General features: G+C 67.8%; 109 protein-coding genes and 1 tRNA gene (2 of these 110 cut by a window edge). 45 read left to right on the top strand and 65 right to left on the bottom strand.

From position 1 onward, the window contains the following. The 5 genes from trpD to lexA form a co-directional block, all read left to right on the top strand. Positions 1–743: the 3' portion of an anthranilate phosphoribosyltransferase gene (gene trpD / locus LPB142_RS06610; protein ID WP_071165883.1), read on the top strand. It extends 277 nt beyond the left edge of the window; 743 of the gene's 1020 nt are visible here — the last part of the coding sequence; its start codon lies beyond the left edge, outside the window; it ends in the stop codon at positions 741–743. Next, positions 740–1534 carry an indole-3-glycerol phosphate synthase TrpC gene (gene trpC / locus LPB142_RS06605; RefSeq protein ID WP_071165882.1) on the top strand — a complete coding sequence of 265 codons (795 nt, stop codon included), beginning with the start codon at positions 740–742 and terminating at the stop codon, positions 1532–1534. Before trpD ends, trpC begins: the two co-directional genes overlap by 4 nt. Next, positions 1531–2004 carry a cyclic pyranopterin monophosphate synthase MoaC gene (gene moaC, locus LPB142_RS06600; protein WP_071165881.1) on the top strand — a complete coding sequence of 158 codons (474 nt, stop codon included), beginning with the start codon at positions 1531–1533 and terminating at the stop codon, positions 2002–2004. Before trpC ends, moaC begins: the two co-directional genes overlap by 4 nt. A gap of 4 nt (positions 2005–2008) precedes the next feature. After that, on the top strand, positions 2009–3190 hold the full coding sequence (locus LPB142_RS06595) for a molybdopterin molybdotransferase MoeA (protein ID WP_068767326.1): 1182 nt from the start codon (positions 2009–2011) through the stop codon (positions 3188–3190). A gap of 128 nt (positions 3191–3318) precedes the next feature. Further along, positions 3319–4017: a transcriptional repressor LexA gene (gene lexA / locus LPB142_RS06590; protein WP_068767327.1), complete on the top strand. Its 699-nt coding sequence runs from the start codon at positions 3319–3321 to the stop codon at positions 4015–4017. Between the two features lie 31 nt (positions 4018–4048). Here the strand turns inward: lexA and LPB142_RS06585 are convergent, their stop codons facing one another. Further along, on the bottom strand, positions 4049–6226 hold the full coding sequence (locus tag LPB142_RS06585) for a ComEC/Rec2 family competence protein (protein WP_156894331.1): 2178 nt from the start codon (positions 6224–6226) through the stop codon (positions 4049–4051). Positions 6227–6344: 118 nt separating this feature from the next. Between LPB142_RS06585 and gltX the strand changes: the two genes are divergently transcribed. From gltX to LPB142_RS06570, 3 genes are all read left to right on the top strand, one after another. Beyond that, complete coding sequence (gltX, locus tag LPB142_RS06580; RefSeq protein ID WP_071165880.1) at positions 6345–7745, top strand: glutamate--tRNA ligase; 1401 nt, start codon at positions 6345–6347, stop codon at positions 7743–7745. A 73-nt stretch (positions 7746–7818) separates the two neighbouring features. Then, the gene (gene gltA / locus LPB142_RS06575; protein ID WP_068767329.1) at positions 7819–9114 is read left to right on the top strand and encodes a citrate synthase; all 1296 of its coding nucleotides are present in this window, start codon (positions 7819–7821) and stop codon (positions 9112–9114) included. Between the two features lie 163 nt (positions 9115–9277). Further along, positions 9278–9715: a DUF1284 domain-containing protein gene (locus LPB142_RS06570; RefSeq protein ID WP_068767330.1), complete on the top strand. Its 438-nt coding sequence runs from the start codon at positions 9278–9280 to the stop codon at positions 9713–9715. Between the two features lie 50 nt (positions 9716–9765). Here LPB142_RS06570 and LPB142_RS06565 read toward each other — a convergent pair whose 3' ends face one another. After that, positions 9766–10320: a biotin transporter BioY gene (locus LPB142_RS06565; protein ID WP_068767331.1), complete on the bottom strand. Its 555-nt coding sequence runs from the start codon at positions 10318–10320 to the stop codon at positions 9766–9768. A gap of 222 nt (positions 10321–10542) precedes the next feature. On the opposite strand from LPB142_RS06565, the gene LPB142_RS06560 reads away from it, so the two are divergent. From LPB142_RS06560 to LPB142_RS06540, 5 genes are all read left to right on the top strand, one after another. Next, positions 10543–11217: an SDR family NAD(P)-dependent oxidoreductase gene (locus LPB142_RS06560; protein WP_071165879.1), complete on the top strand. Its 675-nt coding sequence runs from the start codon at positions 10543–10545 to the stop codon at positions 11215–11217. Between the two features lie 97 nt (positions 11218–11314). Further along, entirely contained in the window at positions 11315–12103 is a 789-nt protein-coding gene (surE, locus tag LPB142_RS06555; protein ID WP_071165878.1) for a 5'/3'-nucleotidase SurE, read from the top strand. Further along, entirely contained in the window at positions 12100–12786 is a 687-nt protein-coding gene (locus LPB142_RS06550; protein WP_068767334.1) for a protein-L-isoaspartate(D-aspartate) O-methyltransferase, read from the top strand. The genes surE and LPB142_RS06550 overlap by 4 nt, the downstream gene beginning before the upstream one ends. Positions 12787–12837: 51 nt before the next feature. Further along, entirely contained in the window at positions 12838–14064 is a 1227-nt protein-coding gene (locus LPB142_RS06545; protein WP_232230987.1) for a peptidoglycan DD-metalloendopeptidase family protein, read from the top strand. Positions 14065–14216: 152 nt separating this feature from the next. Further along, entirely contained in the window at positions 14217–15899 is a 1683-nt protein-coding gene (locus tag LPB142_RS06540; protein ID WP_071165877.1) for a putative transporter, read from the top strand. A 27-nt stretch (positions 15900–15926) separates the two neighbouring features. Here LPB142_RS06540 and LPB142_RS06535 read toward each other — a convergent pair whose 3' ends face one another. From LPB142_RS06535 to LPB142_RS06515, 5 genes are all read right to left on the bottom strand, one after another. Beyond that, positions 15927–16346: a DoxX family protein gene (locus LPB142_RS06535; RefSeq protein ID WP_068767337.1), complete on the bottom strand. Its 420-nt coding sequence runs from the start codon at positions 16344–16346 to the stop codon at positions 15927–15929. 174 nt (positions 16347–16520) lie between these two features. Continuing rightward, a complete protein-coding gene (locus LPB142_RS06530; protein WP_071165876.1) occupies positions 16521–17357 on the bottom strand; it encodes an ATP-binding protein in 837 nt (278 codons plus the stop codon). Continuing rightward, a complete protein-coding gene (gene tatC / locus LPB142_RS06525) occupies positions 17354–18199 on the bottom strand; it encodes a twin-arginine translocase subunit TatC (RefSeq protein ID WP_071165875.1) in 846 nt (281 codons plus the stop codon). The genes LPB142_RS06530 and tatC overlap by 4 nt, the downstream gene beginning before the upstream one ends. After that, complete coding sequence (tatB, locus tag LPB142_RS06520) at positions 18196–18723, bottom strand: Sec-independent protein translocase protein TatB (protein WP_071165874.1); 528 nt, start codon at positions 18721–18723, stop codon at positions 18196–18198. Before tatB ends, tatC begins: the two co-directional genes overlap by 4 nt. 19 nt (positions 18724–18742) lie before the next feature. After that, a complete protein-coding gene (locus LPB142_RS06515; protein ID WP_068767341.1) occupies positions 18743–18952 on the bottom strand; it encodes a twin-arginine translocase TatA/TatE family subunit in 210 nt (69 codons plus the stop codon). A 175-nt stretch (positions 18953–19127) separates the two neighbouring features. Here LPB142_RS06515 and LPB142_RS06510 point away from each other — a divergent pair, with 175 nt between their 5' ends. Genes LPB142_RS06510 through LPB142_RS06500 form a run of 3 tightly spaced genes read left to right on the top strand, consistent with a single transcriptional unit; the run spans position 19128 to position 20791 of the window. Further along, complete coding sequence (locus LPB142_RS06510) at positions 19128–19535, top strand: helix-turn-helix transcriptional regulator (protein ID WP_068767342.1); 408 nt, start codon at positions 19128–19130, stop codon at positions 19533–19535. Positions 19536–19543: 8 nt separating this feature from the next. After that, positions 19544–20164 carry a MarC family protein gene (locus LPB142_RS06505; protein WP_068767343.1) on the top strand — a complete coding sequence of 207 codons (621 nt, stop codon included), beginning with the start codon at positions 19544–19546 and terminating at the stop codon, positions 20162–20164. 48 nt (positions 20165–20212) lie between these two features. Continuing rightward, complete coding sequence (locus tag LPB142_RS06500) at positions 20213–20791, top strand: retropepsin-like aspartic protease family protein (RefSeq protein WP_071165873.1); 579 nt, start codon at positions 20213–20215, stop codon at positions 20789–20791. A 135-nt stretch (positions 20792–20926) separates the two neighbouring features. On the opposite strand, the gene LPB142_RS06495 is transcribed toward LPB142_RS06500, so the two are convergent. Further along, positions 20927–21901, bottom strand: coding sequence for a magnesium transporter CorA family protein (locus tag LPB142_RS06495; RefSeq protein WP_068767345.1), 975 nt, complete (start codon positions 21899–21901; stop codon positions 20927–20929). 203 nt (positions 21902–22104) lie between these two features. Between LPB142_RS06495 and LPB142_RS19775 the strand changes: the two genes are divergently transcribed. Continuing rightward, positions 22105–22236, top strand: coding sequence for a hypothetical protein (locus tag LPB142_RS19775; protein WP_269635461.1), 132 nt, complete (start codon positions 22105–22107; stop codon positions 22234–22236). Positions 22237–22537: 301 nt separating this feature from the next. Further along, the gene (locus tag LPB142_RS06490; RefSeq protein WP_231879091.1) at positions 22538–22822 is read left to right on the top strand and encodes an ArsR/SmtB family transcription factor; all 285 of its coding nucleotides are present in this window, start codon (positions 22538–22540) and stop codon (positions 22820–22822) included. 117 nt (positions 22823–22939) lie between these two features. Here LPB142_RS06490 and LPB142_RS06485 read toward each other — a convergent pair whose 3' ends face one another. Next, a complete protein-coding gene (locus tag LPB142_RS06485; protein WP_071165871.1) occupies positions 22940–26170 on the bottom strand; it encodes an efflux RND transporter permease subunit in 3231 nt (1076 codons plus the stop codon). Next, a complete protein-coding gene (locus tag LPB142_RS06480; protein ID WP_156894330.1) occupies positions 26160–27149 on the bottom strand; it encodes an efflux RND transporter periplasmic adaptor subunit in 990 nt (329 codons plus the stop codon). The genes LPB142_RS06485 and LPB142_RS06480 overlap by 11 nt, the downstream gene beginning before the upstream one ends. Positions 27150–27342: 193 nt before the next feature. Between LPB142_RS06480 and serS the strand changes: the two genes are divergently transcribed. Then, the gene (gene serS, locus LPB142_RS06475; RefSeq protein WP_071165870.1) at positions 27343–28632 is read left to right on the top strand and encodes a serine--tRNA ligase; all 1290 of its coding nucleotides are present in this window, start codon (positions 27343–27345) and stop codon (positions 28630–28632) included. A gap of 208 nt (positions 28633–28840) precedes the next feature. On the opposite strand, the gene der is transcribed toward serS, so the two are convergent. From der to LPB142_RS06450, 5 genes are all read right to left on the bottom strand, one after another. Then, entirely contained in the window at positions 28841–30340 is a 1500-nt protein-coding gene (der, locus tag LPB142_RS06470) for a ribosome biogenesis GTPase Der (protein WP_071165869.1), read from the bottom strand. A gap of 48 nt (positions 30341–30388) precedes the next feature. Further along, the gene (locus LPB142_RS06465; protein ID WP_071165868.1) at positions 30389–31708 is read right to left on the bottom strand and encodes an outer membrane protein assembly factor BamB family protein; all 1320 of its coding nucleotides are present in this window, start codon (positions 31706–31708) and stop codon (positions 30389–30391) included. A 37-nt stretch (positions 31709–31745) separates the two neighbouring features. Continuing rightward, positions 31746–32393, bottom strand: coding sequence for a hypothetical protein (locus LPB142_RS06460; RefSeq protein ID WP_071165867.1), 648 nt, complete (start codon positions 32391–32393; stop codon positions 31746–31748). Positions 32394–32481: 88 nt separating this feature from the next. Continuing rightward, the gene (locus LPB142_RS06455) at positions 32482–34356 is read right to left on the bottom strand and encodes an ABCB family ABC transporter ATP-binding protein/permease (RefSeq protein ID WP_071165866.1); all 1875 of its coding nucleotides are present in this window, start codon (positions 34354–34356) and stop codon (positions 32482–32484) included. 98 nt (positions 34357–34454) lie between these two features. After that, positions 34455–35663 (bottom strand): Ig-like domain-containing protein, encoded by a 1209-nt coding sequence (locus LPB142_RS06450; protein ID WP_156894329.1) that lies wholly within the window; start codon positions 35661–35663, stop codon positions 34455–34457. A 122-nt stretch (positions 35664–35785) separates the two neighbouring features. On the opposite strand from LPB142_RS06450, the gene LPB142_RS06445 reads away from it, so the two are divergent. Further along, on the top strand, positions 35786–36340 hold the full coding sequence (locus LPB142_RS06445) for an LOG family protein (RefSeq protein WP_068767355.1): 555 nt from the start codon (positions 35786–35788) through the stop codon (positions 36338–36340). A 10-nt stretch (positions 36341–36350) separates the two neighbouring features. On the opposite strand, the gene rarD is transcribed toward LPB142_RS06445, so the two are convergent. The 9 genes from rarD to LPB142_RS06405 form a co-directional block, all read right to left on the bottom strand. Further along, positions 36351–37235, bottom strand: a complete 885-nt coding sequence (rarD, locus tag LPB142_RS06440) for an EamA family transporter RarD (RefSeq protein ID WP_071167155.1) — start codon at positions 37233–37235, stop codon at positions 36351–36353. A gap of 68 nt (positions 37236–37303) precedes the next feature. Further along, entirely contained in the window at positions 37304–37903 is a 600-nt protein-coding gene (locus tag LPB142_RS06435; RefSeq protein WP_068767356.1) for a superoxide dismutase, read from the bottom strand. Positions 37904–38013: 110 nt separating this feature from the next. Further along, complete coding sequence (locus LPB142_RS06430; RefSeq protein WP_071165864.1) at positions 38014–38205, bottom strand: hypothetical protein; 192 nt, start codon at positions 38203–38205, stop codon at positions 38014–38016. 207 nt (positions 38206–38412) lie between these two features. Next, entirely contained in the window at positions 38413–38856 is a 444-nt protein-coding gene (locus LPB142_RS06425; RefSeq protein WP_071165863.1) for a hypothetical protein, read from the bottom strand. Positions 38857–38934: 78 nt separating this feature from the next. Beyond that, complete coding sequence (locus LPB142_RS06420) at positions 38935–39486, bottom strand: sarcosine oxidase subunit gamma (protein ID WP_071165862.1); 552 nt, start codon at positions 39484–39486, stop codon at positions 38935–38937. Further along, positions 39479–42433: a sarcosine oxidase subunit alpha family protein gene (locus LPB142_RS06415; RefSeq protein WP_071165861.1), complete on the bottom strand. Its 2955-nt coding sequence runs from the start codon at positions 42431–42433 to the stop codon at positions 39479–39481. The genes LPB142_RS06420 and LPB142_RS06415 overlap by 8 nt, the downstream gene beginning before the upstream one ends. Continuing rightward, the gene (locus LPB142_RS06410) at positions 42430–42753 is read right to left on the bottom strand and encodes a sarcosine oxidase subunit delta (protein ID WP_071165860.1); all 324 of its coding nucleotides are present in this window, start codon (positions 42751–42753) and stop codon (positions 42430–42432) included. Before LPB142_RS06410 ends, LPB142_RS06415 begins: the two co-directional genes overlap by 4 nt. 45 nt (positions 42754–42798) lie before the next feature. Continuing rightward, positions 42799–42957: a hypothetical protein gene (locus LPB142_RS18975; protein ID WP_156894328.1), complete on the bottom strand. Its 159-nt coding sequence runs from the start codon at positions 42955–42957 to the stop codon at positions 42799–42801. Positions 42958–43081: 124 nt separating this feature from the next. Then, the gene (locus LPB142_RS06405) at positions 43082–44332 is read right to left on the bottom strand and encodes a sarcosine oxidase subunit beta family protein (protein WP_068767362.1); all 1251 of its coding nucleotides are present in this window, start codon (positions 44330–44332) and stop codon (positions 43082–43084) included. 208 nt (positions 44333–44540) lie between these two features. On the opposite strand from LPB142_RS06405, the gene ccmI reads away from it, so the two are divergent. Genes ccmI through LPB142_RS06390 form a run of 3 tightly spaced genes read left to right on the top strand, consistent with a single transcriptional unit; the run spans position 44541 to position 46832 of the window. Then, on the top strand, positions 44541–46106 hold the full coding sequence (ccmI, locus tag LPB142_RS06400) for a c-type cytochrome biogenesis protein CcmI (RefSeq protein ID WP_071165859.1): 1566 nt from the start codon (positions 44541–44543) through the stop codon (positions 46104–46106). Then, positions 46103–46582, top strand: a complete 480-nt coding sequence (ruvX, locus tag LPB142_RS06395) for a Holliday junction resolvase RuvX (RefSeq protein WP_068767364.1) — start codon at positions 46103–46105, stop codon at positions 46580–46582. Before ccmI ends, ruvX begins: the two co-directional genes overlap by 4 nt. Next, entirely contained in the window at positions 46575–46832 is a 258-nt protein-coding gene (locus tag LPB142_RS06390) for a DUF1289 domain-containing protein (protein ID WP_071165858.1), read from the top strand. The genes ruvX and LPB142_RS06390 overlap by 8 nt, the downstream gene beginning before the upstream one ends. Positions 46833–47054: 222 nt before the next feature. Here the strand turns inward: LPB142_RS06390 and LPB142_RS06385 are convergent, their stop codons facing one another. The 3 genes from LPB142_RS06385 to LPB142_RS06375 form a co-directional block, all read right to left on the bottom strand. Next, positions 47055–48878, bottom strand: coding sequence for a TRAP transporter large permease (locus tag LPB142_RS06385; RefSeq protein WP_083392610.1), 1824 nt, complete (start codon positions 48876–48878; stop codon positions 47055–47057). Beyond that, positions 48878–49447: a TRAP transporter small permease subunit gene (locus LPB142_RS06380; protein WP_068767367.1), complete on the bottom strand. Its 570-nt coding sequence runs from the start codon at positions 49445–49447 to the stop codon at positions 48878–48880. The genes LPB142_RS06385 and LPB142_RS06380 overlap by 1 nt, the downstream gene beginning before the upstream one ends. Before the next feature lie 124 nt (positions 49448–49571). Further along, on the bottom strand, positions 49572–49937 hold the full coding sequence (locus tag LPB142_RS06375; protein ID WP_156894327.1) for a hypothetical protein: 366 nt from the start codon (positions 49935–49937) through the stop codon (positions 49572–49574). A gap of 137 nt (positions 49938–50074) precedes the next feature. On the opposite strand from LPB142_RS06375, the gene LPB142_RS18970 reads away from it, so the two are divergent. From LPB142_RS18970 to ilvN, 4 genes are all read left to right on the top strand, one after another. After that, complete coding sequence (locus LPB142_RS18970) at positions 50075–50695, top strand: hypothetical protein (RefSeq protein ID WP_156894326.1); 621 nt, start codon at positions 50075–50077, stop codon at positions 50693–50695. After that, entirely contained in the window at positions 50680–51129 is a 450-nt protein-coding gene (locus LPB142_RS06360) for a VOC family protein (RefSeq protein ID WP_071165853.1), read from the top strand. Before LPB142_RS18970 ends, LPB142_RS06360 begins: the two co-directional genes overlap by 16 nt. Positions 51130–51470: 341 nt before the next feature. Then, entirely contained in the window at positions 51471–53216 is a 1746-nt protein-coding gene (locus LPB142_RS06355; RefSeq protein WP_068767496.1) for an acetolactate synthase 3 large subunit, read from the top strand. A gap of 80 nt (positions 53217–53296) precedes the next feature. Further along, on the top strand, positions 53297–53860 hold the full coding sequence (gene ilvN / locus LPB142_RS06350) for an acetolactate synthase small subunit (RefSeq protein ID WP_068767370.1): 564 nt from the start codon (positions 53297–53299) through the stop codon (positions 53858–53860). Between the two features lie 73 nt (positions 53861–53933). Here ilvN and LPB142_RS06345 read toward each other — a convergent pair whose 3' ends face one another. From LPB142_RS06345 to LPB142_RS06335, 3 genes are all read right to left on the bottom strand, one after another. Beyond that, entirely contained in the window at positions 53934–54185 is a 252-nt protein-coding gene (locus LPB142_RS06345; protein WP_071165852.1) for a hypothetical protein, read from the bottom strand. 168 nt (positions 54186–54353) lie between these two features. Next, positions 54354–55064, bottom strand: a complete 711-nt coding sequence (locus LPB142_RS06340) for an alpha/beta fold hydrolase (RefSeq protein WP_071165851.1) — start codon at positions 55062–55064, stop codon at positions 54354–54356. 87 nt (positions 55065–55151) lie between these two features. Beyond that, positions 55152–55898 carry an alpha/beta fold hydrolase gene (locus tag LPB142_RS06335; protein WP_071165850.1) on the bottom strand — a complete coding sequence of 249 codons (747 nt, stop codon included), beginning with the start codon at positions 55896–55898 and terminating at the stop codon, positions 55152–55154. A gap of 291 nt (positions 55899–56189) precedes the next feature. On the opposite strand from LPB142_RS06335, the gene thrS reads away from it, so the two are divergent. Beyond that, positions 56190–58139: a threonine--tRNA ligase gene (gene thrS, locus LPB142_RS06330; RefSeq protein WP_071165849.1), complete on the top strand. Its 1950-nt coding sequence runs from the start codon at positions 56190–56192 to the stop codon at positions 58137–58139. Between the two features lie 262 nt (positions 58140–58401). After that, the gene (locus LPB142_RS06325) at positions 58402–58608 is read left to right on the top strand and encodes a cold-shock protein (RefSeq protein ID WP_068767374.1); all 207 of its coding nucleotides are present in this window, start codon (positions 58402–58404) and stop codon (positions 58606–58608) included. A 381-nt stretch (positions 58609–58989) separates the two neighbouring features. Here LPB142_RS06325 and LPB142_RS06315 read toward each other — a convergent pair whose 3' ends face one another. The 6 genes from LPB142_RS06315 to proS all read right to left on the bottom strand — a co-directional run bounded on the left by LPB142_RS06315 (position 58990) and on the right by proS (position 64564). Further along, positions 58990–59277: a helix-turn-helix domain-containing protein gene (locus LPB142_RS06315; RefSeq protein ID WP_068767376.1), complete on the bottom strand. Its 288-nt coding sequence runs from the start codon at positions 59275–59277 to the stop codon at positions 58990–58992. A gap of 127 nt (positions 59278–59404) precedes the next feature. Then, positions 59405–59728, bottom strand: coding sequence for an arsenate reductase family protein (locus tag LPB142_RS06310; RefSeq protein WP_071165848.1), 324 nt, complete (start codon positions 59726–59728; stop codon positions 59405–59407). 3 nt (positions 59729–59731) lie between these two features. Next, complete coding sequence (locus LPB142_RS06305) at positions 59732–60409, bottom strand: ABC transporter ATP-binding protein (RefSeq protein ID WP_068767378.1); 678 nt, start codon at positions 60407–60409, stop codon at positions 59732–59734. Continuing rightward, positions 60402–61694, bottom strand: coding sequence for a lipoprotein-releasing ABC transporter permease subunit (locus tag LPB142_RS06300; protein WP_071165847.1), 1293 nt, complete (start codon positions 61692–61694; stop codon positions 60402–60404). The genes LPB142_RS06305 and LPB142_RS06300 overlap by 8 nt, the downstream gene beginning before the upstream one ends. A gap of 215 nt (positions 61695–61909) precedes the next feature. Further along, entirely contained in the window at positions 61910–63067 is a 1158-nt protein-coding gene (locus LPB142_RS06295; RefSeq protein WP_071165846.1) for a cytochrome-c peroxidase, read from the bottom strand. Between the two features lie 156 nt (positions 63068–63223). Further along, a complete protein-coding gene (proS, locus tag LPB142_RS06290; protein ID WP_071165845.1) occupies positions 63224–64564 on the bottom strand; it encodes a proline--tRNA ligase in 1341 nt (446 codons plus the stop codon). Between the two features lie 121 nt (positions 64565–64685). Here proS and LPB142_RS06285 point away from each other — a divergent pair, with 121 nt between their 5' ends. Continuing rightward, positions 64686–65204: an NYN domain-containing protein gene (locus LPB142_RS06285; RefSeq protein WP_083392609.1), complete on the top strand. Its 519-nt coding sequence runs from the start codon at positions 64686–64688 to the stop codon at positions 65202–65204. Here the strand turns inward: LPB142_RS06285 and LPB142_RS06280 are convergent, their stop codons facing one another. Beyond that, a complete protein-coding gene (locus LPB142_RS06280; RefSeq protein ID WP_071165844.1) occupies positions 65205–66653 on the bottom strand; it encodes a hypothetical protein in 1449 nt (482 codons plus the stop codon). A gap of 134 nt (positions 66654–66787) precedes the next feature. Between LPB142_RS06280 and LPB142_RS06275 the strand changes: the two genes are divergently transcribed. The 4 genes from LPB142_RS06275 to LPB142_RS06260 are packed head-to-tail and all read left to right on the top strand — an operon-like array spanning position 66788 to position 72418. Continuing rightward, positions 66788–67906: an AI-2E family transporter gene (locus LPB142_RS06275; protein WP_068767383.1), complete on the top strand. Its 1119-nt coding sequence runs from the start codon at positions 66788–66790 to the stop codon at positions 67904–67906. 5 nt (positions 67907–67911) lie between these two features. After that, entirely contained in the window at positions 67912–68586 is a 675-nt protein-coding gene (locus LPB142_RS06270) for a P-loop NTPase family protein (RefSeq protein WP_156894325.1), read from the top strand. A gap of 50 nt (positions 68587–68636) precedes the next feature. Continuing rightward, on the top strand, positions 68637–70802 hold the full coding sequence (locus LPB142_RS06265; protein ID WP_068767384.1) for an RNA degradosome polyphosphate kinase: 2166 nt from the start codon (positions 68637–68639) through the stop codon (positions 70800–70802). Between the two features lie 59 nt (positions 70803–70861). Then, positions 70862–72418, top strand: a complete 1557-nt coding sequence (locus LPB142_RS06260; RefSeq protein ID WP_071165843.1) for a Ppx/GppA family phosphatase — start codon at positions 70862–70864, stop codon at positions 72416–72418. Between the two features lie 33 nt (positions 72419–72451). Here the strand turns inward: LPB142_RS06260 and LPB142_RS06255 are convergent, their stop codons facing one another. The 5 genes from LPB142_RS06255 to scpA all read right to left on the bottom strand — a co-directional run bounded on the left by LPB142_RS06255 (position 72452) and on the right by scpA (position 77346). Next, entirely contained in the window at positions 72452–72850 is a 399-nt protein-coding gene (locus tag LPB142_RS06255) for a hypothetical protein (RefSeq protein ID WP_071165842.1), read from the bottom strand. Continuing rightward, complete coding sequence (locus tag LPB142_RS06250; protein WP_071165841.1) at positions 72847–73872, bottom strand: endonuclease/exonuclease/phosphatase family protein; 1026 nt, start codon at positions 73870–73872, stop codon at positions 72847–72849. The genes LPB142_RS06255 and LPB142_RS06250 overlap by 4 nt, the downstream gene beginning before the upstream one ends. Beyond that, positions 73853–74563: a tellurite resistance TerB family protein gene (locus LPB142_RS06245; RefSeq protein WP_068767388.1), complete on the bottom strand. Its 711-nt coding sequence runs from the start codon at positions 74561–74563 to the stop codon at positions 73853–73855. Before LPB142_RS06245 ends, LPB142_RS06250 begins: the two co-directional genes overlap by 20 nt. 17 nt (positions 74564–74580) lie before the next feature. Next, a complete protein-coding gene (locus LPB142_RS06240) occupies positions 74581–75066 on the bottom strand; it encodes a GNAT family N-acetyltransferase (RefSeq protein ID WP_071167152.1) in 486 nt (161 codons plus the stop codon). 150 nt (positions 75067–75216) lie between these two features. Then, positions 75217–77346, bottom strand: a complete 2130-nt coding sequence (scpA, locus tag LPB142_RS06235; protein ID WP_068767389.1) for a methylmalonyl-CoA mutase — start codon at positions 77344–77346, stop codon at positions 75217–75219. Between the two features lie 155 nt (positions 77347–77501). Here scpA and LPB142_RS06230 point away from each other — a divergent pair, with 155 nt between their 5' ends. Continuing rightward, positions 77502–77966, top strand: coding sequence for a DUF4174 domain-containing protein (locus LPB142_RS06230; protein WP_068767390.1), 465 nt, complete (start codon positions 77502–77504; stop codon positions 77964–77966). Positions 77967–78059: 93 nt separating this feature from the next. Here the strand turns inward: LPB142_RS06230 and LPB142_RS06225 are convergent, their stop codons facing one another. The 5 genes from LPB142_RS06225 to LPB142_RS06205 form a co-directional block, all read right to left on the bottom strand. Then, on the bottom strand, positions 78060–80066 hold the full coding sequence (locus tag LPB142_RS06225; protein ID WP_071165840.1) for an acetyl-CoA carboxylase biotin carboxylase subunit: 2007 nt from the start codon (positions 80064–80066) through the stop codon (positions 78060–78062). Between the two features lie 176 nt (positions 80067–80242). Beyond that, positions 80243–80455 (bottom strand): hypothetical protein, encoded by a 213-nt coding sequence (locus tag LPB142_RS06220; protein WP_068767392.1) that lies wholly within the window; start codon positions 80453–80455, stop codon positions 80243–80245. A 322-nt stretch (positions 80456–80777) separates the two neighbouring features. Next, a complete protein-coding gene (locus LPB142_RS06215; RefSeq protein ID WP_068767393.1) occupies positions 80778–81173 on the bottom strand; it encodes a hypothetical protein in 396 nt (131 codons plus the stop codon). Positions 81174–81612: 439 nt separating this feature from the next. After that, complete coding sequence (locus LPB142_RS06210; RefSeq protein WP_232230986.1) at positions 81613–82050, bottom strand: DUF6497 family protein; 438 nt, start codon at positions 82048–82050, stop codon at positions 81613–81615. A gap of 10 nt (positions 82051–82060) precedes the next feature. Then, positions 82061–83593 (bottom strand): acyl-CoA carboxylase subunit beta, encoded by a 1533-nt coding sequence (locus LPB142_RS06205; RefSeq protein WP_068767501.1) that lies wholly within the window; start codon positions 83591–83593, stop codon positions 82061–82063. 263 nt (positions 83594–83856) lie between these two features. Here LPB142_RS06205 and LPB142_RS06200 point away from each other — a divergent pair, with 263 nt between their 5' ends. The 3 genes from LPB142_RS06200 to LPB142_RS06190 all read left to right on the top strand — a co-directional run bounded on the left by LPB142_RS06200 (position 83857) and on the right by LPB142_RS06190 (position 86980). Further along, positions 83857–84207 carry a DMT family protein gene (locus tag LPB142_RS06200; RefSeq protein ID WP_068767394.1) on the top strand — a complete coding sequence of 117 codons (351 nt, stop codon included), beginning with the start codon at positions 83857–83859 and terminating at the stop codon, positions 84205–84207. 140 nt (positions 84208–84347) lie between these two features. After that, entirely contained in the window at positions 84348–85538 is a 1191-nt protein-coding gene (locus LPB142_RS06195) for a multidrug effflux MFS transporter (RefSeq protein WP_071165839.1), read from the top strand. A 47-nt stretch (positions 85539–85585) separates the two neighbouring features. Continuing rightward, positions 85586–86980, top strand: a complete 1395-nt coding sequence (locus tag LPB142_RS06190; RefSeq protein ID WP_071165838.1) for a helix-turn-helix domain-containing protein — start codon at positions 85586–85588, stop codon at positions 86978–86980. Positions 86981–87014: 34 nt separating this feature from the next. On the opposite strand, the gene betA is transcribed toward LPB142_RS06190, so the two are convergent. The 3 genes from betA to betI all read right to left on the bottom strand — a co-directional run bounded on the left by betA (position 87015) and on the right by betI (position 90765). Then, a complete protein-coding gene (betA, locus tag LPB142_RS06185; RefSeq protein ID WP_071165837.1) occupies positions 87015–88673 on the bottom strand; it encodes a choline dehydrogenase in 1659 nt (552 codons plus the stop codon). Between the two features lie 62 nt (positions 88674–88735). Then, positions 88736–90187: a betaine-aldehyde dehydrogenase gene (gene betB / locus LPB142_RS06180; protein WP_071165836.1), complete on the bottom strand. Its 1452-nt coding sequence runs from the start codon at positions 90185–90187 to the stop codon at positions 88736–88738. Beyond that, positions 90184–90765 carry a choline-binding transcriptional repressor BetI gene (gene betI, locus LPB142_RS06175; RefSeq protein ID WP_071165835.1) on the bottom strand — a complete coding sequence of 194 codons (582 nt, stop codon included), beginning with the start codon at positions 90763–90765 and terminating at the stop codon, positions 90184–90186. The genes betB and betI overlap by 4 nt, the downstream gene beginning before the upstream one ends. A gap of 115 nt (positions 90766–90880) precedes the next feature. Between betI and choX the strand changes: the two genes are divergently transcribed. The 3 genes from choX to choV are packed head-to-tail and all read left to right on the top strand — an operon-like array spanning position 90881 to position 93723. Further along, complete coding sequence (choX, locus tag LPB142_RS06170) at positions 90881–91810, top strand: choline ABC transporter substrate-binding protein (protein WP_071165834.1); 930 nt, start codon at positions 90881–90883, stop codon at positions 91808–91810. Between the two features lie 58 nt (positions 91811–91868). Then, positions 91869–92729 (top strand): choline ABC transporter permease subunit, encoded by an 861-nt coding sequence (gene choW, locus LPB142_RS06165; protein WP_071165833.1) that lies wholly within the window; start codon positions 91869–91871, stop codon positions 92727–92729. Then, positions 92701–93723 (top strand): choline ABC transporter ATP-binding protein, encoded by a 1023-nt coding sequence (gene choV, locus LPB142_RS06160; protein ID WP_071165832.1) that lies wholly within the window; start codon positions 92701–92703, stop codon positions 93721–93723. The genes choW and choV overlap by 29 nt, the downstream gene beginning before the upstream one ends. A gap of 104 nt (positions 93724–93827) precedes the next feature. On the opposite strand, the gene LPB142_RS06155 is transcribed toward choV, so the two are convergent. Both LPB142_RS06155 and LPB142_RS06150 read right to left on the bottom strand, forming a co-directional pair. Further along, on the bottom strand, positions 93828–94745 hold the full coding sequence (locus tag LPB142_RS06155) for a DMT family transporter (protein ID WP_071165831.1): 918 nt from the start codon (positions 94743–94745) through the stop codon (positions 93828–93830). A 52-nt stretch (positions 94746–94797) separates the two neighbouring features. Then, positions 94798–95415 (bottom strand): LysE/ArgO family amino acid transporter, encoded by a 618-nt coding sequence (locus tag LPB142_RS06150; protein ID WP_071165830.1) that lies wholly within the window; start codon positions 95413–95415, stop codon positions 94798–94800. A gap of 79 nt (positions 95416–95494) precedes the next feature. On the opposite strand from LPB142_RS06150, the gene LPB142_RS06145 reads away from it, so the two are divergent. After that, a complete protein-coding gene (locus tag LPB142_RS06145) occupies positions 95495–96355 on the top strand; it encodes a LysR family transcriptional regulator ArgP (protein WP_071165829.1) in 861 nt (286 codons plus the stop codon). A gap of 199 nt (positions 96356–96554) precedes the next feature. On the opposite strand, the gene LPB142_RS06140 is transcribed toward LPB142_RS06145, so the two are convergent. The 7 genes from LPB142_RS06140 to mgtE all read right to left on the bottom strand — a co-directional run bounded on the left by LPB142_RS06140 (position 96555) and on the right by mgtE (position 103170). Next, positions 96555–97295, bottom strand: a complete 741-nt coding sequence (locus LPB142_RS06140) for a YebC/PmpR family DNA-binding transcriptional regulator (RefSeq protein WP_068767406.1) — start codon at positions 97293–97295, stop codon at positions 96555–96557. A 74-nt stretch (positions 97296–97369) separates the two neighbouring features. Then, complete coding sequence (locus LPB142_RS06135; protein WP_071165828.1) at positions 97370–97741, bottom strand: hypothetical protein; 372 nt, start codon at positions 97739–97741, stop codon at positions 97370–97372. 8 nt (positions 97742–97749) lie between these two features. Beyond that, positions 97750–99528 (bottom strand): SLC13 family permease, encoded by a 1779-nt coding sequence (locus tag LPB142_RS06130; protein WP_071165827.1) that lies wholly within the window; start codon positions 99526–99528, stop codon positions 97750–97752. 123 nt (positions 99529–99651) lie between these two features. After that, positions 99652–100467, bottom strand: coding sequence for a TIGR00282 family metallophosphoesterase (locus tag LPB142_RS06125; protein WP_068767409.1), 816 nt, complete (start codon positions 100465–100467; stop codon positions 99652–99654). Positions 100468–100659: 192 nt separating this feature from the next. After that, a complete protein-coding gene (locus LPB142_RS19350) occupies positions 100660–101154 on the bottom strand; it encodes a DUF4453 domain-containing protein (RefSeq protein WP_071165826.1) in 495 nt (164 codons plus the stop codon). A 70-nt stretch (positions 101155–101224) separates the two neighbouring features. Beyond that, entirely contained in the window at positions 101225–101788 is a 564-nt protein-coding gene (locus LPB142_RS06115) for a 5-formyltetrahydrofolate cyclo-ligase (RefSeq protein WP_068767411.1), read from the bottom strand. Beyond that, positions 101785–103170, bottom strand: coding sequence for a magnesium transporter (gene mgtE / locus LPB142_RS06110; protein ID WP_068767412.1), 1386 nt, complete (start codon positions 103168–103170; stop codon positions 101785–101787). Before mgtE ends, LPB142_RS06115 begins: the two co-directional genes overlap by 4 nt. 261 nt (positions 103171–103431) lie before the next feature. Between mgtE and guaD the strand changes: the two genes are divergently transcribed. Next, on the top strand, positions 103432–104712 hold the full coding sequence (gene guaD / locus LPB142_RS06105) for a guanine deaminase (RefSeq protein WP_071165825.1): 1281 nt from the start codon (positions 103432–103434) through the stop codon (positions 104710–104712). Here guaD and LPB142_RS06100 read toward each other — a convergent pair whose 3' ends face one another. The 3 genes from LPB142_RS06100 to LPB142_RS06090 all read right to left on the bottom strand — a co-directional run bounded on the left by LPB142_RS06100 (position 104713) and on the right by LPB142_RS06090 (position 107386). Further along, positions 104713–106050, bottom strand: a complete 1338-nt coding sequence (locus LPB142_RS06100; protein ID WP_071167150.1) for an 8-oxoguanine deaminase — start codon at positions 106048–106050, stop codon at positions 104713–104715. A 55-nt stretch (positions 106051–106105) separates the two neighbouring features. Beyond that, the gene (locus tag LPB142_RS06095; RefSeq protein ID WP_068767414.1) at positions 106106–106927 is read right to left on the bottom strand and encodes an inositol monophosphatase family protein; all 822 of its coding nucleotides are present in this window, start codon (positions 106925–106927) and stop codon (positions 106106–106108) included. 93 nt (positions 106928–107020) lie between these two features. Further along, entirely contained in the window at positions 107021–107386 is a 366-nt protein-coding gene (locus LPB142_RS06090; protein WP_068767415.1) for a helix-turn-helix domain-containing protein, read from the bottom strand. A 396-nt stretch (positions 107387–107782) separates the two neighbouring features. Between LPB142_RS06090 and LPB142_RS06085 the strand changes: the two genes are divergently transcribed. Both LPB142_RS06085 and LPB142_RS06080 read left to right on the top strand, forming a co-directional pair. Then, positions 107783–108742, top strand: a complete 960-nt coding sequence (locus LPB142_RS06085) for an NADPH:quinone oxidoreductase family protein (RefSeq protein WP_071165824.1) — start codon at positions 107783–107785, stop codon at positions 108740–108742. Positions 108743–108847: 105 nt separating this feature from the next. Next, positions 108848–109603, top strand: a complete 756-nt coding sequence (locus LPB142_RS06080) for a Bax inhibitor-1/YccA family protein (RefSeq protein ID WP_068767417.1) — start codon at positions 108848–108850, stop codon at positions 109601–109603. 57 nt (positions 109604–109660) lie between these two features. Here the strand turns inward: LPB142_RS06080 and LPB142_RS06075 are convergent, their stop codons facing one another. From LPB142_RS06075 to LPB142_RS06065, 3 genes are all read right to left on the bottom strand, one after another. Continuing rightward, positions 109661–110662, bottom strand: coding sequence for a type I glyceraldehyde-3-phosphate dehydrogenase (locus LPB142_RS06075; RefSeq protein ID WP_071165823.1), 1002 nt, complete (start codon positions 110660–110662; stop codon positions 109661–109663). A 92-nt stretch (positions 110663–110754) separates the two neighbouring features. Next, positions 110755–110831: transfer RNA gene (locus LPB142_RS06070), tRNA-Arg, on the bottom strand. Between the two features lie 50 nt (positions 110832–110881). Beyond that, positions 110882–111172, bottom strand: the 3' portion of a protein-coding gene (locus LPB142_RS06065; protein WP_068767419.1) for a GNAT family N-acetyltransferase. Its footprint extends 168 nt past the window's final position; 291 of the gene's 459 nt are visible here — the last part of the coding sequence; the start codon falls outside the window, past its right edge; its stop codon occupies positions 110882–110884.

Below are 111172 nucleotides of genomic sequence, written 5' to 3'. Positions count from 1 at the left end.
CCACCGCGACGGCCTTTGTCGTGGCCGGCGCGGGCGTGCCGGTCGCCAAACACGGCAACCGCAATCTCTCCTCGAAATCGGGCTCGGCCGATGCGCTTTCGGCGCTCGGCATCAATGTGATGCGCGAGGCCCGCGTGGTCGAGCGCGCGCTCAAGGAGGCCGGGATCGGCTTCATGATGGCGCCGATGCACCACCCGGCGATGAAACATGTGATGCCGGTGCGGCTCGATCTGGGCTGCAAGACGATCTTCAACATCCTCGGGCCGCTGACCAACCCCGCGGGCGTCAAACGCCAGCTCACCGGCGCCTTCGCCCCCGATCTGATCTGGCCGATGGCCGAGACGCTGAAGGAGCTCGGCTCGGAGAAGGCCTGGCTCGTGCATGGCGCGGACGGGATGGACGAAATCTCGATCACCGGCGCGACCTCGGTCGCGGCGCTCGAGGGCGGCAAGGTGCGCGGATTTGAGATCCACCCCGAGGACGCCGGGCTGCCCGCGCATCCGCTGCGCGATATTCTGGGCGGCACGCCGGCCGAGAACGCCGCCGCGTTGCGCGCGATTTTGGAAGGCGAAACGGGGGCTTACCGCGACGCGGTGCTGCTCAATGCGGCGGCCGCGCTGATCGTGGCGGAGAAGGCCGCGGGGCTCAAGGAGGGCGTCGAGATCGCCGCGGCCTCGATCGAGTCGGGCGCGGCGCTGCGCGCGGTCGAGACGCTGGCGCGCATCACCTCGGAGGCGGAATGAACATTCTCGACAAGATCAAGGCCTACAAGCTCGAAGAGATCGCCGCCGCGAAAGCCGCGCGCCCGCTTGGCGCGGTGGAGGCCGAGGCGCGCGCCCAAGAGCCCACCCGCGGCTTTGCCCGCGCGCTTGCCGCCAAGGCCGAGACCGTCTACGGGCTGATCGCCGAGATCAAGAAAGCCTCGCCCTCGAAGGGGCTCATTCGCCCCGATTTCGACCCGCCGGCGCTCGCGCGTGCCTATGAGGCGGGGGGCGCGGCCTGTCTCTCGGTGCTGACCGATGCGCCGAGTTTCCAGGGCGCGCCGGAGTATCTGCGCGCCGCGCGGGGGGCCTGCGGGCTGCCGGCGCTGCGCAAGGATTTCCTCTATGATACCTATCAGGTCGCCGAGGCGCGCGCCTGGGGGGCCGATTGCATCCTGATCATCATGGCCTCCGTCGAGGACAGCCTCGCGGCCGAGCTCGAGGCGGCAGCGACGGACTGGGGCATGGATGTGCTCGTCGAGGTCCATGACGCCGAGGAGCTCGCGCGCGCGCTGAAGGTCACGCGCTCGCCCTTGATGGGGGTCAACAACCGCAATCTCAAGACCTTCGAGGTCACGCTGGATGTGACGCGCGCGCTTGCGCCGGTGATCCTGGCCGAGGGCCGCGAGCTCGTGTGCGAGAGCGGCATCTTCACCCCCGCCGATATGGCCGCGATGGCCGCGGTCGGCGCGCGGCGTTTCCTGATCGGCGAGAGCCTGATGCGGCAAGAGGATGTCGCGGGGGCGACGCGCAAGCTGCTGGAGATCGCATGAGCCTGTCGCATTTCGACGCCGCCGGTCAGGCCCATATGGTCGATGTCTCCGACAAGGCCGTGACCGACCGGGTGGCAACCGCCGAGGGCGCGGTGGTGATGACGCCCGAGACGCTCGCCTATGTGCTTGAAGGCACGGCGAAAAAGGGAGATGTTCTGGGGATCGCGCGGGTCGCGGGGATCATGGGGGCGAAGAAATGCGCCGAGCTGATCCCGCTCTGCCATCCGCTGCCGATCACCAAGGTCGCGCTCGATCTGACGCCCGATCCGGGGCTGCCCGGGGTGCGGATCCGCGCGACGGTGAAGACCTCGGGGCAGACCGGCGTCGAGATGGAGGCGCTGACCGCGGTCACCACGGCGGCGCTCACGGTCTATGACATGCTGAAAGCGGTGGAGAAGTCGATGCGCATCGAAGGGGTGCGCGTTGTCCTGAAAGATGGCGGCAAATCAGGCCGTTACGAGGCGGAGTGAAGGTATGATCCCGGTCGAGGAGGCGCTGGCCAAGGTTCTGGATCTGGTGCGGGCGCTGCCCTCGGAGCGGGTCGCGCTGCGCGCGGGCGCGGGGCGCGTGCTCGCCGCGCCCGCGGTGGCGGGGCTCACGCAGCCGCCCTTCGATGCCTCGGCGATGGATGGCTACTGGCTCGCCGCCGCCGATCATCGCCCCGGCGCGGTGTTGCGCGTCGACGGCGAGGCGGCGGCCGGGCGCGGCTATACCGGCCCCCTCGCCCCCGGCCAGGCGGTGCGGATCTTCACCGGCGCGCCCACCCCGGCGCCCGCCGGCGTCGTGGTGCTGCAAGAGGATGTCACGCGCGCGGGCGAGACGATCACCCTGCCCGCCAGCCTGTCCGCCAACCCCAACATCCGCCCCCGCGGCCAGGATTTCACCGAAGGGATGGCGTTTTTCCCGCGCCGCGCGCTCACGCCGCGCGATCTGGGCCTGCTCGCCGCGATGAACGTGGCCGAGCTCGAGGTGCATCGCCGCCCCGTCGTCGCGATCATCGCGACGGGGGATGAGCTCGTGATGCCCGGCGAGGCGCCCGGCCCCGATCAGATCCTGTGCTCGAACAATTTCACCCTCGCCGCGGCGGCCGAGGCCGCGGGCGCCGAGGTGCGGATGCTGCCGATCGCGCGCGATAACGAGGCGAGCTTGCGGATGATTTTCGGCCTCGCCGAGGGCGTGGATCTGATCGTGACCTCGGGCGGGGCTTCGGTCGGCGCGCATGATCTCGTCGGCGCGGTCGCGGCCGATCTCGGGCTCGAGCGCGCCTTCTGGAAGATCGCGATGCGGCCGGGCAAGCCCTTGATGGCGGGGCGGATGGGCGGCGCGGTTTTGCTCGGGATGCCCGGCAACCCGGTGGCCGCGCTCGTCTGCGCCAAGCTCTTTCTCGAGCCGATGCTCGCCGCGATGCAGGGCCTCGCGCCGGCCCGGACGCCGCTGCGCGCGCGCCTTGGCGCGGCGACCGGCCCGACCGGCCCGCGCAGCCATTACATGCGCGCGCGCCTCGAGCCCGGGCCCGATCTGCCCATGATCACCCCGTTCGAGAGCCAGGATTCGGCGCAGATGATGCTCCTGGCGGAGGCGAATGCGCTCCTGATCCGGCCCCTGGGCGACGGCCCGCGCGGCGCGGGCGAGATCGTGGAGTATCTGCCGCTCTGACCCCGTTCACCGGTGAACACCAGATGAAGCATAGGGGCGGTCGTTTCGTTCAAATTCTTGACACGAAAGGGGAACAGCGCTAGAACCTTTAACGAACGTGGGTGCGATGTATTGGCGGAGGGGTCCGGATGCTTACGCGCAAGCAATTGGAATTGCTGGAGTTTATCCAGAAGCGAATGGCGCAGGACGGTGTTCCGCCTTCGTTCGACGAGATGAAGGACGCGCTCGACCTGCGGTCGAAATCGGGGATCCACCGGCTGATCACGGCGCTCGAGGAGCGTGGCTTCATCCGCCGTCTGGCGCATCGCGCGCGGGCGATCGAGATCGTCAAACTGCCCGAAGCGCTCGACAAGACCGAGCCGAAGGGCGGTTTTACGCCGCGCGTGATCGAGGGCGACAAGACCGATCCGCCGCGCGGCGCGATGTCGGTCGAGGCGGCGGGCGCGTTTGAATTGCCGGTGATGGGGCGGATCGCGGCGGGGGTGCCGATCGAGGCGATCGCCGAGGTCTCGCATCATGTCGCGGTGCCGGGCTCAATGCTTTCGGGGCGGGGCGAGCATTATGCGCTCGAGGTCAAGGGCGACTCGATGATCGAGGCCGGGATCAACGACGGCGATATCGTGGTGATCCGCGAGCAGGGCACGGCGGACAACGGCGATATCGTGGTGGCGCTGGTCGATGGGCTCGAGGCGACGCTGAAACGCTATTATCGGCGCGGCGGGATGATCGCGCTCGAGGCGGCGAACCCGGCTTATGAGACGCGGGTGCTGCGCGAGGAGCAGGTGAAGGTGCAGGGGCGGCTCGTCGGGCTGATCCGCAGCTACTGAGAGATGAAGGGGGCGCCGCGGGCGCCCTTTTTCAGTCGTGGCGCGGCGCCCAGAGGCGGGCGCCGGTGCGTTCGGAAACGGCCGTCATCTGGCCGTCGGCGGTAATTCCGACCGCGCCGGTCTGTGCAAGGCGCGTTTGATCCCAGAGATCGCAGGGGCCCGCGAAGCCCGCCGGCGCGCGGGCGGCGAGCACGACGAGGGCCCCGGGTGCGCAGGCTTCGGCGAGCCGGCCGGGGGCGGATTTGCCGGTCAGGTGCCAAAGTGTCCGACCACCCGGGAGCGAGGCCGAGCGGGCGGCTTTTTCGCCCGAAAATCCGGGCCTTGCGGCGGCCTCCTCAACCGTTGCGCCATCGCCATCGGCGGCGAGCCAGCTCTCGGCGATGAAGGCGGCGCCGGGTTTGGAGAGCGCGCGCCCCGCCGGCGTCATCAGCCCGACAAGCTCGCCCTCCGGCGCGATCAGAAGAAGCGGCGGCGTGGCCATCTGCCAGCCGAGCGCCGCAGCCCCGAGCGCCGCGAGCGCAAGCCCGCGCGCCGCGCCGCGCCCGAGGATCAGCCCCACCGCCCCGAGCGCGAGCACCGGCAAAACCCAGCCGGGCGGCGCGCCCACCGGCACGGTCGCGCCCTCGAGCCCCGCGATCAGATCGGCAACCCAGAGCATCCAGCGCGTGCCGAGCCCCATCGCCCAGAGCGCCGGCGCCGCGAGGCCGAGGGGCGCCAGCACCGCCGCGATTACGCCCGCAGGCATCACCACCGCGCCAACGACCGGCACCGCGAGCATATTGGCCAGGAGCCCGTATTCGGTCATCCGGTGAAACTGCGCCGCCGCGATCGGGCCGGTGGCGAAGCCCGCCACGAGCGAGGTCATCGCGAGCCCTGCGACCGGGGTGAGCCAGCGCGGCAGCGCGCGCGTCAGCTGCGGCCAATGACGATAGGTCACGATCAGCGCGACCGTCGCGGCGAAGGACATCTGGAAGCCCGCCGAGGTCAGCACCTCGGGCCGCCAGAGGAGGAGCGCGAAGGCCGCCAGCGCCACCGTGCCGAGGCTGAGCGCGCGGCGGTCGAAGAGCACCGCGCCGAGCATCACCGCGGTCATCAGATAAGCGCGCTGGGTCGCGACCTCGGCGCCGGAGATCCACAGATAGAGGCTCGCGGCGACGAGCGCGACGCCGGCGGCGATCTTCTTCGTCGGCCAGATCAGCGCCAAGGGCCCGGCGAGCGCGAGCCCGTAGCGGATCGCGGCGAAGACGAAACCCGCGATCAGCCCCATGTGCAGCCCCGAGATCGAGACGATGTGATAGAGGTTGGCGGCGCGCATCGCGGCGTTGGTTTGCTCGAGGATGCCCGAGCGGTCGCCGGTCATCAGCGCGGCGGCGACCGCCCCCGCCTGCCCCGGGATCGCGGCCTGCATCGCGGCGGAGAGGCGCAGGCGCAGCCGTTCGGCCGCGCTGCCAAGCCCGGCCTCAGGCGGCCCGAGCGCGAGCACCGGGGTTTTCGTATAGCCCACGGCGCCGAGCTGATCGAACCAGGAAAAGCGCCTGAAATCAAAGGCGCCCGGCGCGGCGGGGGCGGGCGGGGGCGAGAGGTTCGCGGTCAGCGCGACACGCAGGCCGGGGCTGAGCGCGAGGTGATCTTGCGGCTTGTGGAGGGAGATGCGCACGCGGGCGGGGGTTTGCTCGGGGCCGAGGCCGTCGAGGCGCGGCTCGGCGAGCGTCAGGCGCAACAGATCGGCGCGCGAGCGGTCGATCTCGACGATCCGGCCCTCGACCGGGCCGTAATAGCGATAGGCGAGAACCGGCGCGGCGATGCTCTGGGCGCGGTGGCTGGCAAGCACGAGGCCGAGCGCGGCGAGAAAGAGGCAGGCGGCGGGGAAGCGCAGCGCCTCCGCCCCGCGCAGCGCCCCCCAGAGCCCGAGAAGCCCGGCCGCGACCGCCGCCGCGATCACCGCCGGCCCCGGCTCGCCCGGCCAGGCGAAATAGGCGCCGATCCCGCAAGAGAGCGCGATGGGCGACCAGGGCACAAGCTCGGTGCGCGCCCGCGCCAGCGCGCCGGGCAGATCGGCGAGCCCGCCGGTCAAGAGATCGCGCAGCACCGCGCCGAGCCCGCGCGCAAGGCCGGGCGCGCGCGCACGCGCCGCCGCCGCGAGCCCCGCGGCCCCTGCCCCCGCCCGCGCCCCGGGCGTCTCGATTGCCGCTGCGAGTTCCGATCCCACGCTTGTTTCTCCGCGCCGAGGCTCTTATTCATCTGCGCAAGCGAGCCTACGGGCTTCATGGTTACCAGATCGTTAACGCGGCCCCTTTTGCCCCCGGCAGGCCGCGAGAAAGGCGCCGATGTCGCAAAAAATCGTCACCCGCTTCGCCCCCTCGCCGACCGGCTATCTGCATATCGGCGGCGCGCGCACGGCGCTGTTCAACTGGCTCTTCGCGCGCGGCCATGGCGGCACCTTCCTGCTGCGCATCGAGGATACCGACCGCGCCCGCTCGACCCCGGAAGCCACCGCCGCGATCCTCAAGGGGCTCGACTGGCTCGGGCTCGAATTCGACGGCGCCCCGATCAGCCAGTTCGAGCGCGCCCCCCGCCACGCCGAGGTCGCCCATGAGATGCTCGCCCGCGGGATGGCCTACAAATGCTTCTCCACGCAGGACGAGATTGAGGCCTTCCGCGAGGCCGCCCGCGCCGAGGGCCGCTCGACGCTGTTCCAGAGCCCCTGGCGCGACGCCGACCCGGCAAGCCACCCCGACGCGCCCTATGTGATCCGCCTCAAGGCCCCGCGCGAGGGCGCGACGGTGATCCCCGACAAGGTGCAGGGCGAGGTCACCTTCCGCAACGACCAGATCGACGACATGGTCTGCCTGCGCTCGGACGGCACGCCGACCTATATGCTCGCGGTGGTGGTCGACGACCATGACATGGGCGTCACCCATGTGATCCGGGGCGATGACCACCTGACCAACACCGCCCGTCAGGTGCAGGTCTATAAGGCGATGGGCTGGGAGATCCCGGTGTTTGCCCATATCCCGCTGATCCACGGCCCCGATGGCAAGAAGCTCTCGAAACGCCACGGCGCGGTCGGGCTCGAGGAATATCAGGCGATGGGCTATCCGGCGGCGGGGATGCGCAACTATCTCGCGCGGCTCGGCTGGAGCCATGGCGACGACGAATTCTTCACCGATGCGCAGGCGAAGGAGTGGTTCGAGCTGGAGGGAATCGGTCGCTCGCCGGCGCGGCTGGACTTCAAGAAACTGGAGAATATCTGTGGTCAGCACCTTGCGATCACGGAGGACGGCGCGTTGATGGCGGAGCTCGAGGGCTATCTGGAGGCGGCGGGGCAGCCCGCGCTTTCCGCGGCGCAGCGCGCGACCCTCGGCGCGAGCCTCGGCTTTCTGAAAACCGCGGCGAAAACCTTCCCGCAGCTGCTGGAGAAGGGCCATTTCGCGCTGGTGGCGCGGCCGATCGAGGTCGAGGAAAAGGCGGCGAAGGCGCTCGATACTGTATCCCGTGGTATACTGAAATCGTTGACGCCGCGCCTGCAAAATGCTAGCTGGACGCGCGAAGAATTGGAGGCCATTGTCTCGGATGTGGCACAGGCGCACGGCCTTGGGCTAGGTAAACTGGCCGGCCCGCTGCGCGCAGCCCTCGCCGGGCGGTCGGTGACCCCCAGCGTGTTCGACATGATGCTGGTTCTGGGCCGCGATGAAACGCTGGCCCGGCTCGAAGATCAGGCGGCCTGAGGGCGGACCGCCTCCCGGGAAACCGGACGACATAACCCGGCTTGCCCAGCCGGATGACAGGAAAGGGAAGCTCATGGCTGAAACGAAACGAACTGCCACTCTGACGCTGGACGGCAAGACTTACGATCTGCCGGTGATCTCGCCGTCGGTGGGCCCGGATGTTCTCGATATCCGCAAACTCTACGGCCAGGCGGACGTGTTCACCTTCGACCCGGGCTTCACCTCGACCGCCGCCTGTGAATCGGCGATCACCTATATCGACGGCGACAAGGGCGAGCTCCTTTATCGCGGCTATCCGATCGACCAACTGGCCGAGAAATCGCATTACCTCGAAGTGTGCTACCTGCTGCTGAACGGCGAGCTGCCGAACAAGCAACAGATGGAAGATTTCGAGAACCGGATCACCCGTCACACCATGCTGCACGAGCAGATCCAGTATTTCTTCCGCGGCTTCCGTCGCGACGCGCACCCGATGGCGACCATGGTCGGCGTGGTCGGCGCGCTCTCGTCCTTCTACCACGACAGCCTCGACATCAACGACCCGTGGCAGCGCGAAGTCGCCTCGATGCGCCTCGTCGCAAAACTGCCGACGATCGCCGCCTGGGCCTATAAATATTCGATCGGCCAGCCCTTCGTCTATCCGCGCAACGACATGGGCTATGCCGAGAACTTCCTGCACATGTGCTTCTCGGTCCCGGCCGAGCCCTACAAGGTCGAGCCCGCGCTCGCCCGCGCCATGGACCGGATCTTCACGCTCCACGCCGATCACGAGCAAAACGCCTCGACCTCGACCGTCCGCCTCGCGGGCTCCTCGGGCGCGAACCCGTTTGCCTGTATCGCGGCCGGCATCGCCTGCCTGTGGGGCCCCGCCCATGGCGGCGCCAACCAGGCCTGCCTCGAGATGCTGCGTGAAATCGGCACCGTCGACCGGATCCCGGAATTCATCGCCCGCGCGAAGGACAAGAACGACCCGTTCAAGCTGATGGGCTTCGGGCACCGGGTCTACAAGAACTTCGACCCGCGCGCGAAGGTGATGAAGGAATCGGCCGACGAGGTGCTCGACCTGCTCGGCATCCACGACAACCCGACCCTGCAGGTGGCCAAGGAGCTCGAGAAGATCGCGCTGCAAGACCCCTATTTCATCGAGAAGAAGCTCTACCCGAACGTCGACTTCTACTCGGGCATCATCCTCGAGGCGATGGGCTTCCCGACCGCGATGTTCACCCCGATCTTCGCGCTGTCGCGCACCGTCGGCTGGATCTCGCAGTGGAAAGAGATGATCGGCGACCCGGCCGGCAAGATCGGCCGCCCGCGCCAGCTCTACACCGGCGAGACCTTCCGCGACTACGTCCCGGTCGAGAACCGCTGATCAGCGCCGCAATGACTGAAGGCCGGGGAGAAATCCCCGGCCTTTTCGCTTGAACTTCCTGCCTCCGGCGGGCGTATTTTTGCCAAGAAGAAACCCTGTCGCTTCTTCTTGGACCAAATACGCAAATCCGCCGCCGCCACGAGGCCAGACGGACGATCCTGAGATGCCCCAGAGCCCCCTGCGCTACCGCCCGCATCATTTCCTTTGTTCGCTCGGCTTCGAGGGCAAGGGCTACAGCCCCGAGTTCACCGCCAATATGAGCGCGATCGTGCTGGGTCGGCTGCGCGCGGCGCGCGGGGAGGCGGTCGAGATCGAGGTGGTGGGCGCGGCCGATGATATCTGCGCGCCCTGCCCCGCGCGGCGCGGCGAGGGCTGCGAGAGCCAGGCCAAGATCGCTGCGCTCGATGCCGCGCATGGCCGCGCGCTCGGGCTGGCGCCGGGGGATCGGCTGAGCTGGGGCGAGGCGCGCGCGCGGATGCGGGCTCTGCCCGAGGGCGCGCTCTCCGAGATCTGCGCGCCGTGCCAGTGGCTTGCCTACGGGATGTGCGAGGCGGCGCTCGCGCGGTTGAAGACCGCGCCCGAACCCTCTGATCCGCAATGAAAAACGCCGCCCCGAGGGGCGGCGTTTCGCGAAGTCTTGAGGCGCGAGGCTCAGCCGCGCTTGGCCAGAGCCGCCCAGCCGCCCGAGACGACGAGCGCGGCGAGAACCGCCTTGACCGCATCGCCCGCGAGGAACGGCATCATCCAGCCCGAGAGCAGCTCGGGCATGGTCTTGCCCATCAGCACCGCCGGATAGGCGAGGCCCGGGATGTAGAGCACCACGGTCGCCGCGAGGCCTGCGAGCGAGAGCCCGATCACCGATTTCACGCCACGGTCGGCGGCAAAGCCCGCCACCGCGACCATCGCGAGGAAGCCGAGCAGGAAGCCCGCCGTCGGGCCGAAGAAGGCGGCGGTCGAACCGCCATTGGCGAGCACCGGCAGGCCCATCGCCGCTTGCGCGAGCCAGGCGGCCACGGTCGCCACGCCCATGCGGGTGCCCATGGTCAGGCCGATGGTCAGCACCGCGAGCGTTTGCAGCGTCATCGGCACCGGGAACATCGGCACCGAGATTTGCGAGGCAACCGCGAGCAGCGCCGAGCCGCCGAGCACCATCGCGGCGCGGGGGGCAATCGAGGTGGAGGGCACGAGGGCCTTCGAAAGCGTCATGGCAGAACCTTCCGCATGAGTGGATAATATTGTTGCGCACCTTGGCGAGTCAGCGCGGCCTTGTCAATCGACTGACGCGGCGAAAGGGCACAGTTGCAAAGAAGCGCGCCGAAGCACGCGCAAATTTGCAAAACTCTGCGCGACGCCCCGCCGCAGCCTCGCCCCCGACGAGCGCGCGCGAGGCTCTTGCGCGCCCGCGCGCGCTCTGGCATCAGATCGCGCATGAGCACGCCCCTTACCCCCCCGCAAGAGCCCCAGAAACTGGCCCTGATCACCGGCGCCTCGCGCGGCCTCGGCTTCTCGCTTGGCGAGGCGCTGGCGGGCGCGGGCTGGCATGTGATGGCGGTGGCGCGCACGGTGGGCGGGCTCGAGGAGCTCGACGACAAGATCCAGGGCGCGGGCCATGGCGCGGCGACGCTCGCGCCGCTCGATGTGACCGAGCCCGAGCAGATGGCCTATATGGCCGAGATGATCGCGGGGCGGTTCGGCGGCGTCCAGCTCTGGGCGCATTGCGCGATCCATGCCGCGCCGCTGTGCCCGGCGGGTCATCTCGACGCCAAGGATTTCGCGAAATCGGTGGCGACCAACATGACCGCGACGGCGGGGCTGATCCCGCTGATCGAGCCGCTCCTGCGCGCGGGCGACGGCACGGCGCTCTTTTTCGACGACCCGCGGGCGGGCGAGAAATTCTTCGGCTCCTATGGCGCGACCAAGGCCGGGCAGATGGCGCTGGTGCGCAGCTGGCAGGCCGAAGCGGTCAAGATCGGCCCGCGGATCGTGATCGACACCCCCGCGCCGATGGCCACCGCAACGCGCGCACGCTTCTTCCCGAGCGAGGACCGCGCCGCGCTCGCAAGCTGCGCCGACGAGGCCGCGCGGATCGTCGCGGCGCTCTGAAGCTGCGGCTTCGGGGCGACACTTCGGCGCCCTGCACCCCGCCCCGCTTTACCCCCGCGCGCGCGCGCGCTAATCAGGGGAAAAGCGAGGGGGAAAGATGCGCATTCTGATCACCAATGACGACGGGATCCACGCCCCGGGCCTCGAGGTTCTCGAGGCGATCGCGGCCGAGATCGCGGGCCCCGAGGGCGAGGTCTGGGTCGTGGCGCCCGCCTTCGAGCAATCCGGCGTCGGCCATTGCATCAGCTACACCCGCCCGATGATGATCGCCCAGCACGGGCCGCGCCGCTTTGCCGCCGAGGGCACGCCGGCCGATTGTGTGCTCGCGGGGCTTTATGATGTGCTCAAGGACGGCCGCCCCGATCTCGTCCTCTCCGGCGTCAACCGCGGCAACAACTCGGCCGAGAACGCGCTCTATTCGGGCACGCTCGGCGGGGCGATGGAGGCAGCACTCCAGGGCGTGCCCGCGATCGCGCTGAGCCAGTTCCTCGGGCCCGACTGCATGGGCCCCGGGCTCGACCCGTTCGAGGCCGCGCGGGTGCATGGCGCGGATCTGGTGCGCCGGCTCTGGACGAACGGCATCTGGGACAACGGCCCCTACCGGGTCTTTTACAACGTCAATTTCCCGCCGGTGCCGGCGGCGGCGGTGAAGGGCGCGCAGGTCGCCGCGCAGGGCTATCGCACCGACAGTTTCTTCACCGTCGAGCCGCAGCACTCGCCCACGGGTCGGCGCTTTCTCTGGGTCAAGGGCGGCCCGCAGCATACCGCGACCGCGCCGGGCACCGATGCGGCGGCCAACCTCGAGGGCTATATCTCGGTCACGCCGATGCGCGCCGATCTGACCGCGCATGACGTTCTGGCCGATCTCGCGGCGGCGCTGGCATGAGCGAGCCCACCGCGCCCGAGCCCGAGGAGACGGCGCCGAGCGCCGAGGAGCTGGCCGAGCGCAAGATGCGCTTCCTCTTCGCGCTGCGCTCGAAAGGCGTGACGGATCAACGGGTTCTGGGCGCGATGGAGCGGATCGACCGCGGCCTGTTCGTGCGCAATATCTTCGCCGGGCGCGCCTATGAGGATATGCCCCTGCCGATCGCCTGCGGCCAGACGATCTCGCAGCCCTCGATCGTGGCGCTGATGACCCAGGCGCTGGAGACCAGCCCGCGCGACACGGTGCTCGAGGTGGGCACGGGCTCGGGCTATCAGGCGGCGGTGCTGAGCTGCCTCGTGCGCCGCGTCTATACGGTCGACCGCCACCGTCGGCTCGTGCGCGAGGCCGAGGGGCTCTTCCGCGCGCTCGGCCTGCCCAATATCGTGGCGCTGGCGGGCGATGGCGCGCTTGGCCTGCCCGATCAGGCGCCCTTCGACCGCATTCTCGTCACCGCCGCGGCCGAAGATCCGCCCGGGCTGCTGTTGTCGCAGCTCAAGATCGGCGGTATCATGGTTGTGCCTGTCGGCCAGTCGGATACGGTGCAAAGCCTGATCCGCGTGCGCCGGCTCGAGAGCGGGTATGATTACGAAGAGCTGCGCCCCGTGCGCTTCGTGCCGCTCGTCGAAGGCCTGGCAAGCGACTGAAATTCAAAGACAAGCCCCGCCGAAGGGGCCCTGAGACCGAGGACCGAGCTGATGACCGAAGCCCCCAAGCCCACCCGTCTGGTTCCGCTTCTGATGACCGGCGCCGCGCTGCTGGCGCTCACCGCCTGCTCCGATTTCGACCCCGATCTGCGCAAATTCGGCAAATCCGGTTTCGATACCTCGGCCGCGGCGCGTCAGGCCACCGCCGACCGCCCGACGCCCGACAGCCGCGGCGTGATCTCGTACCCGAATTATCAGGTCGCGGTGGCGCGCAACGGCGATACCGTCGCCTCGGTCGCGGCGCGCGTCGGCGTCGATCCGGCCGAGCTTGCGCGCTATAATGCGGTCTCGCCGGAGGCGGCGCTGAACAAGAACGAGGTGCTCGCCCTGCCCCGCCGGGTGGCCGAGCCCGCCGCGCCCGCCGCCACGGCCCCCGCCGGGACCGGCACCGAAACCATCGACATCACCTCGCTCGCCTCCTCGGCGATCGACCGCGCCGAGGCGAGCCAGCCCGCCGCGAGCGCACCTGCCGCTGCGCCCGCCGCCGCCGCCCCCGCGCCGAGCGCCGCCAAGGCCGCCGCCGCCGCCGCCGGCCCCGAGCCCGTGCGCCACAAGGTCGCCCGCGGCGAGACCGCCTATTCGATTGCGCGTTATTACAACGTGCCGGTGCGCTCGCTGGCCGACTGGAACGGCCTGCCCGCCGATCTCAACGTCCGCGAGGGGCAATATCTGCTGATCCCGGTGGCCGCCGCCAAGACCCAGGTCGCCGCCGCCGAGCCCACCACCGAGCCGGGCGCGGGCTCGCCCACGCCGACGCCGCCCTCGGCCGCCAAACCCCTGCCCGACGAGGCGCCGCCGAAGGCCTCCGAGCCCGTCGACACCAGCGCCGCGCCCGACATGGGCGGCCAGCGCACCGCCGCCTCGGCCAAATCGCGGCTGCAAATGCCGGTCTCGGGCGCGATCATCCGCCCCTATGTGAAGAAGAAAAACGACGGGATCGACATCGCCTCCGCCGCCGGCACCCCCGTCGCCGCGGCCGAGGGCGGCACCGTGATCGTGCTCAGCCAGGATACCGAGCAGGTCTATTTCATCGGCATCAAACACCCCGACAATCTGGTGACGATCTACTACAACGTCACCGATATCGCGGTGCAGAAGGGCGCCGCCGTCAAGCGCGGCCAGACCATCGCCAAGGTCGCGGGCGGCCAGCCGGCCTATCTGCATTTCGAGGTCCGCAAGGGCATCGACAGCGTCGACCCGATGCCCTACCTCGAATAACCCGTTGCGGGCGCGGAAGTTTTCGGCAGATGCCGCGCCTGGATACGAAATTTCAATCTCCATGTGAGAGAGCTGTTGACCGCAGAGGTCACGGCCCGCACCCTGCGTCTTGAGGCGCGGGGACGTGCCGTTTGCGTCAGAAAGGGGCAAACATGAACGCGCTCGTCGCATTCTTGCAAGGGCTTCCGGCGGTCGCGCTGGCGAGTATCGCGCTCGGGGTGGCGGGCTCGCTCGGGCTCTGGCTCGGCGGGCTGAACTGGCGCGGGATCGGGCTCGGCATCGGCGGCGTGCTCTTCGCGGGGATCTTCGTCGGCCATGTCGCGGGCGCCGCGGGGCTGCATTTCGATGCCGAAATGATGGAATTCGTGCGCGAATTCGGGCTGATCCTGTTCGTTTTCACGATCGGCATCCAGGTCGGGCCGGGCTTCTTCTCGACGCTGCAAAAATCCGGGCTTCAGCTCAATATCATCGCGGCCTCGGTGGTCCTGCTTGGCGTGCTGACGGCGGCGGCGCTGCATTTTGTGGCGGGGGTGCCGGTGCCCGCGCTCGTCGGCGTGATGTCGGGGGCGGTGACCAACACGCCGGGCCTTGGCGCCGCGACTCAGGCGCTGAAAGACATCGGCGCCGACCCGGCGACGGTGGCGCTGCCGGGCCTGGGCTATGCAGTCGCCTATCCGTTCGGGATCGTGGGCATCCTGATCTCGATGCTCGTCGTGCGCGCGGTCTTCCGGGTGAAGATCGAGGCCGAGGAGGAGGCCTTCGAGCAGAGCCGACGCCGCGGCGCGGGCGCGCTGCCGGCGATGAACGTGGCGCTGCGCAACCCGAATTTCGAGGGGCTGAGCCTCGGCGAGGTGCCCGATCTCTACGACGCCGGCGTCGTCGTGTCGCGGCTGCGCAAGGGCGACCAGCTCCTCCACCCGAGCCGCTCGATGCGCCTCGCGCTTGGCGATATCCTCCATCTCGTGGGGCCGGCGGAGAAGCTCCACAACATGATGTTGATCCTCGGCGAAGAGGTCGATGTCGCCCTCACCACGACCAAGGGCACCAACCTGACCTGGCAGCGCGTGGTGGTGACCGAGAAGAAGGCGCTCGGCCGCCATCTGCGCGATTTCGGCCTCGAAGGGCATGGGGTCTCGGTCTCGCGGGTGATGCGGGCGGGCACCGAGCTCACCGCCCAAGGCAGCCTCGCGCTGCAATTTGGCGATATCCTCACCGTGGTCGGCGCGCAGGAGGATATCGCGAGCATCAAGACCCTCTTTGGCGACCGCAACGCGGCCCTCGAACAGGCGCAGTTCTCGGCCGTGTTCTTCGGCATCGTGCTCGGCGTGCTGGTCGGCTCGATCCCGATCCTGCTGCCCGGCCTGCCCGCCCCGCTCAAACTCGGCCTCGCAGGCGGCCCGCTCGTCGTCGCGATCGCGCTTTCGCGGCTGGGCTTCTTCGGGCCCTTCGTGTTCTTCATGCCGCCGGTCGCGAACCACGCGCTGCGCGAGCTCGGGATCATCCTCTTTCTCGCGGCGGTCGGGCTGAAAGCGGGGGGCAATTTCCTCGAGACGCTGACCCGCGGCGAGGGCTTTCACTGGATGGGCTATGGCGCGCTGATCACGCTCATTCCGCTCCTGACCGTCGGGATCGTGGCGCGCGCGGTCTGGAAGGTGAATTACCTCAGCCTCGCGGGCGTGATGGCCGGCTCGATGACCGACCCGCCCGCGCTCGCCTTCGCCAATGCGATGTCGGGCTCCTCGGCGCAATCGATCGGCTATGCGTCGGTCTATCCGCTGGTCATGTGCCTGCGGATCCTCGCGCCGCAACTTCTGGTCTTGCTCTTGATGTCGTAAAGGGGGGGCAGCGCCCCCCTTTTTCTGTCATTTGGTCAGCGCGAGGAGCCCGCCGCCGAGGAGCGCTTGCACGAAGAGCGCGACGGTCCAGAACGCCGGATATTCCCAGCCGCCATTGGCATTGGTGAACCAAAAGCCGTTCGGACCATGGGCAAGGATCGCGGCGCCAAGCAGAACCGGGATCAGCGCGAGGGCCACGAGGCTCGTCTGGAAGCCAAGGAGCAGGGCGAGCGCGCCGAGGATCTCCACCGCGATGGTGACATAGGCGAGCGCGCCGGGCAGGCCGAGCGATTGGAAGTAGCCTGCGGCGCCGGCCGGGGTGAAGACGAAGATCTTCAGCCAGGCATGGGCGAGGAACAGCCCCGCGAGGGCAAGGCGCAGCACGAGCGCGGCGGCGGCGATCGCGGTTTCGGAGCCGAAGCCGAAAGTGGCGAGCAGGTTGGTCATTTCATCTCTCCTTCAGGACCGCGGGGCGGTCGTTCATTGGTCATGGGGGAGAGATACGCCCAAGTGACTATGCACAAAATGGACTTATTTGAGAATGACTATCCGCCATACGTTCTCAATATGGAATGCAAAACGCGCCCCGGGGGGCGCGCGTTCCACTCGGCTCGATGGCGGTCAGAGCGCGATGCCGCGTCGCCCCGCGAGATCGGAGAAATATTGCCAGGCGACCCGGCCTGAGCGGCTGCCGCGTGTCGCCTGCCATTCGATCGCCTCGGCGCGCAGCTCGTCTGCGCCGATCTCGACCCCATAGGCCGCGCAATAGCCCGCGATCATGGCGAGGAATTCATCCTGGCTGCAGGGGTGGAAGCCGAGCCAGAGCCCGAAGCGATCCGAGAGCGAGACCTTTTCCTCGACCGCCTCGGCGGGGTTGATCGCGGTCGAGCGCTCGTTCTCGATCATGTCGCGCGGCATCAGGTGGCGCCGGTTCGAGGTCGCATAGAGCAGCACATTGGCCGGCCGCCCCTCGATCCCGCCATCGAGCACCGCCTTCAGGCTCTTGTAATGCTGGTCGTCATGGCTGAACGACAGGTCATCGCAAAAGAGCAAGAACCGGCTGCCGGAGGCGCGCAGATGGTTCATCAGCCGCCCCACCGAGGGCAGATCCTCGCGCGCAAGCTCCACCAGTTTGAGCGGCAGCCCCTGCGCCAGCACCTCGGCATGCACCGCCTTGACGAGCGAGCTCTTGCCCATCCCCCGCGCGCCCCACAGCAGCGCATTGTTCGCCGCATAGCCGCGCGCGAATTGCAGCGTATTGGCCAAGAGCGTGTCGCGCGCGCGGTCGATGCCGCGCAAGAGGTCGAGCGCCACCCGGCTGACCTTGCGCACCGGCACCAGCCGGTCAGGCTCGGTCGCCCAGAGAAACGCCTCGGCGGCGCCGAAATCGGGCGCCGGGCGCGGCGCGGGGGCCATGCGCTCGAGCGCCTCGGCGATGCGGGTCAGCGCGTCGCTCATGCCTTGCCCTCGTCTTCGTCCTCGTCCTCATCGACCCAGGTGCCCTCGGCGCGCATCTTCGCCTCGCGCTTGCGCTCGATCCGTGCGACAAGCTGGATCGCGACCTCGTAAAGCCCGTAGACCACCGAGAAGAGCGTCACCTGGCTGACCACATCGGGCGGCGTCGCGATCGCGGCGACGATCAGGATCACCACCACCGCATAGCGGCGCACGCTGGCGAGCCCCTTGGCGGAGACAAGCCCCGCCTTGCCCATCAGCGTCAGCAGCACCGGCAGCTGGAAGCAGATCCCGAAGGCGAGGATGAACTTGATCGTCAGGTTGAGATATTCCTGCACCGAGCCCTGAAAGCCGATCGAGGCGAGCTCGTTCGTCGCGCCCTCGCCGAGGCCCCCTTGCTGGAAGCCGAGGAAGAAGGTGAAGGCCATCGGCAGGATGACGTAATAGGCGAAGGCCGCCCCCGCGAAGAACATCACCGGCGAGGCCACGAGAAACGGCAAGAACGCCGCCTTTTCAGAGCGATAGAGCCCCGGCGCGACGAAGCGCCAGAGCTGGTAGGCGATCACCGGGAAGCTCAGCGCGAAGCCCCCCACGAAGGAGATGTTGATCGCGACGAAGAAGCCCTCTTGCAGCTTGATCAGGTAGAGGCCGCATTGCTGGCCGCGATCGGCGAGCGCCTGACAGATCGGGTGGGTCAGGAAGTTGAAGATGTAGTTCCAGACCGAATAGGCCGCGACCATGGCCACCACGAAGGCGCCGAGCGCATAGAGGATGCGCGTGCGCAGCTCCGCCAGATGCTCGATCAGCGGCGCTGCGGTGTCGTCGAGATTGTCGTTCGCGCTCATGCCTCACCCTTCTTGGCGGCGGGTTTCTTGCCGGGTTTGGGCGCGGGTTTGTCGGCCGCACCGGCCGCCTCGGCGGGCTTGGGCTTTGCCTCGGGCGCAGGCGCCGGGGCGGGTTCGGGGGCCAGATCGGGCTCGTCGTCGAGCTCGTCCGGATGCGCCTCGAAAGCCGCCGGAGCCGCGTCTTGCGGGTCGGCCGGGAAGGCCGGCGCGCCGGGGGCCTTGATCGCGCCGGGCAGCTTCGGATCCCAGTTCTCGAACTTCTCCGTCACGCGGTCGAGCGCATCGAGCCCGAGCGATTTCTTCGAGGTCAGGCCCTTGAGATCCTTGACGTTTTGCGCCGCCGCATCGAGGCCGCTGTCGCGCGCGGCCTCCTCCATCGCGCGCGAGAATTCGCGCCCCATCGCCCGCGCCTTGGCGGTCATCCGCCCCAGCGAATGGAACATATGGGGCAGATCCTTCGGCCCGACCACGATCAGCGCCACGACGCCGATCAGCAAGAGCTCGCTCCAACCGATATCCAACATGGCGCGCCGCCCTTCCGGATCAGACCTTGTCCTTCTCGGAGGTCACATCCTTGGCGGCCTCGGCTTTCGCATCCTCGACCTCCTTGGCGCCATCATTCACGCCCTTCTTGAAGGCGGTGATGCCCTTGCCGACCTCGCCCATCAGCGAGCTGACCTTGCCCTTGCCGAAAAGCACGAGCACGACGACCGCGATCAGGAGCAGGCCGGGGATACCGATATTGTTGAGCATGTCTTGTCCTCATCTCTCGGGAGGCCGCGCCTCCGCAGGGGTTTGAGGTATTATGCAAAAGGGGGCGGGGCGGCAAAGGGCGATTTCGGGGCTTTTCGGCGCGGGCGGCGAGATTACTGACAGTTAATTGTCAGTTGCTCCCCGCCGCGCTAGGATCGGTCCAAAGGAGAGCCCGATGCCCCGCAACGACCGTTTGCAAAGCCTGATCGTGATCTTGCGCGATGGCGAGATGCACCGCGCCCGCGATCTGGCGGCGCGACTCGGGGTCTCGGAGCGCACGATCTGGCGCGACATGGCCGAGCTGCAGGCCTTCGGCGTGCCGGTGCAGGGCAGCCGCGGCGTGGGCTACATGCTGCGCCGGGCGCTGGCGCTGCCGCCGCTCGTGCTCACCCCCGAGGAGGTCGCCGCGCTCGGCCATCTGCTGCGCCTCGCCGAGGCCCATGTCGATACGCGCATCGGCGCAGGCGCGCGCTCGCTCGCGGCGAAGATCCGCGCCGCCCTGCCCCCCGAGGCGGAGGAGGACGAAAACCCGGTCGAGATCGCCCCCTCGCCCCCTCTGGCGCCGCCCGACGCGGCGCGCTAGATTGCGCCATGGTCCTTGCCGAATATATCACCGCTTTCGTCACCCTCTTCGTCGTGGTCGACCCGATCGGCCTCGCGCCGCTCTTCATCGCGCTCACCCAGGGCCAGTCGGCGCGCGCGCGCATCAAGGTAGGGCTGCGCGCCACGCTGATCGCGGCGGGGCTTCTGACGCTCTTCGGGCTCTTCGGCGACAAGATCCTGCTTGGCATCGGCATCTCGATGCCCGCCTTCCGCATCGCGGGGGGCGTGCTTCTGTTCCTGACCGCGCTCGATATGCTCTTCGAGCGCCGCACCCAGCGCCGCGAGGGCCAGCAGGCCGAGCCCGCGCACGACCCCTCGGTCTTCCCCCTCGCCACGCCGCTGATCGCGGGCCCGGGCGCGATGGCGACGATGATCCTGCTCGCCGGCGCCCCCGATGCCACCGCCACCGATATCCTCGGCGTCCATCTCGTCATGCTGGCGGTTCTGGCCTGCGTCTTTGCGCTCTTCCTCGTCGCGACCCCGCTCGAGCGGCTTTTGGGGCGCACCGGCACGATGGTGGTGACGCGGCTTCTCGGCATGCTCCTCGCCGCGCTCGCGATCCAGTTCATCCTCGACGGGCTGAAAGGCGCCGGGCTGATGGGCGGCTGAGGCAATCCGCCCCTTCGCAAATCGCCCCGCGCGCCCTACATCTTGGCCATGGACAGCCAGACCCTCGCCCGCCTGATCTATCTTGGCCTCCTTGCCGTCGCGGTGGGGGGCTATTTCGTGATCGAGTTCCGCCGCCGCCCGCAGCGCACGCTGCAACAGGCGATGCTCTGGGGGCTGATCTTTCTCGGCACGCTGGCCGCGGTCGGGCTCTGGAACGATGTCCGCCGCGGCGTGATGCCGAGCCAATCGGTGCTCGCCGATGGCCGGATCGAGGCGCCGCTCGCCCCCGACGGGCATTACTACCTCACCGCGGCGGTGAACGGCGTGCCGGTGCGCTTTGTCGTCGACACGGGCGCCACCGATATCGTGCTGACCGCGCGCGACGCGGCGCGCGTCGGGCTCGATGTGGCGGGGCTCGCCTATGTCGGCCAGGCGCGCACCGCCAATGGCGTGATCCGCACCGCGCCGGTGCGGCTTGCCTCGATGGAGCTCGGCCCGATCCATGACGCCAATGTCCGCGCGGTGGTGAACGACGCCGAGATGGATACCTCGCTGATGGGGATGACCTATCTGACCCGCTTCGCCCGCGTCGAGATCACCCGCGACCGGCTGGTGCTCGAGCGCTGAAGCCCGGCGCGCCGCCCCTGTTTGCGTCGATTTTGCGTATTTTTGCCAAGAAGAAGGGGGGAAGCGGCGCCCTGTCCCTTCTTCTTGGTCCAAATACGCAAAACCCGCCCGCCCCACCGGCGCGGCGGCCGGGTCTCAGAGCCAATCTTTCCACTTGAAGAAGGCCCAGGTGCCCACCGCCGAGGCCGCCATCAGCCCCAGCGCCAGGGGATAGCCCCAGGGGTTGTCGAGCTCGGGCATGTGGTGGAAGTTCATCCCGTAGATCGAGGCGATCATCGTCGGCGGCATGAAGAGCGCGGCCACCACCGAGACGATCCGCACGGTGACGTTCTGCGCGAGGTTGATCATGCCGAGCGTGGCATCGACCGAGAGCGACACGCGCGAGCTGAGAAAATCGCCGTGCACGGTGAGCGAACCGATGTCGCGCATCTGGCTTTTCACGATGGAGCGCAGCTCCTTGCCCTGCGGGTTGGTGCCGAGCGTCTGGTCGAAGAAGGAGAGCGCGCGTTCGAGGGTAAGCAGCGCGAGCTTCACCCGGCCGACGAGTTCGCCCTGCCGGCCGACCTCTTCAAGCGCGAGTTGCAGCTCGGAGGGCGAGATCTTCTTGCCCGAGAGCACCTGCGCCGAGACCCGGTCGAGGGTGCGCCCTACCCCTTCGAGCAGGTCCGCCTGCCGCGCGATGATCTCCTCGATCAGGCCCAGAAAGATCCGCTCGGCGCTCGCGCAGCCCGCGGCGGAGCGATCGGCGCGGTCGGGGAAGGTCTCGAAGCTGCGCGGCGCATGGTGGCGCACGGTGACGAGGCGGCGCTCGGTCAGGATGAAGCTCACCGGGCCGGAGATCTGCGCGCCGTCCGGCGTCAGCCCGGGCAGAACGACCGTCATCACATCGGCGTTTTCCTCGCGGTAGAGGCGGTTCGAGATCTCGATCTCTTCCATGTCGGCGAGCGTCGGCACCTCGATGCCGAGCGCCGCCACCGCCGCGGCCTGGCTGTCGAGGGGGCGGTAGAGGTCGATCCAGAGCGCGCGCTCGAGCTCCGATCCGGGGCTCATCGGGCTCTCCTGGCCGAGCCGTTGCAGGCCGCGGGTGCCCGGCTGGAAGGCGTAGAGCATGGCATCCTCCGCTGGGCTGGGCTCCTCGGCCCATCGGTAGCGTTTCGCGCGGGGCGGTCAAGGGGGGCGTGGCCGGCGGCGAGGGCTGGGGCCTGAAATTACCGCGGCCCGGCCTCAGTTCAGTCACAATCGCGCCCAAGACTGCCACATCGGGGGGCTGCGGCCCCGCAGAGCCGGGCCACGCGCCCCGGGGGGAGTGACAGATGGACCAGATTTTCCCGATCAGCTTCGACACGCTGGCGCTTGCCGTTCTGGGCATTGCGGTGCTGCGCAAGCTCGCGCGGGCGCGGGCGCGGGCGCCGCACCGCGCGCCGGCCCCGCGCGAGATCGCCTGACCGCAATTGCGCGCTCGAACCGCTTTGAGCGGCGGCGCGGCGCTGCGTCATGGCGCCGCAGGGCGCGCCGCCGGGGCGCGAAAATCGGCCAGGAATCGCCGGTTTCACGCGGGCTTGAGCGCCTGCCCCCTCGCCAGCGCCGATCCGGCATGTTATGCGCCGTCAATTGTGATAGTATGATGTCAAGTGAACGGAGCGGAGCCGCACCATGTCACCGGACGGGCTGAACACCCCCGACTATGCGACCGACCCCGGCGATGGCTGGGTGAAGGAGGGTTGCGCGCGTCTCGATGCGGAGGAGATGATCCACCGCGCGCAGGATGCCTCGAACCTGCTCAAGGCGCTCGCCCATGAGGGGCGGCTGATGATCATGTGCCACCTGAGCTCCGGCGAGAAATCGGTGACCGAGCTCGAGGGGCTTTTGGCCACGCGGCAGGCGGCGGTGAGCCAGCAGCTTGCGCGGCTGCGCCTCGAGGGGCTGGTGAGCTGCCGGCGCGAGGGCAAGGCGATCTATTATTCGCTCTCGGACCCGCGCGCGGCGCGGGTGGTGGCGACGATTTACGAGCTCTTTTGCAACGACGCCTGAGGGCGGCGACGGGCGCGGATGCGGGCGGCCTTCGGGCCGCCTTTTGCGTTTTCGGGGCGGATATGAAAACACCCGGCCCTTGCGGGGCCGGGTGCGCGGGGTCAAGACCCGGACGGATCAGGTCTTGAAGATCCGGTAGATCGCCGGGATCACCAGCACCGTCAGCAGCGTCGAGCTGAGCAGCCCGAAGAGCAGCGAGATCGCGAGGCCCTGGAAGATCGGGTCGGCGAGGATCACCACCGCGCCGATCATCGCCGCGACCGCGGTGAGCAGGATCGGCTTGAAGCGGATCGCGCCGGCCGCGATCAGGATGTCGATCGGGCCCTGGCCTTCATGGCCGCTGTGGCGGATGAAATCGACGAGCAGGATCGAGTTGCGCACGATGATCCCCGCCAGCGCGATGAAGCCGATCATCGAGGTCGCCGAGAACGGCGCGCCGAAGATCAGATGCCCCGCCATGATGCCGAGGAAGGTCAGCGGGATCGGCGTCAGGATCACCAGCGGCAGCCGGAACGAGCCGAACTGCGCCACCACGAGGATATAGATCCCCAGAAGCGCCACCCCGAAGGCCGCCCCCATATCGCGGAAGGTCACCCAGGTCACCTCCCATTCGCCGTCCCACAGGAGCGTGACCTTCGCCTCGTCCTCGGGCTGGCCGTGGAGCGAGATCTCGGGCTTTTCGCCGGGCGCCCAGTCGATCGTCTCGAGCGCATCGGAGACCGCGATCATCCCGTAGAGCGGCGCCTCGAAGGTGCCGGCGAGCTCGGCGGTGACCATCTCGGCCTCGCGGCCATTGTGGCGGAAGATCGGGAAGGAGGCCTTTTCCTCGCGCAGCGTGACGACATCGCCGAGCTCGACCACGCCGCGCGCGCCGGGCAGAAGGTTCGCCGGGATCGGCGTCGAGAGCGTCGCCTCGTCCATCACCCGCTGGCCCTTGTCGCGCTCCATCACGATCGGCAGCGGCGCGCGCTCCTGATCGCGGTGCGAATAGCCGACCGTGGTCGAGCCGTTCAAAAGCGCGATCGTGTCGAAGACATCGCCCTGCGAGACCTCAAAGAACTCCAGATCATCGGCGTTGACGGTGGCGCGCAGGCGCCGCGACTGGACCCCGAAGCTGTCATCGACATCGACGATATAGGGCACGCTTTCAAAGGCTTGCCGGATCTTTGCGGCCGCGGCGCGGCGGGTTTCGGCATCCGGGCCATAGACCTCGGCAAGCAGCGTCGAGATCACCGGCGGGCCGGGCGGGGGCTCGACCGTCTTGAGCGAGGTGCCCGCCGGCATGTCGATCCCGGCGATGATCTCGCGGATCTCGAGCGCGATCTCGTGCGAGGTGCGGTCGCGCTCGGCCTTCGGCGCGAGGTTGATCTGCACATCGCCCTGCCAGGGATATTCGCGCAGGTAGTAGTGCCGCACGAGGCCGTTGAAGTTGAAGGGCGCGGCGGTGCCGGCATGGGTCTGGGCCGAGATCACCTCGGGCAGACGCGTGACCGCCGCCGCGACCTGTTGGGCCACCGCATCGGTCGCCTCGACCGAGGCGCCCTCGGGCAGGTCGATCACCACGCTGAGCTCGGATTTGTTGTCGAAGGGCAGCAGTTTCACCGTGACATGCTTGGTATAGAGCAGCCCGAGCGAGCCGAACGACAGCACCACCGTGATCAGAAGGAACATCCCCGCCGATTTCTTGGTGGCCAGAACCGGCCGCGCGACGCGCGCATAAAGCGCGCCGAGCTTGCCGCCCTGATGGGCGTCATCGGCGTGATGGAGCGGCGCCTTGCCCGCGATCTTGACCATCAGCCAGGGCGTGATGATCACCGCGACGAAGAACGAAAAGATCATCGCCGCCGAGGCATTGGCCGGGATCGGGCTCATGTAGGGCCCCATCAGCCCGCTGACAAACAGCATCGGCAAAAGCGCCGCCACCACCGTCAGCGTCGCCACGATCGTCGGGTTGCCGACCTCGGCCACCGCCACGATCGCCTTGTGGACCCGGTCGCCCGGCCCCTTCATCCCCCAATGCCGCGCGATATTCTCGATCACCACGATCGCGTCATCGACGAGGATCCCGATCGAGAAGATCAGCGCGAAGAGCGACACGCGGTTGAGCGTATAGCCCATGATATTGGCGGCAAAGAGGGTAAGCAGGATCGTCACCGGGATCACGATCGCCACCACGATCGATTCGCGCCAGCCGATCGCGAAGAGCACGAGCGCGATGATCGAGATCGTCGCGAGGCCGAGGTGGAAGAGCAGCTCATTGGCCTTCTCATTGGCCGTCTCGCCGTAATCGCGGGTGACCTGCACCTCGATCGAGGCCGGGATCAGCTCGCCCTTGAGCTCCTCGACGCGCTCGAGGATCTTCTCGGCCACCACCACCGCGTTCGAGCCCGCGCGCTTGGCGATGGCGAGCGTGACCGCGGGGGTGCGGTTGAGCGCCTCGCCCTCGCGGGTGACATTGGCGACGATATGGTCGGTCGTGTCGGCGACATATTCGACCTTGGCGACATCGGCCACATAAACCGGCCGGCCATCGCGCGCCGAGAGCAAGAGCCCCGCGATCTCGGCCGGCGCGACCAGCGTCTGCCCCGCCACCAGGTCGATCTGCTCGCCCTTGTCGCGCAGCTTGCCCGTCGAGAACGCCCGGTTGGCCTGTTTGACCTTGTCGCTCAGCCCCTGCAACGTGATCCCGTAAAGCGCGAGCTTCTCCGGGTCGGGCTCGATGCGGATCGCCTCGGTCGCCTCGCCGACGATATAGCTCAGCCCGACATTCTCGATCTTGGTGACCTCGGTCTGCAGCTCGCGGGTGATGCGGGTGAGCTCATTGGCGCCGATATCGGTGCCGGGCTTGGCCGAGAGCGTCAGCGACACGATCGCCACGTCATCGATGCCGCGCGCCACGATCATCGGCTCGGCGATGCCCACCGGGATCCGGTCGGCATTGGCGCGCACCTTCTCATGCACCCGCAAGATCGCCGCATCGGCCGAGGTGCCGACCACGAAGCGCGCCATCACCAGCGCATAATCATCCGAGGTCTGGCTGTAGACGTGCTCGACCTCGTTGATGCCCTTGATGATGGTTTCCATCGGCTCGGTGACGAGCTTCATCGCATCGGGCGCCTTCAGGCCCGGCGCCTGGATATGCACATCGACCATCGGCACCGAGATCTGCGGCTCTTCCTCGCGCGGCAGCGAGATCAGCGCGACAAAGCCCACCGCGAGCGCGGCGAGGATCATGAGCGGCGTCAGCGCCGATTTGATGAAGGCCCGCGTCAGCCGCCCGGCGATGCCGAGCTTGTCATGGGCGAATTCGTCTTCTTCCCAGACGGGGGGCACGGGTTCAGTGCTCATCGGCCGCCACCACCGTCTCGCCGCCCATCAGGCCGGTCACGATCTCGACCATATCGGTGCCCTCGACCGTCACATGATCGCCCGGCACAACGGTGCGGATCTCGCGCGCGCCGTCTTTCTCGACGGTGACGAAATCGAGCCCCGAACGGGTCGAAACCAGCGCCGCCGGGATCCGGATCGCCTCGCGCGTGGCCAGCGGCAGGCGCACCAGCACCCGCGCATCGACAAAAGCCGAATCGAGATCGGCCACCTCGACATCGGCCGTCACCCGGCCGGTCTCGATCAGCGGATAGACCTTGGCGAGGCGCCCGGTCTTCGGGCCGGCCGCGGTCTCGATCGAGATCTCGTCGCCCTCGGCCATCGCGGTCGCGTGGCGCTCGGGCACCGAGAGCCGCAAGAAGAAGCCGCCGCCGCCGATCGTGGCAACGGTTTCGCCCGCCATCACCACCGCGCCCTTGGCCACCGGCACGGTCAGCACCCGCCCGGAGATCGGCGCGAGCACCTCGCCCTCGGTCGCCTGCTGCTCGATGACCCGGCGCGAGGCCTTCTGCGCCTCGATCTGGCCCATGTAGACATCGACCTGGGTTTGCAGCGCATCGAGCTGCTGGGTGGTCAGCACGCCGCGCGCCTTCAGCTCCTGACCGCGCTTGAGCTCGGATTGGGCATTGGCAAGCTGCGCCGCGAGCGAGGTGAGCTGCGCGTCGATCGCATTGATCTGAAAGCCGATTTTCTCATCCACGACCTTGCCGAGCGGCTGGCCCGCCTGCACCAGATCGCCCTCCTTGGCGGTCAGGTCGATCAGCGTGCCGCCCAGACGCGCGCGCGCCGGGATCGAATCCTTCGCCTCGATCCGCCCGTAGACCGCCTTCCAGTCGGTGACCTCCTCGCGCGTCACGAGATAGGGCGCGGCCCCCTCGGCCAGCACGTCCTGCGGCAAGATCAGCGCGGCCAGAGCCAGCGACAAGATCATGGATTTCATCTCGAATCCCTCCCTTCGGGCGATAAGCGTCCTTGCGGAGTGACATTCCGCTTTTTGAATATAACGGCCATACACCATCCCCGCGCCTGCGCGCAAGGGGATCGCGGGCGGGCCGGGACTCAGCCGCCCCGCCGGGGCTTTCGCCTTGCATATTTCCGCGCTAAACCCGTTCGCGCAACCAAAGAGGTCCCCCATGCACGATATCCGCGCGATCCGCGAAAACCCTGCCCAGTTCGATGCCGACCTTGCGCGCCGGGGGCTGGCGCCGATGGCCGCGCAGATCCTGTCGCTCGACGAGGAGCGCCGCGGCGCGATCCATGCCGCCGAGACCGCGCAGGCCGAACAGAACGCCGCCTCGAAACTCGTGGGCGCGGCGAAAGCCAAGGGCGACGAGGCCGAGTTCGAGCGGCTGCGGGCGCTGGTGGCCGAGAAGAAGACCGAGGTCGCGGCGATGCAGGCGCGCGCGGGGCTGCTGGATGGCGAGCTCCGCGACAAGCTCCTCCTGATCCCGAACGCGCCGCTCGCCGATGTGCCGCAGGGCGCCGATGAGGCGGGCAACGTCGAGATCCACCGCTGGGGCACGCCGCGGGGCTTCGATTTCGCGCCGAAGGAGCATTATCAGCTCCCCGCCGTTGGCCGCGAGATGGATTTCGAGACCGCCGCGAAGCTCTCGGGGGCGCGGTTCGTCGTGCTCAAGGGCGGCGTTGCGCGCCTGCACCGGGCGCTGGCGCAGTTCATGCTCGATCTGCATGTCGACACCCACGGGCTGAGCGAGGCGATCACGCCGGTTCTGGTGCGCCCCGAGACCATGCTCGGCACCGGGCAGCTGCCGAAATTCGCCGAGGACAGCTATGAGACGACGAACGGCTGGTGGATGATCCCGACCGCCGAGGTGACGCTGACGAACTTCGTCGCGGGCGAGATCGTCGAGGCGGCGGCGCTGCCGATGCGGATGTGCGCGCACACCAACTGCTTCCGCTCCGAGGCGGGCTCGGCGGGCAAGGATACCGCCGGCATGCTGCGCCAGCACCAGTTCGAGAAGGTCGAGATGGTCACGATCTGCCGCCCCGAGGAGGCGATCGCGGAACATGAGGGCATGGTCAAACGCGCCGAAGCGGTGCTCGAGGCGCTCGGCCTGCCCTATCGGCGCATCGTGCTGTGCACCGGCGACATGGGCTTTGGCGCTCAGAAGACCTATGACCTCGAGGTCTGGCTGCCGGGGCAGAATACCTATCGCGAGATCTCCTCGGTCTCGACCTGCGGCCAGTTCCAGGCCCGCCGGATGAACGCGCGCTTCCGCCCGGCCGAGGGCGAAAAGCCCGATTTCGTCGCGACGCTGAATGGCTCGGGGCTGGCGGTCGGACGCTGCCTGATCGCGGTTCTGGAAAACGGCCAGGAGGCCGATGGCTCGGTCACCCTGCCCGCCGTCTTGCACCCCTATCTCGGCGGCAAGACCCGGCTCGTCGACGGCAAGCTCGTCTGAGCCCCGCCGCGCCCCGCCCCGACCCGATCTGCGCCCCCCGCCCTTGCCCGGCGGGGGTTTTGCTTTGCCGGGCGGCGGTTTTTGCGTATTTTTGCCAAGAAGAAACAGCCGGTCATGCGAAAGGGGAGAGCGCGGCGCCCTCCCCTTCTTCTTGGTCCAAATACGCAAAAGACCGCGTCACCCGCGCCTCCCGCCGGGCAGCCGCGCCTTACTTGACCGGCTTCGAGGCCAGCCCCCGTTCCTTGCGCGCGGCGTGTTTCTTCGCCTCGACGTGTTTGGTCAGCCGCGACGGAATCGACTTCTTCTTGTCCTTGTAGGGGTTCTTGTTGCCCTGATCGCGGAAGAAGATGCGGATCGGAGTGCCCGGCATGTCGAAATCGGCGCGCAGCCCGTTGACCAGATAGCGCCCGTAGCTTTCCGGGATCTTGTCGGTATGGGTCGCCATGATCACAAAGCCCGGCGGCCGGGTCTTGGCCTGGGTCATGTAGCGCAGCTTGATCCGCCGCCCGCCCGGCGCCGGCGGCGGGTGCGCCTCGGTCATCGCGGTCAGCCAGTTGTTGAGCTTGGCCGTCGAGATCCGGCGGTTCCAGACCCGGTGGGCCTTCAGGATCGCGTCGTTGAGCCGGTCGAGCCCCTTGCCGGTCTTGGCCGAGACGGTGACGAGCGGCGCGCCCTTGAGCTGCGGCAGCAGCCGCTCGAACGCCTCGCGCAGCTCCTTGAGCTTCTCGGGCTTGTCTTCCTCGAGATCCCATTTGTTCGCCGCGACGACGACCGCGCGGCCCTCGGTCTCGGCGAAATCGGCGATCCGCAGGTCTTGCGTCTCGAAGGGGATGTTCACGTCGAGGAGCACCACCACCACCTCGGCGAAGCGCACCGCGCGCAGGCCGTCGGCGACCGAGAGCTTCTCGAGCTTGTCATTGACCTTGCCCTTCTTGCGCATCCCGGCGGTGTCCCAGATCCGCATCGGCGTGCCCATGAACTCGGTCGAGACCGAGATCGCGTCGCGGGTGATGCCCGCCTCGGGGCCGGTCAGGAGCCGGTCCTCGCCGAGGATCTTGTTGATCAGCGTCGATTTTCCCGCGTTCGGGCGGCCGATCACGGCGAGCTGGAGGGGTTTGGCGGCGGTCGGCGCGCGGTAGACCTCCTCCTCCTCGGAGCCTTCCTCGATCTCGACATCGACCTCGGGGGTATTGGCGGCATGGCGCGCGGCGAATTCATCGGCGAGCGGCTTGAGCGCGGCATAAAGGTCATCGAGCCCCTCGCCATGTTCGGCCGAGATCTGCAGGGGCTCGCCGAGCCCGAGGCTCCAGGCCTCGAGCGCGCCGGCCACGCCCGCATGGCCCTCGGCCTTGTTCGCGGCCAGGATCACATGGGCGTTCTTGCGCCGCAGGATCTCGGCGAAAATCTCGTCGGCCGGGGTCACGCCCACGCGCGCATCGACGAGGAAGAGGCACACATCCGCTTCCTCGACCGCGCGTTCGGTCAGCCGCCGCATCCGGCCTTGCAGGCTGTCATCCTCGGCGAGCTCGAGGCCCGCCGAATCGATCACGATGAACTTCAGATCCCCGAGCCGCGCATCGCCCTCGCGCAAATCGCGCGTGACGCCCGGCTGATCGTCGACCAGCGCCAGCCGCTTGCCCACCAGACGGTTGAACAGCGTCGATTTGCCCACATTCGGGCGGCCCACGATGGCCAGGGTAAAGCTCATTTCTGCCTCCTGCGGCGGATCAAGCGGCCCCTTTATACGGTTTTTCGCTCAGCGAAAAGCCAGAAGCTGCCCGGTGCGCGAAACAACGTAAAGCGTGCCGCCCGCGACCACCGGCTCGGTCGCCGCGCCGCCGGGGATCTCGACCTGACCGAGTGCGGCGCCCGTCGCCGGGTCGAAGGCGCGCAAGAGCCCGTCGCTCGAGGCGGTATAAAGCCGCCCGCCGGCCAGAAGCGGCCCGTAATGGACAAAGATCGTGCGGTATTTCTTCGGCTTTTCGGCCTCGAAATAGGGCAGATCGACCGACCAGACGGTCTCGCCGGAGGCCGCATCGAGGCGGGTGAGCTTGTTTTCATCCGAGACGAGCCAGATCGCGCCGCCCGCCACCTGCACGGGCGAGACCGGGCCGACATCCGCCGTCCAGAGCTTTTCGCCGGAATTGACGTCGAAAGCCGCGAGTTTGCCCGCCGAGGAGCCGGCGTAGAGCCGGTCGCCCACGATCACCGGATCGCCGGTGAGATCGGAGATCGAGGCATAGCCGCGGCCGATCCGCGCGCCCGCGACCTTGCCCTGCCAGAGCGTCAGCCCCTTGGCTTTCAGCGAGGCGATCATCTCGCCCGAGGAGAACGGGAAGACGACGAGCCGGTCGTTGACCGCAGGCGCCGAGACGCCGGTCATCGCGCCCGCGCCGTTCACGCCGGGGAGCTGCCAGAGCACCTTGCCATTCGCGGCCTCGATCGCCCAAGCCGAGGCATCGCGCGCCACGACATAGACGATCCCGTCGGAGACCGTCGGCGCGCCGCCCACAGCCGCGTCGAATTTCTGCCGCCAGACCTCGGCGCCGGTCGCCACGTCGAGCGCGACGAGCTCGCCAAAGCCGGTGGTCGCGTAGAGGCGATTGCCCGCCACCGCGAGCCCGCCGCCCGAGGCATCGCCCGCGCGGTCGGCGGGGGGGGTGAGGTCGGTGGCCCAAAGCGGCCCGCCCGCGGTCGAGGTGGCGGCCACGCGCGCCTCGGCATCGAGGGTGAAGATGCGCCCGCCCGCGATCACGGGCTCGGCGGTGATCCGGTGCTTGCGGTCGGAGCCGGTGCCGATCGGCGCGGCCCAGGCGAGGGTCATCCCCGCGCCAAAGGCCGGGTTGGTCAGCGCATGGGTCGCATTGCCCGCGCGATGGGTCCACTCGGCATTGGCCTGCGGGCGCGGCAGGCTCAGCGCGGTCGAAAGCGGCGCGGGCGCGGGCGCCGCCCCCGCGAGAACCGCGCGCGGATCGAGCCGCTCGCCGGGCAGGATCACTTCCTTCTCGCAGCCCATCAGGCCCAGTGCCGCCACGCTCAGCATGGCCATTCCCGAGATCAGCTTCACCGCCGTCATCCCCCTGATTTCCCCGGCCCCGGTCCGCGACCGCGCCTTATTCCGCCGCCGCCGGGTCGCCGCCCAGAGCCACAATCAACTGAGAGGCGCGCTGTTGCAAGCCCGCCGTGACCCCCGCCTCGGCGAGGATCTCGCGCGCGATCTTGATCGCCTCCTCGGCCTTGCCGGCCGCCGCCGCATCATCGGCCTGCGCCTCGAGCGCGAGCAGCCGATAGGGCGCACCCGGCGTCGCGAGCGCCGCGAGCTCGGCCGCGCGCGCCTCGGGCGCGAGCGCCTCGCCCGCCGCCAGAACCGATTTGAGCCGCGCCATCTCGCTCAGGCTGCGCGGCGCCGCGGGGTCTTTCGCCACCGCATCCCAAGCCGCCCGCGCGCCCGCCAGATCGCCCGCCTCGGCCTTCGCCGCGCCGGTCAGGAACTGCGCAAGCGCCGCCCGCGCGCCGGTCTCGTCGAGCGCGGCAAGCGCCGCGGCCGGGTCGGCCGAGGCCTGCGCCGCCAAGATCGCATCGCCAAAGGCCTCGGCGCGCGCCTCGGCCTGCGCCTTTTGCCATTCGATCCAGGCCGAGGAGCCGACGATCGCGAGGATCGCCGCGATCCCGATCCAGCCGTATTTCTTCATCAGCGCGAAGAGCTTGTCGCGGCGGACTTCCTCGGTGACTTCCTCGATAAAGCTGTCGGTCTCGTCCACTGGCGGCTCCCTTCGGCGGTTTGGTTCTCTCTATACGGGCGGGCGGGGCTTGCCAAGGGCGCGCCCGTCCCGCCCGGCGCGGGGCCACTCAGGCGCCGGCCTGCGCGCCCGCCCCGTTCGCGTCCCCGTCCTCGTCCTCGTCCTCGTCCTCGGCCGATTGCCGCGCCCACATCGCCGCATAGCGCCCGCCGCGCGCCAGAAGCTCCTCATGCCGGCCCTCCTCGACCACCTCGCCCTTCTCGAGCACCACGATCCGGTCGGCATCGGCAATCGTCGAGAGCCGGTGCGCGATGGTGATCACCGTGCGCCCTCGGCCCATCGCCTTCAGGCTCTCCTGAATGTCGCGCTCGGTCTGGGTGTCGAGCGCCGAGGTCGCCTCGTCAAGGAGCAGGATCGGCGGGTTCTTCAGCAGCGTGCGCGCGATCCCCACCCGCTGTTTCTCGCCGCCCGAAAGCTTCAGCCCGCGCTCGCCCACGGTGGTCTCATAACCCTCCGGCAGGCTCATCACGAAATCATGGATCTTGGCCGCCTTCGCCGCGGCAATCACCTCCGCCTCGGTGGCCTCGGCGCGGCCATAGGCGATATTGTAGCGGATCGTGTCGTTGAAGAGCACCGTGTCCTGCGGCACCACCCCGATCGCATCATGCAGGCTTTGCTGGGTGATCTCGCGCAGGTCCTGCCCGTCGATCGAAATCGCGCCGCCGGTGACATCATAGAAGCGGAACAAAAGCCGCCCGATCGTCGATTTGCCCGAGCCCGAGGGCCCGACCAGCGCCACCGTCTGCCCCGCCGGAACCTCCACCGAAACCCCCTTCAGGATCGGCCGCGAGGGGTCGTAAGCGAAGCGCACATCGTCAAACCGCACCGTGCCGCCTTGCACTTTCAGAACCTTGGCGCCGGGTTTGTCCTCGATTTCGGCGGGCTGATGCAACAAATCGAACATTTCGCCCATATCGACGAGCGCCTGACGGATCTCGCGATAGACCGTGCCGAGAAAGCCCAGCGGCATGGTGATCTGGATCATATAGGCCTGCACCATGACGAAATCGCCGACCGTGAGCTTGCCCGATTTGACCTCGAGCGCGGCCATCACCATCACCGCGACAAGCCCCGCCGTGATGATCAGCGTCTGGCCGAAGTTGAGGAAGGCGAGGCTCTGGCCGGTCTTCACCGCGGCCTTCTCATAGCCCTCCATCGAGGCATCATAGCGCGCCGCCTCGCGCGCCTCGGCGCCGAAATACTTGACCGTCTCGAAGTTCAGCAGGCTGTCGATCGCCTTCTGATTGGCCTCGGTATCGGCCTTGTTCATCCGCTGGCGGATCGCCACGCGCCATTCGGTGACCTTGAAGGTGAAGGTCACATAGGCCCAGATCGTGACCACCACCACCGCCGCATAGCGCCAGTCGAAGAGCACCGCAAAGAGCACCGCGACGAGCGAGAGCTCGATGATCAGCGGCCCGACCGAGAACAACAGGAAGCGCAGCAGGAATTCGACGCCCTTGACGCCGCGCTCGATGATCCGGCTCAGCCCGCCGGTCTTGCGGGTGATGTGGTAGCGCAGCGAGAGGCGGTGGATATGCTCGAAGGTCTCGAGCGCGAGCTGGCGCAGCGCGCGTTGGGCGACCTTCACGAAGACCGCGTCGCGCAGCTCGCCAAAGCCCACCGAAGCCAGCCGCGCCACCCCATAGGCAACCGTCAGCGCCACCGCGCCGAGCGGCAACAGCCAGCCCTCGTCGCGCGCCGAGCCCGCGAGGCTGTCGACGGCGGCCTTGTAGAGGAAGGGCGTGAAGACCGAGATCACCTTGGCGCAGACCAGAAGCGCGAGCGCAATCACCACGCGGCGTTTCACCCAAGGGTGCTCGGCGGGCCACAGATAGGGCGCGACCGAGCGGATCGTGCGCAGCCCGCGGGCGCGTTCGTCCTGGCTGACTTTGCCCGAGGAGGTGATCTGGGAGGGCGGCATGGGGGTTCCTTCCTGTGCGGTGCGCCGCCCGGCAAGGTCCGGGCGGGCGGCCAAAACCTATAGCCGAAACCGCGGAAGTCCAGCCCGATTCCGCGCCGTTACTCGGGCAGGGTGAAGACCTGGCCCGGGTAGATCAGATCCGGGTCGCGGATCTGGTCGCGGTTGGCGCGAAAGATGCGGACATAGAGATAGGGGTCGCCATAGGTCTGCCCGGCGATCGCCCAAAGCGTATTGCCCTTCTCGATCGTGACGATCCGCGCCCGCGGCAGCGCGCCGCCATCGGCGACCGGCACGGGCGGGATGGCCTCGGGCGCGGCCTGAGCGGTCTCGGGCGCGGCGGTCTCGGGCGAGGCGGGCGCCTCGAAGCCCACCTCGGCGCGGGCCAGCACCTGGCCCTCGGCATCGAGCGCATCGAGGCGCAGCTGATGGGGCCCGGCGCTCGCAGGCGGCAGCTCGAGCCGGAAGGCGCCGCCGGCATCGGCCTGCACGAGCCCCGCCTCGGCATTGTCGACATAGGCGCGGATCAGCGCGCCGGGCGCGGCGCCCCGCCCGCTCAGCGCAATCGCCCCGGCCTCGGTGAAGGCGAGCGTGTCGATGGTCAGCTCGGCCGCCGGGCCGGCGAGAAGTTTCGCCCCCTCGGCATCGGCGACGAGCGGCGCCGCCGCCATCGCCGCGGCCTCGGCCTCGGTCGCGGCCACCGTCTCGGGGCTCGCGCCCGCGGCGGCGGCGGCCTCGGCGAGCGCGGTGGCGCTCGGCGCGACGGTCAGCGCCGCGCCGCCCTCGCGCGCGACACCATCGGCGCCGGTCACCCGCACCGTCAATTGCCGCGCCGCAGCCGAGGGCGCGGCGAGGATCACCGAGGCAAAGCTGCCATCGGCCCCGGCCGCCACCTTGTCGACCGCCACCCCGTCAAGAAGCACCTCGACCGCGGCGCCCGGCTCGGTGCGCCCGGCCAAGGTCAGCGCGCCATCGGGCGCGGCGCGAAGCTGGTCGAACTCGGCCAGCGCCCGGGCGGGCGCGGCGGGCGCCTCGGCCTCAGGCGCGGCGGGGGCGGCCTCAGGGGCGACAGCCTCCGGCGCAGCCTTCGCGGGCTCGGGTTCGGGCTCGGGGGCGGGTTCGGGCGCCGCTTCGGGCGGGGGCACCGCGCTCGCGAGCGGTTGCGGCGCGGCGGTCTCCGGCGCGGGCGGGTTCGACAGCAGGAAATAGCCCAACAGCCCCGCCAGAACCGCCAGCGCCGAGACCCCGCCCAAAAGCGCGCCCCCGACCTTGCCGACCGTTTTGCCGCCGCCCGCGATACCCTCGTCCATCTCGCCCTCTTTGGTTGTGGCGCCCCGGCGCCGCTCTCTCTTGAGCAACTCTAGCCAAGGGGCTATCACCAAACAAGAATTGGCTGCGCACCGCCCGCGCGCCCTGCCCCGGAGGTGCTCAAATGTCCCACACCCGCTCCGTCTGCGTCTATTGCGGCTCACGCGCGGGGGGGCGCCCGGCCTATGCGCAAGCCGCCCGCGAGACCGGCGCGATGCTCGCCGAGCGGGGCTGGCGGCTGGTTTACGGGGCGGGCGATGTCGGGCTGATGGGCGAGGTCGCGCGCGCCGCCCAGGCCGCGGGCGGCGAGACCTTCGGCGTGATCCCCGAGCACCTCTTCCCCCGCGAGGTCGGCAAGCGCGACCTGACCACCTTCATCGTCACCGAGACCATGCATGAACGCAAGAAGGTGATGTTCATGAATGCCGAGGCGGTGGTGGTGCTGCCGGGCGGCGCGGGCTCGCTCGACGAGCTCTTCGAGGCGCTGACCTGGCGCCAGATCGGCCTCCATGAAAAGCCGATTTATGTCATGAATATCGAGGGTTACTGGGATCCGCTGCGGGCGATCTTCGACCGGATGATCGACGAGGGCTTCGCCGCGCCGAGCCTTGCGGAGATGCTGATCTGGGTCGAGAGCCCGGCCGCGCTGGAGGCCGAGCTCGAGAGCTTCTTCGGCTGAGGCCCCGCCCTCAGGGCGCGCGCCGCAGGCTCGCCGCCGAATAGATCGCAAGCGCCCCCCAGATCATCGGCAGCGCAACCATATGCCAGCGCGTCACCGGCTCGCCAAAGGCGAAGACCGCGACCGAGAGTTGCAGCGTCGGGTTGAGATATTGCACGAGCCCGACGGTCGCGAGGCGCACCTTCTGCGCGGCGAGGCTGAAGAGCATGAGCGGCCCGCCGGTCAGCACGCCCGAGACCATCAAGAGCACCGTCGTGCGCCAATCGGAGCCGAAATGCGCCGCCCCCGCGGGCTCGGCCAGCGCACCGGCCTGCAAGGCGGCGAGGTAAAGGAGCGCGAGCGGCGTGAGCAGCACGACCTCCGCCGTCACCGAAACCGTCGGCCCGACCGCGAGGCGCTTCTTCACCAGCCCATAGATCGCGAAGGTGCCCGCCAGAAAGAGCGACATCCAGGGCGCCCGGCCCAACCCCCAGGTAAGATAGATCACCGCCACCGTCGCGATCGCGACCGCGACCGCCTGGCCGCGTTTCATCGGCTCGCCGAAGACCAGAACGCCGAGCGCCACCGTGATCAGCGGGAAGATGTAATAGCCCAGACTCGCCTCGAGCGCATGGCCGTTCTGCACCGACCAGATGAAGCCGAACCAGTTGAGCGAGATCACCAGCGCCGCGATCGCCACGAGGATCAGCGCCCGCCCCCGCAACGCCCCGCCCAGGCGCGAAAGCTTGCCCTGCGCGGCCAGAACGGTGCCGAAGAACACCATCGACCAGATCGTGCGATGCGCCAGCACCTCGATCGGCGGCACATGCGCCAAGAGCTTGTAATAGAGCCCCGAAAGCCCCCAGACCGAACAGGCCGCCACCAGGGCCCAAAGCCCCTTGACCTCGTCGCGCATCATTCCTCCGCCACGGAAAAAGGCCCGCCGCGTCGCGACGGGCCCGAAATCGGCAAACTGCCCTGGGATCAGAGGCGCGAGGCCACGTTTTCCCAGTTCACGAGCTTGTCGAGGAAGTTGGTGAGATAGGCCGGACGCTTGTTGCGGAAGTCGATGTAGTAGGAATGTTCCCACACGTCGCAGCCCAGAAGCGCGGTCTGGCCAAAGCAGAGCGGGTTCACGCCGTTCTCGGTCTTGGTGACCTTCAGCGCGCCGTCGGTGTCCTTCACCAGCCAGCACCAGCCCGAGCCGAACTGGCCCGCGCCCGCGGCGGCGAAGTCTTCCTTGAATTTCTCGACCGAGCCGAAGCTTTCGACGAGCGCCTTCTCGAGCTCACCCGGCATGACCTTGCCGCCCGGCCCCATCATTTCCCAGAACTGGGCGTGGTTCCAATGCTGCGAGGCGTTGTTGAAGATGCCGTTTTGCGCCACGGCGCCCGCGACATAGGTGCCCTTGACGATCTCTTCGAGCGACTTGGTTTCCCACTCGGTGCCCGCGATCAGCTTGTTGCCGTTGTCGACATAGGCCTTGTGGTGCAGGTCGTGGTGATATTCGAGCGTCTCCTTCGACATGCCGAGCGCGGCGAGCGCATCATGGGCATAGGGGAGATCGGGAAGTTCGAAAGCCATTGTCTTCGTCCTCAATTGGTTCGCGTTGGTGCTAATTGAAGGGCGCGCGCGGGCAAGGTCAAGGGCGGGCGCGCACAGCTCGGCGGTTTTGGCTGCACAGAGGCGCTGGCTCAGCCCTGCGGCTCGTCCGAGCCCTTGGCGGCGGCGGCGCGCGCCTCGGCGGCGGCCTTCATCCGCGCCACCAGCTCGGCCTTGGTGGCGCCCTGACCGAAGGGGTTCTTGGCGCTGCCCTTGGCGTTGTGCTCGGCATGGCGGGGCGCGTTGCGCTTGGGCGTCATGCCGCCCGATTTCGAATAATCCATCTCGCCCTCCTGAGGCTGTCCTTGCTCTGGAGTGACGCAATCCGGCCCGCGGCGCAAGGGTGAAGGGGCGCAGGGGGCGCTGCCCCCTCTGGCCTGCGGCCATTCACCCCCGGGATATTTGGAGCAAGATGAAAGGGGCTCATTCATCTTGCCATAAATATCCCGGGGGGAGGCGAAGCCGGGGGGCAGCGCCCCCAGCCCGGCCCGTTACTTCTCGGTGGCTGCGCCGCAGGTGCCGCGCACGCTTTCGGTCATGTAGCCGACCGGGTTGATGAACAAGAGCGCGCTCTGATCGGCCTTTTGCAGCGTGAGCCGCACCTTGATGTCGTCGACATATTGGTTGCCGTTGTCCTTGACCCGGCGCAGCGACCAGGCCCAGACCGTGCGGTGGGCGTTGTCGAGTTGCACCTCGGCCTTCACCGGCGCGCCCGCGTAGTAGAGCACGAGCCCGTCGGTCACCGTGATCCGGCCGCTCGTCTCGGTCATCAGCAGCGTCGCCTCGGGGCTGGTGGTATGGCTCTTGGGCACGTCCCACTCGCACAGGATCAGCGTGGCGCCCTTGGGGATTTTCAGATCGGGGGATTTGGTCTCCGCAAAGGCGGGGGGCGTCAGCGCGAGAAGCGCGGCGGAGAGCCAGACAGAAAATTTCATCTCGTTGAGTCCAAAAAGAAATACCGGGGCGAGAGTATACGCCCCGGTATCGCCGTCAATTCGAACCCTGCGGCGGGCTCAGAAAATCTCGCCGCCCTTGCGCGAGGAGACTTCGAGCAGGCCGAGGATATAGCCCGCGACCGAGCGGAAGCCGACGACCGAGATTTCCTCGGGCCCCGAGCGCCAGAAGGCCACCGCTACCTGCGCCGCGCGCGAGCGGCGGATCTCGCCTTCGGGCAGCCGCGCGATATCGGCGGGCGAGAGCTTCATGATCACCTCATCGGCGCGCGCGCCCTTGATGGTGAAGCGCGCGCGCATGTCCGAGACATTGACGACGAGCGCATGCTCGCCCGCGAGCGCCGCGGCGAGGTCGGCGGCGATGCCGCCCGCCGCCGCGTAATCGCACACCAGCATCAGCTCGTCGGGGCTCATCCAGCCAAGCGTCAGCCCGCCCGCCGAGACCACCCCGCGCGGGGCGGGCACCGAGAGGCCAAGCCCGCCCAGCGCCGCCGCGAGCGCGGCCGAGCCCAGATCCGCGCGGATCGTGACCATGCCGGTCAGGCCCGCCTCGGCGACCTCGCAAAAGCCCTTGTGGCTCTTGCCGTTCAGAGCGCTCACCGCCTCAGACATCGGCCTTCTCCCCTGCTTTGTCATAGAAGCACGGATCGACGATCCGGGCCTTGATCAGCGCGCCCTTGTCGCCCGCGAACTCGATCACCTCGCCCATCCGGTCGGGCCCGTGCAGCACGAGGCCCATCGCGATGCCGCGCTTGAGCGTCGGCGAGTAATAGGTCGAGGTCACGCGGCCCTGAGTGTTGCGCTGGCCGTTCTCGTTGAACCCTTCGGCGGGCGCATAGACGCCATCGGGCAGCACCGAGCCGTCGAGCGTCTCGAGGCCGACGAGCTTCCAGCGATCGGGGCGCGCCATGTCGACCCGCTCCTGCGCGCGTTTGCCCAGGTAATCGGCCTTCTTCTTCGAGATCGCCCAGCCGAGGCCGAGATCTTGCGGGATCACCGTGCCGTCGGTCTCGTCGCCGATCATGATGAAGCCCTTTTCGGCTCGCATCACATGGAGCGCCTCGGTGCCATAGGGCATCACGCCGAACTCCGCGCCCGCCGCGACCAGTTTCTCCCAAAACGCGAGGCCCATATTGGCGGGAACCGCGATTTCATAGGAGAGCTCGCCCGAGAAGGAGATCCGGAACACCCGCGCGGGGATGCCGCCGAGCTCGCCCTCGGCGAAGGTCATGAACGGCAGCGCCTCCTTCGAGACATCCATGCCGCCGAGCTTTTCGAGCAGCTTGCGCGCCTTCGGGCCGACCACCGCGACCTGCGCGAATTGCTCGGTCAGGTTGGCGGTATAGACCTTCCAATCCCACCATTCGCACTGGAGCCAGTCTTCCATATGCGCATGGATCCGGTCGGCGCCGCCCGAGGTGGTGTGGCACAGGAAGGTATCCTCGGCCAGACGCACGACCACGCCGTCATCCGAGAGGAACCCGTTTTCGTTGCACATCAGCCCGTAGCGGCATTTGCCCACCGGCAGGGTCGACATGAGGTTGGTGTAGAGCATGTCGAGGAACCGCCCGGCATCGGGGCCCTTCACGAGGATCTTGCCAAGCGTCGAGGCGTCCAAGAGGCCCACATTCGTGCGGGTGTTGGTGATCTCGCGGTTGACCGCGGCGCGGTGGCTCTCGCCCGTGCGCGGGTAGCAATAGGGCCGCCGCCAGAGGCCGACGGGCTCCCAATGCGCGCCATTGGCCTCGTGCCAGCCCTGCATCGGCGTGCGCCGCAGGGGTTGGAAGAGCTCGCCCCGCGCCTCGCCCGCGATCGCGCCGAACGAGATCGGCGTGTAGGGCGGGCGGAAGGTGGTCGTGCCGGTCACCGGAATCGGCTGGCCGAGCGCATCAGAGAGGATCGCGAGGCCGTTGATATTGCTCAGTTTCCCCTGATCCGAGGCCATGCCGAGCGTGGTATAGCGCTTGGTGTGCTCGACGCTCTCATAGCCCTCGCGGGCGGCGAGCTGCACGTCGGAGACCTTCACGTCGTTCTGGAAATCGAGGAAAGCCTTGTATTTGAGCTTGTCCTTGGCGCCCGCGGGCATGATCCAGACCGGCGCGAGCGGGCCTTCGGCAGGCGCGGTGGCCGCGAGCCCGGCTTCGGCCGCGATCTCGCTCAGCGTCAGCGCGCCATTCGCCGCGCCCACCGCGCGCGCCATCGGCGCGCCGTCAGGACCGATCGGGGCTTGCGCCGGATCGGGGCGGAACATCGCCTGCGCCTCATCCCAGATCAGCTTGCCGCCGACATGCGACCACAGGTGCACGACCGGCGACCAGCCGCCCGACATCGCCACGCAATCGCAAGCGATGGTCTCGATCACGCCGCCCTCGCCGGCCTGCGCGCAGACCTCGACGCCGGTGACGGCCTTGCCGCCGAGAACCTTGGCGACGGCCCGGCCGGTCATCACCTTGATGCCGCGGGCGCGCGCCTCGGCCACGAGATCGCCCGCGGCGGCCTCGCGCGCATCGAGGATCGCAGGCACCGAGAGCCCCGCATCGAGCACCGCCAGCGCGGTGCGATAGGCGTCGTCGTTGTTGGTGACCACGACCACCCGATCGCCCGGGCTGACCGCCCAGTTGACGAGATAGTCGCGCACCGCCGAGGCCAGCATCACGCCGGGCACGTCGTTGCCGGCGAAGGCCAGCGGCCGCTCGATCGCGCCCGAGGCCACGATCAGCTCGCCCGCCCGGATCCGCCACAGCCGGTGGCGCGGGCGGGTGTCGCCCGGGGTATGGTCGGCAACGCGCTGGTAGCCGATGACATAGCCGTGGTTATGGTGGCCCGCGACCATGGTGCGGGTCATCAGCGTGACGTTTTCCATCTTTTCAAGCGCTTGCAGCGCGGAGCTCACCCAGGCCTCGGGGGCCATGCCCTCGATCAGCCCGCCATCGACCGGCGCGCGGCCGCCCCAATGGGCGGTCTGCTCCATGACGATGACGCGCTTGCCCGCGCGCCCGGCCTCGAGCGCCGCCGCAAGGCCCGCCACACCGCCGCCCGCGACCAGCACGTCGCAGTGGTTATAGGCCTGTTCATAGCGGTCGGTATCGGCCTCTTTCGGCGCAAGGCCGAGGCCCGCCGCCTGTCGCACGATCGGCTCGAAGACATGTTTCCACGCCCAGCGCGGCGCCATGAAGGTCTTGTAGTAGAAGCCCGCCGGGAAGAAGCGGTAGAGCTTGTCGTTGATCGCGCCGACGTCGAATTCGAGCGAGGGCCAGTGGTTCTGGCTGGTCGCTTCGAGGCCCTCGAAGAGCTCGGTCGTGGTGGTGCGCTGATCGGGCTCGAGGCGCGCATTGCGGCCGAGGTTGACGAGCGCGTTCGGCTCCTCGACGCCGGAGCCGATCAGCCCGCGCGGACGGTGGTATTTGAACGACCGGCCCAAGAGGCTCTGACCGCCGCCCAGAAGCGCCGCGGCCAGCGTATCGCCGGCGAAACCGCGCATCGGGCGGCCATTGAAGGTGAAGCTCAGAGGCTTCGAGCGGTCGATCAGACGACCGCCTTTCGACAGACGGGTGCTCATTTCCAGCCCTCCCAACCGGGGCGTTTCTCTTTGATCTTGGCGAGGAGATCGGCGGGCGGCTCGGTGGTCTGGGCGGGGTAAGTGCCGAAGACCTCGAGCGTATTGGTGCAACGCGCGGTCAGGAACCACTTGCCGCAGCCATAGGCATGGCGCCAGCGTTCGAAATGGACGCCCTTGGGGTTCTTGCGATTGAAGAGGTAGCCTTCGAACTCTTCATCCGACGACCCCGGCCCGAAGCGCTTGAGATGCGCTTCGCCGCCGGGGGCGAGTTCGGTTTCTTCGGCCTGCACGCCGCAATAGGGGCATTGGAGGGTCAGCATGACGCGCGCTCCTTGAAGGGGCGCGTCACGCGGAGGCGCCCGGGGTCAGTTGGTGTTCTTGCCGGGGAGGTCGATCTGGATTTCGGGCTCGTCCTTTGCGGGGACATCGCCGCCCGACCAGATATACCAGCCCATGCCGGCTGCGAGGACGACGAGAGCGCCGATGAGGAAGCTCTTGAGGCCGGTTTCCGATTGTTCTGCCATGGGACATTCTCCTGTGCGTTGATGGTCACAGCACGAACGTCCGAAAGGGCGGCGCGGTTCCCGGGGGCTGCGCGCCCCCGGACCCCTGCGGGATATTTGAGCATCATTGAAGCGGCGGGACGCATCAGTGCGCGACCCCCGCGGCGACGCTCTCGTCGACGAAGCGGCCGTCGCGGAAGCGGTCGAGCCCGAAGCCCGCGGCGAGCGGCGAATAGCCCTTGGCCACGAGTTCCGCCATCGCCCAGCCCGAGCCCGGGATCGCCTTGAAGCCGCCGGTGCCCCAGCCGCAGTTGACGAACAGGTTCTCGACCGGCGTCTTCGACAGGATCGGCGAGCGGTCGCCGGTCATGTCCACGATGCCGCCCCATTGGCGCAGCATCTTGAGGCGCGAGATCACCGGGAAGGTCTCGATCAGCGCGCGGGTGGTTTCCTCGATATGGTGCCAAGAGCCGCGCTGCGAGTAGTTGTTGAAGCCATCCGTGCCGCCGCCGAGCACCAGCTCGCCCTTGTCGGATTGCGAGATATAGCCGTGCACGAGGTTGGCCATCACCACCACGTCGATCACCGGCTTGATCGGCTCGGAGACCCAGGCCTGCAGCGCCATCGATTCGATCGGCAGGCGGAAGCCGGCCATATCGGCCACCACCGAGCTGTGGCCCGCGACCACGACCGCGAGCTTGCCGCAATCGATCGCGCCCTTGGTGGTGTCGACGCCGACGACCTTGCCGCCCTCGGTGCGCACGCCGGTGACTTCGCATTGCTGGATGATGTCCATGCCCATGTTCGAGCAGCCGCGCGCATAGCCCCAGGCCACCGCATCATGGCGCGCGGTGCCGCCGCGTTCCTGATAGAGCGCGCCCATCACCGGGTAGCGCGGGCCGTCGAGGTTGATGATCGGCACGAGGTCTTTCACCTCGTCGCGCTCGATCCAGCGGGTTTCGACGCCTTGCAGGTTGTTGGCGTAGACGGTGCGCTTGTAGCCGCGCATCTCATGTTCGGATTGCGCGAGCATCAGGAGCCCGCGGGGGCTGAACATGACGTTGTAGTTCAGATCCTGGCTGAGGTTTTCGTAAAGCTTGAGCGCCTTGTCGAAGATCGCGGCCGAGGGGTCTTGCAGGTAGTTCGAGCGGATGATCGTGGTGTTGCGTCCGGTGTTGCCACCGCCGAGCCAGCCCTTCTCGATCACCGCGACATTGGTGATGCCGTGCACCTTGCCGAGGTAATAGGCGGTGGCGAGCCCGTGCCCGCCCGCCCCGATCACCACGACATCGTAGCGTTTTTTCGGCTCGGGCGAGCGCCAGGCGCGCTCCCAGCCGGCGTGGAAACGCAGCGCTTCACGCGCGACGGCAAAGATCGAATAGCGTCTTTGGGCCATGGCCTCTCCTTTGGCACGAATCCCGGCCGCGCGAATCCGTCGCGGCACCCTCTCTAATTGGCCTCGCCGACCGCGCGAAAGCCACCCCCAAGCGGCACTTGGCGTCAAAATGCGACATCACTCTTGCGACAGGGCGCAGCAGGGGCGCGCAAGGGCCTTTCCCCCCCGCGCCCGAGCGCCTAAATGGGAGGCAGACACAGGAGATGCCATGCTGTTCTGGACCCTTACCGCCGCCCTGGTGGCGCTTGTTGCGCTGCTTTTCGTTCTCGCTTTGGTGCGGCGCAGCGCCGATGCCCCCCCTGCCGAGGCCTTCGACCTGCAGGTCTACCGCGACCAGTTGCGCGATCTGGAGCGCGACATCGCGCGCGGCGTGATCGGCGCCGAGGAGGGCGAGCGCACCCGCGTCGAGATCTCGCGCCGGATGCTCGAGGCTGACCGTGCGGCGAAGACGGCCGCCGTGGCGGGGCGCGCGCCCGGCTGGGCCACGGCCGGGGCGGTGATTGCGCTCGGCGCGGTGATGGGCGGATCTTTCCTGCTTTATCAACGCCTTGGCTCGGCCGATTACCCCGATCAGCCGCTCCGCGACCGGATCGCGATGGCCAATGAGCTTTACGACAACCGCCCGAGCCAGGAGGAGGCCGAGAAACAGGCCGAGGCCAATGCCGGGCCGAAACCGGCGCCCGATGCGCAGTTTGCCGAGCTGATGGAGCGGCTGCGCAAGGCCGTCGAGGCGCGCCCGAATGAGGTGCAGGGGCTCGAGCTGCTCGCGCGCAACGAGATGGGGATGGGCAATTTCCGCGCCGGCTGGCAGGCGCAGGAGAAGCTGATCGGCGCCAAGGGCGCGGCGGCCAGCGCCGATGATTACGCGCAGCTGGGCGAATATCTCGTCGTGGCGGCGGGCGGGCTGGTGACGAAAGAGGCCGAGACCGCCTTCGCCACGGCGCTCGACCTGAATGCCCAGCACAAGCTCTCGCGCTATTACATCGGCCTGATGATGGCGCAAAACGGCCGCCCCGACCGTGCCTTCCGGATCTGGGACGCGCTCTTGCGCGACAGCGCGCCGGGCGATCCTTGGGTCGCGCCGATCTCGCAAAACATCGAACAGCTCGCCTGGATCGCGGGCGAGACGCGCTACACCCCGCCGATGGTGGGCGGGCGCGGGCCGTCGGAGGCCGATATGGCCGCCGCCGCGCAGATGTCGCCCGAGGAGCGCCAGCAGATGATCCGCTCGATGGTCGAGGGGCTCAACGACCGGCTCGCGGCCGAGGGCGGCCCGGCGCAGGATTGGGCCAAGCTGATCTCCGCGCTGCGCATGCTCGGCGAAGAGGACCGCGCCGCGGCGATCGCCGCCGAGGCCGAGACCCGCTTCAAGGATTTCCCCGAGGATCTCGCGAAGATCCGCGCGGCGGCGACGGGCGAGGTCGCGCCGATGGCGGGCCCGATGATGGGCGCGCCGGCGATGGGCGACGCCCCGGAGGGCGCGCCGATGCGCGGGCCCGCGCTCTCCGATGAGCAGATGAAATCGGCCGCCGAGATGAGCCCCGAGGAGCGCGCCCAGATGATCGAGGGCATGGTCAACGGCCTCGTCGAGCGGCTCGAGAGCCAGGGCGGCACCGGCGCCGAATGGGCGCGCGCGGTCTCCTCGCTGGCCGCGCTCGGCCGCGCCGAGGCCGCCGCCGCGGTCTATGCCAAGGCGCAAAGCGCGCTGGCGGGCCAGGAGGCCGAGCTCGCCCCGGTCACCGAGGCGGCCCAGGCTGCGGGGCTTGCGCAATGATCTGCGCGAGCATCGAGGAGTTCGCCGCCGCCCTGCCCCGCTTCGGCGCGCTGGCCGGGCTCGATCTCGGCACCAAGACGATTGGCGTGGCGGTCTCCGACCGGCTGCGCTCGGTCGCCTCGCCGCTCTCGACGATCCGGCGCGAGAAATTCACCCTCGATGTCGAGAAGCTGCTGAAGATCACCGCCGAGCGCGAGATCGCGGGGCTCGTGCTCGGGCTGCCGATGAACATGGACGGCTCGGAGGGCCCGCGCTGCCAGTCGACGCGGGCCTTCGCGCGCAACCTCGAAAAACTCTCGCCGCTGCCGATCACCTTCTGGGATGAACGCCTCTCGACCGTCGCGGCCGAACGCGCCATGCTCGAGGCCGACATGAGCCGCAAGCGCCGCGCCGAGGTGATCGACCATGTGGCGGCCGGGTTCATCTTGCAGGGCGCGCTCGACCGGCTGGGCTATATGGGCGGGGCACATGGCTGAAAACACGCGGAAAAATACCGATGCGGTCTGGACGCGCGAGGAGATCGAGAGCCCCTGCGTGAAGCTCTGCGCAATCCACCCCGAGGAGAAGATCTGCGTGGGCTGCTACCGCACGCTGGCCGAGATCGGCGGCTGGTCGCGGATGAGCCCAGAGGAGCGGCGCGCGGTGATGGCCGAGCTTCCCGCGCGCGCGCCCCGCCTCAAACAGCGCCGCGGCGGACGCACCCGCTCCGCCCCCGATCAGGGCTGATCCCGTTCAACTTGCGCCGGAGGGGGCGCTGCCCCCGCTGCCCCTTGGGCAGCCCCCCGGGATATTTGAGGCAAGATGAATGGGAACCCGCCCCTGATTTCATCTTGCTCCAAATATCCCGGGGGTGAATGGCCGCAGGCCAGAGGGGGCAGCGCCCCCTGCGCCCTCCCCCGAATACGAAACGGCGGCCCCGAGAGGCCGCCGTTTTTCTTTTTCACATGATCAGTTCGAGATCGGGGGAAGCGTGCCGAGCCCCATCGGGGCGGGGATGCCGAGGCTCGCGTCGCCGCCCTGCGGGGGCGCCGCGGGGGCGCCGGTCGGCGCGCCCGGGCCGCCCAGCGGCGGCAGGCCGAGCCCGCCCGGCGCGGGCAGCGCGCCCGGGGCCGCGCCCGGAAGCCCGCCGCCGAGGCCGCCATCGAGCCCGCCCAGGCCCGGCATGTCGGGCAGCTTGAACTCGACCGTCGAGGGATCCACGACCTTGCCCTTGTAATGCATCACCATCCCCGGGAAGGCCATCACCACGCCGATCATCGCGATCTGGATGAACACGAAGGGCACCGCGCCCCAGTAGATCTGCGAGGTCTTCACCGGATCGGTGAGCTTGCCGGTGACCTTGTCGAGATAGGGCACCTTCGGCGCGACCGAGCGCAGGAAGAACAGCGCGAAGCCGAACGGCGGGTGCATGAACGAGGTCTGCATGTTCACGCCGAGGATCACCCCGAACCAGACCAGGTCGATCCCCATCTTCTCGGCCGCCGGTGCCAGAAGCGGCACGATGATGAAGGCCAGCTCGAAGAAATCGAGGAAGAAGGCGAGGAAGAACACCAGGATCGAGACGACGATCAGGAAGCCCGTCTCGCCACCCGGCAGCGAGGTCAAGAGATGCTCGACCCAGAGGTGGCCGTTCACGCCGTAGAAGGTCAGCGAGAAGACCCGCGCGCCCAGGAGGATGAACATCACGAAGGCCGAGAGCCGGGTCGTCGCCGCCAGCGCCTCGCGCACCACCCCGCCATCGAGGCGCCGCTTCACCGCCGAGAGGATCAGCGCCCCGACCGCGCCCATCGCGCCGCCTTCGGTGGGCGTCGCGACCCCGAGGAAGATCGTGCCGAGCACGAGGAAGATCAGCGCCAAGGGCGGGATCAGCACGATCACCACCTGTTGCGCCAGCCGGCTCATCAGGTTGATCTTGAGCCCCTTGTCGATCAGCGCCAAGAGATAGGTCACGATCACCGCCACCGAGGCCGCCAGGATCTCGGCGTTCTTGGTGTTGACGCCGTTGTCGAACCATTTGAACGCCGCGTAGAAGACCCCCGTGCCGATCGCCAGCGCCACGATCAGCGACATCACCCCCGAGCCGAGCGTGCGCGCCTCCTTGGGCAGGGCCGGCATCGACTGCGGCTTGAGGAAGGACATCACCAGCACATAGCCCAGATAGATCCCGGTCAGCACGAAGGACGGGATCAGCGCGCCTTTATACATATCGCCCACCGAGCGGCCGAGCTGGTCGGCCAGCACGATCAGCACGAGCGAGGGCGGGATGATCTGCGCGAGCGTCCCCGAGGCCGCGATCACGCCCGAGGCGAGCGAGCGGTCATAGCCATAGCGCAGCATGATCGGCAAGCTGATCAGCCCCATCGCGATCACCGAGGCCGCCACGACCCCCGTCGTCGCCGCCAAGAGCGCGCCGACGATGATCACCGCATAGGCAAGCCCGCCGCGCACCGGCCCGAAAAGCTGGCCGATCGTGTCGAGCAGATCCTCCGCCATGCCGGATTTCTCCAGCACGATCCCCATGAAGGTGAAGAACGGGATCGCGAGCAATGTGTCGTTGCTCAACACCCCCCAGAACCGCTCCGGCATCGCGTTCAGAAGCGGCCAGCTCAGGTTGATCGTGCCATTCGAGAGCGGCGCGAGCTCGGTGCCGATGACGAAGAACAAAAGCCCGTTCGCGGCCAGCGCAAAGGCCACCGGATAGCCCAAGAGCAGGAAGAAGATCAGCGAGACGAACATGATCGGCGCCATGTTCTGCGCGATAAGTTCCATCATCACAGCCCCTCCTCTTTCGCGATCGGATCAAGGCCGTGATGGCCGGTCGCCGGGAACGGGTCCTCGATCAGCCCGCGCATCACCGCGATCTTCTTGATGATCTCCGACACCCCTTGGGCGAACATCTGCGAGAAGCCGATCAGCAAGAGCGCCTTGGCCGGCCACAGCATCAGCCCGCCCGCGTTGGTCGACATCTCGCCCGAATGATAGGAGCGCATCACGAAAGGCCCGAGCAGGTAGAGCATCAGCCCGACGAAGGGCAGCAGGAACACCACATGGCCGAAGAGATCGATCCAGTGCTGCACCCGGCGCGAGAAGGCGCCGTAGACGATGTCGATGCGGATATGCTCGTTTTGCTTGAGCGTATAGGCCGCCGCCAGCAGGAAGGCCGCGCCGTAGAGATACCACTGCGCCTCGAGCCATGCGTTCGACGAAATATTGAAGACCTTGCGAATGACCGCATTGGCCGCCGAGATGATCACCGCCGCCAGGATCAGCCAGGACACGCCCTTGCCGATCGTCTCGTTGATCCGGTCGATCAGGCGCGACAGCGCCAGCAAACCGCCCATCTCTCCCTCCCCTTCCCTGTTTGGCCCCCATGCGCCGGGGGCGGTCAGCGTTCCTTGGACGGGTTCTTGGCGCAGGTCAAGAAATTTGGCCAATCTGGTCGGAAATTATGACCAGTTTCGCACGTCATGCGCAGAGTCGCCCGATAAGCGCGCTCGTTAACATTTTCTTGCGCGAGAGGGAAGTTGAACGGAAGATCAGAAAATGAGCGCCCCGGTGGAGGTCATGATGAGCGAGACGGAGAAAGTCCCCGAGCAGGGGGACGCGAGGCCGCGAGAGCAAATCGCGTATCTCGATCAGAATGTTTACAGCAAACTGCTCGACGCCGATATCGCGCCATGGAAGGACGTGCTCCGCCAGGCTGGGCTGCGCTTCGCCTTCTCCGACGTGCACCTCTACGAGATGCGCAACCGTCCGGCCGATTATGCGCGCCTCCTGACCGAGCTCGACGCCGTTTTTCTCCGCAACCCCAGCGCGGAGCACAATATCCACGCGCGGATCAGCTGCATGAGCCGGGCGACGCCGCGAGGCGATTTGCCGAACATCAAGAGCCTAGCGGGATATGGGACGCCTTCGAGGCCATGCTGGGCCCCCTGCATCACCTTTGCGGCGGCCAACGTGACCGAGACATGCAAGACATCGCGCATGAAACCGAGACCACCATGGTTGAGCATCTTCTGTCGCGTCTCCCCGCCGAGGACGCCCAACTGCGCGACGCGTTTCGCCTCTCTTTCGCAGGCCGCATCGCGCAGAGCACAGATGAACTGGGCAAGATAGACCCCGCTGAGGATTGGGAAAAACTGGACGCTCTGCGAGATCACGCCCGCAGGGGTGACCCGATGCGCAACATGCCGGCCCTCGAAAAGGTCCATCACCTGTTGTCGGGCCTTCCCGAGGAGGAGCGCAAAGCCTTTGTGGAGTTATACCCCGAGAAGTTCGCTCAGACCCGTTCGATCTCGACGGGAGAATTGGTCGGGCTCTCGATGGCGCTCTTCAGCATGGGGCTTGTGCGGCTGAAGGGCTACTTTGGCGGAAATCAGCAACATTCAAAGTTCGCAAGCCAAGTTCGTGACGCGCGACATATCGAAGAGGCCGCCCGCTGCGATATGTTCGTGACGTTTGACAAAGACGCGGCCGAGCTCGCGGAGGCGACCTTCGCTTATGCCGGCCTTTCGACCAAAACATTCGTGCTGCAGAGGCCGCCTCCCGAACCCCACTCACCACAGGAGCCCCCATGCGCCCCCGTCTGACCGTTCTGACCCTGGCCGTGGCCGATCTCGAGCGCGCCTTCGGGTTTTACCACGCGGGCCTTGGCTGGCCGAGCGCGGGGATCGTCGGGCGGGAGTTCGAGCATGGGGCGGTGGCGTTTTTCGATCTCGAGGGGGGTGTGCGGCTCGCGCTCTGGGCCGCGGCGGATCTCGCCCATGAGACCGGGCTCGCGCCGGGCGGCGGCGGCGGAGAGGGCGGCGGAGAGGGCGGCGGCGCGACCCGGCTCTCGCTGGGCCATAATGTCGCCACCCGCGCCGAGGTCGATGCGGTGATGGCCGCGGCCGGGGCCGCCGGGGCGCGGGTGATCAAGCCCGCGCAGGAGACCTTCTGGGGCGGCTATGGCGGGTATTTTGCCGACCCCGACGGCCATCTGTGGGAGGTGGTCTGGAACCCGGCGCTCCTTCCGGCGGACTGAACGGCGGGCGCGACTCAGCCCCCGCCGCGCCGCGCCACCCCGCCGAATTTCCGAAAATGTCCGCCTGCAACCCGGCACACGCAACAAAATTCACGTTTTCACCCCAGACTGCGACATAATATTCACAAAACCCCCATTGACGCCCCCGCCCGGGCTTTCTAATGTCCGCCCCAACGCAATGGAAAGGATCAGCGATGCTCTCGCTTCTTGTCGTCGTAGGGATCACGCGCATGGGCCGGTGACGGTTTGACCATGAAGGTTCCCATGCGCCCTCGCCCGAAATGCGAGGGCTTTTTGTTGCGAAACGGGTTGGGGCGCGGCCCCGGTGAATGGAGAGAATGATGTCACGGCAGATGACCGGCGCGGATATGGTGGTGCAGGCGCTCAAGGATCAAGGCGTCGAAGTGATCTTCGGCTATCCGGGGGGCGCGGTCCTGCCGATCTATGATGCGATCTTCCAGCAAAACGACATCCGCCACATCCTCGTGCGCCACGAACAGGCCGCGATCCACATGGCGGAGGGCTATGCGCGCTCGACCGGCAAGCCGGGCTGCGCGCTGGTGACCTCGGGGCCCGGCGCGACCAATGCGGTCACCGGGCTGACCGATGCGCTGATGGACAGCATCCCGCTTGTCGTGTTCTCGGGCCAGGTGCCGACCTTCATGATCGGCACCGATGGTTTCCAGGAGGCCGATACGGTGGGCATCACGCGGCCCTGCACCAAGCATAACTGGCTGGTGAAGGATACCGACAAGCTGGCCGAGACGATCCATCAGGCCTTCCATGTGGCGACCTCGGGGCGCCCCGGCCCGGTGCTGATCGACCTGCCGAAGGATGTGCAATTCGCCACCGGCACCTATACCGGCCCGAAACAGGCCAATACCTCGAATTATCAGCCGAAGGTGAAGGGCGATATCGAGGCGATCACCAAGCTCGTCGAGCTGATCGAGACCGCCGAGCGGCCGATCTTCTACACCGGCGGCGGGGTGGTGAACTCGGGCCCGGCGGCGAGCCAGCTGATGTGCGAGCTGGTCGATGCGACCGGCTTCCCGATCACCTCGACGCTGATGGGCCTCGGCTCCTACCCGGCGAGCGGCAAGCATTGGCTGGGCATGCTCGGCATGCACGGGCTCTATGAAGCCAATCTCGCGATGCATGACTGCGATCTGATGATCAACCTCGGCGCGCGGTTCGACGACCGGATCACCGGGCGGGTTTCGGATTTCTCGCCGAAATCGACCAAGGTCCATGTCGATATCGACGCTTCCTCGATCAACAAGATCGTGCATGTCGATCTGCCGATCGTGGGCGATGTGGGCCATGTGCTCGAGGATGTGCTCAAGGTCTGGAAGGCGCGCGGGCGCAAGGTCAACAAGGAGGGCTTGGCCAAGTGGTGGGCCAAGATCGACGGCTGGAAGAAGGTCAAATGCCTCGCCTATACGGGCTCGGAAACGGTCATCAAGCCGCAATATGCGCTGGAGCGGCTCGAGGCGCTGACCAAGGGGCGCGATCGCTACATCACCACCGAAGTGGGCCAGCACCAGATGTGGGCGGCGCAGTTTCTGGGATTTGAGGCGCCCAACCGCTGGATGACGTCGGGCGGGCTCGGCACGATGGGCTATGGGTTCCCCGCCTCGATCGGCGTGCAGATCGCGCATCCCGATGCGCTGGTGATCAACGTGGCGGGCGAGGCGAGCTGGCTGATGAACATGCAGGAAATGGGCACCGCGACCCAGTTCCGCACCCCGGTCAAGCAGTTCATCCTCAACAACGAGCGGCTCGGGATGGTGCGTCAGTGGCAAGATCTCTTGCATGGCGGGCGCTATTCGCAAAGCTGGTCGGAGAGCCTGCCCGATTTCGTGAAGCTCGCCGAGGCCTTTGGCTGGAAGGGGATCATGGTCTCCGATCCGAAGGATCTCGACGATGCGATCCTGGAGATGATCAACCACGACGGGCCGGTGCTCTTCGATTGCCTCGTCGAGAAGCATGAGAACTGCTTCCCGATGATCCCCTCGGGCAAGCCGCATAACGAGATGCTGCTCGCGGCCGATGCGGCGGCCTTCACCTCGGGGGCGGCGCTGGTGTGAGACAAGCCGGGGGCCTTGCCCCCGGACCCCCAGGATATTTGGGGCAAGATGAACGCAATTTCGATCAGAGGAGAGAGGCAATGGCCGCTCTGAACATCAAGAAGGGCGCGACCTCGCATTCGGCCTATGACCTGCGCGATTTCCACTCGGAAGTGGAGCGCAGCCATACGCTGGCGGTGGTGGTGGACAACGAGGCCGGCGTGTTGGCGCGGGTGATCGGGCTGTTCTCCGGGCGCGGCTACAACATCGACAGCCTGACCGTGGCCGAGATCGACCACAAGGGCCACCGCTCGCGGATCACCATCGTGACGCGCGGCACGATGGCGGTGATCGACCAGATCAAGGCTCAGCTTGGCCGGATCGTGCCGGTGCATCAGGTGATCGACCTGACCACCGAGGCGCAGCCGGTCGAGCGGGAGCTTGCGCTCTTCAAGGTCGCGGGCACCGGCGAGAAGCGCGTCGAGGCGCTGCGGCTGGCCGATATCTTCCGCGCCAATGTGGTGGATTCGACGCTCGAGAGCTTCGTCTTCGAGATCACCGGCACGCCCGACAAGATCGACGCCTTTGCCGAGCTGATGCGTCCGCTCGGGCTTGTCGATGTGGCGCGCACCGGCGTTGCGGCGCTGCCGCGCGGCGCGGCCTGAGGCGACGGCCCAGCCCCCGACGACCCTCGCCGCCCCGGTCAGACCGGGGCGGTTTTTCTTCGCCCCGGCACGTTCATTGGGCGAGGGCGAGCAGCTCGGCCGCGCGAGCGCCGGCGCCCGGCGCCGCGCCCCCCGCCTCGGTGCGCGCCAGATCCTGATGGTCGAGAAAATCCTCCGCCAGATCAGCCAGATCGCCCGCATGGCGCGCCCGATCGAGCGCGCGCCGCAGCCGCACCTCCGCGAGCAGAAGCGCGCAGAGCGGCGGCCAAGCCTGACGAGGCTGCCGGCCCTTCAGATAGGCCGCGCCCCCCCTCGAAACATGCAATACTGCGGCACCTCTCGCATGGTGCCTCCAAAACACGATGGAAAACATCGGCCTTCCTCCCCTGCCGAACTTTTCGCTGTGTTCGCGCTCCGGCCACTCCCCGGCCGGGTCCTGTCAGGTCAGGATGACAGAGAATCGAACGCCTGCCAACGACAGAGTGTCGCACCCTCAGCGCAGCAGCAGCGGCGCCTCGAGCCAGTCGCGCAGCGCGAGCGTGACCTTTTGCGGCTGTTCGAGCGGGCTCAGATGGCCCGCGCTCAGGATCAGCCGGAACTCCGCATGGGGCATCAGCTCGGCGAGGAATTCATGCCGGCGCGGCGGGCAGATCGTGTCATATTCCCCGCAGATCAGCAGCGCGCGCACCTTGGTGTTGCGCAGCGCGCGCTGTTGGTCGGGCCGGCGCATCAGCGCGCGGCTTTGCCGGGTGAAGCCCTCGGGGCCGAGCGCCTGGGCCATGTCGAGCAACATCGCCTGCGCATGGAGCCGCGTCTCGCCGGGCGCGAGCGCGCCTGCGGGGATCTCCTCGAGCACCGCCTCATCGAGCCGCCCGGTGCGCGCGCGCACGATCCGCGCCTCGCGCGCCGAGGCCACCGCGGGCGTCTCGGGCAGCGGCGAGACATCGATCAGCGCGATCTGGCTCACCCGATCGGGCGCGCGGCGCAAGATCTCCATCGCGACGATGCCGCCAAGCCAATGGCCGATCAGCGCGAATTTCTCCGGCGCCGCGGCGAGCACGGCCTCGGCCATCTCCTCGACGCTCTCGCCCAGGAGCGGCGCGCAGATCACCATCCGCTCGGCGGAGAAATCGATGATCTGATGCCAGAACAGCCGGGCATCACAGAGGAACCCCGGCAGGAAAATCAGCGGCTCGGCGGACATGCTCACTCCTCGGATCGGCCCGTTCGGCGGGCTCTTCGGGCCAATCTGCCAAACCGGCGCGGCGCTGAAAACCCCGAAAACCGCCGCTCAGCGGATCCGCGCCGTGACCTCGGCCAGCGTCGCGCGGATCAGCGCGAGCTCGTCGGGCCCGGAGAAGGAGTGATCGGCCCCCTTGACAAGGGTGAGGCGCAGATCGGGCCCCTCGGCATGCTCGAGAAGCCGCAGCGCCCAATCGACCGGCACCGAGCGATCCGCCGTGCCCTGCAGGAACCGCGCCGGAAAGGGCAGCGCGAGCGGGCTCTCGAGCACCAGCCGGTTGCGCCCCTCGTTGATCAGCCGCCGCGTGATGCGGTAGGGCTCGGAGTAGTCCGAGGGCAGATCGACATGGCCGATCTCCTCGAGCTCGCGCTTTTGCTCACGCGTGAACCCCGCCCAGAAGCCGTTTTCGGTGAAATCGGGCGCAGCCGCCACGGTGACGAGCCCGGCGACGAGATCGGGGCGCGCGCGCGCGATCAAAAGCGCGATCCAGCCGCCCATCGAGGAGCCCACGAGGATCTGCGGCCCCGAGGTCAAGGCCGCGATCGTGTCGCGCGCATCCTCGAACCAATCGCCGATCGCGCCCTCCTCGAACCGCCCCCCCGAGCGGCCATGACCCGAATAGTCGAACCGCAAAAACGCCCGCCCCTCGGCCGCGGCCCAGGCCGCGAGATCGACCGCCTTCGAGCCCTCCATGTCGGATTTGAACCCGTGCAGGAAAACCACCCCCGGCCCCGCCCCGGGCTGGCGCTGATAGGCGATCTCGCGGCCCTCGGGGGTGATGAACGTCTCGGTCATGGCGGCTCCTTTCCGGCTTTTCCCGACCCTACCCGCCCCCGCGCCCGGCCTCAACCCGCGCAGGGGGCGCTGCCCCCTCTGCCTTCGGCATTCACCCCCGGGATATTTCCGCATCGTTGAAGGGCAGCCCGGCGCCTCGTTTCAACGATGGACAAATATCCCGGGGGGCGGCCGGCGGCCCCGGGGGCAGAGCCCCCTCCCCGTTGACTTGCCCCCGCGCGCGGCGCATATGGGGGCCTCATAACCCGCAACCGGGCGTTCCGTGGGCGCCAAACCGACGAGGAGGACCCTATGTCCCGTCAGATCACCCTCACCTTCCCCGATGGCGCGCAGCGCAGCTACGAGGCTGGCATCACCGCCGCCGAAGTGGCCGCCTCGATCGCGCCCTCGCTCGCCAAGGCGGCGATTTCCGCCCAGCTCGACGGCGCGCATTGGGATCTGCAATGGCCGATCACGGCCGATGCGAAGCTCTCGATCAACACGATGAAGGACACCGTCCCCGCGCTCGAGCTGATCCGCCACGACCTCGCCCATATCATGGCGCGCGCGGTCCAGGAGCTGTGGCCCGACGTCAAGGTCACCATCGGCCCGGTGCGCGACCACGGCTGGTTTTACGATTTCGACCGCGCCGAGCCCTTCACGCCCGAGGATCTGGGCGCGATCGAAGCGCGGATGAAGGCGATCATCAATGCCCGCGAGCCGGTGCGCACCGAGGTCTGGGAGCGCGATCGCGCGATCGCCTATTACACCGAAAACAACGAGCCCTATAAGGTCGAGCTGGTCAACCGGATCCCCGAGGGCGAGCCGCTGCGGATGTATTGGCACGGCAGCTGGCAGGACCTCTGCCGCGGCCCGCATCTGCAACATACCGGCCAGGTGCCGGCGGATGCCTTCAAGCTCACCCATGTCGCGGGCGCCTATTGGCTGGGCGACAGCACCCGCCCGATGCTGCAACGCATCTACGGCGTGGCCTTCCGCTCGCGCGAGGATCTCAAAGCGCATATGACCATGCTCGAGGAGGCCGCCAAGCGCGACCACCGCAAGCTCGGCCGCGAAATGGATCTCTTCCACATGCAGGAAGAGGCGCCGGGCCAGGTGTTCTGGCACCCGAACGGCTGGACGATCTACACCACGCTGCAAGATTACATGCGCCGCCGCCAGCGCGCCGACGGTTATGTCGAGGTCAACACGCCGCAGGTGGTGAACCGCAACCTGTGGGAAAAATCCGGCCACTGGGAAAACTACCGCGAGAACATGTTCATCGTCGAGGTCGACGAGGAGGGCGCGCGCGAGAAGGTGATCAACGCGCTCAAACCGATGAACTGCCCCTGCCATGTGCAGATCTTCAACGTCGGGCTGAAGAGCTACCGCGACCTGCCCTTGCGCATGGCGGAATTTGGCTCCTGCGCGCGCTATGAGCCCTCGGGGGCGCTGCACGGCATCATGCGGGTGCGCGGCTTCACCCAGGACGACGCGCATATCTTCTGCACCGAGGCGCAGATCGAGGCGGAAACCAAGAAATTCATCGACTTCCTGTCGCAGATCTACGCCGATCTGGGCTTCACCGCCTGGCGCATCAAACTCTCCACCCGGCCGGAAAAACGCATCGGCAGCGAGGAGAGCTGGGATCACGCCGAGGCCGCGCTCGCCAATGCCTGCCAGCACGCGGGCTATGACTTCGAGCTGTTCCCGGGCGAAGGCGCCTTCTACGGGCCGAAACTCGAATTCGTGCTCACCGATGCGATCGGGCGCGATTGGCAATGCGGCACGCTGCAGGTCGACCAGAACCTGCCCGAGCGGCTCGATGCGAGCTACATCGGCGCCGATGGCGAACGCCACCGCCCGGTGATGCTGCACCGCGCCTGCCTCGGCTCCTTCGAGCGCTTCATCGGCATGTTGATCGAGAACTTCGCCGGCAAGCTGCCGCTGTGGCTCGCGCCGCGGCAGGTGGTCGTCGCCTCGATCGTCTCGGATGCCGATGACTATGTCCGCGAGGTCACCGCCGCGCTCACCGCCGCCGGGATCCGCGCCGAGGCCGATACCCGCAACGAGAAGATCAACTACAAGGTCCGCGAACATTCGCTCGGCAAGGTGCCCTATATCTTCGCGATCGGCATGAAAGAGGTCGAGGAGCGCTCGGTCTCGGTGCGCCAGCTGGGCGAAACCCGCACCCGCACCGCGCAACTCGACGAGATCCTGGCCGAGCTCGCCGCCGAGGCCACGCCGCCCGATCTGCGCTGAGCCGCACGACAGGTGATTCTGCTTCAAAAACAGGCGCGCCCCCCGCGCGCCTGTTGTATTTTCTGTTCGGGATCAGCCGTTTGACGGCCTTCACGCGCTGTCACACGAATTTCGATTGCATTTTTGGCGCCGCGTGTCACCCTCTTCTCGCGTGACCGCAGACTTTCTACCGCTCCCTTCGCGGGGCAGCCGGAAGACTTGAAAGACCTGGCTGCACGGCCCGAGGGCAATGGCGCCCCGGGAAAATCGAAGGAGAAACGGAATGGCCACTGGCACCGTGAAATGGTTCAACGCCACCAAAGGCTACGGCTTCATCGCCCCCGATGAAGGCGGCAAGGACGTGTTCGTCCACATCTCGGCCGTTGAGCGCGCCGGCCTGAAAGGTCTGCAAGACAACCAGAAAATCGGCTACGAGCTGCAGTCGGGCCGCGATGGCCGCGCTTCGGCCTCGGACCTGAAACTGCTCTGAGCTGAGTCTCTGGCCGCGGCGGGCCTGCCCGCCCCTCGAGATCGAGCCCGCGCCCCGGCGCGGGCTTTGCCTTTTGCGCGGCGGGCCTGCCCGCCCCTGGCTGCCGTGCCTCGCCGGTCTCCGCCGCTGGCCCCCTGCCCCGCCGCCAGAAGACATCCCGCGCGGCGCCTCAGGGCGCCTGTGTCGAGCCCGCGCTCCAGATTTCGCCCGCATAACTCGGCCCCGGGGTCTGAGCATACGCGCTTGCCGCGGACCAGCTCTCCCCCGCATAGCGCGGCGCGGGCGCCGGCGCCTCGGGCTTGCCGCCCCCACAGCCTGCGAGCATCAGCGCTGCACCGCCCAGAACCACCGCCGCAATCGCGCAGCCTCGCACGCCCATCCTCAATCCTCCAGATCGCCCGGGCAAAGCCCCAAGGCCTTGGCCAGATTGGCAATTTCCTCCGCCGTCGGCGCCCGTTTGCGCGCCTCGAGCGCGATCAGCTCCTCCGGCGCGATCCCCGACAGCTCGCCCAGCTCCCGGTGGCTCAACCGCGCGGCATGGCGCCAGGCCGCCAGCGGCGAGGCGCCCGAGGTGATCCAGGCAAGCTGCGTCCAGTAATCCGCCTCGCGGACCGGCAGCCCGCCGACCGCCTCGGCGTCCTGCTTTCGAGCGGAAAATTGTAGAGACATCGTGAGACCTGCAGTTCTTGCACCTGTGGAACACCGCGACGATGCGCCGATCCGATCCCGAAATCATCTCACGAGAGGGTTAAGCAATTCTGATTTTAGGTCGAATTGCGCGCAGTTTCCGGCGCCCTCAGAGCCCCTGCGCGGCCTGCGCCGCCTTGTCCCAGCCAAGCGTCAACACCGCCCCGCGGATCACCGGCCGCTTCATCACCGTCGGATGCGCCGCAAGCAGATCCGCCATCGGCGCGCCCCGCGCGGCCTCCTCGAGGCCCCGCCAGGTCGTCGAGGCGCGGTTGATCAACTTCTCCCCGAAAGCCTCTGAAAACTCAGCGATTTCCGCCGCGCTCAGCGGCTCGGTGCGGAGATCTCGAAAGCGCACCGCATGGCCCGCGGCCTCGAGCGCCTTCTTCGCCTTGCGGCAGGTGTCACAGGTCGCAATCCCGTAGAGAATCATCGCTCACTCCACCAATCTGCCGCCCGCGAGCCGCAAGACCCGGTCCATTTTCCCAGCCAGATCAAGGTTATGCGTCGCAATCAGCGCCGAAAGCCCGGTCTCGCGCACCACCTCCATCAACATCCCGAACACCACCTCCGAGGTGCCCGGATCGAGGTTCCCCGTCGGCTCATCGGCCAAAAGCAGCTTCGGCCCGTTCGCCAGAGCCCGCGCCATCGCCACCCGCTGCTGCTCGCCTCCCGAAAGCGCCGAGGGCCGGTGCCGCGCCCGCGCGCCCAGCCCGAGCCGCTCGAGCAATTCCCGCGCCCGCGCCTCGGCCGCGCGCCGCCCGACCCCATTAGCGAGCTGCGGCAGAACGATATTCTCCAGCGCCGAGAACTCCGGCAGGAGATGATGGAACTGATAGACAAAGCCCAGATCGCGCCGCCGCGCCTCGGTGCGCCGCTTGTCCGAGGCCGCGCTCAGATCCTCGCCGCCGATCAGCACCCGGCCACTGTCGGGCGTATCGAGCAGCCCCGCGATATGCAAAAGCGTCGATTTCCCGGCCCCCGAGGGCGCCACCAGAGCCGCCACCTGCCCGCGCGGGATAGTCAAATTCAAACCTTGGAGAACCGAAATCTCGCCCGGCTGACCCCGGTTATAGCACTTTTCCAACATTTCGAGGTGCAACACATCATTCATAGCGCAGCGCCTCCACCGGGTTCAGACGCGCCGCCCTGCGCGCCGGGAAAATCGTCACCACAAAGCTCAGCCCGAGCGACAGGCCCACCGCCTTGATCACATCATCGGCCTGCAATTTCGCCGGAAGCTCATAGATCCCGCGGATCGACGGGTCCCAGGCATCGCCACCATTGAGCCAGTTCACGAAGCTCATCACCTGATCCATGTTGAGCGAAATCACCACCCCGAGCGCGAGCCCGAGCGCCGTGCCGATCACCCCGGTGAACGCCCCGCAGAGGAAGAACACCCGCAAGATCGAGCCCTCGGTCAGCCCCATCGTCCGCAAGATCCCGATATCGCGGCCCTTGTTCTTGACCAGCATGATCAGCCCCGAGGTGATGTTCATCGAGGCGATCAGCACCAGCACCGTCAGGATCACGAACATCACATTGTCCTCGATGTCGAGCGCGCGCAGGAAGCTGCCCGAAGCGTCGCGCCAGGTCCACAACAGCGTGCCCGCGCCGCCCGCCTGCAAGAGCGGGATCTCCCAGTCATCGACCCGTTCGGGGTCGGTCACATCGACCTCGATCTCATCGGCGCCGCCCTCGCGGTTGAAATAGCTCTGCGCCTCGGCGAAGGGCATATAGAGCCGCGTGCGGTCGATATCCCAGCGCCCGGCGGTGAAGATATAGACGACCTCATAGGAGCTCACACGAGGGCTGGTGCCAAATGCGGTCTTCGCGCCATTGGGCGAGATCAGCTTCACCCGGTCGCCGATGCCCACCCCCAACTCGCGCGCGAGCCCCGAGCCAAGCGCAATCCCCTCGCCAAAGCGCGAGATCTCGCCCAGCGCTTCCTCGGAATGCGCCACCCGCGGGATCGTCATCAGATCGGCCTCGGCAATGCCATACACCTCGGCGACATTCGAGCGATCCTCGTAGGTCACCATCACCTGACCGCGGATGAGCGGCGCCGCCCGCGTCACCCCCGGCACCGCCGCGATCCGCCCGGCGCGCGCCTCGTAATCCTGCATCAGCCGCGAAAACACGCCCGAGCCCGCAACCACCTCGGTCGGCGCCGAATAGACGGTGACATGGGCGTTCGAGCCAAGGATCGTATCAACGAATTCCGCCCGGAACCCCGCCCGCACCGCCAGCGTGATGATCAGCGCCGCAACGCCGAGCATGATGCCGATCAGGCTGATCCAGGTCATCACCGAGACCCCGCCCTCGGCACGGCGCGCGCGCAAATAGCGCCAGGCGATCAGGAATTCAAAGGCGGAAAACGGGGCAGTTCGGCGGGCCATGATGGTCTTTCCTAAGGCTCGCGCAAGCTCACCCGGCAGGCCGGAAAGGTCAAGCCTTCGCCGCTTCACGGATGCGTTGGAGGGGGCGCCGCCCCCGGCTTCGCCTCCCCCGGGATATTTGATCATCATTGAAGGCAGGGCTCTCCTTCAACGATGCCGAAATATCCCGGGGGTGAATGGCCGCAGGCCAGAGGGGGCGGCGCCCCCTGCCCGGCTCAATCCTGGCTCAAGAGCGGCTCATAGCGGGCGTCGGTGAGGGTCTTGAGGAAGGCCACCAGCGCGTCGATGCGTTTATCATCGAGCGCGGGGCCGGTCTCGAGTTCGGTCAGGGAGATGTTCTGCGCGACCTCCGGGGCTTCGAAGGGCGCGCCGGTCTCGGGGTTGATCTGGCGGTGCGGCAGCTTCGAATTGTAGGTGTTGTAGAACAGGATCACGCTGCGCAGATCCTGAAAGACGCCGTTATGCATATAGGGGCCGGTCACCGCGACATTGCGCAGCGTCGGCACCTTGAACTTGCCCGCCTGCGCGGGATCCGAGATCGCCGGATTGGCGCGCAGGCCCTCGTCCACCGCCCCCGCGCCGGCCCCGTTCACCGCGCGCGCGGCGCGGTTCGGCGGCACGCCGATGTTATGATATTCATAGTTGGAAAAGGTCTCGTTCTCGGTGAAGGGGCCCGGGTTCAACTGGTGGCAAATGTTGCAATTTGTAAACTGCGAGGAGAAGAACAGAAGCCGTCCGAGCTCCTCTTCATCGGTGAATTTCGCCGCGCCGCGCAGGTAACGGTCGTATTTCGAGTCAAACGGGCTCAGCTCGGGGCTGGCCTCATAGGCCGCGATCGCCTCGGCCATCGCGTCAAAGGCCGCGGCCGGGTCGGTTTCCGTCTCCGGCCCTTTCAGCGCACGCATCGTCGCCAGATAGCGCGGGTTTTCCCACAGCCGCGCCGCCGCCTCGGCCTCATCCTTCAGCCCCATCTCGACGGGGTTGAGCGGCGGGCCCTTGGCCTGATCCTTGAGCGTCGCGGCGCGGCCATCGTGGAACTGGCCGCCGCGCCATTTGCCCTCTTTCGTCTGCCCGAAGGCCGGGGAAAACCGCGCATAGGCCGCTGTGGGCGCGTTGCGGTCGCCAAGGCTCGTGCCATCGTCGCCCAGGCTCACCGCCCGGCCCGCCGCGCTTTCGCGCGGGTCGGCAAAGCCCGCCTCGGGGTCATGGCAGGTCGCGCAGGCCTGGCTGCGGTTTTGCGACAGGTTCACGTCGAAAAAGAGCGCCCGCCCCCAGTCTTCGAGCGAGGCATAGGGCGCCTCCTCGGCGGCGCGGGCGGGGGCGAGGGGGGTGGCGAGAGCGGCGCAAAGCGTGAGCGGCAGAAGGCGGTTCATGGCTCGGTCCTGAGAAGTCCTGGCGGGGGTTTGGCCGCATACGGGGCGCGGCGCCTTGACATCGGTCAATACCTGAGTATTTCAGTCAAGTCCAGCCTGCGCCGCGCATGAAAAAGCCGGGGGCGCGGGCCCCCGGCTCTCCGAAATTCAGCCCGATCAGAGCCCGGCGTAGATCGCCGCGACGCGTTCCACCGCGGCCGCGGGCGACATTTCCTCGCTCTCGCCGCTGCGCCGGCAGGTCAGCTCGACCATGCCCGAGGCCAGCCCCCGCGGGCCGACCGTGATCCGCCAGGGCAGACCGATCAGGTCCATGGTCGCGAATTTCGCCCCCGCCCGCTCTTCGCGGTCGTCATAGAGCGGGTCGAGCCCCTTGGCCACGAGCGCCGCGTAAAGCTCGGCGCAGGCCGCGTCGGTGGCCGCATCGCCCTGTTTGAGGTTGACGAGGCCGACATGGAACGGCGTCACGCCCTCGGGCCAGATGATGCCCTTCTCGTCGTGGTTGGCCTCGATCAGCGCGCCCAGAAGCCGGCTCACGCCGATCCCGTGCGAGCCCATCTCGACCGGCACGCGGCTGCCGTCGGGCGTGACCACGGTCGCGCCCATCGCTTCCGAATATTTCGTGCCGAAGTAGAAGATCTGGCCCACTTCGATGCCGCGGCCGACCATCCGGCGCTCTTCGGGCACCTGCGCGGCAAAGGCCGCCTCGTCATGGGTCTCGTCGGTGCGCGCATAAAGCGTGGTGAATTCCTCGCAGATCGCCGCCACTTCGGCGCGGTTGTCGTAATCCACCGCGCGCTCGCCGAGCTTCAGCTCCGGCACTTTCGCGTCATAGAAGACCTCCGACTCGCCGGTTTTCGCCAGCACGAGGAATTCATGGGTGTTGTCGCCGCCGATCGGGCCCGAGGCCGCGCGCATCGGGATCGCGGTGAGGCCCATGCGCTCATAGGTGCGCAGGTAGCTCACCATATGGCGGTTGTAGGCATGCAGCGCATCCTCGCGCGTCAGGTCGAAGTTGTAGCCATCCTTCATCAGGAATTCGCGGCCGCGCATCACGCCAAAGCGCGGGCGCACCTCGTCGCGGAATTTCCACTGGATATGGTAGAGCGTCAGCGGCAGCGATTTGTAGCTCTCGACATGGGAGCGGAAGATGTCGGTGATCATCTCCTCGTTGGTGGGGCCGTAGAGCATGTCGCGGTCGTGGCGGTCCTTGATGCGCAGCATCTCCTGACCGTAATCGTCATAGCGCCCGCTTTCGCGCCACAGATCCGCCGGTTGCAGCGTCGGCATCAGGAGCGGGATATGCCCCGCGCGGATCTGCTCCTCATGGACGATCTGCTCGAGCCGCTTGAGCACCTTGTAGCCCAAGGGCAGCCAGGAATAGATCCCCGCGGCCTGCTGTTTGATCATGCCGGCGCGCAGCATCAGCCGGTGGCTGACGATCTGCGCCTCGGCGGGGTTTTCCTTGAGGACGGGGAGGAAGTAGCGGGTAAGGCGCATGGCGGACCTGTGAACGGTTGCTTTGCGCCCGGGCTAGCCGAAAAGCGGCCTGCGGGCAAGATCGCGGTTGCGGGGGCGTGGCGCGGGGGTAAACTCGGGGGCCAGATTTTCGAGGATCGACATGGATTTCATCACCGCGCTCGGCCCCTTGGCGGGCTATCTCCCCGAACTCGGGCTCGGGCTTGCGCTCTTGCTCGTCTGGGGGCTGCTCGAGGCGGCGCGCCGGCGCGGGCGGGCGAAATCCTGGGTGGTGCTCGATGGCTCGAATGTGATGCATTGGCGCGACAACAGCCCCCGCCTCGAGACGCTGCGCGAGGTGATCGCCGCCTGCCGCAAGCTCGGCTTCGAGACCGGCGTCGTGTTCGATGCCAATGCCGGCTACAAGCTCTTCGACCGCTATGTCGATGACGCCGAATTCGCGCGGCTGCTGCGCCTGCCGGTGGCGCAGGTGCTGGTTGTCGCGCGCGGCGAGCCGGCCGACCCGATCATCCTGAGCGCCGCGCGCGACCAGGGCGCGCGGATCGTCACGAACGACCGCTATCTCGACTGGCACGCGCGCTTCCCCGAGGCGGCCGCGCCCGGCCATCTGATCCGCGGCGGCTACCGCGCGGGGGCGCTCTGGCTCGCCCCGCGAGAGTAATCAGCGCGTCGTGAACGGGAATTTCACGCCGATCTGCGCGGTGGTCGGCGCCATGCCGGCGCCCGATTTCAGATGGGTGAGCTTGCCCAGCGCGAAGCTCAGCCGCGCGCTCTCGTTCAGCGCGTAATCGAGCTCGACCCGCGCGCCGCCGATCAGCCCGCCATTCGCGTTGACCCCGCCGCCGCCCGCCGCGCCGAGCTGTGCCTCGAGCGAGCCATACCAGCGCCCGCCGAGCGGCATCTCGTAGCCGAGCCCGAGAAGCCCGATCGCATAGCCCGCCACATCGCCGCCGAGCGCGGTCTGCGCGGTGCCGCTGATATAGCTGCGCTCGGTCAGGAACATGTCGACCGAGCTTTCCTGCAAGATCGGCCGCGCGGTGGCGGTGACGCCGGGCTTGCGGAAGCCCGGGTTCGGGTCCTGCATCGCCACGCCCAAAGTATAGGCCCATTTCTGCCCGCCGCCCGGCGCGGTGGCGCCCGGGTCGCGCGCGAACACCCGCACCAGCCGCACGCTCGCCTGCGCGCCCTTGTACTCGCCCGCCGAGGCGACCCCGCCCAGCGCGAATTCCACATCGGCCCAGGGCGCGACCGGCACCGCCACGCCCGCGCCGAGGCTGAGGAGCCCGCCCGCGCCGGTGTCGACCTCGCCGCCGCCGCCAAAGCCGAGCCCGCCCTCGACAAATAGCCCCACCGGCCCCGTCGCCCAGCGCTGCCGCCCGCCCGCGAGGATCTGCATATAGCCCTCGCCCCCCTTCGCCGCACCATCGGCGGCGAGGAAAACCTCCCGCCCCGGCCCGATCGAGAACGCCCCTTCCGCGCCGAAAAGCCCCAGATCCGCCTGCGCGGCGCCGGTGCGGTTGGCACCGCGCGCCGCGACCGCCCCCGCCCGCAAGCTCACCCCGCGCAGCTTGAGCGCGCCAAAGCCCGGCGCCACCGCCTCCTCGCTCGGATGCACCACGCCGAAATTGTAGCTCAGCCCGAGGCTCACCGCCGGGTCCTCGATATCGGCGCCGGTGATCTTCACCCAGCTCGCGCCGAGCTCATAGCCGAGCCGCTCGCTCGCCGCATAGCGCAGCCCGACATGGGCGCGCGTCATGAACCCGTCGCCCACCACCTGCGCCGCGCCGCCGCCGCCGCCCAGAAACAGCCCCGCCGTGGCCGAGAGCGGCCCCGAGACCGGCATCATCTTCACCGCCTCGACGCCCCAGAAGAACGCCCCCCCCGCATCGCCCTTCGCCGCCGAATAGACCGATTGGCCAAAGCTCAGCCCCGGCCCGATCTCATGCCCGATATAGAGCCGGTGCAGCGCCTCGATTCTGGTCTGCGGGTCGGAGATCACATCGACCCCGGTGCCGAGCTCGAAAGCCGCCGCCGGCCCCAGCCCGAGACCGGCCCCGAAACCAAGGCCGGAGAGAAGCGCCAGAAGGCTCAGGGGGGCAAAACGGGTCATGGCAAGCTCTCGGATGCGGCGCCGCGGCGCGATTTTCACCAATAGAGCCGCGCGCGGCAGGGGCGTCAACCGCCGCCCCTTGATTTGGGCGCCAAAAAGGCCAATCTCACCCGGAGTTTTTGAAAGGATCCCCGATGTCCCTGCCGGTGCGTCAACAAGTCCTCTATTGGGGCGTCGCGGCGCTTCTCTTCGCGCTCGCGCTCTGGGGGCTGGGCCAGGTGATCCTGCCCTTCCTGATCGGCGGCGCGATCGCCTATTTCCTCGACCCGCTGGCCGACCGGCTCGAGCGGATGGGCCTGTCGCGCCCCGCCGCGACCGCGGTGATCGCGCTGATCGCGACGCTCGCCTTCGTGGTGCTGGCGCTCGCGATCATCCCCGCGATGGTGCGCCAGCTCACCCAGCTCGTCGAGATCGCCCCCGAGGCGACGCAGCGGCTGATGAATTTCCTCACCACCACCTTCCCCTCGCTGATCGAGCCGGGCTCGGTGGTCAATGAAACGCTCACCTCCTTTGGCACCTCGGTCAAGGACCGCGGCGGCGAGCTTGCGCAGACGCTGCTGTCCTCGGCGATGGGGGTGGTGAACTTCATCGTGCTCGTCGTGGTGGTTCCGGTCGTGGCCTTCTACATGCTGCTCGATTGGGACAATATGGTCGCGAAAATCGACAGTTGGCTGCCGCGCGACCATGTCGAGACGGTGCGCGCGCTCGCCCGCGAGATCGACCGGGTGCTCTCGGGCTTCGTGCGCGGGCAGGTCTCGGTCTGCCTGATCCTCGGCGCCTTCTACGCGGTCGCGCTGATGCTTGCGGGGCTCAATTTCGGGCTGATCGCGGGGGCGATCGCGGGCGGGCTGACCTTCATCCCCTATGTCGGCGCGCTGGTCGGCGGCGCGCTCGCGATCGGGCTGGCGCTGTTTCAGTTCTGGGGCGACTGGGTGGCGATCGGCATCGTCGCGGCGATCTTCGCGGTCGGCCAGTTCCTCGAGGGCAATGTCATCACCCCGCGCCTCGTCGGCTCCTCGGTGGGGCTGCATCCGCTGTGGCTGATCTTCGCGCTCTCCGCCTTCGGCACGCTTTTCGGCTTCGTCGGCATGCTCGTCGCGGTGCCGGTCGCGGCGATGATCGGGGTTCTGACGCGCTTTGCCATCGATCACTACCTCGAGGGGCGGCTTTACAAAGGCTTTGCCGGGCGCGATGAAGCGGCGGCGGTGCAGGCGGAGGACGGGCCTCTCGCCCATCACCCCGCGGAGGACTGAAGCCCTTGACCGAGCAGATGATTTTCGACCTGCCGCTGCGCTCCTCGCAGGGCCGAGAGGATTTCTTCGTCGCGCCCGCGAATGCGCTCGCGCTCGCCACGCTCGACACCCCCGCCCTCTGGCCGCAGCGCCGGATGCTGCTGATCGGCCCCGAGGGCGCGGGCAAATCGCATCTCGCCGCGATCTGGGCCGAGGAACATCGCGCGCCGCTCGCCCGCGCGGCCGATCTGACCGATGATCTGGCCGAAACGCTCGCCCGCGCGGGCGCTGCGGTCATCGAGGATGCCGACCGCGCCGCGGGTCAGCCGCAGGCCGAGGAGGCGCTCTTTCACCTCCACAACCTGATGCAGGCCGAGGGGGGCGAGCTTCTGATCACCGCCGCCACCCCGCCGCGGGATTGGCGCCTCACCCTGCCCGATCTCGCCAGCCGCATGCAGGCCACCGCCCAGGTCACCATCGCGCCCCCCGATGACGCGCTCCTCGCCGCGGTCCTCGTCAAACTCTTCGCCGACCGCCAGCTCACCGTCGCCCCCGCGCTGATCCCCTGGCTCGTGACCCGCATGGACCGCTCGCTTGCCCAGGCCCGCCGCCTCGTCGCCGCGCTTGACGCCCGCGCCCTCGCGCAGGGCCGCGCGATCACCCGCCCGCTCGCCGCAGAGGTTCTGGACAGTCTCGCCTGAGCGGCGCAGAATGTTATCAAGCCGTTACAATTCAACCTCATAAGCGCGCCATGACCCAGGCTGATTTCCTCAAGACCCCCTTCGCCCCGCCCGTCGAGATGCCCCCCGAGGTGATCTCCGGGCCCAAGCGCTTCTTCAACCGCGAGCTCTCCTGGCTCGCCTTCAACTGGCGCGTGCTCGAGGAGGCCGCCAACCCGCGGGTGCCGCTTCTCGAACGGCTGCGCTTCCTGTCGATCTCGGCCACCAACCTCGATGAATTCTACACCGTCCGCGTCGCGGGGCTGCGCGAACTCGTGCGCGAGGGCAACACCACCCCCTCCGACGACGGGCTCTCCGCCGCCGAACAGCTCGTCCTGATCAACGCCGATGCGCGCCAGCTGATGGAGGCCCAGCAAGCCACCTGGGAGCGGCTGAAAGCCGAGATGGAGCGCGCGGGCATCCAGCTCGTGCCGCGCGCGCGCCTGACCGAGGCCGACCGCGCCTTCCTCGCCGATCACTTCCTCAACAAGGTCTTCCCGGTGCTCTCGCCCCTCGCGATCGACCCGGCGCACCCGTTCCCCTTCATCCCCAACACGGGCTTTTGCCTCGCGCTCGAGCTCGAACGCCAGACCGACAAGCGCCGCCTGCAGGCGCTCCTGCCGATCCCGCAACAGATCGACCGCTTCGTGCGCCTGCCGGGCGAGGCGCGGTTCCTGCCGCTCGAGGAGCTCCTGATGCTCCATCTCGGGATGCTCTTCCCCGGCTATTCCGATGCCGGGCATTGCGCCTTCCGGGTGCTGCGCGACAGCGATCTCGAGGTCGAGGACGAGGCCGAAGACCTCGTGCGCGAATTCGAGACCGCCCTCAAACGGCGCCGCCGCGGCCAGGTGATCCGCATGAAGATCACCGCCGGCGCGCCGGAATCGCTGCGCGCGCTGATCATGGACGAGCTCGCCGTCGACCCCTCCGAAGTGGTTGAAATGCATGGCCTTCTGGGCATCGCCGACCTCAAGGAGCTGGTCCTCTCCTCGCGCCCCGAACTGCTGTGGCCCGCCTTCACGCCGCGCGTGCCCGAGCGCGTTCAGGATCACGGCGGCGACATGTTCGCCGCGATCCGGCAAAAGGACATGCTGCTGCACCACCCCTACGAGACCTTCGACATGGTGATCCGCTTCCTGCAACAGGCGGCGAACGACCCCAATGTGCTGGCGATCAAACAGACCCTCTACCGCACCTCGAAAGACAGCCCGATCGTCGATGCGCTCTGTGAAGCGGCCGAGAGCGGCAAATCGGTGACCGCGCTCGTCGAGCTGAAGGCGCGCTTCGACGAGGCCGCCAACATCCGCCAGTCGCGCCGCCTCGAACGCGCCGGCGCCCATGTCGTCTACGGCTTCATGCATCTGAAAACGCATGCGAAAATCTCGACCGTGGTGCGCCGCGAGGGCGACAGCCTGGTCACCTATACCCATTACGGCACCGGCAATTACCACCCGATCACCGCCAAGATCTACACCGACCTGAGCTTCTTCACCTGCGATACCGCGCTCGGGCGCGATGCGACGAAGGTGTTCAACTATCTCTCGGGCTATGTCCAACCCGCGGGGCTGGAAAACCTCGCGATCTCGCCGATCACGCTCAAGCCGCGCCTGCTCGAGCTGATCGCCGCCGAGGCCGAACACGCCCGCGCGGGCCGGCCGGCGCAGATCTGGGCGAAGATGAACTCGCTCATCGACCCCGAGGTGATCGACGCGCTCTATGCCGCAAGCCAGGCCGGGGTGAAGATCTCGCTGGTGATCCGCGGCATCTGCGGGCTGCGCCCCGGCATCAAGGGCCTTTCCGAAACCATCCGCGTCAAGTCGATCGTCGGGCGCTTCCTCGAACATTCGCGCATCGTGTGCTTTGGCAATGGCGCGGGCCTGCCCTCGAAACAGGCGCGCGTGTTCTTCTCCTCGGCCGACTGGATGGGGCGCAACCTCAACCGCCGTGTCGAGACCCTCGTCGAGGCGATGAACGACACGGTGAAAGCCCAGATCGTCAGCCAGATCATGGCCGCCAACATGGCCGACGAGGCGCAAACCTGGGTGCTGCACCCCGATGGCCGCTTCCTGCGCGATCTGCCCGAGGGGCGCGACGATCTGTTCTCCTGCCACCGCTTCTTCATGGAGAACCCCTCGCTCTCCGGGCGCGGCTCGGCGGGGGCGAAAGATGTGCCGAAACTTGCCCATGGCCCCGAATAAGGGCTAGGGTGACGCACCCCCGGGGCGACTCGGGGCCGGCCATAAAGACGGACGGCAGAATGAACGCGACATCGCAAAGCCCCGGCGCCGCCGCGGGCGACGAGTGGGATCCCTTCGGCAAACCGCTTTTCGACGACCCCTCCGCCCGCGCGCTCAGCCGCGTGGGGGTGGTCGACGTGGGCTCGAACTCGGTGCGGATGGTCGTCTTCGACGGCGCCGCCCGCAGCCCGGCCTATTTCTACAATGAAAAGGTGATGGCGGGGCTCGGTCAGGGGCTGGCGGAAACCGGCCGGCTGAACCCGCGCGGGCGCGAGCGCGCCTTTGCCGCGCTCAAACGCTTCTCGGCGCTGGCCCAAGGCATGGGCATCGGCCCGCTCACCTGCGTCGCCACCGCCGCCGTGCGCGAGGCCGAGGACGGCCCCGAGTTCCAACGCCTCGTCGAGCGCGAGACCGGCCTCAAGCTCCATGTCATCGACGGCCCCGAGGAGGCCCGCCTCTCGGCGCAGGGCGTGCTTCTGGGCTGGCCCGAGGCGGCGGGGCTGATCTGCGATATCGGCGGCAATTCGATGGAGCTCGCCGAGATCCGCGACGGGCGGGTCTGGCGGCGCGTGACCTCGCCGCTCGGGCCGTTCCGGCTGCAACAGGTCAAGGGCGGGCGCAAGGAGCTGCTTGCGCATATCAAATCGGTGGTGGCCGAGCTCGCCCGCGCCGTCGGCACCGAGCATGAGCGCATCTATCTCGTCGGCGGCTCCTGGCGCGCGATCGGCCGGCTCGACATGGAGCGCGCGGGCTATCCCTTGATGGTGCTCCATGAATACCGGATGGAGCCCGAGGGCCTCTTCAAGACCCTTGAGTGGATCGAGAAAAGCGACCTCGCCGAGCTGCGCGCGCGCACCGGCATCTCGGCCGCGCGCATCGAGCTCGTGCCGCTCGCGAGCCTCGTTCTGCGCGAATTGGTCGAGACCTTCGCGCCGAAGGAAATCGACGTGTCCTCCTACGGCATCCGCGAGGGCCTGCTTTACGAGCAAATGCCTGAACGGCTGCGCCGGCGCGACCCGCTGATCGAGGCCTGCCGCCATTCCGAACGCGCGATGGCGCGGATCCCGGGCTTTGGCAAGAAGCTCCACGCCTTCATCCAGCCGATCTTCGGCGAGACCCCGCCCGAGCTCTACCGGCTGATCCGCGCGGCCTGCCTGCTCCATGACACGACCTGGCGCACCCACCCCGATTACCGCGCCGAGGCCTGTTTCGACAATGTCACCCGCGCCAATCTCGCCGCGCTGAGCCACCCCGAGCGGGTGTTCCTCGGCCTCGCGCTCCTGCACCGCTACAAGAACTCGCGCGCGGGCTCGCGCTTCGAGCCGCTCTTCACCCTGCTCACCGCCGAGCAGATCCAGCGCGCCGAGGTGCTCGGCAAGGCGATGCGCTTTGGCGCGATGTTCACCATCGGCGACCCGCAAGATGCCGGCCAGCTCGAGCTGAAGGCGAAAAAGGGCGTGCTGGAGCTCAAGCTCACCAAGAAGGGCGCGGGCCTCTTCGGCGAGGTCGCCGAATCGCGCTTCGCCTCGCTCGCCAGCGCGCTGAAGGTCGCGCCGAAGGTGATCCTGCCCGAATGAAGCGTCGCCCCCGGCGGCGTTTTACTCAGAAAATCAAAGCTCTACCTCGCCGGGCGTGGCGGGGGCTCCGGCTTTTGGCGCCCCCTCCCCCTCGGGCAGGGGCGGCGGCGCCGGCGCGCCGGGCTTGCGCCGGATCACGATATCGCCGTTCGGCAGCCGCTCGGGCGCCTCGTAATTTTGCACATCGTCGATCAGCGCGCCGAGCTGCGCCAGCGCCGGCCCGAGCCGCTCGCCCGCCTCCGCGAGGCCCTTCTGCGCCTCCTCGAGCGCCGGCCCCATCTCGTCGAACAGCCCGCGCAGGATCAGCTTCGCCCCCTCCTCGAGGAGCGAAAATCCCTCGTCGATCGGCGCCTCGGGCGCGGGCGCGGGCGCCTCCTCGGCCGAAGCCCCGCCCAGCCCCGCCAAAACCGCCAAAACCGCCAAAACCCTCATCTCACCCCCCCGAACTCGAGATCCAGCGTCACCGGAAAATGGTCCGAGGCTTGCAACAGCGCCTCGCGCAGCTCGGGCGTGCGGTAACAGACCGGGTCGTCGAACGGATGCCAGATCCGCCAGCGCGGCGCCCGCCCGCACAGCCCCGCCGAGACCATGATATAATCCAGCATCGCGGAGAAATATTGTTCCTGCTCAACCTGATAGAACCGCGCCGAGCTCGGCGCCGCCGCCGTCGCATGGCCCCGGTGGAGCCGCGCATGGGGGTCATGGAGCTGCCGCTCCGCCGGCCCCCCCGCGCCCAGAACGGTCTCCACCCCCGACCGCCCGAAGAGCTTTTCATACTCATCAAGCCCCGGCCCGTCGTTGAAATCGCCCAGCACGATCACGTCCTCGCCCGCGTCGAGATGCTCATCCACCCGCTGCCGCAGCCAGATACATTGCGCCAGCTGCTTGCGCCGGTTCTCGATCGCAATCCGCGTCTCGCTCTCCGCCGAGCGCGCCCCATGCGGCGCCTTCGACTTGATATGCACCCCGATGAGCCGCAGCCGCGCCCCGGTTTTCGTTTCCAATTCCACCTCCAATGGCGGCTTGGAAAATGTCACCGTGTCCAAAGTCGCATCAATATCGAGGTCGATCCGCAGGCTCTTGTCAAACCGCGGGCTCGCCCCCGGCCCGCCGCGCGGGTCATGGCGGGCGCTGACCACATCGGGGTCATAAAGGAGCGCAATCTCCTGCTGGGTCTCATTGGCAAAGCCCAGAAGCGCGCGCCGCTGCCGCAGCCCGAAAAGCGCCGCAAAGGCCTCGAGCATCGCCACCGTGCTGCGCCGGCCGTTGTCATCGGGCGCCTCGACGATCAGCACCACATCCGCGTCGATCGCGGTGAAGACGATCCCCAGCGCGCCAAGCTGCTCGGCCCGGCTCACCTGATAGCGCGCCGACCAGGCCGCATCGTCCAGGATCTTGCCGCGCCGGTCGAAAAGCTCGGTGAACCACTCGACATTATAGGTCGCGATCCGCATCCGCGCCCTCCTCCCGGATCGCCTCCCAGGCCCGGTTGAGCGCCACGAGCCGCGCCTCGGCCAGCCGCACCGCCTCCGCCGGCAAGCCCCGCGCCACCGCCCGGTCGGGGTGCGCCTCGCGCACCAAGGCCTTCCAGCGCGCGCGCACCTGCGCCAAAGGCGTGCCCGGGGCCAGATCGAGCACCGACCACGGATCAGGCACCGCATCAGGCACCCAGGCCGCCCGCACCGCCCGAAAACACCCCTCCCCCAGCCCGAAGGCCCGCGCCACCTCGGCGAGGAAGCTATCCTCATTCTCGTGATAATCGCCATCCGCCAGCGCGATCGCGAACAACCCCTCGAGCAGGTCCTTCAAAACCGGCGCGCCCGGGCCGAACATCGCCGCGATCTTGCGCGCATAAGCGTCAAACCCCGCCACATCGGTGCGCGCGAGGTTGAACACCCGCGCCGCATTGGCCTCCTCCTCCGGCGGGATCTGGAACACCCGCCGAAACGCCGCCACCTCGTCGCGCGTGACCTGGCCATCGGCCTTGGCCATCTTCGCGCCAAGCGCAATCACCGCGATCGTGAAGGCCACCGAGCGCTCCGGCGGCGCGCGCAGCCGGTCGAACACGACCGACAACCCCTCGCCCCGCGCCAGAGCCGCCAGCGCATCGCCGATGCGCACCCAAAGAGAAACCGGCTTGTCCATGGCCCGAGCTTAACGCCTCACAGCCGCTTTTGCATCAAGACAAGATCAATCCAGCGACCGAATTTCCGCCCCGCCTCACGCACCCGCCCGGCCTCCTCGAACCCCACCGCCCGGTGAAAGGCGAGCGCAGGCCCGTTCTCCGCCGAGATCCCCGCGACCAGAATATGCGCCCCCGCGGCCCGCGCCGTGGCCTCCGCCGCCTCGATCAAAGCCCGCCCGATCCCCCGCCCGCGCGCCCCCGGCGCCAGGATGATCGTGTGCTCCATCGCATGAATGTAGCCATCGCCGCCGCGAAACTGCCCCCAGGTGACAAAGCCGAGGATCTCGCCCGCCTCCTCGGCCACGAGGAACTCCTGCCCGCCCGCGCGCCGCGCCCCGATCGTCTCCCAAAGCCCCGCCTCGGTCTTCTCCTCGCTCGAGAAGGTCACCGTCGTGTCGCGGATCACCGGGTTCCAGACCCCCAGCACCGCAGCAATGTCAGAGAGCTCCGCCGGACGGATCATCTTCGCCTCGATTGTTGCAAAAGGACAAGTTTCGCGCCGCAGCGCCGGCAAAACCCTGCGCCCGATATGGAAAAAGGGCAAGGTCTCCCCTGCCCTTCAACGATGCTCAAATATCCCGGGGTCCGGGGCAGCGCCCCGGAAAACCCGCCCTCAGGCCCGCGTCGCGCGAACGATATCGAGGATCTCGCGCGCCGCCGCCGGGATATTGGTCCCCGGCCCGAAGATCGCCTTCACGCCCGCGGCCTTGAGATAGTCGTAATCCTGCTGCGGGATCACCCCGCCACAGATCACGATGATATCCTCGGCGCCGCGCTCCTTGAGCGCCTCGATCAGCTTCGGCGCGAGCGTCTTGTGCCCCGCCGCCTGGCTCGAGATCCCGACGATATGCACGTCATTGTCGATCGCATCCTGCGCGGCCTCTTCCGGCGTCTGGAAGAGCGGCCCGACATCGACATCAAACCCGATATCGGCGAAAGCCGTCGCGATCACCTTGGCGCCGCGGTCGTGGCCGTCCTGGCCCATCTTGACGACGAGCATCCGCGGACGGCGCCCCTCTTCCTCGGCGAATGTCTCGACATCGCGCTGGATCTGCGCAAAGCCCTCATCGCCCTCATAGGCCGCACCATAAACCCCGGCGAGGGTCTTCACCTCGGCGCGGTGACGCCCGAACACCTCTTCCATGGCGAGCGAGATCTCCCCGACCGAAGCCCGGGCGCGCGCGGCTTCCACCGCCGCCTCGAGCAGGTTGCCCCCTTCCTTCGCGCGCCGGGTGATCTCGGCGAGCGCCGCCTGACATTTCGCCTCGTCGCGGCTCGCACGCATCTTCGTCAGACGCGCGATCTGCGCCTCGCGCACCGCCATGTTGTCGATGTCGAGAATGTCGATCGGGTCTTCCTTGGCGAGACGATATTTGTTCACGCCAACAATGACTTCCTCGCCGCGGTCGATCATCGCCTGCCGCCGCGCGGCCGATTCCTCGATCTTGAGCTTGGGCATCCCCGAGGCCACGGCCTTGGTCATCCCGCCCATCGCCTCGACTTCCTCGATCAGCTTCCACGCCTCTTCGGCGAGGTTCGCCGTCAGGCTCTCGACATAATAGCTGCCCGCCAGCGGGTCGACGACATGGGTGATGCCGGTCTCTTCTTGCAAGATCAGCTGGGTGTTGCGCGCGATCCGGGCCGAGAATTCGGTCGGCAGCGCGATCGCCTCGTCGAGCGCATTGGTATGGAGCGATTGCGTCCCGCCCAGCGCCGCCGCCATCGCCTCATAGGCGGTGCGCACCACGTTGTTGTAGGGGTCTTGCTCCTGCAAGCTCACGCCCGAGGTCTGGCAATGGGTGCGCAGCATCAGGCTCGAGGCTTTCTTCGGCTCAAATTCCTTCATGATGCGGGTCCACAACAGCCGCGCCGCGCGCAGCTTGGCGACTTCCATGAAGAAGTTCATCCCGATCGCGAAGAAGAAGCTGAGCCGCCCGGCGAACTGGTCGACATCCATCCCCGCCGCGATCGCGGTGCGCACATATTCGCGCCCGTCGGCCAGCGTGAAGGCCAGCTCCTGCACGAGGTTCGCGCCGGCTTCCTGCATGTGGTAGCCCGAGATCGAGATCGAGTTGAACTTCGGCATCTCGTTCGAGGTATATTCGATGATATCCGCGATGATCCGCATCGAGGGCTCGGGCGGATAGATATAGGTGTTGCGGACCATGAACTCCTTGAGGATGTCGTTCTGGATCGTGCCCGACAGGAGCTTGCGGTCGACGCCCTGCTCCTCGCCGGTGACGATGAAATTCGCCAGAACCGGGATCACCGCGCCGTTCATCGTCATCGAGACCGAGACCTTCTCGAGCGGGATGCCGTCGAACAGGATCTTCATGTCCTCGACGCTGTCGATCGCGACGCCCGCCTTGCCGACATCGCCCACCACGCGCGCGTGGTCGCTGTCATAGCCGCGGTGGGTGGCGAGGTCGAAGGCCACCGACACGCCCTGCTGACCCGCGGCCAGCGCCTTGCGGTAAAACGCGTTCGAGGCCTCGGCGGTCGAGAAGCCCGCATATTGGCGGATCGTCCAGGGCCGGCCGGCATACATCGTCGCGCGCGGGCCACGGGTGAAGGGCTCCATCCCCGGCATCGTGCCGAGGTGATCGAGGCCCGAGAGGTCCTCTTCGGTATAGAGCGGCTTGACCGCGATCCCCTCGAGCGTGTTCCAGGTCAGGCTCTCGAGCGGCTTGTCGCGCAGTTCCTTCTGGGCGAGCTTGGCCCAATCCTCTTTCTTGGTCGTCATCGAACGTCCCTCTCTCTTGTCCTGCCCGCGGCGCTGCCCGGCATTTCCGTCCCCCCGGCAGATCGCTCCGCCGGGCCTCATCTGGGTTCACGCGCGCACGCGTGGGTCATTTCCCTTGGCCCTTCCGCTCCCTATATAGGAAGCAGGAGGCCCAAATGACCGAATTCTTTCGCGCCCGGCCGATCTGGCGCATCTTCGCGGCCCTTGTGGCGCTCAGCCTGACCCCGGCCTTTGCCGAAGATCCGGGCGAGCCCCCCGCCTTCGCCCCGGTTCCGGGCGAGACGGCGGATCTCGGAGCCTATGTCTGGACCAGTCGCCCGGTCGTCGTCTTTGCCGACAGCCCCGCCGACCCGGCCTTCGCCGAGCAGATGCGGCTTCTGGCGGCGCGCTGGCCCGAGCTTTGGGCCCGCGACGTGGTGGTGATCACCGATACCACGCCCGAGCCGCCCTCCGCGCTGCGGCAAAAACTGCGCCCGCGCGGCTTTTCGCTCGTGCTCTTCACCAAGGATGGCCAGCTCTCGATCCGCAAACCCTTCCCCTGGGACGGGCGCGAGATCATGCGCGCGATCGACAAGATGCCGATCCGGCGCGAAGAGCTGAGAAACGGCACGGCGCGCTAGGCCGCCCCCCTCCCCGGCAGGCCCGGCCGCCGCAGCGCCCGAGCCGGATTTGGCGGCCGGGCGGCGCGCCCGGCCTCTCGACAGGCCGCAGCCTTATTCGAATTCCATGATGATTTCGTCGACCTTCAGCGAGGCGCCCGGCGCCGCGTTGATCTTCTTGACGACGCCCTTGCGCTCGGCGCGCAGGATGTTTTCCATCTTCATGGCCTCGACGGTCGCGAGCGCCTGCCCTTCCTGCACCTCGTCGCCTTCGGCCACGTTGATCTTCACGACCAGACCCGGCATCGGGCAAAGCAGGTATTTCGAGGTATCCGGCGGCAGTTTCTCCGGCATCAGGAGCGCCAGCTCATGCTGACGCGGGGTGCGGATATGGACCTTGAGATCGGCGCCGCGCACCCGGATGCGGAAGCCCTGCGGGATCAGCCCGACCTTGAGCACCAGGGGCTCGCCCTCGACATCGAGCGTCGCGAGCGACTTGCCCGGCACCCAATCCGAGGTCACGCGCTTCTTGCCGTCATCATCGGCGAAGGTCACCGTCGAGCCGTCCTTGTCGGCCGCGACATGCACGCGGAACTCATGGCCTTGCAGCGCCACGACCCAATCGTCGCCGACCTTGCGCTCGTGGTTGCCCAGCGTACCCGAGATCCGCGTCTGACGGATTTCCGAGACCCGGTTCATCGCGGCGATCGCGGCGGCGACATTGCGCAGCACCTCTTCGTCGAGCTGCACGCCCTGGAAGCCCTCGGGATATTCCTCGGCGATGAAGGCCGTGGTGATATTGCCCTTGATGAAGCGGTCATGGTCCATCACGGCGGCGACGAAGGGCAGGTTGTGGCCGATGCCCTCGACCTCGAACGTGTCGAGCGCGAGCCGCATCTCCTCGATCGCCTCCAGACGCGTCGGCGCCCAGGTGCAGAGCTTGGCGATCATCGGGTCGTAGAACATCGAGATCTCGCCGCCCTCGAACACGCCGGTATCGTTGCGCACGATGCCCCCGCGCGGCGTCGGGCCTTCTTTGGGCGGGCTGTATTTGGTCAGCCGGCCGATCGAAGGCAGGAAGTTGCGGTAGGGGTCTTCGGCATAGAGCCGGCTTTCCATCGCCCAGCCGTGGATCTTCAGATCCGCCTGTTTGAACGGCAGTTCGCGCCCGTAAGCCACGTTGATCATCTGCTCGACGAGGTCGACGCCGGTGATCAGCTCGGTGACCGGGTGTTCCACCTGCAGACGGGTGTTCATCTCGAGGAAGTAGAAGTTCTTGTTGCCATCGACGATGAACTCGACGGTGCCCGCCGAGGTATAGCCCACGGCTTTCGCCAGCGCGCAGGCCTGCTCGCCCATCGCCTTGCGGGTGGCCGCGTCGAGGAACGGGCTCGGCGCCTCCTCGATGACCTTCTGGTTGCGCCGCTGGATCGAGCATTCGCGCTCATGCAGATAGACGCAGTTGCCGTGCTTGTCGGCGAGCACCTGGATCTCGATGTGGCGCGGTTGGGTGACGAATTTCTCGATGAAGATCCGGTCGTCGCCGAAGGAGTTCGCGGCCTCGTTCTTCGAGCTCTCGAAGCCCTCGCGCGCCTCCTGATCGTTCCAGGCGATCCGCATGCCCTTGCCGCCGCCGCCGGCGGAGGCCTTGATCATCACCGGATAGCCGATCTCGCCCGAGATCTTCACCGCTTCATCGGCATCCGCGATCAGCCCCATATAGCCCGGAACCGTCGACACGCCGGCTTCCTTGGCGAGCTTCTTCGAGGTGATCTTGTCGCCCATCGCCTCGATCGCCGGGCTCGGCGGCCCAATGAAGACCACGCCCTCTTTCTCGAGCGCCTCGGCGAATTTCATGTTCTCCGACAGGAACCCATAGCCCGGGTGCACCGCTTCCGCGCCGGTCTGGCGGATCGCGTCCATGATCTTGTCGATCACGATATAGGACTGGTTGGCCGGCGGCGGGCCGATATGCACCGCCTCGTCGGCCATCTTGACGTGCAGCGCATTGGCATCGGCATCGGAATAGACGGCGACCGTCTTGATGCCCATCTTGCGCGCCGACTTGATGACGCGGCAGGCGATCTCGCCGCGGTTTGCGATCAGGATTTTCTTGAACATGTCAGTCCCTTCCCATCGGGCGGAGGCAACACCCCGCCCGCTCTTCGTGATTGCTGATAAGAGTGCCGAAAATGCGAATGCCACCGGGGCGCGCGGCCCCGATGGCATCGAATGACGCGCCCCGACGGGGGCGGAAATCACGCGCCGGCGCGCCCGTCCGAGCGCCGCTCAGCGGCTCAGTAGCAAGGCGCCCCGATGCCCGCGTTGCAGCTCGCGCCGCCCGCAAGAGCGCCGATCGCCGCGCCCGCGACGACGTTCTGGTCGGTCGCATCGGCGATGAGGGCGCCGGCCGCGCCGCCCGCGAGCGCGCGCTGGCCTTGGGTTTCCATGCAGCCGGCCACCGAAGCGGTCGCGGCGAGAAGAGCGAGAAGAACGGGAAGTTTGCGCATGTGGAACTGCCTCCGGTGTGAGTTGTTTTCTCACCCGAATCTAGCGCAACGCCGCGCGAAAGAAAGCGAATTCCGTGACCGGCCGCGCCGCGCGGCGCGCCATGGGCGGCGCCCCGCCGATCTGCGCAAAGAAGCGGTCCGGCCGGGGGGCCAGACCGCGCAGTCAAGGAAGGGTTAGGGATGGTGCGCGCCGCGCCAGGGTCAGCCCGGCCCGCGCCCTCATGCTGCGCCCCGATCGCTCCTTTGGCAAAGCCAAAAACAGCCCGCCCCGCGCGATCGGCGGCAAGCTGCCCAAAGGCGTGAGAGATCGGCGCGCGCCCGCTCATTCCCAGTCGTCCTCCGCGTCCTCCGCCTCCCAGTCGAACTGGTCGGGGTCTTCGAAGACATCCGGGTAAGAGGCCTTGGCCTTCGCCAGATCGATGCGCAGAAGCTGCTCGTAAGAGGCCGGGTCGGCCGGCTCGCTCGCCCAGACCACCTCGCGCCCGATCAGCCAGCTCAGCCGGCCCGCGTCGAGATTGCCGCGCTCGAACGGCTCCTCGCCGAAATGATCCCACAGCGCCGCCATGAAGCCCGCATCGGCGCGCTTGTCGGCCGGCGCCCGGTCGCGGAAACGCTCGCGCTTGATGATCTTGGTCGCGCCCTGCTTGTTGGCGCGCCGGATCGTGAACTGGAAATCGGTGCCCGGCAAACGGCCGGGGAAGCCGCGGTGTTTCAGCATGATCTGCCCTCCTTCGTGCGAAGCGGGAGATCGCATGACCACGGGCCCGCGCGCAAGGGGCGGGCGGCGGCGCCGGGGCGCCCGAGGGCGGCGGGGAAAGCCCCCCGCCGCGCCGACGTGTTACTTGTATTTGCCGGTGTAAACCGGTTCTTCGCTGACCGGAGCGACCGGCTCGGTTTTCGGCGCGCAAGCCGCGACGACACCGAGGAGAACGACGGCGAGAAGCAGATTTTTCGACATGGGACTCTCCTGTCCGGGGCGACAAAACCCGCGCCCGGAATGAAATGAAGCGGCAGACCATCCTGCCACGGAGCCAGCCTAGCGCGGCGCGCGCCCGCCTTGAAGGGGGTTTCGCGCGAAGCCCCGCCCTGTGGCGCGCGCGCATCAGCGGCCCGGGCCTTCGCCCGGCTCCCGCTCATGTCTCCCCCCGTCGCGCGCATCAAAAGAGCTCCCACTCACAGGCCCCATTCGCCACCGAATAGGCCTCGAAAAATTGCACCGCCGCCTCGTCGACCTCGCCAAAGGGCAAGACCCGGTCCGAGAGGCTGATCACCACCTGCGCCGGGCGCGGCCCGACCGTGGCCAGCCGCGGCAGCGCGAAACCATCGCACAGCGCCTGCATGTCGGCCTCGGCGCGCTCGGGCGCCTCCTGCCAGACCGGCGCGCCCAAGGCCGGAACCAGAAACCGGAAGCGCAGCGTCAGCCCGTCGGGCCCCGGCGCATCCGAGATCGCATCGATCCACCGAACCTCGCGGCCCGACGGCACCGCCACCAGGGCGCCCGCCTCCTCGGCGGAGACGGGCCGGGCAAGGCTGGTCGCCAGAGCCGCCAGAGCGACCCCGCCGATCACCAGTCCCCGCCCGGCCGCACACCCCATTCCGCGCCCCTCAGAGCGGAATATTGTCGTGCTTTTTCCAGGGGTTCGAGATTTTCTTCGAACGCAGGCTGGCGAAAGCACGCGCCACGCGACGGCGGGTCGAATGCGGCTGGATCACTTCGTCGATGAAGCCCTTCTCGGCGGCCACGAAGGGGTTGGCGAAGCGGTCCTCGTAATCCTTGGTGCGCGCCGCGATCTTCTCCGGCTCGCCCAGTTCCGAGCGATAGAGGATCTCGACCGCGCCCTTGGCGCCCATCACCGCGATCTCGGCCGAGGGCCAGGCGTAGTTGAAATCGCCCCGCAGGTGCTTGGAGGCCATGACGTCATAGGCGCCGCCATAGGCCTTGCGGGTGATCACCGTGACCTTCGGCACGGTGGCCTCGCCGTAAGCGAAGAGCAGCTTCGCGCCGTGCTTGATGACGCCGCCATATTCCTGGCTGGTGCCCGGCAGGAAGCCCGGCACGTCGACGAGCGTCAGGATCGGGATCTCGAACGCGTCGCAGAAGCGCACGAAGCGCGCGGCCTTGCGCGAGCTGTCGATATCGAGGCAGCCCGCCAGAACCATCGGCTGGTTCGCCACGACGCCGACGGTCTGACCCTCGATGCGGATGAAGCCGGTGATGATATTGCCCGCGAAGTCCTTCTGGATCTCGTAGAAATCGCCCTCATCGGCGATTTTCACGATCAGCTCCTTCATGTCATAGGGCATGTTCGGGTTCGCCGGGATCAGCGTGTCGAGGCTGCCCTCCACCCGCGCGACATTGTCGAAGAACGGCCGCACCGGCGCTTTCTCGCGGTTCGAGAGCGGCAGGAAATCGATCAGACGGCGGGTCTCGGCGATCGCCTCGACGTCGTTCTCAAAGGCCGCATCGGCGACCGAGCTCTTCTTGGTGTGAGTCGAGGCGCCGCCCAGCTCTTCGGCGGTGACGATCTCGTTGGTCACGGTCTTCACCACGTCGGGGCCGGTGACGAACATGTAGGAGCTGTCCTTCACCATGAAGATGAAGTCGGTCATCGCCGGCGAATAGACCGCGCCGCCCGCGCAGGGGCCCATGATCAGCGAGATCTGCGGGATCACGCCCGAGGCCATGATGTTCTTCTGGAACACTTCCGCATAGCCGGCGAGCGAGGCCACGCCTTCTTGGATCCGCGCGCCGCCCGAGTCGTTCATGCCGATCACCGGCGCGCCGTTCTGCATCGCCATATCCATGATCTTGCAGATCTTTTCGGCGTGGGTCTCGGAGAGCGAGCCGCCGAAGACGGTGAAGTCCTGCGAGAAGACATAGACCATCCGGCCGTTCACGGTGCCCCAGCCGGTGACGACGCCGTCGCCCGCGGGCTTGTCTTCCTGCATCCCGAAATCGACGCAGCGATGCGTCTTGAACATGTCGAATTCTTCGAAGGAGCCCTCGTCGAGCAACAGTTCGATGCGCTCGCGCGCGGTCAGCTTGCCCTTCTTGTGCTGGGCGTCGATGCGGCGCTGACCACCACCCAGACGCGCGGCAGCACGACGCTCTTCGAGCTGATTCAGGATATCTTTCATGAGGTCCCCTCCGACGGTTTCGCGCACCCTATACTTGCGCAAGAATATTACAAAGCGGATTTCCGAAAATTTGCAAAATGTTGGCAGGCATTTCCGAGCAAATTGCAAACTCGCGAATTTCCGCCCCCTCCCGGTGCATTTCGCCACTTTATGCCCACATTTTCAGCCCCACCAGCCCGTTTTCGCCGGTTCCGAGGCTGACAAACCGTCGCAAAAAGCGCATCGCTGCGCCAAACACCCCCGAAACCGCCCCAGAGACCCCCATGACCCTCCCCGCCCCCCTCGCAACAATATTACTCCTCACCGCCTCGAACCTGTTCATGACCGTCGCCTGGTATGGCCATCTGCGGTTCAAATCCGCCCCGCTGATCGTGGCGATTCTCGTCTCCTGGGGGATCGCCTTCTTCGAATATCTGCTCCAGGTCCCCGCCAACCGGATCGGCTCCTCCACGCTCTCGGTCGCCCAGCTCAAGACCATCCAGGAGGTGATCTCGCTCTCGGTCTTCATCCTCTTCGCCTGGGTCTGGCTCGGCGAGCGCCCGAGCTGGCAGGTGCTCGCGGGCTTTGCCCTGATCGCGGCCGGCGCGGGGCTGATCTTCCAGTCAAAAGCCTGAACGCCCGCCCTCCCCCAAGGTCGCATTTGCGTATTTTTTCCAAGAAGAAGCGGCAGGGTTTCTTCTTGGTCCAAATACGCAGCCTCGCCTGCCCCACGCGCCCCATGGACAAGTCCGCGCCGCGCCCCTACCCCTAGCGCATGCTCCAGACGCCCTCGCCCCCCCGCCTCGTCACCCTCGTGATCCTCTCCGGGCTCGCGGCGCTCAGCCTCAACATCTTCCTGCCCTCACTGCCCGGCATGGCGCGCCATTTCGACGCCCCCTACGCCCAGATGCAGATCGCCGTTTCCGGCTATCTCGCCGTCTCAGCGCTGGCCCAGCTCCTGATCGGCCCGATCTCCGACCGCTTCGGCCGCCGCCCGGTGCAACTCGCGGTCCTGGCGATCTTCGTGCTCGCCTCCGCCGCGATCCTCGTTGCCCCCACCGCCGAGACCTTCCTCGCCGCGCGCATGGTACAATCCGCGATCGCCACCTCCTTCGTGCTCACCCGCGCGATGGTGCGCGACATGCACCCCGGCCCCGAGGCCGCCTCGATGATCGGCTATGTGACCATGGGCATGTCGGTGGTGCCGATGATCGGCCCGGTGATCGGCGGCGCGCTCGACGAGGCCTTCGGCTGGCGCGCGAATTTCGCCATGCTCGCGGCCTTCGGCCTCGCCACGCTGATCCTCGCCTGGGTCGATCTCGGCGAGACCCTGCGCGGCCCCGGCCTCGGCTTTCGCGAACAGCTCCGCTCCTATCCCATCTTGTTGAAATCGCACCGCTTCTGGGGCTATACGCTGGCCGCCGCCTTCGCCTCGGGCAGCTTCTTTGCCTATCTCGGCGGGGCGCCCTTCGTCGGCGCGCAGATCTATCATCTGAGTGCCGCGCAGGTGGGCTATTTCTTCGCCCTCCCCGCGCTCGGCTATGCGGTCGGTAACTTCATCTCCGGCCGCTACGCCACCCGCCTCGGGATGGATTGGATGATCCTCGCCGGCACCCTGACCGCGACCCTCGCGCTCGCGGCCGCGCTCGGCGCCGAGCTTACCGGCCTCGCCTCCGCCTATACGTTCTTCCCCGCCGTCGGGCTGATCGGGCTGGGCAACGGCCTCGCGCTGCCCTCGGCCAATGCCGGGATGATGTCGGTGCGCCCCGAGCTCGCCGGCACCGCCTCGGGCCTTGGCGGCACGCTGACGATCGGCGGCGGCGCGGCGCTCTCGGCGCTCGCCGGCACGCTGCTGGGCCCCGGCGCCACCGCGCTGCCGCTGATCGTGCTGATGCTGGTGAGCGCCGCACTTTCCGTTGCGTCACTTCTTTGGGTCCGGGCCCGGCGCAGGCGTCTCGGGGTTTGACGGAACGCCTTTGCAAAGCTACCACTCGCTTTGCAAAGGAGGCCGCCATGGCGACTCAAAAACTCTATGCCGGGGTGAAACTGCGCGAGACGCGCGCCCGCCTCGGGCTGACGCAAAAAGCCTTCGCCGACCGGCTCGGTGTCTCGCTGCCCTATCTCAACCAGATGGAGAACAACCACCGCCCGGTTTCGGCGGCGGTGGTGCTGGCGCTGGCGGGCGAATTCGGCCTCGATGTGACGGAACTCTCCGCGGGCGATGCCGAGCGGCTGGTGAGCGACATGCGCGAGGCGCTGGCCGATCCGGTCTTCGCCGATGGCGCGCCGCCGCTCGCCGATCTGCGCCTCGCCGCCTCGAACGCGCCGGCGCTCGCGCGCTCCTTCCTCGAACTCCACCGCGCCTATCGCCAGGCCCATGAACGCCTCGCCTCGCTCGACGAGGCGCTCGGCCGCGATGCCGGTCAGAGCTTCGTCAGCCCCTGGGAAGAGGTCCGCGACTTCTTTCACTATTGCGACAATTACATCGATGTCGTCGACCGCGCCGCCGAACGCTTTTCTTGCCCCGATGGCAACCGCTTGGACCCCATTCTTCGCGCAACCGAAGCCCTCGAGGCCCGCGGGGTCGACGTTCAATTTTCCAACATTTCCGCGCTGCGCCAACGCGACGGCAACGAGATCCGCATCTCCTCGCACGCCAACCGCGCGACCCAGGCCTTCCAGCTCCTCCACCAGGTCGCCCTGATCACCCAGAACGAGCTTCTCGAGGCCACGCTCGACCTCGCCCGCTTCCAATCCGAGACCGCCCGCGCCATCGCGAAAATCGGCCTCGCGAATTATTTCGCCGGCGCCGCGCTGATGCCCTACCGCGTCTTCCTCGAGGCCGCGCAGGAGACCCGCCACGATCTCGAGCGCCTCGCCGACATGTTCGGCGCCTCGATCGAACAGGTCGCACACCGGCTCTCCACCCTTCAGCGCCCCGGCGCCAAGGGCATCCCGTTCTTCTTCGTCCGCGTCGATCAGGCCGGCACGATCACCAAGCGCCACTCCGCCACGCGGCTGCAATTCGCCCGGTTCGGCGGCGCCTGCCCGCTCTGGAACGTCCACCAAGCCTTTGAAACGCCGACGAAATTCCTGCGACAACTTGCCGAGACCCCGGATGGCGTGCGCTATCTCTGCATCGCCCGCGATGTCTCGAAATCGGGCGGCTCCTTCACCGCCCCGGTGCGCCGCTACGCGATCAACCTCGGCTGCGAGATCAGCCATGCCCGCGGCCTCGTCTATGCCGATGACATGGAGCTGTCGAACCCGCGCGCCTATCAGCCGATCGGCATCTCCTGCCGGATCTGCGAGCGCAAGGACTGCCACCAGCGCTCGGTGCCCCCGCTCGAGCGCCGCCTCACCGTCGACCCCGATCGCCGCGGGTTGCTGCCCTACGACATCGCCTGAAAAGCCCCGGTTTCCCGGGGCTTGCAGGCCGTTCTTAACGCTGCGAGGCCTGCCAGTCGGGGTTGACCCAAGGCTCCAGATTAGCGCTCGGCAACCGCCGCCCGAGGATATGGTCGGCGACCTTCTCGCCGGTCATGATCGAGGGCGCGTTGAGGTTGCCATTGGTGATCTGCGGGAAGATCGAGCTGTCGGCGACGCGCAGCCCCCGCACCCCGATCACCCGCCCCTCCGGGTCCACCACCGCGCCCGGGTCATCCGCCGCCCCCATCCGCGCCGTGCCGCAGGGGTGATAGGCGCTCTCGGCATGCTCCCGGATGAAAGCGTCGATCTCCTCATCGCTCTGCACCCCCGCGCCCGGCTGGATCTCGCGCTTGACATGCCCCGCCATCGCCGGCTGCGCGAAAATCTCCCGCGTCAGCCGGATCACCTTGCGGAACTCCGCCCAGTCATCGGGGTGGCTCATGTAATTGAACCGGATCACCGGCGCCTCGCGCGGATCGGCCGAGCGCAGCGTCACCGCCCCGCGCGACTTCGACCGCATCGGCCCGGTATGCACCTGGAAGCCATGCCCCTCCGCCGAGGCCTTGCCATCATAGCGCACCGCGATCGGCAGGAAGTGATACTGAATATCGGGGTAGCGGATGCCCTTGTCCGAACGGATGAAGCCGCAAGCCTCGAACTGGTTCGAGGCCCCCAGCCCCTTGCCGGTCAGAAGCCACTGCGCCCCCACCAGCGCCTTGCCCCAGATATTCCAGTATTTATAAAGCGTTATCGGCTTCGTCGCGGCGAATTGCATATAGATCTCGAGATGGTCCTGCAGGTTCGCCCCCACCCCCTTGCGGTCCGCCACCACCTCGATCCCATGCGCACGCAGCTCCTCGCCCGGCCCCACGCCCGAGAGCTTCAGGAGCTTCGGCGTGTTGATCGAGCTCGCCGCCAACACCACCTCGGCTTCCGCTGAAATTACCTCGATCTGCCCGCCGCGCTCGATCTCGACGCCGGTCGCCCGCCCGCCCTCGATCACCACGCGCCGCGCCAAGCCCCGCACCACCTCGATCGGCCAGCCCTTCTTTTGCGCCGGCCGCAGATAGGCGTTGGCCACCGACCACCGCCGCCCGCGCCAGATCGTGGCCTCCATCGGCCCGAATCCCTCCTGCTGGCGGCCGTTGTAATCGGCCGTCATCGGGTAGCCCGCCTGCTGCCCCGCGGTGATGAAATCCTCGAAAAGCACGTTCTTGCGCGGCCCCCGCGTCACATGCAACGGCCCCTCCGTGCCGCGCCACGCCGGGTCGCCGCCATCCCCCGCGCCGTGCCAATGCTCCATCCGCTTGAAATAGGGCAACACATCGGCATAGGCCCAGCCCGCCGCCCCCATCTCCGCCCAGGTGTCAAAATCACAAGCGTTTCCACGCACATAGACCATGCCGTTGATCGAGGACGAGCCCCCCACGACCTTGCCCCGCGGCGTCACCAGCCGCCGCCCGCCAAGCCCCGGCTCCGGCTCCGAGCCAAAGCCCCAGTCGTAGATCCCCATATTCATCGGATAGCTCAGCGCCGCCGGCATCTGGATGAACGGCCCCGCGTCAGAGCCGCCATGCTCGATGATCACCACCCGCTTGCCGGCCTCCGCCAGCCGATAGGCCAGCGCCGTCCCGCCCGAGCCCGCCCCAACGACCACATACTCCGCCTTCATCACCCGATCCTTCAACGATGTCCAAATATCCCGGGGGTCCGGGGGCCGCGCCCCGGCCGGCCTCAATAGGGGCTGTCGACGGGCCCGAGCCCGACATAAACCGCCTTCACCTGCGTGTAATGCTCGACCGCCGCGCGCGAATTTTCCCGCCCGAGCCCCGAGGCCTTCACCGCCCCGAACGGCATCTCGACCGGCGTCAGATTATAGGCGTTGATCCAGCAAGTGCCCGCCGCGAGCTGCCCGATCACCCGATGCCCGCGCGCCAGATCGCCGGTGAACACCCCCGCCGCGAGGCCAAATTGCGTGCCATTCGCCCGCGCGATGACCTCCTCCTCGGTCTCGAAATCCAAGACCGCCATCACCGGCCCGAAAACCTCCTCGCGCGCGAGCGTCATCTCATCGGTGACATCGGCAAAGACCGTCGGCTGCACGAAGAGCGGCCCCTCATTGCCCGCAGCCCCCCCCGCGATCAGCCTCGCACCCTCCGCCTTGGCGGTGGCGATATAGCCCATCACCTTCTCGAATTGCGCGCGGTTCACCAAGGGCCCGAACTGGGTCGCCCCGTCGCGCGGGTCGCCCGCTCGAATCGCCGCCGTCCGCTCGGCCAGCCGCTTGAGAAACGCCGCCTTGACGCCCTTTTGCACGAAAACCCGCGTGCCGTTCGAACAGATCTGCCCCGAGGAATAGAAATTCCCCAGCATCGCCGCCCCCACCGCGCTCTCGAGATCGGCATCCTCAAAGACGATCAAGGGCGATTTCCCGCCAAGCTCCATCGTCACATGTTTCATCCCCGCGGCCGCCGCCTGATAGACGCGCGCCCCCGTCGGCACCGAGCCGGTGAGCGACACCTTGGCGATTCGCGGGTCGGTCGCGAGCGCCGCCCCCGCCGCGCCGCGCCCCTGCACGACGTTGAAAATCCCCGCCGGCATCCCCGCCTCGATGAAGATCTCCGCCAGTTTCAGCGCGCCGAGCGGTGTCACCTCGGAGGGTTTGAACACCATCGCATTGCCGGTCGAAAGCGCGGGCGCGGCCTTCCAGCAAGCGATCTGGCTGGGGTAGTTCCACGCCCCGATACCCACGCAAACCCCCAAAGGCTCGCGAATCGTATAGGCGAAATCGCCGCCGAGCGGCATCGTCTCGCCGGTCAGCGTGGGCGCGAGCCCCGCGAAATATTCGAGCGCATCCGCCCCCGAGGGCCAATCCGCCACCTCGGTCTCCTGGATCGGCTTGCCGGTGTCGAGCGTCTCCAAAAGCGCAAGCTCCGCCCCCCGCTCACGGATGAGCGCCACCGCCCGCATCAGGATCCGCGAACGTTCCACCGGCTTCATCGCGGCCCAGGCGCGCTGCGCCGCGACGGCGCCCGAAATCGCCGCCTCGATCACCGCAGGCGTCGCTTCATGCAGCCGCGCAATCACCTCCTCGGTGCCCGGGAAGGTGACCTCGATCACCGCGCCGGCGGTGTCTTCCAGATAGGCGCCATTGACGAAATGGCTGGCTTTCGGCTGTGCGATCATGCGATGTCTCCCAGCTCGCGGTTGAGATATTCCATAACGATTTTAAGGGCATAGCGGCGATCCGGGGCGCCCTCGGCCAAAGCCGCGCGGATATAGACCCCGTCGATCATCGCGCCGAGCCCGCGCGCGACCTCCTCGGCCCGCGCCCCCACCAGCGCCCGCAGCTCATGGCGCAGGTTCGAGCGCAGCCGCCGCTGATAGACCCGCAAGAGCCGCAAAGCCTGGCCGTTGGTCTGCGCCAGAACGTAGAAATTCAGCCAGGCCGAGATCACCTCGCGCCGGAAGCTGCCGGTCGCGAAAGACCCCGCCACGATCGCCTTGAGCCGCGCCTCCGGCCCCTCGGCCGTGGCGAGCGCGCCGCGCACCTCCGCGCCGTACAGCGTCAGGATCGAGCGCATCGCAGCCAGAAAGATCTGCTCCTTCGAGCCGAAGTAATGATGCGCCAGCGCCGAGCTCATCCCCGCCCGCCGCGCGATCTGCGCGACCGTGACTTCGAGCGAGCCCGCTTCCCCAACGGCCTCGATCGTCGCTTTCACCAAAGCCGCCCGTCGAATAGGCTCTGCTCCAAGCTTCGGCATCGGTTTGGGCCCCTTTCGAAAAAAGTCCTTGCCTTTTTCGGAGCTATGGCAAGTTTATTGACTCGTCAATCAACAAAAAGCCGCACCAGACCGGACTAACCAACGGGAGACTACCATGACCCTTCGTCCTATCCTTCTCGCCGGCGCCGCCAGCCTCGCGCTCGCCTCGGGCGCCGCGGCCGCGGGCTGCGATAAAGTAACCTTCTCCGATGTCGGCTGGACCGACATCACCGCGACGACCGCCGTGACCACCACCGTGCTGCAGGCGCTCGGCTATGAAACCGATATCAAGCTGCTCTCGGTGCCGGTGACCTATACCGCGCTCGCCGGCGGCGATGTCGATGTGTTCCTCGGCAACTGGATGCCGACGATGGAGGCCGATATCGCCCCCTATCGCGATGCGGGCACCGTCGAGATCCTGCGCACCAACCTCACCGGCGCGAAATACACGCTCGCCACCAACGCCGCCGGCGCCGCCCTCGGCATCAAGGATTTCGCCGATATCGCCGCCCACAAGGACGCGCTCGAAGGCAAGATCTACGGCATCGAGCCGGGCAATGACGGCAACCGGCTGATCATGGACATGATCGGCAAGGATGCCTTTGGTCTCAAGGGCTTCGAGGTGCTCGAAAGCTCCGAGCAAGGGATGCTCGCGCAGGTCGCGCGCGCCGACAAGGGCGACAAGCCCGTGGTCTTCCTCGGCTGGGAGCCCCACCCGATGAACGCCAATTTCAAACTCACCTATCTCTCGGGGGGCGATGAGTTCTTCGGCCCGAATTTCGGCGGCGCCGAGGTCATGACCAACACCCGCAAGGGCTATGTCGCCGACTGCCCGAATACCGGCAAACTCCTGAAAAACCTCAGCTTCTCTCTCGCGATGGAGAATGAGATCATGGGCGCGATCCTCGATCAGGGCGAAGACCCGGCCGAGGCCGCGAAGGCCTGGCTCGCCAAACACCCCGAGGTGCTCGGGCCCTGGCTTGAGGGCGTGACGACCAAAGACGGGGGCGACGCCCTCGCCGCCGTGACCGCCGCCCTGAACTGACCATCCGGCGCCGGGCGGCCGCCGCCCGGCGCCCCATTCGCGAAAGGGACTCCACCGAATGGAGTGGCTCACGGATCACAAGCTTCCGATCGGCAAGACCGCAAAGGTCGTCTTCGACTGGCTCCAGACCCATGCCGGCGGGTTTTTCGACACGCTCTCGGCGCTGATGCAGGCGCTCATCGACGCAATTCTGTGGGGGCTGCAAGCGCCCCCGCCGCTCGCCATCATCGCCGTTTTCGCGGCGCTGACCTGGGGGCTGCAACGCAACTGGAAGACCGCCGCGCTCGTGCTCGCGGGGTTCCTGTTCATCCTCAATCAAGGTTACTGGAAAGAGACGACGGAGAGCCTCACCCTCGTGCTCTCGGCCTGCGTGGTCTGCATGGCGATCGGCGTGCCGATCGGCATCGCCACCGCCCACCGCCCGCGCCTCCATGCCGCGCTGCAACCCGTGCTCGATCTCATGCAGACCCTGCCGACCTTCGTCTATCTCATTCCGGCGATTGTGTTTTTCGGCATCGGCATGGTGCCCGGCCTGATCGCCACGGTGATCTTCGTGCTGCCCGCGCCGATCCGGCTGACCTATCTGGGCGTGGTCTCGACCCCGCAGCCGCTCCTTGAGGCCGCGCGCGCTTTCGGCGCCACCCCGGGCCAGGTGCTGTGGAAGGTGGAGCTCCCCTATGCCACGCCGCAGATCATGGCGGGGCTCAACCAGACGATCATGCTCTCGCTCTCGATGGTGGTGATCGCGGCGCTGGTCGGCGCCAACGGGCTCGGCGTGCCGGTGGTGCGCGCGCTCAACTCCGTCAACACCGCGCTCGGCTTCGAATCGGGCTTCATCATCGTCGTCGTCGCCATCATCCTAGACCGGATGCTGCGCATGGGGGGGGCAAATGACCCAGACCGCCGTCAAATTCGATAATGTTTCCATCGTCTTCGGCGATACCCCCGAACGCGCCCTGCCGCTGATGGATCAAGGCCGGAGCCGCGCCGAGATCCAGCGCGAAACCGGCCAGGTGCTCGGCGTGCATGATTGCGCGCTCGAGGTCGCCGAGGGCGAGATCCTCGTGCTGATGGGCCTCTCGGGCTCGGGCAAATCGACGCTCCTGCGCGCGGTGAACGGGCTCAACCCGGTCTGCCGCGGCGCGGTTCTCGTCTCGGATGGCGCCAAACTCGTCGATGTGACGCATGCCGATGCCGCCACGCTGCGCGAGATCCGGCTGCACCGCGTGGCGATGGTGTTTCAGCAATTCGGCCTCCTGCCCTGGCGCAGCGTGCGCGAAAACGTCGGCCTCGGGCTCGAACTCGGCGGCATGTCGAAGGCCGAGCGCGCCGAACGCGTCGCGGCCCAGCTCGACCTCGTCGGCCTCTCGGCCTGGGCGGACCGGCGCGTGGGCGAGCTCTCGGGCGGCATGCAACAGCGCGTGGGGCTGGCGCGCGCCTTCGCCACCGATGCGCCTATCCTCTTGATGGATGAGCCTTTTTCCGCCCTCGACCCGCTGATCCGCGCGAAGCTCCAGGATGAACTCCTCGAGCTTCAGGCGAAGCTCAAACGCACGATCATCTTCGTCAGCCATGACCTCGACGAAGCCTTCAAGCTCGGCAACCGGATCGCGTTGATGGAGGGCGGGCGGCTCGTGCAGCTCGGCACCGCGCGCGAAATCATCGCCAACCCGGTCGATGATTACGTCGCCGATTTCGTGGCCCATATGAACCCGCTCGGCGTGCTCACCGCCGAGGATCTGGCCACCGACGGCGCCGCCGCCGGCGCCCCCTTCGCCGCCGATACCCCGGTGCGCGCGCTGATGGAGGCGCTGATCGAGGCGCCCGAAATCGCCATCGAAGGCGGCCGGCGGATCACCCGCGAGAATGTGCTGCGCAAGCTCATCGACCCGCGTTCGGCCCGGTTGCGCTGACGGATTTTGCGTATTTGAACCAAGAAGAAACGGAAGGGATCGCCGAAACCCCTTCGTTTCTTCTTGGCAAAAATACGCAAATTCAACGGCTTGATCGAGGCGCCTCAGATCTTTGTCGCCGGGAACGGCGGCGTCGCGCGGCGTTTGATCTGCGCCTCGCGCCAGGTCATGTAGCTGATCGAGCCGATGATCAGCCCGCCGCCGAGGAGCACGAAGGGGTCGATCCCCTCGCCAAAGATCAGCGCCCCCGACAGCGCTCCCCAGACGAGCTGGAGGAAGGCGACGGGTTGCGTCACGGTCACGGGCGCGGCGGCAAAGGCGCGGGTCATGAAATAATGCCCGGCGGTGGCGAAGGCGGCGGTTGCGGCGAGCCAGAGCGTTTCGGGAAGCGTCATCGGTTGCCAGTTCAGCGCCGCGACGGGCGCGAGGCACAGCGTTACCGCGAGCGTCATCATCGCCACGATCGCGCCCGCCGGCACCGCGCGGGTGAGGTGTTTCGAGATGATATAGGCGAGCCCGAAGAACAGCGCAGCGCCCAGTTGCGCGAGATGGCCGGGCTCGACCGCGCGCAGCCCCGGACGCAAGATGATGAGGGCACCGAGGAGCGCCACCACTACCGCTACGCCGCGCCGCCAGGCAAAGCCCTCGCCCAGCAGAAGCGCGCCGCCCAGCGTGACGACGATCGGGTTGAGATAGCCGATCGCGGTGACATCGGCGATCGGGATCCGCGCCATGGCGAAGAACCACAAGAGCACCGCGATCGCCTGCAAGGCCCCGCGCAGCCCGAATAGCGCCCAGATCCGCCCGGGGTAGCGGGTCGTCGCCAGATGCCACAGCCCCGGTAGCACAAAGAGCAGCCCCCAGGCGAAGCGCACAAAAGAGGTCTGCGCCGCCGGCAGGCCGGTGCCGAGCATATGCACGATCACATTGACGCCGGTGAAGGAGAGCGTGGTCGCGAGCATCCACAGAACGCCCTGCACGGGGCGGTCTTGCGGGTGCGGCGGGGCGGCGGTCTGGGTCATCGCGCCAGATGAGCCGAAGCCCCGCCCCCCCGCAAGGGCGCATTTGTATGGGTTACAGCGCGCCCAGGGCCAGCCGCACCGCGATCGAGGCCATCAGGAGCGCGATACCGGCATCAAGAAGCCGCCAAGTGAGCGGCCGGGCAAACAGCGGCGCCAGCCAGCGTGCCCCGTAAGCCAAGGAAAAGAAAAAGAAAAATGACGCCATAGAGGCGCCCGCCGCAAAGGCCGGGCCGGCGCCCGGAAATTGCGCCGAGACCGCGCCGAGGAGCACGACGGTATCGAGCCAAACATGCGGGTTGAGCCAAGTGAGCGCCGCGAGCGTGAGCAACACCCCCCGCAGCGGCACCACCGCCCCCTGCCCCGGCGCGAGCGCCTCCCCGCCCCGCCAGGCCGCGCGCGCGGCGCGCAGCGCATACCAGCTCAGAAACGCCACGCCCCCCCAGCGCAGAGCCGCGCCCAAGCCCGGCGCCGCCGCGAGCGCCACCGCCCCGCCAAAGACGCCCAGCGCGATCAGCGCCGCATCCGAGCCCGCACAGAAGAGCGCGACCGCGAAGACATGTTCGCGCCGCAGCCCCTGGCGCAGCACAAAGGCGTTCTGCGCGCCGATCGCGACGATCAGCCCCAGCCCGAGTTTGAACCCCGCCAGCGCGGCGATGAGAGATGTGTCCATGAGGCCCTCCGACCGCCTCGGTAGCCTTTGCGCAGGATTTAAGCTATTTAATTTGGATAAGGCTGCGTAAGGAATTCTTATGTTTGACTATGCCGCGCTCGAGGCGCTCTGCGCCGTGCTCTCCGCAGGCTCCTTCGAGGGGGCGGCGCGCGCGCTCGGGCTGACGCCGCCCGCCGTCTCGATCCGCATCAAACAGCTCGAGGAGCGGGTCGGCGCGGTGCTGGTGATCCGCGGCCAGCCCTGCCGCGGCACCGAGGAGGGGCTCCGGCTCGCGCGCCACGCACAGGCGGTGGCCTTGATGGAGGCCGAGCTCGCCCCGCGCGCGAGCCCGCCGGTCCTGCGCATCGCGGTGAACGCCGACAGCCTCGCGACCTGGGTGATCGGCGCGCTCGCCGAGGTCGAGGGGCGGCTCTTCGACCTCGTGATCGACGATCAGGACCATTCGGCCGAGTGGCTCCGGCGCGGCGAGGTGGTGGCCGCGGTCACCGGCTCGGGCGAGCCGGTGCCGGGCTGCGATGTGGTGAGCCTGGGCCATCTGCGCTATCTCGCCACCGCCAGCCCCGCCTTTGCCGCCCGATATTTCCCGCAAGGGCCGAGCGCAGAGGCCTTCGCCCGCGCGCCCGCGCTCCTCTTCAACGAAAAGGACCGCCTCCAGCACGATTGGGTCGCGGCGCTGACGGGCGCGCGGGTGGCGCTGCCCTGCCACCGGATCGGCTCCTCGACCGCCTTTGTCGAAGCGGCGGAGCGGGGGCTGGGCTGGGGGATGAACCCCGACCGGCTGGTCAATCGCGCGATCACCGCGGGGCGGCTCGTGACGCTCGCGCCCGCGCCGCTCGAGGTGGCGCTCTACTGGCAAAGCCAGCGGCGGTTGCGCGGGCCGCTCGCGCCGCTCACCCGCGCGATCCGGGCGGCGGCGAAGGCGGGGCTGTTGCAGGTCTGATCCCCCGGCCGCGCGCGGTTTGCTGCCGGGGGAAGTGCGTATTTTTGCCAAGAAGAAACGGGAGAGTCGCGCAATCCCGCTGGTTTCTTCTTGGTCCAAATACGCAAATTCGACGGTTTTGGCCGCGCCGGAGCCGGGCAGGAGAGTGCAAAACGCCCCGGGCGGGCCGGGGCGGTTGCGAAAGAGCGGGGCGGGCGGCTCAGAGCTGCGCCGCGACATCCTCGGGCACGTCGAAGTTATGGGTGACGGTTTGCACATCGTCATCCTCTTCGAGCGCGTCGATCAGCTTCATCAGCTTTTGCGCGGTTTCGAGATCGACCTCGGTGGTGGTCTGGGGTTTCCAGATCAGCTTCGATTCGGTCGATTCGCCCAGCGCCTTCTCGAGCGCCTCCGACACTTCGCTCAGCCCTTCGACCGAGCAATAGATGAAGTGGCCGTCTTCGTCGCTTTCGACATCATCGGCGCCGGCCTCAAGCGCCGCCATCATCACCGTATCGGCATCGCCCGCCGCAACCGGGTAGGAGATCTCGCCCACGCGGTCGAAGCCGTGGCTGACCGAGCCGGTCTGGCCGAGGTTGCCGCCGGCCTTGGTGAAATAGCTGCGCACGTTGGAGGCGGTGCGGTTGAGGTTGTCGGTCAGCGCCTCGACGATGATCGCGATGCCGTTCGGGCCGTAGCCCTCATAGCGGATCTCGGTGTAATCCGCCGCATCGCCCATCTGCGATTTCTTGATCGCGCGGTCGATCACGTCCTTCGGCATCGACTGCGATTTCGCCGCCTTCACCGCCAGACGCAGCCGCGGGTTCTTGTCGGGATCGGGGTCGCCCATTTTCGCCGCGACCGTGATCTCCTTGGCGAGTTTCGAGAACATTTTCGAGCGGATCGCATCCTGCTTGCCCTTGCGGTGCTGGATGTTCGCCCATTTGGAATGGCCTGCCATGACCTTCTCCGTCACAATCTCTAAGAATTGCGGCCTCTATATGCCAGCCGGGGGGCGGGCCGCAAGCGGCGCGGTCAGAAGTAATGCACCGGATCGGTCATCGATTGGCCCGAGCGCGCCTCTTGCGGGGTTTCCCAAAGCCACACGCGGCCATCGGAGACGCGGGTGAGGCGGATATGGGCATAGGGCTGGGTGGCGAGCGGGCCGCTCTCCATCAGCGCCTTGTGCAAGATCTCGACATCGTAATCCATCGGCTGGGCGCAGGCGGGGAAATGGCCGGCGGGGGCCTCGCGGACATCGGCCTTGCACGAGGTGCCGTCGAAGAAATGCACGGTGAGCGTGTCGCCCATCAGGGTCACGCGGTCGGGGTTGGCGGGGTAAGGCGAGATCCCGCAGGCGGAAAGCGCGAGCGCGGCGGCGGCGGAAACGAGGGGAAGCAGGCGCATGGAAAACCTCACAGCGGCCAGACGAGGGGAATGACGAGACAGGCGACGATGCCGGTGACGATATCGAGCGGGATCCCCAGACGCAGGAAATCCGAGAAGCGGTAGCCACCGGGGCCGTAGACCATCATATGGGTCTGATAGCCGATCGGCGTGGCGAAGGCCACCGAGGCCGAGAACATCACCGCCACCGCGAAGGGGCGCGGATCGAGCCCGAGCGCGAGCGCGAGTTTGATCGCGATCGGGGTGTAGATCACCGCGACGGCGTTGTTGGAGAGGAACTCGGTCATGATCGTGCCGAGGAAATAGACCGCAAAGAGCGCGGCGAGCGGATGCAGCGTGCCCAGCCAGGGCGAGACCGCATCGACGATCAGCTTGACCGAGCCCGAGGCCTCGAGCGCCGAGCCCACCACCAGCATCGAGAAGATCATCGCCAGAAGCCGGCCGTCGATGAAGGAGAACGCTTCATCGGCGTCGATGCAGCCGGTGAGCAGGATCACCGAGACCGCGACCATCGAGAGCGCCATGATCGGCGCCACGTCGAAGGCCGAGAGCGCCACCACCGCGACGAGCGCGCCGATCGCGATCGGCATATGCGAGCGGCGGAAGGCGCGGGCGGAGGGTTTGGAGACATCGACGAGATCCATGTCGGCGGCAAGGCGCGCAATATCCTCGGGCGCGCCTTCGAGCAGGAGCGTATCGCCGACCACCACGACGAGGTCGTCGAGCTGGCGGCCGATGTTCTGGTTGCGCCGGTGGGCGGCGAGCACATAGACGCCGTAGCGGCGGCGCAGGCGCAATTCGCCGAGGGACCGCCCGATCATCCGGCAGCCCGGCGAGATCAGCACCTCGACGGTTTCGGTCGCCACCGAGGAGAGTTTGTCGACAAGCCGCAGATCGGCGTTTTGCTGCATCGAAAGGAGTTCCGACATCTCGGTGCGCAGCACCACCCGGTCGCCCGCCTCGAGCACCGCCGCCCCGAGATCGCGCCGCAAGCTCGCATCGCCGCGCAGCACGTCGATCACCCGCACGCCCTCGCGTTTGAAGGCATCGACCTCGAGCACCGCGGTGCCGATCAGGCCGGAATTCTCCGGGATCGCGACCTCGGTGAAATATTTCATCTTCGGGCGCTGGCCGAGCAGGAAGGACATCGACTGGCGCTCGGGCACGAGGCGTTTGGCGAAAAGCGCCATGAAGATCGAGCCCGCGGCGGCGACGGCGAGGCCCAAGGGCAGGATCTCGAAGATGCCGAAGGGCTCGAGCCCGTCCTTGCGCACCACGCCATCGACGAGGATGTTGGTCGAGGTGCCGATCAGGGTGAGCATGCCGCCCATCACGGTAAAATAGCTCAGCGGCATCAGGAAGCGCGAGGGCGAGGTGCCGATCTTGCGCGCGACCTGGATGAAGACCGGGATCATCACCGCGACGACGGGCGTGTTGTTCATCACCCCCGAGGCGAGCATGGTGACGGCAAAGAGAAAGATCACGGTGGCGACCGGGCGGGCGGAGATATGGGCCTCGGCCATCCGGGTCATGGCGTCGAGCGCGCCGGTGCGCACCAGCGCCCCCATGATCAGGAACATGAAGGCGATCGTCCAGGGGGCGGAGTTCGAGAGGCTCTCGACCGCGTCCTTGTAGGGCACGAAGCCGAAGACGAGGAGCACCGCCGCGCCGCCCATCGCCACCACCTCGGGCGGGGATTTCTCGCGCAGGAACATCACGAACATGCCGACCACGATGAGAAGCGCCGCGATGGCGGTGCCGGTCTCGGAAAGCGGAAGGTCGATCATGATGCCTCGGTCGGTTGTTGCGCTGGGGCGATATTAGCGGCGGGCCGGGGCGGGGCAAGCGCCCAATCGCGGGCGCCGGCGAAGTTCGCCCCGGCCTCAGCCAGGTGCCGGTTTTCCGGGCAGTCAGGCGGGGCCGGCTTGCGGCAGCCGGCCGCCAACGCGGATCGCGGTGCAGCGCGTGGCGCGGCCGGTGCGGTCATCGGTCTCGACATAGAGCCCCGAGAGCGTCGCCTCGCCCTTCGCCGGGGTGAAGCGATCACGCGCCATGCCGGTGATGAAACGCCGCAGGGGCTCGGCCTTTTCCATGCCGATCACCGAGTTGTAATCGCCGCACATGCCCGCATCGGTCAGATAGGCGGTGCCGCCGGGCAGCACCATCGCATCGGCGGTGGGCACATGGGTATGGGTGCCGACCACCACCGAGGCGCGACCGTCGCAAAAATGGCCCATCGCCATTTTCTCCGAGGTCGCCTCGCAATGGACATCGATCAAGATCGCCTGCGCGAGCCCGCCGAGCGGATGGGCGCGCAACACCGCATCGACCGCCGAGAACGGGTCGTCGAAGGCGCGCTTCATGAACACCTGGCCGAGCACCTGCGCCACCAGCACCTTGCGCCCGCGCCGGTCCTCGTAAAGCCGCGCGCCGCGCCCGGGCGCCTCCTTGGCGAAGTTCAAGGGCCGGATGATCCGGCTCTCGCTGTCGATCGCGCGGATCATGTCCTTCTGATCGAAAGCATGATCGCCCAGCGTCACCACATCGGCCCCCGCCTCGAGCAGGAGCTTCGCATGCTCCGCCGTCAGACCCATGCCCGAAGAGGCGTTCTCGCCGTTCACCACGACGAAATCGAGCCCCCAGTCCGCGCGCAGCTTCGGCAACCGCTCGGCAATCGCCGCCCGGCCCGCACGCCCCATCACATCGCCCAAGAAGAGTAGTTTCATGCCCCTCCCATAAGCCCGCCCCGCGCGCCGCGCAACCGCCCGCCGCCCGCCGCCCCGCCCGGCGCTGCGAAATTCCCTTCAACGATGCGAAAATATCCCGGGGGGCGGCCGCAGGCCGCGGGGGCAAAGCCCCCTGCGCCCCGGCCCCAACCGCCCAGCCCCGACCGCCCGGCCCCGACCGCCCGGCCCCGCTCAGCCCGCCCAGCCCTCACAGCTCTCCGGCCCGATCGTGTCACCCGGCATCCAGCCGCCGCCGCGCGCCGTCACGACATAGTCCCACCCCGCGACCGGCTCATAGCCAAAGCCCACCGCATCGCCCGCCATGACTGAAGAGATCACCTCCGCCTCAAGGCGCGGGGCGGCGCGCAGCGGCACGGTGGGGGCATTGAACCCAAGACAGAGGCTCTCCCCCGGCGAGGGCACCGGCAGCTCCTCGGCGGCTCGCAACGCCGCCTCGGTGGGCAGCTCGAAACCGGTCTGCGAGGTCTCGACCGCACAGCCGAGATCGGCCTCGAAGCCCTTGATCTGCGCCACGATCTCCGCCGAGCGGGCGGAGAGCGGCGAGCCAAAGCACATCCCCGCGCGATCGAAGACGAGGTTGCGCACGAACCACATCTCCTCGCAGCTCGAGGCGGCGGCGGGGGCGGCCAGCGCGAGCGCCCCGAGATGCGAGAAAATGCGTTTCATGCCAGCCTCTTGAAGATCAAACCCGGGGCGCGCAGGGTGCGGGCCCCGCGCGCGCCTGTGTCAACCGGGCTCAGGGCGTCAGGCGGATCTCGCCGGCCTCGGTGATGATCCTGTCGAGCGGCTGATCGGTCGGCTCGACGGGCACCTCCTCGAGCTCCTGCGCGGCAAAGGCAAAGCCGATCGCGGTGACCGGGCCGCGCGCGCGCAGCCCCTCCAGCGTGCGGTCGTAAAAGCCGCCGCCATAGCCGAGCCGATAGCCGCGCGCATCAAAGGCGACGAGCGGCACGATCAGCACGCGCGGGAAGATCTCCTCGCCCTCGGCCGGGATCAGGGTCTGGAAATCGCCCGGGATCAGCGGCGTCTCCGGCGTCCAGCGGCGGAAGATCAGCGGCCGCGCGGGGCCAAGCACCACCGGCACCCCGACCGGGCCGAAATGGCGCGCCATGGCGGGCAGCGGGTCGATCTCGCTGCGCAGCGGCAGATAGCCCGCGACGGGCTGGCCCGCGAAGGGCTCGAGCGCCTCGGAGAGCCGCAGGCAGGCCGCCTCGCCTTGGCCCCGCGCATGCGCCACCTTGCGCGCAGCCAGCGCGGCCTTTCGGGCGAACGCTTTGATTTCGGTCAGATTTTCACTCATAGCAGCACCGCGGTTGCGAGCCCGAGAAAGGCGAAAAAGCCGACGACATCGGTCATCGTGGTGACGAAAGTGCCCGAGGCGAGCGCCGGGTCGGCGCCGAGTTTTTCCAGCACGAGCGGCACCGCGATGCCGGCGACGGCGGCGATGAAGAGGTTGATGACCATCGCCGCCGCGATCACGAGGCCCAGCGCCGGCGTGCCGAACCAGACCCAGGCGACCGCGCCGAGGCAGAGCGCGAAGACCGCGCCATTGGTCAGCCCGACGAGCGCCTCACGGCGGATCACCCGCCAGACGTTGCTTTGCGTCAGGTTCTTGGTGGCGAGCGCGCGGACCGCGACGGTGAGCGTCTGGGTGCCGGCGTTGCCGCCCATCGAGGCGACGATCGGCATCAGGACGGCCAGCGCGACGATCTGGCCGATGGTGCCCTCGAAGAGCTTGATCACCGAGGAGGCGAGCACCGCGGTGAGCATGTTGATGCCAAGCCAGGGCAGGCGTTGGCGGACGGTTTCGAGCACGCTGTCGGTGATCGAGCTCTCATCGCCGACGCCGGCGAGGCGCAGGATGTCTTCCTCGTGTTCCTCGTCGAGCACGGCCATCGCATCGTCGATGGTGATCACGCCGACGAGGCGGTCATGGTCGTCGACGACGGGGGCCGAGATCAGGTGATACTGGTTGAAAGCATAGGCGACATCGGCCTCTTCCTGCCAGGCGGAGATGGTGCGGAAGCTGTCCTCGGTGATCTCGGTGAGCGCCATGTCGCGCTTCGAGGCGAGCAATTTGCCGAGCGTGACATAGCCGATCGGGTGGTGGCCCGGGTCGACGAGGATGACGTGGTAGAACTGATCGGGGAGCTCATCCTCGCGGCGCAGGAAATCGATCGTCTCGCCGACGCTCCAATGTTCGGGCGCGGTGACGACCTCGCGCTGCATCAGGCGGCCGGCGGAATATTCGGGATAGGTCAGCGATTGCTCGACCGCGGCACGGTCGGTCTCGTCGAGCGCCTCGAGGATCGCCTCCTGCTGGGGCTCCTCGAGGTCTTCGATCAGGTCGACGACATCATCGGAATCAAGCTCGCGCACGGCCTCGGCGAGGACATCCTTCGGCAGCGCCTCGATGACCTCCTCGCGGATGGATTCGTCGATCTCGGTGAGCACCTCGCCGTCGATCTCGCGGCCCCAAAGGCGCAAGATGTCGCGCCGCTCGGCGGGGGAAACCTGTTCGAGAAGGTCGGCGATATCGGCGGCGTGGAGTGGCTCGAGGAGCGCGGCGAGGCGCTCGGCCTCGCCACTGTCGGCGGCGTCGGTGATCCGGTCGACGAGATCGCCGTCGAGCCGATAATCCTCTTCTTCGCGCTCATGCTCGTCCGAGCGTTCTTCCGCCATGCGACCCCCTGTTTTGGCGCACCTTACCGAAGCCCGCCGCCGGGCGACAGGGGGCGGGGGGAGAAAAACGCGGCCCGGGCGCCGGGTGGGCAGGACAGAATTTGCGTATTTGGACCAAGAAGAAGGGAAACTCGCGCAGGCCTGCCGTTTCTTCTTGGCTCAAATACGCAAGCACGGGCGGGGCTCGCGGGCGGCGGGGCAAGAGCGCTTGCCCCCGACGGGTGCGCGGGCCTAGGCTGGGGCGAACCGAAGGGGGGCGCGATGGTCGATCTGCTGCTGGGACAGGTGTTGAGTTTCGAGGGCGATCCGCTGCGCGAAGGGGCGGCGGCGGCGCGGCATGAGGCGTGCGGCGCGGTGGCGGTGGCCGAGGGGCGGATCGTGGCGGTCGGCGCGGCGGCGGATCTGCGCGCGGCCTATCCGGCGGCGCGGCTGCATGATTACGGGCAGGCGCTGATCTCGGCGGGGTTCATCGACGCGCATGTGCATTACCCGCAGACCGCAATCATCGCGAGCTGGGGAAAGCGGCTGATCGACTGGCTGGAGAGTTACACCTTCCCCGAGGAGATGCGCTTTGCCGACCCGGCCTATGCGGCGGCGGTGGCGGAGCGCTATTTCGACCTGGCGCTTGCGCATGGCACGACGGCGATGTGCAGCTATTGCACGATCCATCCCGAGAGCGTCGAGGCGTTTTTTGGCGCCGCCGAGGCGCGGGGGATGCGGGCCTTTGGCGGCAAGACCTGCATGGACCGCAACGCGCCCGAGGGGCTGCGCGACACGCCGGCCACGGCCTATGACCAATCGGCGGCGCTTTTGGCGCGCTGGCATGGGCGGGGGCGGCTCTCCTATGTGATCACGCCGCGATTTTCGCCGACCTCGAGCCCCGAGCAGCTCGAGGCGCTTGGCGCGCTCTGGGCCGCGCACCCGGACTGTCTGATGCAGACCCATCTGAGCGAGCAGACCGACGAGATCGCCTGGGTGAAGGGGCTGTTCCCGCAGGCGCGCGATTATCTCGACACTTATGAGGCCTTCGGGCTCTTGGGCGCAAACGGGCTTTACGGCCATGCGATCCATCTCGAGCCGCGCGAGATCGACCGGCTGGCGGAGGTGGGCGCGGCGGTGGTGCATTGCCCGACCTCGAACACATTCATCGGCTCGGGGCTTTTTGACATGGCGGGGGTGGCGGCGCGGATGCGGGTCGGGCTCGCGACCGATACGGGGGGCGGCTCGAGCTTCTCGATGCTGCGCACGATGGCCGCGGCCTATGAGATCGCGCAGCTGCGCCACATGCCCCTTCACCCCGCGCAGCTATGGTGGCTCGCCACCGGGGCCTCGGCGCAAGCCCTTGGGGTTGCGGATAAAATCGGCAATCTGGCGGCGGGGATGGAGGCCGATCTGATCGTGGTGGATCTCGCCTCGACGCCGGCGATCGCGCAGCGGGCGGCGCGCGCCGAGGGGTTCTGGGAGGCGCTCTTCCCGACGATCATGATGGGCGATGACCGGGCGATCACCAGCGTCTGGGTCGGCGGGCAGAAGCGGCGCTGATCACGCCGCGAGCCGCCGCGCGAGGCGGGTCTGATGCGCGATGGTGCGCCCGAGGTCGATCGTGGTGAGCGCGCCGTCGCGCACCACCTGGCGGCCCTCGACGAAGAGATGTTTGACCCGGGTCATGCCGCACAGCACCAGCGCCGCGACCGGATCCCAGGCGCCGGCGGCCTCGAGGCCCGAGACATCCCACAGCGCGAGATCGGCGCGCTTGCCCGGCGCGATCTGGCCAAGCTCGGGGCGGCCCAGAACCCGCGCGCCGCCCAAGGTTGCGATCTCGAGCGCCTCGCGCGCGCTCATCGCATCGGCGCCGTTTTGCACCCGCTGCAAGAGCATCGCCTGACGCGCCTCGGCAATCAGCGCGCCCGCGTCATTGCTGGCCGATCCATCGACCCCAAGCGCCACTTTCACCCCCGCATCGCGCATCGCCCGCACCGGCGCGATCCCGGAACCAAGACGACAATTCGAACAGGGACAATGGGCAACCCCGGTGCCCGTGCGGGCAAAAACTTCAATTTCCGAACAATCGAGTTTCACACAATGCGCATGCCAGACATCCGCGCCAGTCCAGCCGAGATCCTCGGCATATTGGCCGGGGCGGCAGCCGAACTGCGCCTCGGAATAGGCGATATCCTCGTCGTTTTCGGCCAGATGGGTGTGCAGCATGACGCCCTTGTCGCGGGCAAGCAGCGCCGCATCGCGCATCAGCTCGCGCGAAACCGAAAACGGCGAACAGGGCGCCACGCAGACGCGGACCATCGCGCCCTCATGCGGGTCGTGGAAGGCGTCGATCACCCGGATGCAATCCTCGAGAATCGCGGCCTCGCGCTCGACCAGCGCATCGGGGGGCAGCCCACCCGCGCTCTCGCCGATCGACATGGCGCCGCGGGTCGGGTGGAAGCGCAGGCCGATCTCGGTGGCCGCGTCGATCGTATCCTCGAGACGGGCGCCGTTGGGATACATGTAGAGATGGTCCGAGCTCATCGTGCAGCCCGAAAGCGCGAGCTCGGCCAGCCCGGCGAGCGCCGAGACGCGGATTTCCTCCGGGCCCATCTTCGCCCAGATCGGATAAAGCGTCTTCAGCCAGCCGAAAAGGAGCGCATCCTGCCCGCCCGGCACCGCCCGCGTCAGCGTCTGATAGAGATGGTGATGGGTGTTCACGAGCCCCGGCGTCACCACGCAACCGCGCGCTTCGACCACCTCACCTTCGGTCCGCAACCCCTTGCCGAGGCTGACAATTTCTCCGCCCCGCAGGAGCACGTCAGCGCCCGCAAGCTCGCGCCGCGCGGCATCCATGGTGACCACGACCCCCGCACCCCGGATCAGAATCTCGCGCATCCCCTCGCCTTTCATCTTGCCCCAAATATCCCGGGGTCCGGGGCAGCGCCCCGGCCTAGCCCGCCAAAATCGCCATCGCCGCCGCGTGGGTCTCGGCATTCGCCGCCGCGAGCACCCGCCCGCCGCGCCAGGCCGGCCCGCCGGCCCAATCGGTGACGATCCCGCCCGCCGCCTCGATCACCGCGATCGGGCCGCCGACATCATAGGGCTGCAGCCCGGCCTCGACGACAAGGTCGATCTGCCCCGCCGCGATCAGCGCATAGGCATAGCAATCGGTGCCGTAGCGGGTCAGGCGCGCCGCGCGGGAAAGCCGCGCAAAGGCCGCGCCCTCTTCGGGGGTGCCAACCTCGGGGAAGGTGGAATAGAGCACCGCCTCGGCCAGGGGCCGCGCCGCGCGCGTGCGCAGCCGCCGCTCCCCCAGCGGCCCGCGCGACCAGGCCGCGCCAAAGCCGCCAAAGAAGCGCTCGCCGATATAGGGCTGGTCGATCAGGCCCATCAGCGGGCGGCCCGGGCCATCCTCGAGCTCTTCGGAGAGCGCGATCAGCACCCCCCAGGTCGGCGTGCCGGACATGTAGCCACGGGTTCCGTCGATCGGGTCGAGCACCCAGGTCAGGCCGGAAGAGCCTGATTTCACGCCATATTCCTCGCCATAGATGCCATCCTCGGGGCGCTCGCGGGCGAGGATCTCGCGCATCGCGGCCTCGGCGGCGCGGTCGGCGGCGGTAACCGGGTCAAAGCCGCCCGCGAGCTTGTTCTGCGCCGCGATCCCGCCCTCGGGGCGGAAGGCGGCGAGGGTTTCGCGCCGCGCGGCCTCGGCCAGCGCCTGCGCCACCTCGGCCAGATGGGCCCGTTCCGCCTCGCTCAAAATCCCCGCCATGCTCGCCCCCTGCGCCGAAATGCAACAAGGGAGCGGTAGCCGCCCCCTTGCCCATGGTCAAGTTTTCCAAAGCCCCGCGGGGCTTTTGGCCGCTCAGGCCGCGTCGGAGAGCACTTTCGCAAGCTCGAAGAGCCGGCGGCGCTGCGCTTCCGGGATCGCATAATAGGAGCGCACGAGCGCCAGCGCCTCCTTGTCGGCGAGGATATCGCCGGTGATCTCGCGCATCGGCGCCTCGGCCTCGCCCGCGAGCCCCTCGAAGAAGAACGAGATCGGCACGTCGAGCGCGTCGGCGATATCCCACAGACGCGAGGCGGAGACGCGGTTCATGCCGGTCTCGTATTTCTGGATCTGCTGGAACTTGATGCCAACCTTGTCGGCCAGTTGCTGCTGCGTCATGCCGATCAGCCAACGCCGATGACGGATGCGTTTGCCCACGTGGACATCGACAGGATGTTTCATGTAATCGCCCTCAAACCACCAGGTTCTGATTGGTAACACGCGCTTAATTGGAACTTCCGTTGCAAATCGTTAAACCTGTCTAAAAAGACAGGTGCCAGAATAGCCCCAAGCGAGCAATCGGAGCAAATTTCCGACCAATCGGGGGCGTTCCCCCTGTGCGGGACTCTTTGGCGGGGCGCTCGCGCGCGGCGTGTTTTGCATTTTGCAATGCAATTTGCGGCTTCCGCTACGTCACGGCACCCAGCTTGCAACGGCGATTGATTCGCCTTTACGTCAACTTCCCCCCCGGGTTTGCCGTCACGGCGCGGCCGCGGGCTCTGGTCTGCGCGGGGCGCAGGCACTATCCTGCCCGGCGGGCCCCGCCCAACCTTCACAGCCCTGACGACCGGAAAGACCATGCGCGCCTATCAGATCGCCTCGCCTGCCACCGCCCCTGCCCTTGTCGATCTGCCGCTCGGCCCGCCCGGCCCGGGCGAGGTGCAGGTCGAGATCGCGGCCTGCGGGCTCAATTTCGCCGATCTTCTGATGATCGAGGGCAAGTATCAGGACACGCCCGCGGCGCCGTTCGTGATGGGGATGGAGCTCGCCGGGCGGGTCACGGCGGCGGGGCCGGGCACGCGGCTCAGCCCGGGCGCGCGGGTGGCGGTGTTTTCCGGGCAGGGCGGGCTCGCCGAGGCGGGAAATTTCGCCGAAACCCGCTGCACGGAGATGCCCGCGGGGATGAGTTACGCGCAGGCCGCGGCGTTTCAGATCGCTTATGGCACCTCGCATCTGGCGCTCGAGGCGCGCGGGCGGCTGGCGCCGGGCGAGACCTTGGTTGTGCTCGGCGCGGCGGGGGGTGTGGGGCTGACCGCGGTCGAGATCGGCGCGCGGATGGGGGCGCGGGTGATCGCTTGCGCGCGCGGCGAGGAGAAGCTCGCGATCGCGCGGGCGGCGGGGGCGGATCTCGTGATCGACAGCGAGACGGCGGATCTGAAGGGCGCGCTGAAGGCGGCGGGGGGCGTCGATGTGGTCTATGACGCGATCGGCGGCGCGGCGGGCGAGGCGGCCTTCGCCGCGCTCAAACCGGGCGGGCGGTTCTTGGTGATCGGCTTTGCCTCGGGCGCGCAGCCGGCGTTGAAGCTCAACCATGCGCTGGTGAAAAACCTCGAGATTCACGGGCTTTACTGGGGCGGCTATCTGAAGCTCGATGCGGGGCTTCTGACCGGTTCGATGGCGCGGCTCTTCGCGATGTTTGCCGAGGGCGGTTTGCGGCCGCATATCTCGGCCGAGCTGCCGCTGGCGCGGGTCGAGGAGGCGCTGGCGATGCTGCGCGACCGCCGTTCGACCGGCAAGGTCGTGGTCACGATGCGGTGAGGCGCGAAAACCGCCCGCGCGCGTCTTGAAATGGCGCGTGGGGCTTCCAATATCGAAGCCAAACCCGCGTTCAGGGCGCGGGAGAGCGACATTACGGAGGGAAGTATGGCCGATTTCAACACGATGCGCAGCACGGATGCCGCGCGCGCGAGCTATATCGACGAGGGCCTGCGCGCCCATATGAACAAGGTTTACGGGCTGATGGCCGGCGGCATGGCGATCACCGGCGTCGTCGCCTGGCTCTTTGCCGCGATGTCGGCGACGGTCGATGCCTCGGGGCAGATGCAGCTCACGCAATTCGGCGCGGCGATCTATACCTCGCCGCTGAAATGGGTGCTGATGTTCGCGCCGCTGGTGGTGGTCTTCGCCTTCTCGGCGACGCTGCACAAGATGCAGACCTCGACCGCGCAGATGGTGTTCTGGGCCTATGCGGCGCTGATGGGGGCATCGCTCTCGTCGATCTTCCTCGTCTATACCGGGGTGTCGATCGCGACGACCTTCCTCGTGACCGCGATCGCCTTCGCGGGGCTGTCGCTTTACGGCTACACGACCAAGCGCAACCTGACCGCCTTCGGCTCGTTCCTGATGATGGGCGTGATCGGGCTTGTGGTCGCCTCGATCGTGAACATCTTCCTCGCCAGCTCGGCGCTGCAATTCGCGATCTCGGTGATCGGGGTGCTGCTGTTTGCCGGTCTGACCGCCTATGACACGCAAAACATCAAGAACACCTACCTGCAGATGGTGAACTCGGACCGCGATTTCCTCGGCAAGGCCGCGATCCTCGGCGCGCTGCAGCTCTATCTCGACTTCATCAACCTGTTCATGTTCTTGCTGCAATTCTTGGGCGACCGCCGCGAGTGAGCGGCTTGACAGGATGCCACGGAAAGCCCCGCTCGCGCGGGGCTTTTTCGTTTGAGATCAAAGCTCTGCGAGGCGCTCGGCGATATCGAGCATGCGGTTCGAGAAGCCCCATTCGTTGTCATACCAGCCAAAGACACGCAACAGCCCGCCCTCGGTCACGCGGGTTTCGGGCAGCGCCATGACCACGCTTTCGCGCCGCGCGCGCAGGTCGGTGGAGACGAGCGCGGCCTCGGTCGCGCCGATCACGCCGCCCTCGGCCGCGAGGCGGGCAAAGAGCGCGTTCACCGCCGCCGGGGTGGCCGGGCGGGTGGTCATCACCGCGAGATCGACGGCGGAGACCGAGGCGGTGGGCACGCGCACGGCCTGCGCGATCAGCCGGCCAGCGAGATGGGGCAGCACGCCGTCGAGCAGCCGGCCCGCCGAGGTGGTGGTCGGCACCATCGAGAGGGCGGCCGCGCGCGAGCGGGCGAAATCGGCGGCGGGCGCGTCCACGGTGGGCTGCGAGCCGGTGTAGCAATGGATCGTGGTCATCGAGCCGGTGACGATGCCGAATTCGGCGTCCAGCGCGGCGGCGAGGGGGGCGAGTGCGTTGGTGGTGCAGCTCGCATTCGAGACGATGCGTTGGGCGCCCAGCCCGGCGTCATTGGCGCCGAGCACGACGGTGAAATCGGCCGCGCGCGAGGGGCCGGAGATCAGCACCCGCCCGGCCCCGCCCGCCAGCCCCTGCCCCGCGATCGTGGCATCATCGGCGCGCCCGGTGCATTCGAAGACGACATCGACATTGGAGAGATCGAGGCAGCTCAGATCCGCCACGCGGTGCAGCGCGATCGCCAGACCATCGATCACCAGCGCCCCGGGCGCGCGCGCGACCGAGCCCCGCCAGGGCCCGAAGACGCTATCATATTCAAAGAGATAGGCGCACATCTCGGGGGTGGCGATATCGTTGATGCCGACCACTTCGAGGAGCGGCCAGCGCGCGCCGCCGCGGGCGCGTTCAAGCATCAGCGCGCGCAGGACCGAGCGCCCGATCCGGCCGAAGCCATTGATGAAAATCCGCATGACGATCTCCGCAGCTCTCCCCGGCCCTACTTAGGACGCGGCGCGGGCGCCGGAAAGGCCGCGATTGATATGGATACAATCGCGGGCGCAACTGGCGATCCCGGGAGGGCTCGAACCCCCAACCCGCTGCTTAGAAGGCAGCTGCTCTATCCAGTTGAGCTACGGGACCGCACCGCGCCCTTATGGCGCAAAGCGGCGGGTTCTTGCAAGCCGGGGCGGTCAGATCGCGCGCGTCAGATAGACCGACATCGGGTCGAGGCTGTAGCCCTCGAAGGGCGGGCATTCGGTGAAGCCGGCGGCGAGATAGAGCGCGCGGGCGGGCGCGAAGGAGGGCTGCGATCCGGTCTCGAGGCTCAGCCGCGCAAAGCCGAGGCTGCGCGCTTCGGTGATCAGATGGCCGAGCATCATCCGCGCCAGCCCGCGCCCGCGGGTCTCTTCGAGGATATGCATGGATTTGATCTCGGCATGATCCGCCGCGAGGCGTTTGAGCGCGCCCATGCCGAGCGCGCG

It is taken from the genome of Rhodobacter xanthinilyticus (assembly GCF_001856665.1).
GTDB lineage: Bacteria > Pseudomonadota > Alphaproteobacteria > Rhodobacterales > Rhodobacteraceae > Rhodobacter > Rhodobacter xanthinilyticus.
Note: the sequence above shows the minus strand (reverse complement) of the source record. Positions and strands in the feature narration are given on the sequence as shown.

Coding starts and splice junctions, on each gene's coding strand:
- trpC (WP_071165882.1), top strand. CDS start 740: ATGAACATTCTCGACAAGATCAAGGCCTACAAGCTCGAAGAGATCGCC.
- moaC (WP_071165881.1), top strand. CDS start 1,531: ATGAGCCTGTCGCATTTCGACGCCGCCGGTCAGGCCCATATGGTCGAT.
- LPB142_RS06595 (WP_068767326.1), top strand. CDS start 2,009: ATGATCCCGGTCGAGGAGGCGCTGGCCAAGGTTCTGGATCTGGTGCGG.
- lexA (WP_068767327.1), top strand. CDS start 3,319: ATGCTTACGCGCAAGCAATTGGAATTGCTGGAGTTTATCCAGAAGCGA.
- gltX (WP_071165880.1), top strand. CDS start 6,345: ATGTCGCAAAAAATCGTCACCCGCTTCGCCCCCTCGCCGACCGGCTAT.
- gltA (WP_068767329.1), top strand. CDS start 7,819: ATGGCTGAAACGAAACGAACTGCCACTCTGACGCTGGACGGCAAGACT.
- LPB142_RS06570 (WP_068767330.1), top strand. CDS start 9,278: ATGCCCCAGAGCCCCCTGCGCTACCGCCCGCATCATTTCCTTTGTTCG.
- LPB142_RS06565 (WP_068767331.1), bottom strand. CDS start 10,320: ATGACGCTTTCGAAGGCCCTCGTGCCCTCCACCTCGATTGCCCCCCGC.
- LPB142_RS06560 (WP_071165879.1), top strand. CDS start 10,543: ATGAGCACGCCCCTTACCCCCCCGCAAGAGCCCCAGAAACTGGCCCTG.
- surE (WP_071165878.1), top strand. CDS start 11,315: ATGCGCATTCTGATCACCAATGACGACGGGATCCACGCCCCGGGCCTC.
- LPB142_RS06550 (WP_068767334.1), top strand. CDS start 12,100: ATGAGCGAGCCCACCGCGCCCGAGCCCGAGGAGACGGCGCCGAGCGCC.
- LPB142_RS06545 (WP_232230987.1), top strand. CDS start 12,838: ATGACCGAAGCCCCCAAGCCCACCCGTCTGGTTCCGCTTCTGATGACC.
- LPB142_RS06540 (WP_071165877.1), top strand. CDS start 14,217: ATGAACGCGCTCGTCGCATTCTTGCAAGGGCTTCCGGCGGTCGCGCTG.
- LPB142_RS06535 (WP_068767337.1), bottom strand. CDS start 16,346: ATGACCAACCTGCTCGCCACTTTCGGCTTCGGCTCCGAAACCGCGATC.
- LPB142_RS06530 (WP_071165876.1), bottom strand. CDS start 17,357: ATGAGCGACGCGCTGACCCGCATCGCCGAGGCGCTCGAGCGCATGGCC.
- tatC (WP_071165875.1), bottom strand. CDS start 18,199: ATGAGCGCGAACGACAATCTCGACGACACCGCAGCGCCGCTGATCGAG.
- tatB (WP_071165874.1), bottom strand. CDS start 18,723: ATGTTGGATATCGGTTGGAGCGAGCTCTTGCTGATCGGCGTCGTGGCG.
- LPB142_RS06515 (WP_068767341.1), bottom strand. CDS start 18,952: ATGCTCAACAATATCGGTATCCCCGGCCTGCTCCTGATCGCGGTCGTC.
- LPB142_RS06510 (WP_068767342.1), top strand. CDS start 19,128: ATGCCCCGCAACGACCGTTTGCAAAGCCTGATCGTGATCTTGCGCGAT.
- LPB142_RS06505 (WP_068767343.1), top strand. CDS start 19,544: ATGGTCCTTGCCGAATATATCACCGCTTTCGTCACCCTCTTCGTCGTG.
- LPB142_RS06500 (WP_071165873.1), top strand. CDS start 20,213: ATGGACAGCCAGACCCTCGCCCGCCTGATCTATCTTGGCCTCCTTGCC.
- LPB142_RS06495 (WP_068767345.1), bottom strand. CDS start 21,901: ATGCTCTACGCCTTCCAGCCGGGCACCCGCGGCCTGCAACGGCTCGGC.
- LPB142_RS19775 (WP_269635461.1), top strand. CDS start 22,105: ATGGACCAGATTTTCCCGATCAGCTTCGACACGCTGGCGCTTGCCGTT.
- LPB142_RS06490 (WP_231879091.1), top strand. CDS start 22,538: ATGATCCACCGCGCGCAGGATGCCTCGAACCTGCTCAAGGCGCTCGCC.
- LPB142_RS06485 (WP_071165871.1), bottom strand. CDS start 26,170: ATGAGCACTGAACCCGTGCCCCCCGTCTGGGAAGAAGACGAATTCGCC.
- LPB142_RS06480 (WP_156894330.1), bottom strand. CDS start 27,149: ATGAAATCCATGATCTTGTCGCTGGCTCTGGCCGCGCTGATCTTGCCG.
- serS (WP_071165870.1), top strand. CDS start 27,343: ATGCACGATATCCGCGCGATCCGCGAAAACCCTGCCCAGTTCGATGCC.
- der (WP_071165869.1), bottom strand. CDS start 30,340: ATGAGCTTTACCCTGGCCATCGTGGGCCGCCCGAATGTGGGCAAATCG.
- LPB142_RS06465 (WP_071165868.1), bottom strand. CDS start 31,708: ATGACGGCGGTGAAGCTGATCTCGGGAATGGCCATGCTGAGCGTGGCG.
- LPB142_RS06455 (WP_071165866.1), bottom strand. CDS start 34,356: ATGCCGCCCTCCCAGATCACCTCCTCGGGCAAAGTCAGCCAGGACGAA.
- LPB142_RS06450 (WP_156894329.1), bottom strand. CDS start 35,663: ATGGACGAGGGTATCGCGGGCGGCGGCAAAACGGTCGGCAAGGTCGGG.
- LPB142_RS06445 (WP_068767355.1), top strand. CDS start 35,786: ATGTCCCACACCCGCTCCGTCTGCGTCTATTGCGGCTCACGCGCGGGG.
- rarD (WP_071167155.1), bottom strand. CDS start 37,235: ATGCGCGACGAGGTCAAGGGGCTTTGGGCCCTGGTGGCGGCCTGTTCG.
- LPB142_RS06435 (WP_068767356.1), bottom strand. CDS start 37,903: ATGGCTTTCGAACTTCCCGATCTCCCCTATGCCCATGATGCGCTCGCC.
- LPB142_RS06430 (WP_071165864.1), bottom strand. CDS start 38,205: ATGGATTATTCGAAATCGGGCGGCATGACGCCCAAGCGCAACGCGCCC.
- LPB142_RS06425 (WP_071165863.1), bottom strand. CDS start 38,856: ATGAAATTTTCTGTCTGGCTCTCCGCCGCGCTTCTCGCGCTGACGCCC.
- LPB142_RS06420 (WP_071165862.1), bottom strand. CDS start 39,486: ATGTCTGAGGCGGTGAGCGCTCTGAACGGCAAGAGCCACAAGGGCTTT.
- LPB142_RS06415 (WP_071165861.1), bottom strand. CDS start 42,433: ATGAGCACCCGTCTGTCGAAAGGCGGTCGTCTGATCGACCGCTCGAAG.
- LPB142_RS06410 (WP_071165860.1), bottom strand. CDS start 42,753: ATGCTGACCCTCCAATGCCCCTATTGCGGCGTGCAGGCCGAAGAAACC.
- LPB142_RS18975 (WP_156894328.1), bottom strand. CDS start 42,957: ATGGCAGAACAATCGGAAACCGGCCTCAAGAGCTTCCTCATCGGCGCT.
- LPB142_RS06405 (WP_068767362.1), bottom strand. CDS start 44,332: ATGGCCCAAAGACGCTATTCGATCTTTGCCGTCGCGCGTGAAGCGCTG.
- ccmI (WP_071165859.1), top strand. CDS start 44,541: ATGCTGTTCTGGACCCTTACCGCCGCCCTGGTGGCGCTTGTTGCGCTG.
- ruvX (WP_068767364.1), top strand. CDS start 46,103: ATGATCTGCGCGAGCATCGAGGAGTTCGCCGCCGCCCTGCCCCGCTTC.
- LPB142_RS06390 (WP_071165858.1), top strand. CDS start 46,575: ATGGCTGAAAACACGCGGAAAAATACCGATGCGGTCTGGACGCGCGAG.
- LPB142_RS06385 (WP_083392610.1), bottom strand. CDS start 48,878: ATGATGGAACTTATCGCGCAGAACATGGCGCCGATCATGTTCGTCTCG.
- LPB142_RS06380 (WP_068767367.1), bottom strand. CDS start 49,447: ATGGGCGGTTTGCTGGCGCTGTCGCGCCTGATCGACCGGATCAACGAG.
- LPB142_RS18970 (WP_156894326.1), top strand. CDS start 50,075: ATGCAAGACATCGCGCATGAAACCGAGACCACCATGGTTGAGCATCTT.
- LPB142_RS06360 (WP_071165853.1), top strand. CDS start 50,680: ATGCGCCCCCGTCTGACCGTTCTGACCCTGGCCGTGGCCGATCTCGAG.
- LPB142_RS06355 (WP_068767496.1), top strand. CDS start 51,471: ATGTCACGGCAGATGACCGGCGCGGATATGGTGGTGCAGGCGCTCAAG.
- ilvN (WP_068767370.1), top strand. CDS start 53,297: ATGGCCGCTCTGAACATCAAGAAGGGCGCGACCTCGCATTCGGCCTAT.
- LPB142_RS06340 (WP_071165851.1), bottom strand. CDS start 55,064: ATGTCCGCCGAGCCGCTGATTTTCCTGCCGGGGTTCCTCTGTGATGCC.
- LPB142_RS06335 (WP_071165850.1), bottom strand. CDS start 55,898: ATGACCGAGACGTTCATCACCCCCGAGGGCCGCGAGATCGCCTATCAG.
- thrS (WP_071165849.1), top strand. CDS start 56,190: ATGTCCCGTCAGATCACCCTCACCTTCCCCGATGGCGCGCAGCGCAGC.
- LPB142_RS06325 (WP_068767374.1), top strand. CDS start 58,402: ATGGCCACTGGCACCGTGAAATGGTTCAACGCCACCAAAGGCTACGGC.
- LPB142_RS06315 (WP_068767376.1), bottom strand. CDS start 59,277: ATGTCTCTACAATTTTCCGCTCGAAAGCAGGACGCCGAGGCGGTCGGC.
- LPB142_RS06310 (WP_071165848.1), bottom strand. CDS start 59,728: ATGATTCTCTACGGGATTGCGACCTGTGACACCTGCCGCAAGGCGAAG.
- LPB142_RS06305 (WP_068767378.1), bottom strand. CDS start 60,409: ATGAATGATGTGTTGCACCTCGAAATGTTGGAAAAGTGCTATAACCGG.
- LPB142_RS06300 (WP_071165847.1), bottom strand. CDS start 61,694: ATGGCCCGCCGAACTGCCCCGTTTTCCGCCTTTGAATTCCTGATCGCC.
- LPB142_RS06295 (WP_071165846.1), bottom strand. CDS start 63,067: ATGAACCGCCTTCTGCCGCTCACGCTTTGCGCCGCTCTCGCCACCCCC.
- proS (WP_071165845.1), bottom strand. CDS start 64,564: ATGCGCCTTACCCGCTACTTCCTCCCCGTCCTCAAGGAAAACCCCGCC.
- LPB142_RS06285 (WP_083392609.1), top strand. CDS start 64,686: ATGGATTTCATCACCGCGCTCGGCCCCTTGGCGGGCTATCTCCCCGAA.
- LPB142_RS06280 (WP_071165844.1), bottom strand. CDS start 66,653: ATGACCCGTTTTGCCCCCCTGAGCCTTCTGGCGCTTCTCTCCGGCCTT.
- LPB142_RS06275 (WP_068767383.1), top strand. CDS start 66,788: ATGTCCCTGCCGGTGCGTCAACAAGTCCTCTATTGGGGCGTCGCGGCG.
- LPB142_RS06265 (WP_068767384.1), top strand. CDS start 68,637: ATGACCCAGGCTGATTTCCTCAAGACCCCCTTCGCCCCGCCCGTCGAG.
- LPB142_RS06260 (WP_071165843.1), top strand. CDS start 70,862: ATGAACGCGACATCGCAAAGCCCCGGCGCCGCCGCGGGCGACGAGTGG.
- LPB142_RS06255 (WP_071165842.1), bottom strand. CDS start 72,850: ATGAGGGTTTTGGCGGTTTTGGCGGTTTTGGCGGGGCTGGGCGGGGCT.
- LPB142_RS06250 (WP_071165841.1), bottom strand. CDS start 73,872: ATGCGGATCGCGACCTATAATGTCGAGTGGTTCACCGAGCTTTTCGAC.
- LPB142_RS06245 (WP_068767388.1), bottom strand. CDS start 74,563: ATGGACAAGCCGGTTTCTCTTTGGGTGCGCATCGGCGATGCGCTGGCG.
- LPB142_RS06240 (WP_071167152.1), bottom strand. CDS start 75,066: ATGATCCGTCCGGCGGAGCTCTCTGACATTGCTGCGGTGCTGGGGGTC.
- scpA (WP_068767389.1), bottom strand. CDS start 77,346: ATGACGACCAAGAAAGAGGATTGGGCCAAGCTCGCCCAGAAGGAACTG.
- LPB142_RS06230 (WP_068767390.1), top strand. CDS start 77,502: ATGACCGAATTCTTTCGCGCCCGGCCGATCTGGCGCATCTTCGCGGCC.
- LPB142_RS06225 (WP_071165840.1), bottom strand. CDS start 80,066: ATGTTCAAGAAAATCCTGATCGCAAACCGCGGCGAGATCGCCTGCCGC.
- LPB142_RS06220 (WP_068767392.1), bottom strand. CDS start 80,455: ATGCGCAAACTTCCCGTTCTTCTCGCTCTTCTCGCCGCGACCGCTTCG.
- LPB142_RS06215 (WP_068767393.1), bottom strand. CDS start 81,173: ATGCTGAAACACCGCGGCTTCCCCGGCCGTTTGCCGGGCACCGATTTC.
- LPB142_RS06210 (WP_232230986.1), bottom strand. CDS start 82,050: ATGGGGTGTGCGGCCGGGCGGGGACTGGTGATCGGCGGGGTCGCTCTG.
- LPB142_RS06205 (WP_068767501.1), bottom strand. CDS start 83,593: ATGAAAGATATCCTGAATCAGCTCGAAGAGCGTCGTGCTGCCGCGCGT.
- LPB142_RS06200 (WP_068767394.1), top strand. CDS start 83,857: ATGACCCTCCCCGCCCCCCTCGCAACAATATTACTCCTCACCGCCTCG.
- LPB142_RS06195 (WP_071165839.1), top strand. CDS start 84,348: ATGCTCCAGACGCCCTCGCCCCCCCGCCTCGTCACCCTCGTGATCCTC.
- LPB142_RS06190 (WP_071165838.1), top strand. CDS start 85,586: ATGGCGACTCAAAAACTCTATGCCGGGGTGAAACTGCGCGAGACGCGC.
- betA (WP_071165837.1), bottom strand. CDS start 88,673: ATGAAGGCGGAGTATGTGGTCGTTGGGGCGGGCTCGGGCGGGACGGCG.
- betB (WP_071165836.1), bottom strand. CDS start 90,187: ATGATCGCACAGCCGAAAGCCAGCCATTTCGTCAATGGCGCCTATCTG.
- betI (WP_071165835.1), bottom strand. CDS start 90,765: ATGCCGAAGCTTGGAGCAGAGCCTATTCGACGGGCGGCTTTGGTGAAA.
- choX (WP_071165834.1), top strand. CDS start 90,881: ATGACCCTTCGTCCTATCCTTCTCGCCGGCGCCGCCAGCCTCGCGCTC.
- choW (WP_071165833.1), top strand. CDS start 91,869: ATGGAGTGGCTCACGGATCACAAGCTTCCGATCGGCAAGACCGCAAAG.
- choV (WP_071165832.1), top strand. CDS start 92,701: ATGACCCAGACCGCCGTCAAATTCGATAATGTTTCCATCGTCTTCGGC.
- LPB142_RS06155 (WP_071165831.1), bottom strand. CDS start 94,745: ATGACCCAGACCGCCGCCCCGCCGCACCCGCAAGACCGCCCCGTGCAG.
- LPB142_RS06150 (WP_071165830.1), bottom strand. CDS start 95,415: ATGGACACATCTCTCATCGCCGCGCTGGCGGGGTTCAAACTCGGGCTG.
- LPB142_RS06145 (WP_071165829.1), top strand. CDS start 95,495: ATGTTTGACTATGCCGCGCTCGAGGCGCTCTGCGCCGTGCTCTCCGCA.
- LPB142_RS06140 (WP_068767406.1), bottom strand. CDS start 97,295: ATGGCAGGCCATTCCAAATGGGCGAACATCCAGCACCGCAAGGGCAAG.
- LPB142_RS06135 (WP_071165828.1), bottom strand. CDS start 97,741: ATGCGCCTGCTTCCCCTCGTTTCCGCCGCCGCCGCGCTCGCGCTTTCC.
- LPB142_RS06130 (WP_071165827.1), bottom strand. CDS start 99,528: ATGATCGACCTTCCGCTTTCCGAGACCGGCACCGCCATCGCGGCGCTT.
- LPB142_RS06125 (WP_068767409.1), bottom strand. CDS start 100,467: ATGAAACTACTCTTCTTGGGCGATGTGATGGGGCGTGCGGGCCGGGCG.
- LPB142_RS19350 (WP_071165826.1), bottom strand. CDS start 101,154: ATGAAACGCATTTTCTCGCATCTCGGGGCGCTCGCGCTGGCCGCCCCC.
- LPB142_RS06115 (WP_068767411.1), bottom strand. CDS start 101,788: ATGAGTGAAAATCTGACCGAAATCAAAGCGTTCGCCCGAAAGGCCGCG.
- mgtE (WP_068767412.1), bottom strand. CDS start 103,170: ATGGCGGAAGAACGCTCGGACGAGCATGAGCGCGAAGAAGAGGATTAT.
- guaD (WP_071165825.1), top strand. CDS start 103,432: ATGGTCGATCTGCTGCTGGGACAGGTGTTGAGTTTCGAGGGCGATCCG.
- LPB142_RS06100 (WP_071167150.1), bottom strand. CDS start 106,050: ATGCGCGAGATTCTGATCCGGGGTGCGGGGGTCGTGGTCACCATGGAT.
- LPB142_RS06095 (WP_068767414.1), bottom strand. CDS start 106,927: ATGGCGGGGATTTTGAGCGAGGCGGAACGGGCCCATCTGGCCGAGGTG.
- LPB142_RS06090 (WP_068767415.1), bottom strand. CDS start 107,386: ATGAAACATCCTGTCGATGTCCACGTGGGCAAACGCATCCGTCATCGG.
- LPB142_RS06085 (WP_071165824.1), top strand. CDS start 107,783: ATGCGCGCCTATCAGATCGCCTCGCCTGCCACCGCCCCTGCCCTTGTC.
- LPB142_RS06080 (WP_068767417.1), top strand. CDS start 108,848: ATGGCCGATTTCAACACGATGCGCAGCACGGATGCCGCGCGCGCGAGC.
- LPB142_RS06075 (WP_071165823.1), bottom strand. CDS start 110,662: ATGCGGATTTTCATCAATGGCTTCGGCCGGATCGGGCGCTCGGTCCTG.